At 62.5% G+C, this 114,645-nt stretch carries 110 protein-coding genes and 1 pseudogene (2 of these 111 running past the window's edge); 30 read left to right on the top strand and 81 right to left on the bottom strand.

Annotation, left to right across the window (positions count from 1 at the left end; translation table 11 throughout):
- The 6 genes in view from QQL28_RS01815 to QQL28_RS01790 are tightly spaced (at most 60 nt apart) and all read left to right on the top strand, a layout consistent with a single transcriptional unit that may run on beyond the window.
- On the top strand, positions 1-832 hold the 3' portion of the coding sequence (locus QQL28_RS01815; RefSeq protein WP_284260367.1) for a LacI family DNA-binding transcriptional regulator. 269 nt of this gene lie to the left of the window's left edge; the window shows 832 of its 1,101 coding nt (coding positions 270-1,101); its start codon lies beyond the left edge, outside the window; its stop codon occupies positions 830-832.
- A gap of 3 nt (positions 833-835) precedes the next feature.
- A complete protein-coding gene (locus tag QQL28_RS01810; RefSeq protein WP_284260366.1) occupies positions 836-1,204 on the top strand; it encodes a tautomerase family protein in 369 nt (122 codons plus the stop codon).
- A gap of 15 nt (positions 1,205-1,219) precedes the next feature.
- Positions 1,220-2,362: an acyl-CoA dehydrogenase family protein gene (locus tag QQL28_RS01805; RefSeq protein WP_284260365.1), complete on the top strand. Its 1,143-nt coding sequence runs from the start codon at positions 1,220-1,222 to the stop codon at positions 2,360-2,362.
- Between the two features lie 16 nt (positions 2,363-2,378).
- Positions 2,379-3,962, top strand: coding sequence for an acyl CoA:acetate/3-ketoacid CoA transferase (locus tag QQL28_RS01800; protein ID WP_284260364.1), 1,584 nt, complete (start codon positions 2,379-2,381; stop codon positions 3,960-3,962).
- 10 nt (positions 3,963-3,972) lie between these two features.
- Positions 3,973-4,467, top strand: a complete 495-nt coding sequence (locus QQL28_RS01795) for a MaoC family dehydratase (RefSeq protein ID WP_284260363.1) — start codon at positions 3,973-3,975, stop codon at positions 4,465-4,467.
- 60 nt (positions 4,468-4,527) lie between these two features.
- A complete protein-coding gene (locus QQL28_RS01790) occupies positions 4,528-5,364 on the top strand; it encodes an ABC transporter substrate-binding protein (protein WP_284260362.1) in 837 nt (278 codons plus the stop codon).
- Between the two features lie 1,071 nt (positions 5,365-6,435).
- Here QQL28_RS01790 and QQL28_RS01785 read toward each other — a convergent pair.
- The 10 genes from QQL28_RS01785 to QQL28_RS01740 all read right to left on the bottom strand — a co-directional run bounded on the left by QQL28_RS01785 (position 6,436) and on the right by QQL28_RS01740 (position 15,631).
- Positions 6,436-7,449, bottom strand: coding sequence for a formate dehydrogenase subunit gamma (locus QQL28_RS01785; RefSeq protein ID WP_284260361.1), 1,014 nt, complete (start codon positions 7,447-7,449; stop codon positions 6,436-6,438).
- Positions 7,450-7,490: 41 nt separating this feature from the next.
- On the bottom strand, positions 7,491-8,087 hold the full coding sequence (gene fdh3B, locus QQL28_RS01780) for a formate dehydrogenase FDH3 subunit beta (RefSeq protein WP_284260360.1): 597 nt from the start codon (positions 8,085-8,087) through the stop codon (positions 7,491-7,493).
- 12 nt (positions 8,088-8,099) lie between these two features.
- On the bottom strand, positions 8,100-11,042 hold the full coding sequence (locus tag QQL28_RS01775; protein WP_284260359.1) for a formate dehydrogenase subunit alpha: 2,943 nt from the start codon (positions 11,040-11,042) through the stop codon (positions 8,100-8,102).
- A gap of 2 nt (positions 11,043-11,044) precedes the next feature.
- A complete protein-coding gene (locus QQL28_RS01770) occupies positions 11,045-11,263 on the bottom strand; it encodes a twin-arginine translocation signal domain-containing protein (protein ID WP_284260358.1) in 219 nt (72 codons plus the stop codon).
- A gap of 29 nt (positions 11,264-11,292) precedes the next feature.
- Complete coding sequence (locus QQL28_RS01765) at positions 11,293-12,072, bottom strand: molecular chaperone TorD family protein (protein ID WP_284260357.1); 780 nt, start codon at positions 12,070-12,072, stop codon at positions 11,293-11,295.
- Positions 12,073-12,218: 146 nt separating this feature from the next.
- Complete coding sequence (locus tag QQL28_RS01760; protein ID WP_284260356.1) at positions 12,219-12,827, bottom strand: DUF3306 domain-containing protein; 609 nt, start codon at positions 12,825-12,827, stop codon at positions 12,219-12,221.
- Positions 12,824-13,339 carry a DUF3305 domain-containing protein gene (locus tag QQL28_RS01755; protein ID WP_284260355.1) on the bottom strand — a complete coding sequence of 172 codons (516 nt, stop codon included), beginning with the start codon at positions 13,337-13,339 and terminating at the stop codon, positions 12,824-12,826. The genes QQL28_RS01760 and QQL28_RS01755 overlap by 4 nt, the downstream gene beginning before the upstream one ends.
- On the bottom strand, positions 13,336-14,343 hold the full coding sequence (locus tag QQL28_RS01750) for a DUF6352 family protein (RefSeq protein WP_284260354.1): 1,008 nt from the start codon (positions 14,341-14,343) through the stop codon (positions 13,336-13,338). The genes QQL28_RS01755 and QQL28_RS01750 overlap by 4 nt, the downstream gene beginning before the upstream one ends.
- The gene (locus QQL28_RS01745) at positions 14,340-14,879 is read right to left on the bottom strand and encodes a DUF6505 family protein (RefSeq protein WP_284260353.1); all 540 of its coding nucleotides are present in this window, start codon (positions 14,877-14,879) and stop codon (positions 14,340-14,342) included. Before QQL28_RS01745 ends, QQL28_RS01750 begins: the two co-directional genes overlap by 4 nt.
- Entirely contained in the window at positions 14,876-15,631 is a 756-nt protein-coding gene (locus tag QQL28_RS01740; protein WP_284260352.1) for a biotin/lipoate--protein ligase family protein, read from the bottom strand. The genes QQL28_RS01745 and QQL28_RS01740 overlap by 4 nt, the downstream gene beginning before the upstream one ends.
- A gap of 149 nt (positions 15,632-15,780) precedes the next feature.
- Between QQL28_RS01740 and QQL28_RS01735 the strand changes: the two genes are divergently transcribed.
- A complete protein-coding gene (locus QQL28_RS01735) occupies positions 15,781-17,751 on the top strand; it encodes a 4Fe-4S binding protein (protein WP_284260351.1) in 1,971 nt (656 codons plus the stop codon).
- A gap of 33 nt (positions 17,752-17,784) precedes the next feature.
- On the opposite strand, the gene QQL28_RS01730 is transcribed toward QQL28_RS01735, so the two are convergent.
- The 5 genes from QQL28_RS01730 to QQL28_RS01715 form a co-directional block, all read right to left on the bottom strand.
- Positions 17,785-19,077: a c-type cytochrome gene (locus tag QQL28_RS01730; RefSeq protein WP_284260350.1), complete on the bottom strand. Its 1,293-nt coding sequence runs from the start codon at positions 19,075-19,077 to the stop codon at positions 17,785-17,787.
- Positions 19,078-19,332: 255 nt separating this feature from the next.
- Positions 19,333-19,464 (bottom strand): hypothetical protein, encoded by a 132-nt coding sequence (locus QQL28_RS01725; protein ID WP_284260349.1) that lies wholly within the window; start codon positions 19,462-19,464, stop codon positions 19,333-19,335.
- Between the two features lie 1,326 nt (positions 19,465-20,790).
- Positions 20,791-21,477 (bottom strand): zinc-binding dehydrogenase, encoded by a 687-nt coding sequence (locus QQL28_RS01720; protein ID WP_431309564.1) that lies wholly within the window; start codon positions 21,475-21,477, stop codon positions 20,791-20,793.
- Complete coding sequence (locus QQL28_RS46070; protein WP_431309563.1) at positions 21,360-21,716, bottom strand: alcohol dehydrogenase catalytic domain-containing protein; 357 nt, start codon at positions 21,714-21,716, stop codon at positions 21,360-21,362. Before QQL28_RS46070 ends, QQL28_RS01720 begins: the two co-directional genes overlap by 118 nt.
- A gap of 177 nt (positions 21,717-21,893) precedes the next feature.
- Positions 21,894-22,406 (bottom strand): PaaI family thioesterase, encoded by a 513-nt coding sequence (locus QQL28_RS01715; RefSeq protein WP_284260347.1) that lies wholly within the window; start codon positions 22,404-22,406, stop codon positions 21,894-21,896.
- A 193-nt stretch (positions 22,407-22,599) separates the two neighbouring features.
- On the opposite strand from QQL28_RS01715, the gene QQL28_RS46065 reads away from it, so the two are divergent.
- The gene (locus QQL28_RS46065; protein ID WP_431309562.1) at positions 22,600-22,818 is read left to right on the top strand and encodes a TetR/AcrR family transcriptional regulator; all 219 of its coding nucleotides are present in this window, start codon (positions 22,600-22,602) and stop codon (positions 22,816-22,818) included.
- 465 nt (positions 22,819-23,283) lie between these two features.
- Here QQL28_RS46065 and QQL28_RS01710 read toward each other — a convergent pair.
- From QQL28_RS01710 to QQL28_RS01670, 9 genes and pseudogenes are all read right to left on the bottom strand, one after another.
- Positions 23,284-23,418 (bottom strand): annotated as a pseudogene (locus tag QQL28_RS01710) (amidohydrolase); the annotation flags it as partial.
- Positions 23,419-23,491: 73 nt separating this feature from the next.
- Entirely contained in the window at positions 23,492-23,911 is a 420-nt protein-coding gene (locus tag QQL28_RS01705) for a DoxX family protein (protein WP_284260346.1), read from the bottom strand.
- A 27-nt stretch (positions 23,912-23,938) separates the two neighbouring features.
- Complete coding sequence (locus QQL28_RS01700; protein ID WP_284260345.1) at positions 23,939-24,637, bottom strand: pirin family protein; 699 nt, start codon at positions 24,635-24,637, stop codon at positions 23,939-23,941.
- A 320-nt stretch (positions 24,638-24,957) separates the two neighbouring features.
- Positions 24,958-25,857 (bottom strand): LysR family transcriptional regulator, encoded by a 900-nt coding sequence (locus QQL28_RS01695; protein ID WP_284260344.1) that lies wholly within the window; start codon positions 25,855-25,857, stop codon positions 24,958-24,960.
- 77 nt (positions 25,858-25,934) lie between these two features.
- On the bottom strand, positions 25,935-26,723 hold the full coding sequence (locus QQL28_RS01690) for an enoyl-CoA hydratase/isomerase family protein (RefSeq protein WP_284260343.1): 789 nt from the start codon (positions 26,721-26,723) through the stop codon (positions 25,935-25,937).
- A gap of 1 nt (position 26,724) precedes the next feature.
- Positions 26,725-27,645 (bottom strand): alpha/beta fold hydrolase, encoded by a 921-nt coding sequence (locus QQL28_RS01685; RefSeq protein WP_284260342.1) that lies wholly within the window; start codon positions 27,643-27,645, stop codon positions 26,725-26,727.
- Between the two features lie 3 nt (positions 27,646-27,648).
- Positions 27,649-28,749, bottom strand: coding sequence for a flavin reductase (locus tag QQL28_RS01680; RefSeq protein WP_284260341.1), 1,101 nt, complete (start codon positions 28,747-28,749; stop codon positions 27,649-27,651).
- Positions 28,750-28,783: 34 nt separating this feature from the next.
- Positions 28,784-29,812 carry an LLM class flavin-dependent oxidoreductase gene (locus QQL28_RS01675; protein ID WP_284260340.1) on the bottom strand — a complete coding sequence of 343 codons (1,029 nt, stop codon included), beginning with the start codon at positions 29,810-29,812 and terminating at the stop codon, positions 28,784-28,786.
- A gap of 44 nt (positions 29,813-29,856) precedes the next feature.
- Positions 29,857-30,213 (bottom strand): VOC family protein, encoded by a 357-nt coding sequence (locus QQL28_RS01670; protein WP_284260339.1) that lies wholly within the window; start codon positions 30,211-30,213, stop codon positions 29,857-29,859.
- Between the two features lie 113 nt (positions 30,214-30,326).
- Here QQL28_RS01670 and QQL28_RS01665 point away from each other — a divergent pair, with 113 nt between their 5' ends.
- Positions 30,327-31,109 carry an IclR family transcriptional regulator gene (locus QQL28_RS01665; RefSeq protein WP_284260338.1) on the top strand — a complete coding sequence of 261 codons (783 nt, stop codon included), beginning with the start codon at positions 30,327-30,329 and terminating at the stop codon, positions 31,107-31,109.
- Positions 31,110-31,130: 21 nt separating this feature from the next.
- On the opposite strand, the gene QQL28_RS01660 is transcribed toward QQL28_RS01665, so the two are convergent.
- The 6 genes from QQL28_RS01660 to QQL28_RS01635 all read right to left on the bottom strand — a co-directional run bounded on the left by QQL28_RS01660 (position 31,131) and on the right by QQL28_RS01635 (position 38,833).
- Complete coding sequence (locus tag QQL28_RS01660; RefSeq protein WP_284260337.1) at positions 31,131-32,669, bottom strand: acetolactate synthase large subunit; 1,539 nt, start codon at positions 32,667-32,669, stop codon at positions 31,131-31,133.
- A 156-nt stretch (positions 32,670-32,825) separates the two neighbouring features.
- The gene (locus tag QQL28_RS01655; protein ID WP_284260336.1) at positions 32,826-34,031 is read right to left on the bottom strand and encodes an acyl-CoA dehydrogenase family protein; all 1,206 of its coding nucleotides are present in this window, start codon (positions 34,029-34,031) and stop codon (positions 32,826-32,828) included.
- A gap of 75 nt (positions 34,032-34,106) precedes the next feature.
- Entirely contained in the window at positions 34,107-34,955 is an 849-nt protein-coding gene (gene phaZ / locus QQL28_RS01650; RefSeq protein ID WP_284260335.1) for a poly(3-hydroxyalkanoate) depolymerase, read from the bottom strand.
- Between the two features lie 4 nt (positions 34,956-34,959).
- A complete protein-coding gene (locus tag QQL28_RS01645; protein WP_284260334.1) occupies positions 34,960-36,660 on the bottom strand; it encodes an alpha/beta fold hydrolase in 1,701 nt (566 codons plus the stop codon).
- Positions 36,657-37,154, bottom strand: coding sequence for a MaoC family dehydratase (locus QQL28_RS01640; RefSeq protein WP_284260333.1), 498 nt, complete (start codon positions 37,152-37,154; stop codon positions 36,657-36,659). Before QQL28_RS01640 ends, QQL28_RS01645 begins: the two co-directional genes overlap by 4 nt.
- Before the next feature lie 26 nt (positions 37,155-37,180).
- Positions 37,181-38,833, bottom strand: coding sequence for a fatty acid--CoA ligase (locus QQL28_RS01635; RefSeq protein WP_284260332.1), 1,653 nt, complete (start codon positions 38,831-38,833; stop codon positions 37,181-37,183).
- Positions 38,834-39,222: 389 nt separating this feature from the next.
- On the opposite strand from QQL28_RS01635, the gene QQL28_RS01630 reads away from it, so the two are divergent.
- A complete protein-coding gene (locus tag QQL28_RS01630; protein WP_284260331.1) occupies positions 39,223-40,290 on the top strand; it encodes an AraC family transcriptional regulator in 1,068 nt (355 codons plus the stop codon).
- Positions 40,291-40,445: 155 nt separating this feature from the next.
- The gene (locus QQL28_RS01625; protein WP_284260330.1) at positions 40,446-41,714 is read left to right on the top strand and encodes a threonine/serine exporter family protein; all 1,269 of its coding nucleotides are present in this window, start codon (positions 40,446-40,448) and stop codon (positions 41,712-41,714) included.
- A gap of 30 nt (positions 41,715-41,744) precedes the next feature.
- Here QQL28_RS01625 and QQL28_RS01620 read toward each other — a convergent pair whose 3' ends face one another.
- From QQL28_RS01620 to QQL28_RS01595, 6 genes are all read right to left on the bottom strand, one after another.
- Positions 41,745-42,527, bottom strand: coding sequence for an enoyl-CoA hydratase (locus tag QQL28_RS01620; protein ID WP_284260329.1), 783 nt, complete (start codon positions 42,525-42,527; stop codon positions 41,745-41,747).
- 83 nt (positions 42,528-42,610) lie between these two features.
- The gene (locus QQL28_RS01615) at positions 42,611-43,837 is read right to left on the bottom strand and encodes a CaiB/BaiF CoA transferase family protein (protein ID WP_284260328.1); all 1,227 of its coding nucleotides are present in this window, start codon (positions 43,835-43,837) and stop codon (positions 42,611-42,613) included.
- 39 nt (positions 43,838-43,876) lie between these two features.
- Complete coding sequence (locus tag QQL28_RS01610; RefSeq protein ID WP_284260327.1) at positions 43,877-44,671, bottom strand: enoyl-CoA hydratase-related protein; 795 nt, start codon at positions 44,669-44,671, stop codon at positions 43,877-43,879.
- Positions 44,672-44,738: 67 nt separating this feature from the next.
- A complete protein-coding gene (locus QQL28_RS01605; protein ID WP_284260325.1) occupies positions 44,739-45,959 on the bottom strand; it encodes an acyl-CoA dehydrogenase family protein in 1,221 nt (406 codons plus the stop codon).
- A 203-nt stretch (positions 45,960-46,162) separates the two neighbouring features.
- Positions 46,163-47,143 carry a 3-hydroxyacyl-CoA dehydrogenase NAD-binding domain-containing protein gene (locus QQL28_RS01600; RefSeq protein ID WP_284260324.1) on the bottom strand — a complete coding sequence of 327 codons (981 nt, stop codon included), beginning with the start codon at positions 47,141-47,143 and terminating at the stop codon, positions 46,163-46,165.
- A 1-nt stretch (position 47,144) separates the two neighbouring features.
- Entirely contained in the window at positions 47,145-47,978 is an 834-nt protein-coding gene (locus QQL28_RS01595; RefSeq protein WP_284260322.1) for a 3-hydroxyacyl-CoA dehydrogenase, read from the bottom strand.
- A gap of 97 nt (positions 47,979-48,075) precedes the next feature.
- Here QQL28_RS01595 and QQL28_RS01590 point away from each other — a divergent pair, with 97 nt between their 5' ends.
- A complete protein-coding gene (locus QQL28_RS01590) occupies positions 48,076-48,255 on the top strand; it encodes a hypothetical protein (RefSeq protein WP_284260321.1) in 180 nt (59 codons plus the stop codon).
- Between the two features lie 92 nt (positions 48,256-48,347).
- Here QQL28_RS01590 and QQL28_RS01585 read toward each other — a convergent pair whose 3' ends face one another.
- From QQL28_RS01585 to QQL28_RS01525, 12 genes are all read right to left on the bottom strand, one after another.
- Positions 48,348-48,641: a hypothetical protein gene (locus tag QQL28_RS01585; RefSeq protein ID WP_284260320.1), complete on the bottom strand. Its 294-nt coding sequence runs from the start codon at positions 48,639-48,641 to the stop codon at positions 48,348-48,350.
- Positions 48,642-49,023: 382 nt separating this feature from the next.
- On the bottom strand, positions 49,024-49,215 hold the full coding sequence (locus QQL28_RS01580) for a hypothetical protein (RefSeq protein WP_284260319.1): 192 nt from the start codon (positions 49,213-49,215) through the stop codon (positions 49,024-49,026).
- Complete coding sequence (locus QQL28_RS01575; RefSeq protein WP_284260318.1) at positions 49,185-50,747, bottom strand: NAD(P)/FAD-dependent oxidoreductase; 1,563 nt, start codon at positions 50,745-50,747, stop codon at positions 49,185-49,187. Before QQL28_RS01575 ends, QQL28_RS01580 begins: the two co-directional genes overlap by 31 nt.
- A gap of 778 nt (positions 50,748-51,525) precedes the next feature.
- Positions 51,526-53,139 (bottom strand): ATP-binding protein, encoded by a 1,614-nt coding sequence (locus QQL28_RS01565; RefSeq protein ID WP_284260316.1) that lies wholly within the window; start codon positions 53,137-53,139, stop codon positions 51,526-51,528.
- A 244-nt stretch (positions 53,140-53,383) separates the two neighbouring features.
- Positions 53,384-56,185 (bottom strand): ATP-binding protein, encoded by a 2,802-nt coding sequence (locus tag QQL28_RS01560; RefSeq protein ID WP_284260314.1) that lies wholly within the window; start codon positions 56,183-56,185, stop codon positions 53,384-53,386.
- Between the two features lie 139 nt (positions 56,186-56,324).
- Entirely contained in the window at positions 56,325-59,174 is a 2,850-nt protein-coding gene (locus tag QQL28_RS01555) for an ATP-binding protein (protein WP_284260313.1), read from the bottom strand.
- Between the two features lie 36 nt (positions 59,175-59,210).
- Positions 59,211-59,750 carry a helix-turn-helix domain-containing protein gene (locus QQL28_RS01550; RefSeq protein WP_284260312.1) on the bottom strand — a complete coding sequence of 180 codons (540 nt, stop codon included), beginning with the start codon at positions 59,748-59,750 and terminating at the stop codon, positions 59,211-59,213.
- 298 nt (positions 59,751-60,048) lie between these two features.
- Positions 60,049-61,029 (bottom strand): cytochrome d ubiquinol oxidase subunit II, encoded by a 981-nt coding sequence (cydB, locus tag QQL28_RS01545; protein ID WP_284260311.1) that lies wholly within the window; start codon positions 61,027-61,029, stop codon positions 60,049-60,051.
- Positions 61,026-62,435 (bottom strand): cytochrome ubiquinol oxidase subunit I, encoded by a 1,410-nt coding sequence (locus tag QQL28_RS01540; protein ID WP_284260310.1) that lies wholly within the window; start codon positions 62,433-62,435, stop codon positions 61,026-61,028. Before QQL28_RS01540 ends, cydB begins: the two co-directional genes overlap by 4 nt.
- Positions 62,436-62,459: 24 nt before the next feature.
- Entirely contained in the window at positions 62,460-64,181 is a 1,722-nt protein-coding gene (gene poxB / locus QQL28_RS01535) for a ubiquinone-dependent pyruvate dehydrogenase (protein WP_284260309.1), read from the bottom strand.
- 80 nt (positions 64,182-64,261) lie between these two features.
- Positions 64,262-65,065, bottom strand: coding sequence for an acetoacetate decarboxylase family protein (locus QQL28_RS01530; protein ID WP_284260308.1), 804 nt, complete (start codon positions 65,063-65,065; stop codon positions 64,262-64,264).
- A 145-nt stretch (positions 65,066-65,210) separates the two neighbouring features.
- On the bottom strand, positions 65,211-66,023 hold the full coding sequence (locus QQL28_RS01525) for an acetoacetate decarboxylase family protein (RefSeq protein ID WP_284260307.1): 813 nt from the start codon (positions 66,021-66,023) through the stop codon (positions 65,211-65,213).
- Positions 66,024-66,064: 41 nt separating this feature from the next.
- On the opposite strand from QQL28_RS01525, the gene QQL28_RS01520 reads away from it, so the two are divergent.
- Positions 66,065-67,762 carry a two-component system sensor histidine kinase NtrB gene (locus QQL28_RS01520; RefSeq protein WP_284260306.1) on the top strand — a complete coding sequence of 566 codons (1,698 nt, stop codon included), beginning with the start codon at positions 66,065-66,067 and terminating at the stop codon, positions 67,760-67,762.
- Positions 67,763-67,832: 70 nt separating this feature from the next.
- Here the strand turns inward: QQL28_RS01520 and QQL28_RS01515 are convergent, their stop codons facing one another.
- Positions 67,833-68,300, bottom strand: coding sequence for a helix-turn-helix domain-containing protein (locus QQL28_RS01515; RefSeq protein ID WP_284260305.1), 468 nt, complete (start codon positions 68,298-68,300; stop codon positions 67,833-67,835).
- A 271-nt stretch (positions 68,301-68,571) separates the two neighbouring features.
- Here QQL28_RS01515 and QQL28_RS01510 point away from each other — a divergent pair, with 271 nt between their 5' ends.
- The 6 genes from QQL28_RS01510 to QQL28_RS01485 all read left to right on the top strand — a co-directional run bounded on the left by QQL28_RS01510 (position 68,572) and on the right by QQL28_RS01485 (position 74,802).
- A complete protein-coding gene (locus tag QQL28_RS01510; RefSeq protein ID WP_284260304.1) occupies positions 68,572-69,201 on the top strand; it encodes a response regulator transcription factor in 630 nt (209 codons plus the stop codon).
- Positions 69,202-69,277: 76 nt separating this feature from the next.
- Positions 69,278-69,715, top strand: a complete 438-nt coding sequence (locus QQL28_RS01505) for a response regulator transcription factor (RefSeq protein ID WP_284260303.1) — start codon at positions 69,278-69,280, stop codon at positions 69,713-69,715.
- A gap of 102 nt (positions 69,716-69,817) precedes the next feature.
- Positions 69,818-70,174: a hypothetical protein gene (locus QQL28_RS01500; protein WP_284260302.1), complete on the top strand. Its 357-nt coding sequence runs from the start codon at positions 69,818-69,820 to the stop codon at positions 70,172-70,174.
- Between the two features lie 281 nt (positions 70,175-70,455).
- Complete coding sequence (locus tag QQL28_RS01495; protein WP_284260301.1) at positions 70,456-71,517, top strand: HlyD family secretion protein; 1,062 nt, start codon at positions 70,456-70,458, stop codon at positions 71,515-71,517.
- Positions 71,514-73,844 (top strand): ABC transporter permease, encoded by a 2,331-nt coding sequence (locus QQL28_RS01490; RefSeq protein WP_284260300.1) that lies wholly within the window; start codon positions 71,514-71,516, stop codon positions 73,842-73,844. The genes QQL28_RS01495 and QQL28_RS01490 overlap by 4 nt, the downstream gene beginning before the upstream one ends.
- Entirely contained in the window at positions 73,831-74,802 is a 972-nt protein-coding gene (locus QQL28_RS01485; protein ID WP_284260299.1) for an HlyD family secretion protein, read from the top strand. Before QQL28_RS01490 ends, QQL28_RS01485 begins: the two co-directional genes overlap by 14 nt.
- Positions 74,803-74,853: 51 nt before the next feature.
- On the opposite strand, the gene QQL28_RS01480 is transcribed toward QQL28_RS01485, so the two are convergent.
- Positions 74,854-75,741: a LysR family transcriptional regulator gene (locus tag QQL28_RS01480; protein WP_284260298.1), complete on the bottom strand. Its 888-nt coding sequence runs from the start codon at positions 75,739-75,741 to the stop codon at positions 74,854-74,856.
- A 149-nt stretch (positions 75,742-75,890) separates the two neighbouring features.
- Between QQL28_RS01480 and QQL28_RS01475 the strand changes: the two genes are divergently transcribed.
- The 3 genes from QQL28_RS01475 (at position 75,891) to QQL28_RS01465 (ending at position 77,648) form a co-directional block, all read left to right on the top strand.
- Positions 75,891-76,565 (top strand): hypothetical protein, encoded by a 675-nt coding sequence (locus QQL28_RS01475; protein WP_284260297.1) that lies wholly within the window; start codon positions 75,891-75,893, stop codon positions 76,563-76,565.
- Between the two features lie 44 nt (positions 76,566-76,609).
- Positions 76,610-77,005, top strand: coding sequence for a nuclear transport factor 2 family protein (locus QQL28_RS01470; RefSeq protein WP_284260296.1), 396 nt, complete (start codon positions 76,610-76,612; stop codon positions 77,003-77,005).
- A 232-nt stretch (positions 77,006-77,237) separates the two neighbouring features.
- Positions 77,238-77,648, top strand: a complete 411-nt coding sequence (locus tag QQL28_RS01465; RefSeq protein ID WP_284260295.1) for a nuclear transport factor 2 family protein — start codon at positions 77,238-77,240, stop codon at positions 77,646-77,648.
- A 77-nt stretch (positions 77,649-77,725) separates the two neighbouring features.
- Here QQL28_RS01465 and QQL28_RS01460 read toward each other — a convergent pair whose 3' ends face one another.
- The 4 genes from QQL28_RS01460 to QQL28_RS01445 form a co-directional block, all read right to left on the bottom strand.
- Positions 77,726-78,583 carry a carbohydrate ABC transporter permease gene (locus tag QQL28_RS01460; RefSeq protein ID WP_284260294.1) on the bottom strand — a complete coding sequence of 286 codons (858 nt, stop codon included), beginning with the start codon at positions 78,581-78,583 and terminating at the stop codon, positions 77,726-77,728.
- A complete protein-coding gene (locus QQL28_RS01455; RefSeq protein ID WP_284260293.1) occupies positions 78,580-79,467 on the bottom strand; it encodes a carbohydrate ABC transporter permease in 888 nt (295 codons plus the stop codon). The genes QQL28_RS01460 and QQL28_RS01455 overlap by 4 nt, the downstream gene beginning before the upstream one ends.
- Positions 79,468-79,534: 67 nt before the next feature.
- Positions 79,535-80,878: an extracellular solute-binding protein gene (locus tag QQL28_RS01450; RefSeq protein WP_284260292.1), complete on the bottom strand. Its 1,344-nt coding sequence runs from the start codon at positions 80,876-80,878 to the stop codon at positions 79,535-79,537.
- 114 nt (positions 80,879-80,992) lie between these two features.
- Positions 80,993-82,030 carry a LacI family DNA-binding transcriptional regulator gene (locus QQL28_RS01445; RefSeq protein ID WP_284260291.1) on the bottom strand — a complete coding sequence of 346 codons (1,038 nt, stop codon included), beginning with the start codon at positions 82,028-82,030 and terminating at the stop codon, positions 80,993-80,995.
- Positions 82,031-82,163: 133 nt separating this feature from the next.
- Here QQL28_RS01445 and QQL28_RS01440 point away from each other — a divergent pair, with 133 nt between their 5' ends.
- Genes QQL28_RS01440 through QQL28_RS01425 form a run of 4 tightly spaced genes read left to right on the top strand, consistent with a single transcriptional unit; the run spans position 82,164 to position 86,148 of the window.
- A complete protein-coding gene (locus tag QQL28_RS01440) occupies positions 82,164-82,946 on the top strand; it encodes a glucosamine-6-phosphate deaminase (protein WP_284260290.1) in 783 nt (260 codons plus the stop codon).
- Positions 82,943-84,091: an N-acetylglucosamine-6-phosphate deacetylase gene (locus tag QQL28_RS01435; RefSeq protein ID WP_284260289.1), complete on the top strand. Its 1,149-nt coding sequence runs from the start codon at positions 82,943-82,945 to the stop codon at positions 84,089-84,091. Before QQL28_RS01440 ends, QQL28_RS01435 begins: the two co-directional genes overlap by 4 nt.
- A 10-nt stretch (positions 84,092-84,101) precedes the next feature.
- Positions 84,102-85,148: a Gfo/Idh/MocA family protein gene (locus QQL28_RS01430; RefSeq protein WP_284260288.1), complete on the top strand. Its 1,047-nt coding sequence runs from the start codon at positions 84,102-84,104 to the stop codon at positions 85,146-85,148.
- The gene (locus QQL28_RS01425; RefSeq protein ID WP_284260287.1) at positions 85,138-86,148 is read left to right on the top strand and encodes a Gfo/Idh/MocA family protein; all 1,011 of its coding nucleotides are present in this window, start codon (positions 85,138-85,140) and stop codon (positions 86,146-86,148) included. Before QQL28_RS01430 ends, QQL28_RS01425 begins: the two co-directional genes overlap by 11 nt.
- A gap of 64 nt (positions 86,149-86,212) precedes the next feature.
- Here QQL28_RS01425 and QQL28_RS01420 read toward each other — a convergent pair whose 3' ends face one another.
- The 8 genes from QQL28_RS01420 to QQL28_RS01385 all read right to left on the bottom strand — a co-directional run bounded on the left by QQL28_RS01420 (position 86,213) and on the right by QQL28_RS01385 (position 94,487).
- Entirely contained in the window at positions 86,213-87,139 is a 927-nt protein-coding gene (locus tag QQL28_RS01420; protein ID WP_284260286.1) for an N-carbamoyl-D-amino-acid hydrolase, read from the bottom strand.
- Positions 87,140-87,257: 118 nt separating this feature from the next.
- Positions 87,258-88,241, bottom strand: a complete 984-nt coding sequence (locus QQL28_RS01415) for an ABC transporter ATP-binding protein (protein WP_284260285.1) — start codon at positions 88,239-88,241, stop codon at positions 87,258-87,260.
- Positions 88,238-89,227 carry an ABC transporter ATP-binding protein gene (locus QQL28_RS01410; RefSeq protein WP_284260284.1) on the bottom strand — a complete coding sequence of 330 codons (990 nt, stop codon included), beginning with the start codon at positions 89,225-89,227 and terminating at the stop codon, positions 88,238-88,240. Before QQL28_RS01410 ends, QQL28_RS01415 begins: the two co-directional genes overlap by 4 nt.
- A 19-nt stretch (positions 89,228-89,246) precedes the next feature.
- Positions 89,247-90,170, bottom strand: coding sequence for an ABC transporter permease (locus QQL28_RS01405; RefSeq protein ID WP_284260283.1), 924 nt, complete (start codon positions 90,168-90,170; stop codon positions 89,247-89,249).
- Positions 90,167-91,108 (bottom strand): ABC transporter permease, encoded by a 942-nt coding sequence (locus tag QQL28_RS01400; protein WP_284260282.1) that lies wholly within the window; start codon positions 91,106-91,108, stop codon positions 90,167-90,169. The genes QQL28_RS01405 and QQL28_RS01400 overlap by 4 nt, the downstream gene beginning before the upstream one ends.
- Positions 91,109-91,125: 17 nt before the next feature.
- Complete coding sequence (locus QQL28_RS01395; protein ID WP_284260281.1) at positions 91,126-92,730, bottom strand: ABC transporter substrate-binding protein; 1,605 nt, start codon at positions 92,728-92,730, stop codon at positions 91,126-91,128.
- A gap of 232 nt (positions 92,731-92,962) precedes the next feature.
- The gene (locus QQL28_RS01390) at positions 92,963-93,922 is read right to left on the bottom strand and encodes an N-carbamoyl-D-amino-acid hydrolase (RefSeq protein ID WP_284260553.1); all 960 of its coding nucleotides are present in this window, start codon (positions 93,920-93,922) and stop codon (positions 92,963-92,965) included.
- Between the two features lie 85 nt (positions 93,923-94,007).
- Complete coding sequence (locus QQL28_RS01385; protein ID WP_284260280.1) at positions 94,008-94,487, bottom strand: Crp/Fnr family transcriptional regulator; 480 nt, start codon at positions 94,485-94,487, stop codon at positions 94,008-94,010.
- 274 nt (positions 94,488-94,761) lie between these two features.
- Between QQL28_RS01385 and QQL28_RS01380 the strand changes: the two genes are divergently transcribed.
- Positions 94,762-94,995 carry a DUF6894 family protein gene (locus tag QQL28_RS01380; protein ID WP_284260279.1) on the top strand — a complete coding sequence of 78 codons (234 nt, stop codon included), beginning with the start codon at positions 94,762-94,764 and terminating at the stop codon, positions 94,993-94,995.
- 571 nt (positions 94,996-95,566) lie between these two features.
- Here QQL28_RS01380 and QQL28_RS01375 read toward each other — a convergent pair.
- The 10 genes from QQL28_RS01375 to QQL28_RS01330 form a co-directional block, all read right to left on the bottom strand.
- Positions 95,567-96,007 (bottom strand): hypothetical protein, encoded by a 441-nt coding sequence (locus QQL28_RS01375; RefSeq protein WP_284260276.1) that lies wholly within the window; start codon positions 96,005-96,007, stop codon positions 95,567-95,569.
- 84 nt (positions 96,008-96,091) lie between these two features.
- Positions 96,092-96,427, bottom strand: coding sequence for a hypothetical protein (locus QQL28_RS01370; RefSeq protein WP_284260275.1), 336 nt, complete (start codon positions 96,425-96,427; stop codon positions 96,092-96,094).
- Positions 96,428-96,523: 96 nt separating this feature from the next.
- The gene (locus tag QQL28_RS01365) at positions 96,524-96,799 is read right to left on the bottom strand and encodes a curlin repeat-containing protein (protein WP_284260274.1); all 276 of its coding nucleotides are present in this window, start codon (positions 96,797-96,799) and stop codon (positions 96,524-96,526) included.
- 316 nt (positions 96,800-97,115) lie between these two features.
- Positions 97,116-98,132 carry a patatin-like phospholipase family protein gene (locus QQL28_RS01360; protein WP_284260278.1) on the bottom strand — a complete coding sequence of 339 codons (1,017 nt, stop codon included), beginning with the start codon at positions 98,130-98,132 and terminating at the stop codon, positions 97,116-97,118.
- Between the two features lie 346 nt (positions 98,133-98,478).
- The gene (locus tag QQL28_RS01355) at positions 98,479-99,903 is read right to left on the bottom strand and encodes an autotransporter domain-containing protein (protein ID WP_284260277.1); all 1,425 of its coding nucleotides are present in this window, start codon (positions 99,901-99,903) and stop codon (positions 98,479-98,481) included.
- 278 nt (positions 99,904-100,181) lie between these two features.
- A complete protein-coding gene (locus tag QQL28_RS01350; RefSeq protein WP_284260276.1) occupies positions 100,182-100,622 on the bottom strand; it encodes a hypothetical protein in 441 nt (146 codons plus the stop codon).
- Between the two features lie 84 nt (positions 100,623-100,706).
- A complete protein-coding gene (locus tag QQL28_RS01345) occupies positions 100,707-101,042 on the bottom strand; it encodes a hypothetical protein (RefSeq protein ID WP_284260275.1) in 336 nt (111 codons plus the stop codon).
- A 96-nt stretch (positions 101,043-101,138) separates the two neighbouring features.
- Positions 101,139-101,414: a curlin repeat-containing protein gene (locus QQL28_RS01340; protein WP_284260274.1), complete on the bottom strand. Its 276-nt coding sequence runs from the start codon at positions 101,412-101,414 to the stop codon at positions 101,139-101,141.
- Positions 101,415-101,791: 377 nt separating this feature from the next.
- On the bottom strand, positions 101,792-102,226 hold the full coding sequence (locus QQL28_RS01335) for a hypothetical protein (RefSeq protein WP_284260273.1): 435 nt from the start codon (positions 102,224-102,226) through the stop codon (positions 101,792-101,794).
- A gap of 2 nt (positions 102,227-102,228) precedes the next feature.
- Positions 102,229-103,104, bottom strand: a complete 876-nt coding sequence (locus QQL28_RS01330; RefSeq protein ID WP_284260272.1) for a formylglycine-generating enzyme family protein — start codon at positions 103,102-103,104, stop codon at positions 102,229-102,231.
- A 65-nt stretch (positions 103,105-103,169) separates the two neighbouring features.
- On the opposite strand from QQL28_RS01330, the gene QQL28_RS01325 reads away from it, so the two are divergent.
- The 3 genes from QQL28_RS01325 to QQL28_RS01315 all read left to right on the top strand — a co-directional run bounded on the left by QQL28_RS01325 (position 103,170) and on the right by QQL28_RS01315 (position 105,604).
- On the top strand, positions 103,170-103,295 hold the full coding sequence (locus tag QQL28_RS01325; RefSeq protein ID WP_284260271.1) for a hypothetical protein: 126 nt from the start codon (positions 103,170-103,172) through the stop codon (positions 103,293-103,295).
- A 64-nt stretch (positions 103,296-103,359) separates the two neighbouring features.
- A complete protein-coding gene (locus QQL28_RS01320; protein ID WP_284260270.1) occupies positions 103,360-104,286 on the top strand; it encodes a DUF4399 domain-containing protein in 927 nt (308 codons plus the stop codon).
- 7 nt (positions 104,287-104,293) lie between these two features.
- Positions 104,294-105,604 carry a caspase family protein gene (locus tag QQL28_RS01315; RefSeq protein WP_284260269.1) on the top strand — a complete coding sequence of 437 codons (1,311 nt, stop codon included), beginning with the start codon at positions 104,294-104,296 and terminating at the stop codon, positions 105,602-105,604.
- Between the two features lie 32 nt (positions 105,605-105,636).
- On the opposite strand, the gene QQL28_RS01310 is transcribed toward QQL28_RS01315, so the two are convergent.
- From QQL28_RS01310 to QQL28_RS01270, 9 genes are all read right to left on the bottom strand, one after another.
- A complete protein-coding gene (locus tag QQL28_RS01310; protein ID WP_284260268.1) occupies positions 105,637-106,419 on the bottom strand; it encodes a 4'-phosphopantetheinyl transferase family protein in 783 nt (260 codons plus the stop codon).
- 43 nt (positions 106,420-106,462) lie between these two features.
- The gene (locus QQL28_RS01305) at positions 106,463-107,365 is read right to left on the bottom strand and encodes an alpha/beta hydrolase (RefSeq protein ID WP_284260267.1); all 903 of its coding nucleotides are present in this window, start codon (positions 107,363-107,365) and stop codon (positions 106,463-106,465) included.
- A gap of 36 nt (positions 107,366-107,401) precedes the next feature.
- Complete coding sequence (locus QQL28_RS01300; RefSeq protein ID WP_284260266.1) at positions 107,402-107,953, bottom strand: sigma-70 family RNA polymerase sigma factor; 552 nt, start codon at positions 107,951-107,953, stop codon at positions 107,402-107,404.
- A 102-nt stretch (positions 107,954-108,055) separates the two neighbouring features.
- Entirely contained in the window at positions 108,056-109,975 is a 1,920-nt protein-coding gene (locus QQL28_RS01295; RefSeq protein WP_284260265.1) for a TonB-dependent siderophore receptor, read from the bottom strand.
- Between the two features lie 579 nt (positions 109,976-110,554).
- Positions 110,555-111,184 carry a helix-turn-helix transcriptional regulator gene (locus QQL28_RS01290; protein ID WP_284260264.1) on the bottom strand — a complete coding sequence of 210 codons (630 nt, stop codon included), beginning with the start codon at positions 111,182-111,184 and terminating at the stop codon, positions 110,555-110,557.
- Positions 111,185-111,195: 11 nt separating this feature from the next.
- Positions 111,196-111,456 carry a hypothetical protein gene (locus QQL28_RS01285; RefSeq protein ID WP_284260263.1) on the bottom strand — a complete coding sequence of 87 codons (261 nt, stop codon included), beginning with the start codon at positions 111,454-111,456 and terminating at the stop codon, positions 111,196-111,198.
- A gap of 222 nt (positions 111,457-111,678) precedes the next feature.
- Positions 111,679-112,875 carry a PLP-dependent transferase gene (locus QQL28_RS01280; protein ID WP_431309557.1) on the bottom strand — a complete coding sequence of 399 codons (1,197 nt, stop codon included), beginning with the start codon at positions 112,873-112,875 and terminating at the stop codon, positions 111,679-111,681.
- On the bottom strand, positions 112,872-113,294 hold the full coding sequence (locus QQL28_RS01275; protein ID WP_284260548.1) for a GNAT family N-acetyltransferase: 423 nt from the start codon (positions 113,292-113,294) through the stop codon (positions 112,872-112,874). Before QQL28_RS01275 ends, QQL28_RS01280 begins: the two co-directional genes overlap by 4 nt.
- A gap of 50 nt (positions 113,295-113,344) precedes the next feature.
- Positions 113,345-114,645 carry the 3' portion of an MATE family efflux transporter gene (locus QQL28_RS01270; protein WP_284260262.1) on the bottom strand. It continues 121 nt past the right edge of the window, so the window shows 1,301 of its 1,422 coding nt (coding positions 122-1,422); its start codon lies beyond the right edge, outside the window; the stop codon is at positions 113,345-113,347.

Genomic DNA, 114,645 nt, shown 5'->3' with positions numbered 1-114,645 from the left:
TTATCAGATGCTTCTGTGCATCGGCGGCGACGATCCGCAGCAGGAGAGCGACACGCTCACGACGCTGGTCGATCATCGCATCGACGGGCTGATCGTGGTGCCCACGGGTAAGAACGGCGCGCAGCTCAAGACCCTGGCGAAGGACGTTCCGATCGTCTGCTTGGTGCGTCGCGATGACGCAACCGATCTCGAGACCGTGCTCGCGGACGATCCGCAAGGCGCGTATCTCGGCACGCGCCACCTGATCGAGCTCGGGCACAAGCGGATCGGGCTGATCGTCGGCCGCCAGGACACGACATCGGGCCGTGAGCGCTTGTCCGGCTATGTCCGCGCGCTGCGCGAGGCCGGCATCGCCAAGGACGACACATTGATTCATGCCGGCCATTTCGTGCCGGAGACAGGTGCGACGTGCTGCCGCAAGCTGCTCGACCTCCCCCGCCCGCCGAGTGCGATCTTCGTCGCCAACCATGAAGCGACGCTGGGCGTGCTGCGCGTGACGGCGGAGCTGAACATCGCAATCCCCGACAATCTGTCGCTGCTCTGCTACGAGGACATGCCGTGGTTCGAATGGCATCGCCCCGCCATCAGCATCGTCGACAATGGCGCGCGCGATCTCGCCAATCTCGCCGTCGACCGGCTGCTGCATCGTATGGACGCGAAGGGCAACGGCAATGACGGTGTCCGCGAATATCGCGTCGGCGCCCGGCTGATCAAGCGCGACTCCTGTCGCCAAATCGATGCCCCGATCCCGGCGAGATACGGCAAGCGCAAATCGTCTCCATCCAAATCGTCCGCGCCCAAATCGTCAGCAGTCAAGTCCGCGAAGGTCTGATCGATGCCCTATGTCGAAGTGCTCGCCCCGCAAATTTCGTCCCAGCGCAAGGCCGCGCTGGCGCGGTCGGTGACCGACGGCCTGATGTCGGCGTTCGGCGTGACCGCAGATACGGTGACACTCTATTTCTTGCCCATTCCGCCGGATGACTACGCGCATGCTGGCACATTCGGTGCCCAGGACACCGGCCAGCGCATTCTGCTCAAGGTGCACGCGTTCCGCCGCAGCGAGGCCGAGCGCCGCACCGCCGCCATCGCGCTGACCCGCGGCGTGTGCAGCGCCTATGGCGTGCCGGGCGACGACGTCGCGGTCTATTTTCTCGATCGGGACCGCAGCGAAGTCTCCCACGATTCCAAGCTCGCCAGCGACTGACGGGAGCCGCACGCCATGGACCGCTTCTACAGCCAAGACCAGAAAGCCCTGCGCGACACCACCCGCCGCTTCGCGGAGGCCGAGATCCTGCCGCGCGCGGCCGCGATCGATCGCGAGGACCGCTTCGACCGGACGCTCTACAAGGGTATGGCCGATCTCGGCCTGTTCGGCATCTGCCTGCGCGAAGGCGCCGGAGGTGCCGGGCTCGATGCGGTCGCGGCCTGCATCGCGATGGAGGAACTGGCGCGCTGCTCCGGCGCGGTCGCCAATGCCTTCGCGATCCCCGTCGAAGCCGTGCTGTTCTTCGACCATCACGGCATCGATGCTCACAAGGCGCTGATCCCCAAGATTCTCAGCGGCGACATCATTCCCGCCACCGCCGTCTCCGAGCCCGATCACGGCTCCGATGTCGCGAGCATCCGCACCCATGCGGTGCACGAGGGCAGCGGCTGGCGGCTCAACGGCACCAAGGCTTGGGTGACGCTCGGCGGCGTCGCCGACCGCATCATGGTGTTCGCACGCACCGGCGCGGATGCGGGCCATCGCGCCATCTCCTGTCTCCTCGTCGACGGCGCCCTGCCCGGCATCGCCCGCGGCAAGAACGAGGAGCTGCTTGGCATGCACGGCCTCGACGACTGCCAGATCACCTTCTCAGACGTGCGCCTGCAGGCCGACTGTGTGATGGGACCGGAGAACCAGGCGTTCAAGATGGCCATGAGCAATTTCAACTTCAGCCGGCTGATGATGGCCTCGATGGCGCTCGGCATGGCCCAGGCTGCATTCGAGGACGCTATCGCCTATGCAAAGGACCGCAAGCAGTTCGGCCAGGCCATCATCGGCTTCCAGGCCGTGCAGTTCATGCTCGCGGACATGTCGACCGACATCGCCGCCGCACGCCTCCTGATCCACCATGCCGCGCGGCTCCATGATGCCGGCGAGCCGATCGCCAAGGAGGCGGCGCAGGCCAAGCTGTTCACGACCGACATGGCGATGAAGCACGTCTCCAATGCGCTTCAGATTCACGGCGGCAACGGCTATTCGCGCGAATATCGCATCGAGCGGCTATTCCGCGACGTGCGCCTCGCCCAGATCTACGAGGGCACCAACCAGATCCAGCGGCTGATCATCGCCCGCCAGGTCGAGAAGGAGGCCGCGTGATGCGGGACGCGCGCTCATGCTGAGCATCATCACCGCGGCAGAGGCCGCCGGCCTGATCCGCGACGCTGATACTCTGATCGTCGGCGGCAATGGCGGCACAGGAGCTGCCGAAGCCGTCCTCGATGCCCTGGAACGGCGTTTTCTGGGCGGCCAGGGGCCGCATAATCTGTCGCTGATCAACATTACCGGCGTCGGCGCTGTGACCGAGAAGGGCCTCTGCCATCTCGCCCATGAAGGCCTGATCGCGCGCGTGATCGGCGGCAATTTCGGCCTCCAGGTGCCGTTCATGCGCCTCGTCCGCGACGAGCTGATCGACGCCTATAATTTCCCGCAAGGAGTCATGAGCCAGCTCTGCCGCGCCATGGCTGCAAAACATCCGGGCGTACTCACCCATGTCGGCCTCAACACCTACATGGATCCGCGCCAGGACGGCGGCCGCATGAACAAGCGCACCACCGCGCCGCTGGTCGATTTGCTCGAACTGCACGGTCAGTGCTGGCTGCTCTACCGCGTCCCAGCTCCGCCCGATGTCGCCATCATCCGCGGCACCTCCGCCGACGAGGACGGCTATATCAGCATGGAGCACGAGGGCACGACGCGCGAGGATCTTTCAATCGCGCAGGCCGTGCACAATGCCGGCGGCACCGTGATCTGCCAGGTCAAGCGCATCGTGAAGCGCGGCTCGATCCATCCGCAGATGGTCAAGATCCCCGGCTTCCTGATCGACCATGTCGTGCTCGAGCCCGAGCAGATGCAGACCTACGGCACCGCCTATGACCCGGCGCGCTGCGGCGAGACGCGGGTCCCAGGGGCGATGATCACGCCCGATCCGCTCACCGAGCGCCGGGTGATCGCCCGCCGGGCCGCGTTCGAGCTGCGCCCGCGCGACGTCGTCAATCTCGGCGTCGGCATCTCCGCCATGATCCCCAATGTCGCGGCCGAGGAAGGCATTTCGGATCTGATCACGCTGACCGTGGAATCCGGCGTGGTCGGCGGCGTGCCCGGCCATGCGCGCGAATTCGGCACTGCGATCAATCCGCGCGTCATCCTCGACCAGGCCTATCAGTTCGACTTCTACGACGGTGGAGGGCTGTCCTGCGCTTTCCTGTCCTTCGCCGAGGTCGACGAGTCCGGCAACGTCAACGTCACCCGCTTCGGCGAGCGCCGCGACGGCTCCGGCGGCTTCATCGACATCACCCAGAACGCAAAGCGGCTGATCTTCAGCGGCACCATGACCGGCGGCAAGTTCGACATCGGCGTCGAGAACGGCCGCCTCGCGATCCGGCGCGACGGCGCCTTCCGCAAATTCGTCCCGCAAGTCGGCCAGATCAGCTTCAGCGCCTCGCTCGCCGCACAGCGCGGCCAGCACGTCAGCTACGTCACCGAGCGCGCCGTGTTCGAGCTCGAGAACGGCCACGTGACCCTGACCGAGATCGCGCCGGGCGTGCGCCTCGCGGAGGACATCCTCGCGAACTTGGGCTTCAAGCCGCGCATCAGCCCGCAACTGAAGGATATGGACCCGCGCATCTTCCGGTTCGGGCCGATGGGAATCGCGCAGAGTTTCATGGCGCTGCCGGCGCGGCCGCGCAAGGTCGCCTGAGGCGATCAGCATGAACGCCGGCGCCCCGATCAATCTCCGTTACGAAGATATCGTGCTCGGCGCGGAGTTCGAGACTGCCGTGCATACCGTGACGGAGGCCGACATCACGGCCTTTGCCGACGTCACGCGCGATCACCACCCGCTCCACGTCGACGGCGCCTATGCGCGGTCGCGCGGCTTTCCGGCGGTGATCGGCCACGGGCTGTTCGGCCTGTCGCTGATGGAAGGGCTGAAATCGGAGCTAAAGCTGTACGAGGAGACTTCCGTGGCCTCGCTCGGCTGGGACGAGGTCAAATTCAAAGGGCCCATCGTCGCCGGCGACTCCTTGCGCGTGCGCTTCCGCTTCATCGAGAAGCGGCCGACCAAGAATCCCGAGCGCGGCATCGTCGTCGAGACGCTGGACCTCCTCAATCAGCGCGACGAGGTGGTGACAGCAGCCCGTCACATCTCGCTGATCCTGACCCGGCAAGCCGCGCGCGACGCGACGGCGGCCGCGCAACAATGAAGAAGACGTCGGACCGGAGAACGGCTCCTCTGCCACCCACGATTTGATTGGAGTATTCAGATGCGATTTCCAAAAACCTTCTCCGCCCTCGCTCTGCTGATCGGCCTGACCCAGGTCGCCGGCGCCCAGACCTGCACGCCGAAAGTACCGGCATCGAGCCTGATCGAGGCGCCGAAATGGCAGATGTCGATCAACCCGACACTGCCGCCGCAGCAATTCGTCGACGACAAGGGGGAATTGCAGGGCCTCAACGTCGAGCTCGCCCGCGAGATCGCCAAGCGCATCTGCGTCGAGCCGGTGTTTTTGCGCATGGACTTCCCGCCGATGATCCCGGCGCTCCGCTCCGGCCGCTTCGACACCATCAACACCGGCTTGTTCTGGACCGAGGAGCGCTCAAAAATGCTCTATCTCGTGCCTTACGCGCAGCAGGCGATCAGCATCTACACCGATCCCTCCTCCAGCCTGAAGCTAGAGAAATTCGAGGACCTCGCCGGCCGTGTGGTGGGCGTAGAATCGGCGACCTACACCGAGCGCAAGGCGCGCGAGTTCAGCGCCGCGATGGAGGCCAAGGGCCTCAAGCCGATCGAGCTGCGCACCTTCGCCACGGTGACCGCGACCTCGGCGGCATTGCGCGCCGGCCAGCTCGAAGCTGCGCTCAACATCAATGAGACCGCGAACTCGCTCGAGCAGAAAGGCATCGCAAAGATCTGGGTCCGCGACATCGCCGGCACCGACATCACCTTTGCCTTCCGCGACAAGCTGCTGGCCCAGGCTTTCGCCGACGCCCTCACCGCGGCCCGCGCCGACGGCACCTATGACAAGCTGTTCGACAAGTTCGGCATGACCAAGCTGAAGGCGACGACGTTCGCTATTCGCGGGGACGGGCCAACGAATTGACAAGCTTGCGCTACCTCATGTGTGACAGCGCACATACGATCGACCCTATCAACAGCTACCGCTGATCGGAGAACAGGAGCATCCGCCCGCTATACTCGTTGGTCGCGGGGAACGCGACCAGCCCGTACCGTACGAACGGTTTGATCTCGGGTGGATCAGCACGCCTACGCGATTACGTGGCGATTTCATCTTCGAGAACTGAGGTTGCTCGTCAGCCTCGCACAGTCTGCCGTCACTCTCGAAATCTTGCGTTGCACTGGCACCACTGAAGGCCGACCCGTCCGCTTAAGAAAGATTGCTCCTCGTTGGCTGTCGCAAGATTTTTCTTGATCTCCCGGTGCACACCTTGTCCACTCGCGACCCTCTAAGTGGTTGACTTTTCTTAACTCTCACTCCCATCCATCATGGCCAATTTGAGCCAACTGAAGCCAGAAAGAGCGACGTTCAGCGAGGGAGGTCCGCTTTGCGTCAATGGCTGCCCCGTCGCGGGATCGCGTTTTGTCCTGTGGCGGATTGCTCACGAGCACAGTGAACGCGACCAAGGGCGTCGGCCAACAGCCGCTATGGGCAACGGCTCGGTTGTCAATGTTGCTGCCACATCGAGAGGGCACAAATGCTCTTTAGCCTGACTAGCATTGGTTTCACTGCAACGTTGTGTTGCTTTTCGACTTATCGCCCCAGCTCTTCGAGGATATCGTTCCACTGATCAGCACGGGCGGTCGGCTGCTATGACCGCCGGTGGACTGTCACCTCCTGTCGCCTGTGAGGCCTTGGGGTGATGTTAGGAGTCGGGCACCGTGCCAAGTTGTGGAGGATTGGGATGAAAGCTTTCCTGCTCGCCTGCGTGGCGGCTGTCGTGATCGCGACAGCCTCGGCTGTGGTGCTTAGCAGCATCCAGGAACCCGTCGCACAGGCCTTTGCGACAACGGGCGTACGTCTCTAAAGCGCGATGAGATTAGGATGAATCGTCATCGCGCTTTAGGTTGTTGTTTGCGCATGATCTTTCCGGAAAACCGCTTCACACTTTTCCGGATCATGCTTTAGGGAGCGGCCAAGGGCCCCTCTCAGCAGCTACTCCGCCGCGGTGGCTGCGTGGCGCGGCTGTCGTTGACTGCCATTCGGGCCCGTGCGCGCCAGTTCCTCGTCCGCCCACAGGCTGTGATGCTCGCGCGCCCAATTGACATCTACCTCGCCTGATCCCATCGCTTCGAAGGCACCTTCCATACCGATCGTGCCGATGTAAATGTGCGCCAGCATCGCGGCGATGAACAGCACCCCGACTATGGCGTGAACGACCTGGGCCATCTGCATGCCCTCGATCCCCGTCGCGTAGAACGGGAACATGAGGACGTAGCCGCTCGCGGCGACGAGACCTCCGCCGATCACGACGATCCAATAGATCCCCTTCTGGCCTGCGTTGAACCGACGGGCCGGCGGGTGATCATGCCCGATCAGACCGCCGCCCCGCTTGATCCACTCCACATCCACCTTGTTCGGGATGTTGCCACCGATCCACATCAGAAAGATCAGCACGACTCCAATCGTGAACGGGAAGCTCAGATAATTATGGGCATACTTCGCCCATTGCGACCATTCTGAAAACGTCTCGAATCCAATTAGCGGCAGCAGTAGCGGCCGCCCGAAAGTGATGTTAAGGCCGGAGATCGCCAGAATGATGAAGCAGGAAGCGGTCATCCAGTGCACGAAACGTTCAAACATGTTGAAGCGCACAATGGTGCGCCCTGACCGCCCGCTTTCGAGGCGGACCATGCCGCGCATCAAATAGAAGATCACGAGAACCGCCAACATGCCGAGGATGGCCACGCCACCGATCCAGCGCAGCGCGACGTTGCGGAATTCACGCCACTCGCGGCCAGCCGGCTGCATCAACACGCTGGAGCGCTGGTCCGGGATGCTGACGCGCCCTTGAATCCGGTCCATCTCCTGAAGCAACTGCCGCTCGGTCACCGAGCTTGCTGTCGGATTGATCTGCTGGGCGTTCGCCGGCACCGGCAGCGCCATGATCAACAAGAGCAGAGCGCACGCGCCAACAACCAGGCGAATGAATCTTGCAAATGAGCTCATAACTCCTCCCTGGTCGTACGCGCCCCTGCCAAAGTCGCAACTCAGGATTCGATCGTCTCGCGATAAGCCGTCTTCCAGCCCCAGGCACCCGAGCCGTAGCCCCGTTTCATGACGCGCTCCTTATAGATTTGAGCAATGATCTCGCCGTCTCCGGCCAGCAGCGATTTGGTCGAGCACATCTCGGCGCAGAGCGGTAGCTTGCCTTCGGCAAGCCTGTTCGCACCATACTTCTCGTATTCCTCCTTGCTGCCGTCGGCCTCCGGCCCTCCGGCGCAATAGGTGCATTTGTCCATCTTGCCGCGAGAGCCGAAATTGCCGATCTTCGGATATTGCGGCGCGCCAAACGGACAGGCGTAAAAGCAATAACCACAGCCGATGCAGAGATCCTTGGAGTGCAGCACCACGCCGTCGGCGGTGGTGTAGAAGCAGTTCACCGGGCACACGGCGGCGCAGGGTGCATCGGTGCAATGCATGCACGCCATCGAGACCGAACGTTCGCCAGGCTTGCCGTCATTGATGGTGACGACACGGCGTCGGTTTATGCCCCAAGGCACCTCGTGCTCGTTCTTGCAGGCCGTGACGCAGGCGTTGCACTCGATGCAACGATCGGCGTCGCAGAGAAACTTCATACGTGCCATCGTCGTTGCTCCTTATGCCGCCGCGATCTGGCAGAGAGTGACCTTGGGCTCCTGCATACCCGTCGCGGGATCGTATCCGTAGGTCGTGATCGTGTTGGCGCTTTCGCCGAGCACGATCGGGTCGGTGCCCTTCGGGTAGTTGCCGCGCAGATCCCTGCCTGAGAGCCAACCGCCGAAGTGGAAGGGCATCCAGGCCACGCCCTTGCCGACACGCTCGGTGACGAGCGCCTTCATTCTCGCCCTGGAATTGCTCTCGGCACCCGTGACCCAGACCCAGCCGCCGTCCTTGACGCCGCGCTCAGCGGCATCGGCGGGATTGATCTCGACGAACATGTCCTGCTGCAATTCGGCCAGCCACGGATTGGTGCGGGTCTCCTCGCCGCCGCCTTCATATTCGACAAGACGGCCGGACGACAGGATCAGCGGGAATTGCTTGGCGATCCCCTTCTCCACTGCCGCCTTCTGCACGGAAAAGCCGATATTGGGCATCCGGAACTGCTTGGCGTCGGGCATCGTCGGGTATTTGGCGACAAGATCGACCCGCGGCGTGTAGATCGGCTCGCGGTGGACTGGGATGGGATCGGGCAAGCCGAACGCATTCATGCGCGCCTTGCCGTTTCCATAGGGAACGCAGCCATGCGCCAGCGCGACGCGCTGGATGCCGCCGGAAAGGTCGAGCGACCAGGACACCGTGTCCGGATTGGCCGGATTGATCTTGTTGATCACGGCCGTCTCCGCTTCGGTGAGCTCGGTGTCCCAGCCGAGCTTCTTCAGAACCGCCAGCGTGAATTCCGGATAGCCGTCCTGGATTCCCGACCCCAGCGAGTATGAATCTTCTGCGAGCAGGCTCACCTTCCGCGTCGTTCCGTCCGGCAGCTTCTCCTCGCGCTCGATGCCGAACCGCGGCCGGAACGTGCCGCCGCCATCCATCACATGCAGATTGGTATTGTAGAGCAGCGGCGTGCCGGGATGCTTGACCTCCGGAGATCCCCAGCACGGCCAGGGCAGACCGTAATAGTCGCCGCCGACCTCGGGATCGTCCTTCGGCGCCCGCATCGTCAGCATATCGAACTTCGCCTGGTTCTTCATGTGCGCCTTGAGGCGTTCGGGCGATTGCCCGCAATAGCCGGTCGACCAGCTGCCGCGGTTCATCTCGCGCAGCACATCCTCCGCCTCGGGCAGATTGTTCCCGACCTTGATGTTCTTGAACATCTGGTCGGCGAAGCCAAACTTCTTGGCCAGAAGATAGATAATCTCGAGATCATCCTTCGCCTCGAAGATCGGCTTCACGATCTGCTCGCCCCATTGCAGCGAGCGGTTGGAGGCGACGCGCGAACCCTTGCATTCGAACTGGGTGGCGACCGGGAGAATGTAGACGCCATCCTTGCGCCCCGCCTCGACGGAGAGCGAGGCCCAGGTCGTCGGATGCGGATCGGCGATGACGAGCAGCTCGAGCGCCTTCAGGCCATTAAGGGATTCGGGAATGCGGGTGATGCTGTTGGAGGCGTGCCCCTGCACGAACACCGCCTTCACATTGTCCTTTTGCGCAACCTGATCCTTCGGCAGCGTCACCGCTTCGAACCAGCGGGTCAGCGGGATGCCCGGCGTTTCCATGATCTGCTTGGAGTCGAAGCGCGACTTCAGGAATTCATAGTCGACCTCCCAAACCCGCGACCAGTGCTTCCAGGCGCCTTCGGCGAGGCCATAGTAGAACGGTAGCGTGACGATATCGAGCCCGACGTCGGTCGCGCCCTGCACGTTATCATGGCCACGGAAGATGTTGGCTCCCTTACCCTCTCCGCCAACATTGCCGGTCATCAACAGCAGGATGCAACTGGCGCGCACGTTGGCAGTGCCGACCGTCTTCTGAGTCTGGCCCATGGCCCAGATCAGAGTCGCCGGCTTTTCGGTGGCAAACATCTTGGCGACGCGCTTGAGCTGTTCGCCAGGAATGCCAGAGACACGTTCGACTTCTTCCGGATTCCACTTCTCCACTTCCTTCCGGAGATCGTCGAACCCGTAGACGCGCTGCCGGATGAATTCCTTGTCCTCCCAGCCATTCTGGAGAATGTGCCACATCATGCCGTAGAGCACGGGGATGTCGGTGCCCGGTCGCATGCGCACATATTCCGTCGCGTGAGCGGCCGTTCGCGTCAGGCGCGGGTCGATGACGACAAAGTTGGCCTTTTGCAGCTCCTTGCCCTCGAGCAGATGCTGCAGCGAGACCGGATGCGCCTCGGCCGGATTGCCACCCAGGATGACCTGCGTCTTCGCATTGCGGATGTCGTTGTAGCTGTTGGTCATCGCGCCGTAGCCCCAGGTGTTGGCGACGCCGGTGACGGTGGTTGAATGGCAGATGCGCGCCTGGTGATCGGTGTTGTTGGTTCCCCAGAACGCGCCGAGCTTGCGGAACAGATAGGCGCCTTCGTTGGTCATCTTGGCGGAACCCAGCCAATAAACGGAATCGGGGCCCGACTTCTCACGTACGGCTTGAAGCTTGTCGCCAATCTCGTTGATCGCGGTATCCCACGACACACGGGTCCACTGCCCGCCCACGAGCTTCATCGGATAGCGCAGTCGCCGCTCGCTATGCACGAGTTCGCGCACGGAGGCGCCCTTGGCACAATGCGAGCCGCGATTGATCGGGGAATCCCAGCTCGGCTCTTGGCCGACCCAGACCCCGTTCAGGACCTCGGCCGTCACCGTACACCCAACCGAGCAATGCGTGCAGATGCTCTTGCGCACGCTCGCGCCCGCGGTGAGTGGGCCGGCCATCGCCGCTTCCGCCTTGCGCACGCTGGCGAGCGGCATGGTGCCGAGCGCAGCAAGCGCACCGCCGGCAAGGCCGGACTTGCGCAGGAAACTGCGGCGGTCGAGGCCACCGGCCTGACCGGCAAGGGAGACGGCAACGGAACCATGGCTCAGGGAATGCTGGTGTGTTCGCTTGATCAGCACGGTCAGCCTCCCTTAGCCGGATAACGATTGACGCGGTAAAAGGCCTTGACGTGATCGGATTCCCTGTAGCGCGCCTTGCGCTTCTCATCGTTGGTCTCGCTATCGGCCTGCGCGGACCCGACCAGCGGTGTCGCGAGGGTCGCGCCGGCGCCCACCGTGCCGATGCCCATCTTGCGCAGGAAGTCGCGGCGACCAACTGTGGCTTTCTTGTCGTCACTCATCGCACTTCTCCTGGACCTGCGCGTGCCGGTCAGTTGGCGAACGTGAATGCTTCCGTCTCGATCTCGATAAAGGCGCGACCAAGCGCGCCGACCGCACAATAGAAGGTGGCGCTCTCCGCGCTCTCGATGTCGGCGAACAGCCGCCCCATCCAGGGTGCGACGTGTTTCTCGAAGAAGGCGCGCTGCGCGTCACACGTCGCCGCAAAGCGACCGCCGGCAAGACCTACCATGATCTCGCAAAGAATGGCCGCGTGATCTTCCGGCTCCGAACCGTTCGCAACACGCTCGATCCCGAGCGCAGCAAGGTCGGCGCGCAGGCGCGACAGCGGCCGCTCGTTGAGAAATCCGGTCAGATAATAGGAGGCATACGGCAAGAGCTCGCCGCGGCCGAGACCGATGAACAGATCGAAATATTCGCGTTCAACACGCGCAACAGACGCGCCGGCAGCGGCTTCGGCAAGCGCCGCATGCGCACGTCCAAGCGGAGTCGCATCGCCGGTCAATTCGGCAAGCTGATCGAGCAGCTTCCTCGGCGGCGCGGCGGACAATAGCATCGCGAGCAGCGCATATTCCTGCGCACGCGCCGCATCGACGGGATCGATCGGCCGCTTGGACACGGATGCCTCGGTATAAAGATCGGGCCGCAACTCGTTGCGTGACACGCCAGTTGCAGCTTCGACTGCCATCACCCGTTGTGCGGGTACCTTGCTCCAGTTCGAGACTGAGGGCTGGCTGATGCCAATTTTGCGCGCAAGCCGGGCAACGCCGCCCGCGGCGTCAATGGCGCGATCAAGCCCGTCATCACGCACGTGGACCTCCCATCAAGTCCGCGTCTGCAAAGTCCCCGGCTGTCTGATTATCGCTTTTGTTACAAAGAACTAGCGAACCGTAGTCCTGGTTCCGCGGGTGGTCAACGCTTGACCATAGCCTAACGCTATAACCTTTGGTCGATCATCTAGGATGGCAGCGCGCCGCCATGCGTGCGGCGCCGCACTGGCGCCGTTTCAGGCCCCGTCTCGTGAGCGGCCGCCGGTTGCGCTGCAACGGGAGTAGGCTCGGTCACAGCAGGCTCCGCCGCATCGGCAACGGGTCCAGCCTGCTGCAATTCCGCAGAAGAATCCTCGGGTTCGACGGATCTCTCCGGCAGCGCTTGAGCCGCCTCGCGCACTCCGCCTACAATCCGGTCAACGAGAGCCGCCAGTTGCTCGCTGGAACAGTCAAGCAATCCAAACCCCGGCATCGCGTTCGGGTCGTTGAAGTCCCATGCGTTCTCCGCAAGTCCGACGAAGTCGCGGATGGTTGGATCTGCACTCCAGGCGCGACGAAGCGCCGCACGCGTGAGCTCCTGCGGAATCCCTTTGCGCAGGAACGTGGTGATGTCGGTCGCCGATGTGATCTGGTCGATCGAGGGTAGGCTCGACAAGTCAAGGTTCGGCTCGTCGTCTTCAGCGGATGGTGGCGCCGATTGAACGTCGTCGTGCGTTGCCGCGTCGGAGGGCGAGGCGTTTGACTTGGCCTGCTGCTTGCGGCGGGACCAGCGCGCCAGGAACTTGTCCTCGCTCATTCGTGTCCGTCCTCATGCTGGCGGCGCGCCAGTGCCTCGGTATCGGCCTGCCGCCGCTTGCGCTTGAAGAACACTCGTTCGACGTGGTGCTCGGCGACGAAACTTTCAATCGCCTCGCGAAGCGCTTCCGGCATGGGCACCGCTTCCACCAGATTGGCCCCAGCCTCGGTAAACGCCTCGCCCTCGGCCGGATCGGCGGTAACTGCCGCAATCGAATAAGGCAAGACGCCCTCCGAAGGCGCCAGAACGGTCCAGATGCTCGGACTGCCAGATGCGAGATTGTCGCGATAGCGCGCCGTCTCGGACGGGAAGAGATCGACCATGGCGCTGCCGGCATAGAGCAAGATCGTCTCGCCCTCTTCGCGAAGTACCGTCCAGGCTCTTGTGTCCGGCTCATCCGGCAACACCGCGACTGCGCGCCACAGGAAGTCGCCCCATGGCGAGTCCGCCTTTCGCCGCTCGACCACGACACCGACGGAAATGCGCAGGAGTGGCAGCGCGGCGGGGCTCACATCACCATCTCCAAATGTTTGACCGGTAGCCCCGTCAGCAGATTCTGTGGCTTCATCCGAAATTTCTGGTCAGGCGTCATCGCCAAGATGAGATAGACCGGCTCTCCCCGAACAGCTTCTATCGCCGCGCCCGCGTGTGCAAACGTCAGGCGGAACAGCGCGAGCACCTGGCCTTTGCTGCGTTCGTCCAGCTCCTCGCCATGCCAGAGACGGTCGCCGAGCCCGGTGGCGTCGACATCGAGCCCGACATACCAGGTGAGCCGCGCCTCGTGTAGCGCGCGCAAGGGTTCGATGGTGACGTCGATCCCAAGCAGATGGGAGATCCAGCGCGCCATCGCCTGCGCCAGCGCAGTCGGTCCGCGGCCGCCCGCGGAGAGGTCGAACGCCATGTCGAACAGGTCGCTCCGCTCCCAATAGATGCCAGCGGTCTCCTCGCTCAAGACATCGACCTCGGCATCATGCGTTGCGCCCAGCATCGACATCAGCGAGAGCACCGGCGTCCGGCTTTTGCCGCCGACTACCTCCTCATCACCGAGCAGCAGGGCCTGTTCATGCGGCAGGATGCGCTGCGGACGGAAGAATAGTTCCGCGGCGCGCAGCACGAAGGGGTCGTCACAGCCGTCCAGCGCATTGCGCAGGATCACGTGCACGAGCTGATTGACGAACAGCGGCGGTAGATCGTTGGCCCGCGAGCGCAGTGTTGCGAGGTAGGCCGCCTCCAGCGTCGGATGTCGCGCAAGGAGATCGCGAAAGGCAAGGACGAACCGCCAGTTTTCGCGGGCATCCGCATCGGCGATCGTAGCGACTTCGTCCGCACCGACGGGCTTGCGCGGATCGGCGAGTAGCTCGCGGTGCAGCCTGCGCTCGACCGGGCATGCATCGTCCGGCGGCATCAGCTCGGGACGCGCGAAATAGGCTTTCAGGAACTCGTCGGTGACGCACAGCCCGCCGCTCTCGTCGCGATCGAGCAGATGGTGGCCGCAGGCGATCCAGAAATCCTTCATCGGTGCCGCGGCTCCCGGCCCAAATCGGCAAGGTGGAGATCATGATCGGGCTCGACATCATCCTCCACTTCCATGAACGAGAACGCCCTGCCGTGGCCCTCCTGTTTCCGCAGTTGCAGCCTGCGGAACGCCTCGCGGACCTCGCCATCGTTCACCGAGCGCTGAACGGCGATGAGCGCGCTGATCGGATGGGTGCAGAGCGATTGCGCGAAGGCGACTTCCTCCTCCGCCGCAGCCCTCGCAGTTGCAATGTCCGGCGCCCCGAAGCGGTCGACGATTTGCCTGGCAAGCAGCTCGATCAGCGCCCGGCAATCATCCTCGGTCGCCGGGACGATCTGCGCCAGCGTCGACCATCCCCACGATTGCACGCCGAGGAAGCCGCTGCGGAAGGCCGCGCGCGCCTTGCCGCTGAGCTTGGCAGGATCCTGATCGCAGAAGCGGAACGCCCCGGACACGGCCCATTCGCCTGGTACGGCCGCAACGTCGAACACGAAGGTGTCCGAGGGATCCAGCGCGATGGTGCGCAAGAGCTTCACGGCCCCGGCCCTCCGAGCTTCGGATCGAGCCAGGATGGCGTGGCAAGCGCCTTGACTAGCTCCCTCCGCTCGGGCCGGTCGGTGTTGATGCGGCGTGTGAGGAGATCGCCGCAATCATCGATCCGCAGGATGGTCTTCCGCGCGCGGACTAGGCGACTGAGATAGTCGCGCGCGACGCTGTCGAAGCCATCGACCTGCCAGCCGTCGATCGCGCGCATCAGGTGCCGTGCAAAGCTTTCCGTCATCTGCACGGCCCCTGCATCGCCAAACCCCTCCTCGTCCAGCGCAGACGCCAGCGGTTGAACACCGGGCCCCGGCTCGGTCATGGCGACAGTCCGGATCATGGCGCCAAACACGAGCCATGCCGGCGGCTCGTCCTCGTGCGCGGACGACGGCCATCCCATCCGCCCGCCGCCGACCAGCCCGCCGTCAATCCGGACCGCGTCGGGCCAGTCGATCGCAACCGTCTTGCTCGGCGGCGCATAGGCGCGAAGCGCGTCGGTGAGCGCGACCATGCCGGCGTAGAAGGCGCGGCGCGCGGTGCTCAAGGGGTCGCCCGGCTCGAGCACGACGGCGAATTCGGCGAGATCGAACCGCCCGACATAGACCAGCGTGCCGGCGCCGCTCTCGGGTGCAATGCGGCAAGCGTGGGCAAAGGCGTCTCCGCTCTCGCGCAACCGAACGAGCGCGAATGGCGGCGGGAGATGGATCGGTTCCGCCAGGGCAACATGGCTGGTCGGGCTCGACGGCAAGGCCGTCCTCCACTTTCCTTTTCTTCCCGATAGTGGAAATCTATACGAGGCAAAGGATCGGCGCGAGTCCAGTCCCGCGCCGCACTGACGGAGGGATTCACCTGGAGCAGCCAGCGAAGACCGTCCTGATCTGCTCGTGCGAAGACACGATGGGCCTCGACACGGCCGCAATCCGGCGTGGCTGCCCCAATTGTGAGATCAAAACCTTTCGTCATCTCTGCGGCGCGGAACTCGATCATTTCCGCACTGCGGCAAAGGCGGAAGGCGCGCTGACGATCGCCTGCACGCAGCAGGCGGCACAGTTTACCGAGGAGGCCCGCGAACGTCCTGATGGAATCCGCTTCGCCAACGTCCGCGAGACCGCGGGCTGGTCGCGCGACGGCGCGAATGCGGGCCCGAAGATGGCGGCGCTGCTTGCAGCGGCTGCAATTTCCGCACCGGACTATCCGCTGGTCACGCTGACAAGCGACGGCGTCGTCCTAATCTACGGGCGCGACGAGGCGGCGATCGAAGCCGGCCGGATGCTCGCGGACCACCTCGATGTCACGGTCATGCTCAAGCAGCCGACAGACATCACGCCGCCTGCCACGACAGTCTTCCCGATCGTGAAGGGCACGATCCGCAATGCGCGGGGACATTTCAGCGCCTTCGAGCTCACCATCGACGATTATGCCCGCCCTCGCCCGTCCTCGCGCGATCGCTTCGTGTTCGATGCCCCACGCAACGGCGCGACGTCGCGCTGCGACCTCTTTCTCGACCTGTCGGGCGAGATGCCGCTGTTTCCCGCGCACGACCTGCGCGACGGCTATTTGCGCGCCGACCCCAAGGATCCGGCCGCCGTGCTCCGCGCGGTGCTTGCCGCACGCGATCTCGTCGGCAGTTTCGACAAGCCGAGATATGTCGACTTCACGCCGAACCTCTGCGCGCATTCGCGCTCGAAGCTGACCGGATGCCATCGCTGCCTAGATCTGTGCCCGACCGGCGCGATCACGCCCGCGGGCGACCATGTTGCTGTCAACGCCGAAGTCTGCGCCGGCTGCGGGCAATGCGCGGCCGCTTGCCCAACGGGTGCTGCCTCCTACGCGCTGCCGCCTGCCGACACCCAGTTGCAGATCCTTCGCGCCATGCTCCTTGCCTATCACGAGGCCGTCGGCGCGCATCCGGTGCTGCTGCTGCATGACGGCCCGCACGGCACGCCGCTGATCGACGCGCTTGCGCGTCACGGCGACGGGCTGCCGGCTAGCGTGCTTCCCCTCGCCGTCAACGAACTGACGCAGGTCGGGCTCGAAGCGGTCATCGGCGCCTTCGCCCACGGCGCATCCGCCGTGCGGTTCCTGCTGCGCGCAAAACCACGGCACGAGGTGACCGGGCTATCGCAGACCATCGCCATGGCCGACGCCATTCTGGCTGGGCTCGGATTTGATGGACGACGTGTGGCGACGATCGAAACCGACGATCCCGACGCGCTAGGTGCGCAACTGGGCGGGATCGAGATGCTTGCGGCGGTCGAGACGCCCGCAACCTTCAAGACCGTCGGCAAGCGGCGCGACCTGCTTCGATTTGCCTTGAGCGAATTGCATCGCCTGGCGCCAACGCCGGTCGACGTAATCGCCCTGCCGCAGGGCGCGCCCATCGGCGCCATCAACGTCAACACGGATGGATGCACGTTGTGCCTGTCCTGTGTCTCGGTCTGCCCGACCGGCGCGCTTCGCGACGATCCTGAGCGGCCTGTGCTCAAATTCGTCGAAGACGCCTGCGTGCAATGCGGCCTCTGCCAGAGCACGTGCCCCGAAAAGGTTATCACACTCAAGCCACAGATCGATTTCCGCGCGGCCCGCGCGCCCGCAGTCGTGATCAAGGAGGAAGAGCCCGCCGTGTGCATCCGCTGCGGCACGCCATTCGGCGTGAAGAGCACGATCGATCGGGTCGCGGCTAAGCTCGAGGGCCGGCATTGGATGTATCGCGCCGGCGACAAGAGGCTCGACGCCTTGCGGATGTGCGCCGACTGCCGCGTCATCGTCATGAGTGAACAGCAGTTCGATCCGTTCCAGGGCGTTCCGGAACGCACGCCGCCACGGACGACAGACGATTATCTGCGCCAACGAGAGCACAAGGAATAAAAACGCTACAACCCGTCTTCCGCGAAACGAAGCCTATTTCGACGTCGCGCGCGCCAGAAAGTCCGTGAGCGCGCGGCGGTCTTCGGCTGAGCCGATGTGCTGCTCCGGCATCTTCGTGCCGGGCGTATAGGCGTTCGGCCCGATCTCGAACAATTTTGACACGGTCTCCGGGGTCCAAACGATGTCCATCGCCTTGAGCGCCTCGGAGAAGCGATAGCCCGGCAGCGAGGCGATCTTCCGGCCGTAGAGTCCGGCAAGCGTCGGGCCGGCACGCTGCACCTCCTTGTCCGCAAGGGTGTGACAGGCGACGCAGGCCCTGAAGATTTCGGCGCCGTGATCGCCGGCATAGGCGGCGAGCGGATCGGCCGGCGTGCCCAACAGGTTCGAGCCAACGGCGTCGCCGGTCAGCGCATTCCAGCGCCCGATCTTGCCGTCCGCGCCGCCAGTCAGAAGCGTCGCGCCATCAGGTAGGAACGCAACCGACCAGACCGGGATGCCGGGCCCAACGAGCGTGCGCAGCACGCTGCGTGCCTTGCGATCGACGATCACCACAGTGCCGCCAATGCCGGCCGCGGCGATCAACGCGCCGTCATGCGAGATCGCCAGGGCCACGATCGGCGTGGCGTCGGCCGCGACGTTGCCACTGTCCTTGCCGTCGGCCGTCATCATGCGCAACCTGCCGTCCGCCGCGCCCGTGACGATCTCGCCATCCGGCGCAATCGCTACTGCGTTCAATGGCGCAGGCAACTTATGAATCTCGGACGTGCCATCCGCCAAACGCCAGGCCCGTGCCGTCTGGTCGTAGCCCACGCTCACGAGCGATTGTCCGTCCGGCGTGAACGCTACGCCGTTGACGTTCTGCGAATGCCCCTCCAATACCCGCGACGTACCGTCCGACAGCGACCACAGCCGCACGGTGCGGTCCCACGAGGCTGATGCGAGCGTTGATGCATCCGGCGAGACGGCGAGCGCGACGATAGGCCCCGTATGACCTTCGAAGACCCTGTCGGGTTGCTGTCGGCCGGCGGTCCAGATCGCAATGCGTCCGTCCGCGCCGGCCGTCGCCGTTCTCGCCTCGTCCAGGAAGGCGACCGCGTTCACCGCGTCCGCATGCAGGCGCAACACCTGCTCTGCAGATTCGGTTACAAGCGACCATCGGATCGCCGCCGTGTCGAAACTTCCTGATAGCACCGTCTTGCCGTCTACCGAGACGGCGATAGCCCGTACCGGACCACCGTGCCCGACCAATTGCGCGTGCACGGGTCGCAGCCCAGCGAGCGGCACGGCTGCGAGGAGCACGACGGAGAGACGCAAGCCTAGTTTCATTCACCGCCCGGGCAATCATGATACGGGATCGACCATCCCATTCTGCTTGATTTTGCGGCGCAGCCAAAACGTTGGCCCCGCATGTTCGGTTCCACAGTGCGACAAGCGGCGCCTTGAGCACCGCAGCACTGAATTCTAAGCTACACCGTAGGACCTCAGAGCCGGGGGCCGACCATGTACATACGTCCGAAAGCCTATTTGCAGGTATTATCGCGATTGCGACGCCTTCACATTTGGCTATCGCTTCGTCCCATTCTAACCAACCAGGAAGCGTCGCCCCTGCTCATTTTCGTCGTGGTCGTGCTGGCCCTGCTGCTGGCAATACTCGAAATCGACCAGCATGGTGCAGCGCTCCAGTCCCTGGGACTGCTCGGCGACCCAACGCAACCTAGTTTCACCAATTTCATGGGCCCTTGACAGTTCAAGAATACTGTCGATTAAGCCGATCGAAGCCCGCAACCGGTTTCGGAAAAGTTTCGTGAGCCGCCTATTGCTCCCCTGGTGCGGCCTCATCTCTCACGCGGAAACACCAACGATCGATCGTCGAAGTCCTGGACTGGAAGTTTGTCTGCCTGCGATCCAGTTTTGGGCTCCTGCACGCCGGCGACACGGGCCGCTCCGGTGTTCCCAACAATTGGCCAAGTGTGCGATCGCAGCATAGTCGTTGCGGCAACGAGCGACGCAACGGCAATTAGTCCGCAAATTGTCAGACGCTTCATGGAAATCTCCGTTGATTTGCGTGAGTTACCGGCCTGATTAGCGCCCCATCCGAGTTCCGAATGTGCGCCGCCTCACATCTCTCGCAACGGTGATCGGAGTTCCGCTTCTTTCGGCCCACTTCGATTCATGCAGGACTACGTTAGCGATCGCACATTCGGCGAGTCTCGATTTGCCGATCTCATGCAGCAGTGAAGGTGCTTCGCGATAGCTGCGCGTGGCCAAAGGGGCTGAACGACTTGCGTGAGCATGTAGCTGTGGCGCCACGCATCCGGAGGCGCCCCCACCTCAACGCCCTGCTTAAACTGGCTTGGATGAGATCTTTCTTGATCTCCCGGTGCACACGTCGGCACACGCCGCCTTCTCACCGCTTGAAAAGCCGCGACTCTCGCTCCAATCCATCATGGGCAAGTTTGAGCTAGCTCCAGCAATCGATGTCCGATTGGAGCTAATCAGAGACCGGTTGTTCCTACCAAAGACAATGTAGAAAGACCGTCTTTCACCCCTGCCCATGAGCCCACCGCACGTTCAAATCGTGGAGCCGCCCCGCCCCCGCTCCGACATCAAGCGGCTTTTGCGTGCCATGTCCTTCACGAAATCCCTCCTCCGATCCCGTTCCGAAGCTACGGTTTGCGTGGTGACTAGTTTAATGGACAAGCAGTGCGGCGGAGAGAGTGGGAGTCAAACCCACGATTCTCGATCATGGTGTTGAATTCCAATTACCAGCGGCCGCCATCAAGCCGGAGCGCGCATTGGCGCTTTTAAAAGAACCGAGCCTATGCTTCAGGTCAGCGGACCACTCGCGACCGTATGGTTGCAGGTTCGAACCCTGGCGAGCCCACCAGAGTGCCCAATCGCTCAATGATCCTTTTTTTGCCGCATCGGTGTAACAACGGACACGCCAAGCCACGCACGGTTCGGAACGTTCGCACGTTTGGCGATCTGATTGACCTGCACGACGAAGACATGCGCGAGGTTGGAAAGCCCCCTCGCCGGTCAAAAGCTGCTGTGAATGACCTCTTCAAAGGCCCGCGTGTGAAGCGGCTCTCGAACAAGGACAGCCTTCATTGGTGCTTCGGCTAAGACCCTAGGCGTCTCATCAAACGGAGCAATGAGGGTCGTAATCTTCGACACATCGAAACGTTTTGCATCAAGGAACGCCATCGACTTCTCAATGTTTGGACGTCCTTGGCCACGACCTGTATAAAAGTTGATGCCTTTGACATACATGGTCATCATTGGGACTTCTACATAACCAAAATGGCCGCCAACCGAGGAACATTGGCCCTCGTGTTCAGTCGATCGGATCGCGCATCGCAGTGCATCGGCGTTCGAACTGGCATCGACGGTGATGGCATATGTGCCCATGCGTTTAGGAGGCTCGCGCTCGATAGCGTTCGCCCCCAAGGCCTGCGCTATCTCTAAGCGCCTTCGATCCGTGTCCACATAATCAACTCGTCCAGCACCAGCAGCCCGGGCAAAGCCAGCAGCGTAAAGTGCGATCGAGCCGCCACCGCCCATGATTAGAACTTCTGCACCAGGCGCGGCGATCAGGTGGGGCACAGTTAACTCGTAGCCGAATGGAATGTTGTCGGAAAGGCTGGCCCAATGGGGTATGTCCGCGCCGGGACCACCGGAACCAAACTCGCGTTCGCATGAGGTATTCGGACGAGGTCTGCGAATAGGCATCCAAATTCGTTCTCGGTCGGCAAACCAAATGCCGCGCCCTTTGGATAGTGCGCACAGGTGTTTGGCTTGCCCCGGCCGACGCAGCGAAAACAGCTGCCGCACGAGATATGATAGCTTACGACGACAATCTGGCCGCGATAAAACCGGGCGCCGGGTCCAACCTCTACCACCTCGGCAATTGCCTCGTGTCCAAGCGCACATGGAGTTTCAAACGGTGTCTCGCCGCGAATCATTTTTACGTCGAGGTCGCAAGTCGTAGCAGCGATGGGCCTTACGATTGCATCCTCCGGATGCTCAAGTTTTGGTTCGGGAACTTCGCGCCATTCGAGCGCTCCACGGCCTAGAAACCAGAGTTGACGCATCGCGGTCACCCTCCTGTCGTGAGGCAATATGTTATCAGGCAACTAAACTCAAACCTCATGGCGCGAGCCCTCCTTCGTCGCCTCGATGTTGGCCGGCGGATTATCAGGTACGTGAAAGACCATAATCGTCGCACTAGCGGTCGCGCAGAGTTGCCCCTGAGCGTCGATCAATCGGGCCTCGGAGAAGGCAATCCTCCTCCCCACAGATAGAACCCGTCCCTCTGCGCGTATTGGGCTGCTCGCTTCAACTAGTCGCCGCTGGTACGAAACCTTCAGCTCAAGCGTTGCGTACGCCTGACCGATTGCGAGATGTGTGTGGACGGCTCCTCCACAAGCAGCGTCAAGCAGCGTCGCGGCGTAGCCGCCCTGAACCGACCCGAAGGGGTTATAGAAGCGCTTGTCCGGCCTCCCCTCGAACACGGCACGCCCCAGATCATAGTCGACGGCCTCAATGCTCATAGTTGACGATATCGGAGACGCTTTTCCTGCTTTCTTCAATGCGCGGAGGCGGGCGAGCCCATAAGGTATTTCTGCGGGGCTCTCCGAAACGGTTTCTGCCATATTGGTCTTCCCATGCTCGCCGATTAAGGACCGCTTGCGTCCTTCGCTTCTTCAATTCCGGTCGATAACGCGTGGATCATGCGAAAGCCGAAACGTGAGCTCGTTGTTGTGTAAACCGATCGGTGTATTTAAGTAGAGCACGGCATCCTCACCTGGCAAGCAAAAAATACACAGATCGGTGTAATTTCATGACATCTCGCGACAAGACATTGATGCGGGACAGGATTTTGCGGGCAGCCGATCACCTGTTCTACCAGGAAGGTTTCCAGGCAAGCGGCGTAGAAGCGTCGCCACCGAAGCGAACGTCAGCAAGCGGACCCTCGATAACTACTTTCCTTCGAAGGACGATTTGGTCGTCGCTTATCTTCAACGGAGGCTGAGGCCCATCCGAGCCTCCAGCAAAGGCAATTGATCAGATCCTCGAATTGTTCTCGCTGTTGGAAGGATTTTTCAGCTCAGCAGGTTTCCGCGGCTGCCCATTCGTGAACGCCATCGCGGAAGTGGGTGAAGCGAATGAACCTGCGAGACGAGTCGGGAGGCTGGCGCGTTCAGGTCAAAGAGCGGCGTGGGCGTGTGTCCAATGCCCGTTTTTGTCCAGTTCGTTCAAGCCGCGGACACGGCGATCTAAGAACAGGCAATCCAATCCATCATTGGCAAGTTTGAGCTAACCCGCTTTGATCACATGCGAAGGCATGCGGCCATGGCCGCATGACCACTCGCGATACCACGGCGATCAACGGCCCCTGACCCGCTGCGTTGGTACGCCGTTACATTGATGCCGACGAGCCTCTGTGTAATTCCAGAGGGCAGCAAAGGCCCGATTCACTCGGTAGCTCGTAGGGCTCGCCGCTGACTCCCTTTTAATGACGAAACACTCCTACCCCGCCGGCATCGTTTTCTCCACCAGCCGCGCCCAGTAGGAGTGGCCGAGAATATTGTCATTGAACTTGTAAGCGGGGTGGTGCAATTTGTTGCCGTCGCCCATGCCGACAAGGACCATCGCTCCCGGGCGACAGAAGTCTTTCCGGCAAGCCGCTCAGCGCGAGCTCTCGAAAGCAACGTGATTCCCGTTCAGGCGGCATCACTCAGTGGGCGGCCGCAGCGGTCACAACGGCTACGCGCCCGCCGGACAGCCGGTTGTCGAGGCTGATGGCGCCTGCACCGAACGCCGCGATCTGAAGCAGGCCGCCAGCCATCATGACGTTCTTGAGGAAGTGGATCATCTGGTTCTGGTCGACGAAGTTGCTGTGGAACGCCACGCCGGTGGCGACACAGAACACTGCCAACGCGAGCGCGACCGGCCGAACCTGGTAGCCCGCGATCAGCAAGAGTCCGCCGCCGAGCTCGAGCGCCACCGCCACGACGTAGGCGAGCGGCGGCAGAGGCAGACCGACTGCGGAAATCATCGCGGTCGTCGGACCGAAAGCGGCAAGTTTGCCGAGGCCACTCATGACGAATGGCAGACCGATCAAGATTCGGCCGATGAGGGGAAGATAACGGTTCATGGTAGTGGCTCCTTTGCTGGTGTGAGGTCAGGCGGCATCGACGAGGATGGACTCCGCATCCTCCATTGCCGTGATGGTGAGTTCGGGTTCGTCGAGGGCGGCAAGACCGTCGCCGACCGCAACCCGTTGCCCGTTGACGAGGATCGCGCCCTGGGCAGGGGCGAGATAGGTGTGTCGCAGATGCGCCGACGGCGCGTGGGTCAGCGTGGTCCCGGCGAGCAGCGTGGCGCCCAGCACGCGCGCGTCGGCGCGCATCGTGAGCGTCTCGGTGGTCTTCGGATCTCCACTCGCGAGTTCGATGAGGTGTCCGGCGCGATCTGCTTTGGGGAATTTGCGGGTGTCCCACCGGGGCGCTCCACCGCGTTGACGCGGACGCAGCCAGATCTGGAACAGCTTGAGTGGGGCTTCGTCGCGATTGTGCTCGGAATGGCTAATTCCGCTGCCGGCGCTCATTACCTGCACATCGCCCGCAGCGGTCCGGCCGACATTGCCGACGCTGTCTTCGTGCGTGACGCCCTGGCGGACATAGGTCACGATTTCCATGTCCGCGTGCGAGTGACGGCCAAAGCCGGTGCCAGGGGCGATCTCGTCGTCGTTCCAGACCACCAGCGCGCCAAGGGGTCCATTCGCGGGATTGCCGTCGGCAGACACGATGAAATGGTGGCGCGCTTTCAGCCAGCCACGGTCGCCGTGATCGAGCGTCTCGTTGGACCGAAGCTGCAACATGACCATTCCTCTTCGTAGGACCCGTGTCCGTTTCGGGAATGGTTATGTGGCCAAACCGGCGGCTTGATTAGTCAGCAAATTCCGGACGCGTCGTTCTATCTGGTGAACGCCAACCAGCTGCCCCCGCGGTGAGACAGCCAACCGGCCCGGCGCCTGTCCGGAAAGAACCCGTCCGTGACCCCTTTGAGCCTGAAGCAGCGAAGCGCGCGCGGGTTGCGTTTCCTGGCGGAGCAGCTTCATCCAAGACGGCATCGACGGACGCATCATGATGTTGTCTGGAGACGCCAACCCGGGTTCGCTCGAAATTTGCAGGCGCCTCCCTACGAGGCGGCTGACGATTTCAGGGCCGTGGCGGCGAAGTCGATCACCGCGCGGACGCCCGGCAGCATGCCACGTCGCGAGACAAAGACGAGATGAAGGATGCCTTCGGTGCCGCTCCATTCCGGCAGCACGCGGACGAGCGCACCGCTTGCGAGCGCGTTCTGACAATATCTGGCCGGCAACAACGTGATTCCGGTGCCCTGGGACGCCGCGGCCATCAAGATATCGAAACTGCCGCTGGCAAGGCGGGGCTCGACCGGTACGCTGCTGGTCTCACCGTTTTCTGCCGTCAGAAGCCAGGTACCGCCGCTCTGCTCGTCCTGGTCCAAGATGGGAAAATTGCCGAGGTCCGCCGGCGATTTCGGAACGCCCGCCGTTGCGAGCAAGTTCGGGCTTGCGACAAGGATGCGCCGGCTCACGCCGATGCGTTTCACTTGCAGGTCTGCGTCGGTATCGAGGCGCTCGCGAACGCGGATCGCGACATCGACACCCTCGTGGATCAAATCGACCGGGCGATTGGTTGCGATACATTGAACGCGCAATTGAGGATGAGCCGCAAGGAAGCCAGGCAACGGACCGGCAATCGCGCCCTGAAGTCCGAGCGGGCAGCTCAGCCGGACGAGCCCGCGGGGCTCGGCTTGCATGCGAAGCGCGACCTCCTCGACCGCGTCGGCCTCGATCATTGCGGCCTGCGCATGCTCGTAGATTTGCTGGCCGACCTGGGTCAGCCCAAGTCCGCGCGTCGAGCGATCGAGCAGCCGCACACCGAGCCGCTCCTCCAGCAAGGCGACGCGGCGGCTGATGCGCGATTTGGGCACGCCAAGCGCGCGAGAGGCCGCCGAGAATCCCCGGTTGACGACGACGGCGACAAAGAACTGGAGATCGTTAAGGTCGCGCACCGTTTCCTACCGACTGCTTCTCGCAAGTCCAACCCGTTCCCGCCGACGACAATGCCCCTATGTTTCGGGTAGATGTATCATCGCCCGGTGAAGACGATCCTCTGTGGCTCGATCCCTTGCTTGATGGCCTCAGCCCGCGCCGTGCGGCCGCGCCTCGCATCCTCGGAGCTGTGAAGTGCCATGGTGATATCCAGGATCATTGCATCGGCGGAAGGCACGCCGCCTCCCGACCACGCCTTCAGCAAGGTTCGTATGGCCGCGTATGAGCGCGTGGGACCGGCCGCCAGACCCTGCGCGAATTTGAGCGCAGCCGCTTCGACATCACCCGCCGGCACCACCTGGGTTGCGATTCCCAGTTGACCCGCGGTGACACCCGACATCGGCTCGCAAAGCATCGCGCAACGGGCTGCGCGCGAGCGACCGATCCGCTCTGCGAGCCGCTGCACCGCGCCGGCGACGGGCGCAGACCCCACGGAGGCCTCGATGCAGCGGAACACCGCGTCTTCAGCCGCAACGATGAAATCGCATGCCAGCGCAAGCTCGAAGGCACCACCATATGCAGCTCCGCGAACGGCGGCGACCGTAGGTATCGGCAACGCTTCGATGGCGCGGAACGACTGATTGCATTCGGCAATGAAAGTCCGGAACTGACTGGCATTCTTCTCCAGGAAGTCGATCACGTCGCCGCCCTGGCTGAAATTCGGTCCTTCCGCCCTCACCAGCAATGCCCTGATGTCGCTCTCGCTGGCTTCGTGGACGGCTTGCTTCAGTGCATTCGAGAAGTCGGATGCAATGAGATTCTTCGGCGGGTTTGCCAGCACGATATGACCGACCGAGTCTTGTTGTTCGAACCTGATCACCTGCATTTCAACCTCCCTTCAATATGCGCATTGTTGCTGTCGACGTTCCGCTCCACGTTTCGGCTGCCATTTGCCGAACGATGGCGTTGAATTTCGCGGGAGCTTCGAGCTTGAGCATGTGACCGCAATCCTCGAACGGATGCGATGTCGCCCCCGGCGCCGCAGCGAGCAGGCGCTCGGCGTGGTCTCGATGCGGAGCGACCTGGTCGCGCGTGCCGGAAAGAATGGCAATCGGGCATCGCACTGCCGAGATCATATCGGGCGCGTAAGCGGTGAACAGCGACCGTATCGCCTGTCGCCAGCCGTCGGTCGTCATCGCGTCCCGCAGGCGCTCGACATGCTGCCTGACCGACGATGGCGTATCAGGTGTCAGCAGCCTGTCCGCGATGGCCGCGCGTGAAACCGGAATGTCGATATCCGCCGTGCAAAGCCAGGCGTTGAGCTCGGCCGCGCGGGCGTCGCCGACGAGGTGACCCCTGGCGATGTTAGGGGCGGAAAGAATGAGGCTGTCGACCAGCGCCGGATAATTTTTTGCGAAGGTCAGTGCTACGACGCTTCCCCACGAGCTGCCAACCAAAGCGGAAAGCCGCTTCACGCGGAGAGCGCGCAGGAAGGCCGCCAAAGCGTCCGCGTAGTCGTCGATGGCTACGTCCTGCTCGGGGATTGGCGTGCTGCCGCCGAAGCCCGGTGCATTCCAGGCAATCACATGAAACTCCCGAGACAGCCCCGCAAGCTGAGCGCGATAGCCGACCGAGTTGGAGCCGAGTCCGTGAAGCAGCAGCACCGCGGGATTGCGCGCGTCTCCGGCGGCGCGATACTCGATGTGGCCCCGTTTCCCCGGATACACCGGCGACGCAACGGCCACCTGCGCAAGCCTGGGCAAGTCCTGCGCAAGAAGCTCGGTATCGACGGCGGACAATGCGGCCATCCGTCAAGCTCCAGCCGCCAGCTCGAGTTGCTGGGCTGGTTCGTGAGCATCGTCGGAGCGGTAGCCGAGGCGACGGGACAGATCTTTCGCGGTCTGCCGAAGGGCGCGGGCGAATGCGCCGTCGAGATCCGCGTGAAATCGAGACGCCTCGCCGACCGCGCTCAGAGCCAGCACCGGCCGGCCGCTTGCGTCGAGCACCGGCGCACTGAGGGCATTGATCAGCGTTTGGCTGCGGTAGAAGATTTCGAGTCCCTGCCTTGCCAGTCCAAGCCGCCGGACCTCTTCGAGGCGGTCCTCCCAATCGGCTGCCTCGGCCGTTGCGACCTCTCCAGGCAAGCCAGTCTGCGCGATTGCCTTGGGCGGAAGATGTGCGGCGAATGCCCGGCCGGTGGCCGTCGAGGTCACCGGCAATGTCAACCCCACGGGAAGCGCGTCGCTGACGGGAGCGGAGGCCGGCTCCCAATGGGTGATGGTGGGACCATGAGTGCCCCAGACGGCGAGCGCCATGGTCTCGTCGAATTGGTTCGCGAGGCGCTCGATCGCGCGGGTGCCGAGCCGCATCGCGGCGAGTTGCGCCTGCTTGCGATCGCCCGACAATGGGTTGTCGGCCATGTCGTGCGGATCAGCCAGGAGATATTGACCGTTGCCAAAGACAAGCGGCTTGCGTTCCGCGCGATCGATCGCAAGCACCTCGCCGACATAGATCGTGTGGTCGCCGCCCGGCACACGGGATACGACCCGGCACTGAAGCCTGGCGCTGCAATCGCGGAGCAGCGGCACGCCGCCCGATCCGATATCAATATCGATGCCGGCGAACTTCTCATGCGAGGACTTCGCAAACCGCTTCGACAGCTCGATCTGGTCCTCGGCGAGGATATTCACGGCAAAGCATTCGGCCTTGAAGAATGCGGGGTGACTGTGACTCCTGACCGCCTGGCTCCAGAGCACCAGCGGTGGATCGAGCGACACCGAGCTGAAGGAGTTGGCGGTGACGCCATGAAATCGGCCCTCGTCATCGGTCGTGGTCACAACAGTTACGCCGGTGACGAAGGTTCCGAGCACGCGCCGCAGGTCGCGGCTGTCGAACAGAGGAGCATCAGGCATCTTCCACCTCCTTGCGTTCACTCGTTTTGTGCACTCATGCAGCGACCGCTTCTTCCGCCTTCACCGCCGGCATCACCTGTTCGGCGAAGCGGCGAATCGAGGCCACAGCTTCCGCATGCGGCATGGTTCCGAACATGAAGCTTCCGATCACGTAGTTCAGACCGCCGAGCGCGACCTGGTCGGACAGGATCTGCGCGACCGTCCGGGTCGAGCCGGCGATCGCATGGCCGGATTCGACGAGTTGGTCGAACGAGGGCGGCAGCTTCGCGTTGACTGGCTGTGTTCCGTGCTTGCGCCAGAGCTTGATGAAGTGCTCGTAGAACGCCGGCCACGCCTTTCGACCCAGCTCGTGGGCGTCGCGGTCGGTCTCGCCGACGATGATGTAGCGGTTGACGCCGATGAGCGGATCGCTCCTGCTCTGTAGACCGGCTGCGGCCATCTCCTCGCGATAGCGATCCGAAATGGCGCGCACGCGAGATACCTGTCCACCGCAAACCACGTTCATGCCATTGCGCGCCGGCCAGACCACGGAGTCGGGCGAGCCGACCGCGTACCACATCGGCGGACGCGGGCGCTGGAGCGGCTTCATTTCCACCGCGTAGTCGTTCAAGCTCCAGAACTCGCCTGTCGTCGTGACGGAGTCCTGCGTGAAGCAGCGCTGGATCGCGTCGAAGGCCTCGGCATACATCTTCGCCGCCTTCGCGGAGTCGATCCCGAGCGCGTCGAGCTCGTGCGGTGAGGCGCCGCGGCCAATCCCGAACTCGAACCGGCCGCCGCTCAAATGATCGAGCATGCAGATCTCTTCGTAGAGACGCGCGGGATTGTAGGTGGGCAGCAAATAGACCAGCGGACACAGCCGCAGTCTTTTGGTCCGCTGCGACAGAGCCGCCATCCACACGCTGGGCGATGGTGTCGTGCTCAACGGGGTGCCGTGATGCTCGCTCATGTGGAAGCAGTGGAAGCCGAGCCGGTCGTAAAGCCCGGCGAGCGCAAGCCGGTTCTCATACTGCTCTGCCAGCGGAAGACCGGAGCGGTCGTTCTGATCGAAGACGCCGAATTTCATGATGAGGATCCCTTTTGGAGTGAACTATTGAAGCTTCGCCGCACCTAGGCGCCTTGCCGGACGTGGATCTGGAACAGGTTGTTCTCTGGGTCGGCGAACGTCGCCACGCTGCCGTGCGAACCCATGTCGCGGCTCGACAGGTGCCGCCCGCCAAGCCGCTCGATCCGCTTGGCGATCGCGGCCATGTCGGTCGCGCCGAAAACGACCACGCTGCCGCGCGCGCCTGTGGCCGCTTCGGATGGCGAGCTCAGCGCGAATGCGAGCTGCCCGGCCTTGAACTGGCACCACTGGTCGCGATCCCGAAATGCCAGCGGAAGCTCCAGCGCCTCTGCGTAGAAGGCCTGCATGAGATCCATGTCGCTGGCGACCGTGTAGACGCTACGGATGGCATCGAGGGGCATTTCTCTTCCTCCACGCATATTCAACCATATTGAATATATGTTTTATTGTTGTATGATGCTCGCAGCTTTCGTTTGTGTCAATCTCGATTCTCTGAACCGCTCGAAGGAAGCAGATGCAGGAGAAGAAGACGCGCCGAGGCATTCAGTCGGTTGAAATTGCCTTTCGGATTCTGAGCGTTATGCAGGGCAGTCAGCAGGCGATGGCCCTGAAGGACATCGCGCCGCTGGCCGGTCTGACGGCGAGCGCCGCGAATAACTATCTCGTGAGCCTGGTCAGGATCGGGCTCGCTGCCGCGGACGAGAAGCCGGGCCACTATCGCCTCGGGCCTGCGGCGCTCTCGCTCGGCGTCAGCGCAATTCAGCAGATCGACGGTTTCGAGGTTGTCCGCCGCGAGGTCACCAATCTGCGCGACATGACAAGACGAAGCGCGGCCGTCACCACATGGACCGACGACGGCCCGCTCAGCCTGTTCAAGCAGGACGGCGATCAGCGCGGCGCGTTCGAATTTCGCACCGGACTGATCCCGATGCTGAGTTCCGCAGCCGGAAAGATCTACGCCGCACGGCTGGCGCCCAACCTGACGACGCATCTGATCGCGCAGGAATGGGATGCTGTGTTCGGCGGCAAAGTCGACGCCGCAAAATTCAGGGAAGATGCGAGCCGCGAGCTGAAACGAAAGGGCTATACGACGATCGTCCGCTCCGACCTGACCGGCTATGTCTCCATTGCCGCGCCAGTGCTGGACTGGAATGGCGATGTCCGGTTCACCCTTAGTCTGGCAGGTACGCGGGCCTCGATGAAGATAGAGCCCTCGAGCGATCAGGTGAAAGCCCTGCTCGACAGCGCCTCCAGCGCAACGCAAGCACTCGGCGGCAAGACCGAACGCCGCGAGTAGCCGATTGCGCCGTGCGCACGCCTACAGAACGACCTCGATCAACCGGGGGCCGCGATTTTTCATCGCGCTGCCGAACAGGCTTGCGAATGCCTCGACAGATGCGGCGCGATTGGCCTCCACGCCCATGCCGGACGCGAGCTTGACCCAATCGAGCTCGGGATTGTGCAGATCCAGCATCGAAAAAGCCTTTGGCCCCGGATCTCCGGCGCCGACCCGTGCGAGCTCGATGTTGAGGATTGCGTAGGAGCGGTTGGCGAAGATCACCGTGGTGACGTCGAGCGCTTCCCGCGCCTGCGTCCATAGCGCCTGGAGCGTGTACATCGCCCCGCCATCGCCGTGGAGACAGACGACTTTCCGGTCGGGGCAAGCGGCACCGGTGGCGACGGGAATGCCCTGCCCGATCGCGCCACCGGTGAGCGCGAGGTGATCGTGCGGCGCGATCGCGGCCGCAAAGCGATGAACGCCACCCCCTGCCGTTGCGCCCTCGTCGGAGATGATGGCGCCTTCGGGAAGGAAGTGGGCGATGACCTGTCCGGCGGTCTGCGGATTGAGTGGTCCGGCCGGAATGTCGGGCTTGCTGAGTGGGCCGACATGCAATGGCTCCTTTGCCGCCTTCACGACCTCGGCGAGCGCCTCCAGCGCCGCCGTGCCATCCTCGTCAGCGTGGGCAAGATACAGAATCCTGCAGTCCTCGGGCGTGCACCAGGATGGCTTGTTTGGATAGGCGAAGAAGCTCACCGGCGGGCTCGCGCCGACCAGGACCAGTTGCTCCGTTCCTTTCATGAACTCAACGATCTGCTCGGCGAAATACGGGATACGCTCGACCGCCACGCGTCCGGCGCCGCGCTGGCAACGCGGCGCGAAGGTGTCGCAGGCGATCCGCGCGCCGGTCGTCGCCGCGATGCGGCCCGCCGCGCTCAGTCCGCGCTCCCTCAGCGCAGCTCCGCGGATCAGCAGCATGGTCTTGCGGCCCGATTTGAGCGCCGCGGCTGCCTGATCGATCGCCTCGCTCGAAACCGTCGCCGGCATCGGCTTCGGCAGAGCTGGCGCCGGCCGGTCGGCTTCGAGCCAGGCCGTGTCGGCAGGCAGGATCAACGTCGCAATCTGTCCGGGAGATTGCAGCGCAGCCTGCACGGCGCGCGCGCCGTCCGCGGCGACGGTCTTCGCACTCGCCGACGAATGCACCCAGGCGGAGACCGGTCGCGCGAAGCCATGGACGTCGGAGGCGAGCGGCGCGTCATATCGTGCATGATAGGTCGCATGGTCGCCAACGATATTGACGATCGGAGTCGCTGCGCGACGTGCGTTATGGAGATTGGCGAGCCCGTTCGCGAGCCCGGGTCCGAGGTGTAGCAGCGTGGCGGCTGGCTTCTCCGCCATGCGTCCGTAACCATCGGCCATGCCGGTTACTGCGCCTTCGAAAAGTCCAAGCACGACCCGCATGCCTGCGACCCTGTCGAGCGCGGCGACGAAATGCATTTCCGATGTACCGGGATTGCCGAAACAGACCTCGACGCCCGATCCGACCAGCGTCCGCAACAGACTCTCTGCGCCGTTCATGCCATTTCCCCGTTTTGTTGTTGATCTCCCTCGCGGCGATGCCCTAAAGCGCGATGAGATGGGATGAATCGTCATCGCGCTTTAGGTTGTTGTTTGAGCATGATCTTTCGGAAAACCGCTGCACACTTTTCCGGATCATGCTTTAGAGATGTCGCGTCAGACGAAGGCGCTTAGACCGGTGATCGACTTGCCGACGATTAAGGTGTTTATCTCCCTGGTGCCTTCATAGGAGTAGATCGCCTCGGCATCGGCCACGAACCGCCCGATGTGGTTCTCGAGGAGGATGCCATTGCCGCCAAGCAGCTCGCGCGCATAGCCGACCGTCTCGCGGCACTTGACCGTGCAGAATGCCTTCGCGAGCGACGCATGCTCGTCGCGCATCACGCCTTCGTCCTGGAGCTGGCCGAGACGCAGCATCATCGCCTGGGTCGCCGTGACGTTGCCGAGCATGCGCACCAGGAGATCCTGGACGAGCTGGAAGCCGCCGATCGGCCTGCCGAACTGGACGCGCTCGGTCGCGTAGCGCAGCGCATGCTCATATGCGCCCATTTGGCAACCGACGGCGAACCATGCCACGCCAGTGCGGGTCATCCGCAAGACCTTGGCGGTGTCCTTGAAAGAATTCGCATTCTGGAGACGATCCGGCTCCGGTACGCGGCAGTCCTTCAAGGTGATCAGACCGTTCTGCACGACGCGGAGCGCCATCTTGGTCCTGATCTTCTCGACCGAGAAACCCGGATTGTCCTTGCCGACGACAAAGCCCTTGACCTGGTTCGTCCCCTCCTCGCGTGCCCAGATCACGTTGACGTCGGCGAAGGTCGCATTGCCGATCCATTTCTTCTGGCCGTTGAGGATCCAGACCTCGCCCTCGCGGCGGCAGGTCGTCATCATGCCACCCGACGTGGCAGAGCCGACCAAAGGCTCCGTCAGGCCGAACGAGCCGATCTTCTCGAAACGCATCATGGACGGCAGCCAGCGCTGCTTCTGCGCCTCGTCGCCGCACAGATAGATCGAGCCCGCCGACAGGCCGGTGTGCACGCCCCAGAACGTTGCAACCGACGCGTCGACCCGCGCCAGCTCCATCGCGACGAGGCCATTCAACAGCCAGCTACCGCCCGCCGCACCATAACCTTGATAGCCGACGCCACCGATGCTGATCTCGGCCATCTTCGGAATGATCGCGAACGGAAATTCATCGCGCCCCCAATATTCCTCGATCAGGGGCGCAATGACGCCTTCGGTGAAGTCGCGCACGCGCCGGAGCAGCGCGCGCTCGCCCTCATTCAGCACATTCGCAATCCTGTAGAAGTCTCCCTCAATGGGCGGTGGTGCATAGTCCGATTTCATCTGCGGATTTGCCATGGTTCCTTCCCTCGTGCGTGCCGGGTTTCACCTGATATTTCGCGGGCCGCGCAAGATCTCCTCCTCTGTTACTGCCTAAGGCCCATCAGTCAGAAACGCCTCGATCAGAGCGGCGGTCTCCGCCGGTCGCGTCACCATGAACAAGTGCCCATCATCGATCATGCGCAGTTCGGCATTTGGAATCAGTCTTGCCAGAATGCGACCATTGATCGGAGGCACCAGCGGATCGTCGTGGCCCGACAGCACGAGCGTCGGCTGCGACAGCATCCACAGCCATGGCAGGCTGGTCCAGCCGGCCATGGCGAGGAGCTGGTACAGATAGCCCAGATTTCGCGTGCCATGCATCGCCGCGGCATGGCGGCCGATCAGCGACGGGTCGTCGCGAAATGCTCCGCCATAGATGTCCGCCGCGATCCGGTTCATGTAGAGCTTGTCGGTATAGCGCCGGGGCGTCGCCATCTTCCACAGCACCGCCGGGCTCGCCGGCACCATGGTGAAACCGGGCGCCGTCGCGGCCAGCACCAGCCGGCGGCACAGGTTCGGATACTGATACGCGAATTGCTGCGCGATCCCGCCGCCCCAGGAGACGCCTGCGGCATCGACCTCGGCGTAGCCGAGTTCTGCAACGAGACCGGCGCCCAACCGCGCCAGCGTCGACGGGCGATACGGAAAGAGTGGCCTCGGCGAGGCGCCGACGCCAGGCACGTCGAAGATGATCGCGGTCGTGCTCGTTAGCGCCTCGAGCAGCGGCTTGGCCAGCTCCCAGTTGGCCCCGATCCCGTTGAACAGCAACAGCGGCGGCTGCCGTGCGCCGCAATGCCTGATCGCGATCCGGAGCGATTGCCCGTCGATCGCGATCTGCCTGACTTCGAACTCGCCCGGCTTCCCGGTCGCGGCTTCTTTGGCGGGCTGCACTTTCGTCATCATGTCATTCAAAGACGTATGTTCCCGGAGCTTGAGCCAGGACGGGATGGCGCCTGCTACCGAGGGACGTCGGCGCATCCACATCCTCGCCTGATCGCGCGTGAAGCCAATCCCGCCAGTCGAGCCACCAGCTTCCCTTCCGCTTCTCGGAGGCGGCCAGGAACGCGTCCGGTCCGCCCGAATTGACGGGCCCGATCATGAAGGACGCCTTCGGATTGGCCGGCGGATTGAGAAGGCTCTGGAGGTGACCGCTGTTCGACAGCACGAAGGTCGTGCCCGGACCCATGATCTGCGCCGTCCTGTGCACGCCCTTCCAGGGCGTGATGTGGTCGGTGACACCGGCAACGACGTAGCAGTCGGCCTTCGCCTTGCTCATATCGATCGTCTTGCCGTTCAGCGTGAGCTTTCCGGCATTGACGAACGGGTTCGTGAAATAGAGATCGAGATAATCGCCGTGAAGGCGAGCGGGAAGCCGCGTTGTATCAGCGTTCCAATACAGGATATCGAAGGCGGGCGGCTGATTGCCGAGCAGATAGTTGTTGACCCAATAATTCCAGATCAGATCGTTCGGCCGCATCCAGGCGAACATCCGCGCAAGCTCGTGACCGTCGACCAGACCGCGGAGCCGCGAGGCCTCCTTGGCTGCCCGCATGGTCTCCGGGGTCATCAGGCAGCCGAATGCACTCTCGTCGGCCGTATTGGGATCGAGCAGGCAGACGGCCAGCACCATATTCCTGACCTTGTCTGCGGCGCTGCCGAGCGTCGCGAAATACGCCGTCGATGTGATGCCGCCGGAGCAGGATCCCATCATCGAGATATCGTCGCTGCCAGTGACCTCGCGCGCGGCGTCGACGGCTTGGTCGAGCGCAGCGACGTAGCGGTCGAGGCCCAGGTCGCGATCGGCAGCGGTCGGATTGCGCCAGCTCACGCAGAACACCTGAATGCCGCTCTCGAGGAGAAAGCGAACCATGCTCTTGTCGGGCGAGAGATCGAGCGCGTAGTACTTGTTGATCTGCGGCGGCGTGATGACCAGCGGCCGCTTCCAGACCTTCGGCGTCGTCGGTGCATACTGGATCAGCTCCAGCAGTTCGTTGCGGAGGATCACCGCGCCCGGCGTGGTCGCGAGATTCTCGCCGACCTTGAATGCGTCGCGATCGACCATCGACGGCATGCCGCCGTTCCGGGTGAGGTCGTCGACATAATTCTTCAAGCCATGCCAGACGCTGCGACCACCGGTGTCCACGAATTTGCGTATGGCCGCCGGGTTGGTCAGCATGGCATTCGTGGGAGCGACCGCGTCGATCAGGATCTCCGTGACCAGATGCGCCCGCGCCTTGTCAACGTCGCTCAGACTCGTCTTGTCGACGAAGCCGCTGACAGCGTCGCCCCAGGCGAGATAGGCCTTGAGCAGGCCGCTGTGCAGCGCACTCTCGTTCCAGGTGGCATCGGAAAATCGTCGGTCCCCTGCCCGGGGCGCACGTTCCGATTTGCCGGCGACAATAGAGCCGAGCTCGCCGAGGAAGGACAGCCATTGCTCGGTCGCGACCTTCGGCTCGTTGACGACGGCCTTGAACAGTACGCCCGCGCTGTCGAGGAGATCCTGGCCCCGGATGCCGACAAGAGGATTGAGCGCGAGCGTGTTCCGGGACGCGTCTTCAAAAATCCCCTCGGTTGACGGGACTTGTTGGCGATTTTCGGCGTTCATTGTTGTCGCGCTCCCGCGGCAGGAATCAGAAGCGACAGTGTCTCGGCGATCAGCGCAGGCTTCTCCGCCCCCTCCACTTCCAGCATATTCTGGGTCCTCATGATCACCTGTCCACCCTCCCTCGGCTCGATCCCGGCGAGCACGACGCGCAGCCTCACGCGCGCGCCTGCCGGCACGGGCGCGAGGAAACGAACCTTGTCGATCCCGTAGTTCAGGCCCGCCGCAGCGTCGGTGGGGATGACACCGATCTCCATGGCGAGCGGCGCCACCATCGCAAGCGTCAGGTAGCCGTGGGCAATGGGACCGCGGAAAGGACTTTCCCGTTTCGACCGTTCGACGTCGACATGGATCCATTGGCGATCGCCCGTGCAGGACGCAAACGTATCGATGCGCGCCTGGTCGATCGTCACCCAATCGGAAAGGCCCAGTTCCTGGCCAACTCGTTTGCCCAGGCCGGCAAGAGTGAGAGTGCTCACGCTATCCTCCTCGATCATTCGTGGCTGCGGCCGCATTCGGACGGCTACATGTTCCCGTACCGCTTCCGCAGCTCCTGCTTGTTGATCTTTCCGACACTCGTCTTAGGGATGCTGTCGATGAAGATGATGCTCTCCGGAATGCCGTACTTGGAGATGATGCCCTTCTCGGCGAACGTCTTGAGATGGTCCTTGATGGCCGTATCACTGACGCTGTCTGCCGTAGTCTCCTGCTTGACTACGAGCGCGAGCGGTCTTTCACCCCACTTTTCGTCCTTCACACCGATGACGGCGGCGTCGGCAACGCCGGGACATTGCGAGATCAAGTCTTCGATTTGCAGCGACGATACCCATTCGCCGCCGGTCTTGATCACGTCCTTGATACGGTCGGTGATGTGCACATAGCCGTCGGGGCTCACCACCGCGATGTCGCTGGTGTGCAAATAGCCTCCAGCCCAGAGCTGCTCGGAGCTTTCGGGGTTGTTGAAGTAACCCTGCGTGAGCCAGGGCGCGCGCAAGACGATCTCGCCGGGCGACTTGCCATCATGCGGCACGTCCTTCATGTCGTCGTCGACGATGTGCAGATCGACCAGCGGCCCTGCCATGCCGGCCCGGGTGCGGAACTCGACCTCCCCCTCCGAGTCGCCGGAGAGGTCCTTTGATCTGACATGGGATACGGCTGCCAGGGGGCCGGTCTCCGACATCCCGTAGCCTGCGAAGATGTCGATGCCTGCAGCGAGCGCCTGTTTGGCCAGCGCTTTCGGCAGGGCCGAGCCGCCGATGACCATCTTGAGGCCCTTGAGATCGGTGTTCGCCTTGGCGGCTGCGTCGAGCAGCATTCGCAGAATGGTCGGCACGCCGTGGGTGAAGGTCACGCCTTCATCCTTGATCAACTTGACCAGCATCGCCGGCTCGTAGCGCCCGGGATAGACCTGCTTGGCCCCGGCGAGCGTCGCCGACCAGGGGAAACCCCAGGCGTGGACGTGGAACATCGGCGTGATCGGCATGTAGACGTCGTCACGCGAGAAGCGGCCCTGCGTTCCCGCAATCCCGAACATCGCAAGCCCAGCCAGTGTGTGCAGGACGAGCTGCCGGTGGCTGTAATAGACTCCTTTGGGCAATCCGGTCGTGCCGGTCGTGTAGAAGGTGGTCGCCTGGGTATTCTCGTCGAAGTCGGGAAAGTCGTAGTCGGGCGAGGCGGCGGACAACAGGCTCTCGTATTCGCCGATAAACGACAGGCTGCCGGTCTGCGGGGCTGGCGCGTCCGACATCAGGATCAGTCGCTTCACCCTCGGCAATTGGGGCTTCAATCCCTCCAGCAGTCCGACGAATTCGTCGTTCACCAGCAGCGTCGACGCGCCGGCGTGATCGATCGTGTAGGCAATCTGCTCGGGCGACAGGCGGACGTTCACCGTCTGGAGCACGGCACCCATCATCGGGATCGCGAAGAACGCCTCGAGGAAGCGATGGCTATCCCAGTCGAGGACGCCGACGGTGTCACCGGGCTCGACGCCCGCCTTGCTCAAGGCCGAGGCCAGACGGCCGATGCGCTCCCTGATCTGGCGGTAGGTGAAGCGCCTGAGATCGCGATAGACGATCTCCTGATCCGGCGCCTGCATCCGCGGCGTGTGCCACAGCTGCTTGAAGATCAAGGGGAACTGATAGGCAGATTTCGCGGTCTGAATCAGCCTTCCAACCATGGCGGCCTCCGTCGACGTCTCATCCCAGCGGCCGTCGCGGCGTCCGCAGTTCTGAGCGCGCGGATCGCCTGGCCGAGCTGTCGCACGACGAGCCCGTCGTGCGACACGAGCACAAGCCTCGCGCGCGGCCTCGTCCTTGTGAAGGTCCGGAACGGACGACGCCCGGTCCGGGCCGGACACGCTGCGCCGTGGACCCTGATGCGTCTTGAATAAAACCGCTGCTATTTGACCAGGAGGCAGAGTGCTTCTCAGCGCCGCACAAACGGGCGACCTGGAAGCCTTTTGGGCGATCGAAAAACGGCTATTCTGTCTCGACAACAATGCAGCATATGCTGATAGCCGAGCCATGCTGGCTCAGGCGTTAGGACGGTATCCATAGGCAGGTTCAGTTGAGCGTTTCCAGGCAGCCAAGCAAAACGATCGAGGCGAAGAACGCGCTGGTCGTCGGAATGGACGAACGCGTCTACGAGTCGACCAAGCTCGCGGCTCTGTTCGACGAACTGGTGGCTCAGGGCACCCCTGCCAACGAGATCCTGCAAAACATCGCGCTCCAGGTGCCGGACGTGCACTCTCCAAAGACCAGGATCTCGCTCACCGAGTTGACGACGGCTTGCGAGAACGCCGTTCGACTCTCGAGCGATCGACGCCTGCCCTACCGCATCGGCGCATCCATCCACATCTCGACCTACGGCATGTATGGATTTGCCATTCTCTGCTGCCCAGACTTTCGCGACGCGATGTCCTTTGCATGGCGCTATCACTCGCTTGCCGCGCCACTTGCAACGATCGAGTTCAGGGAAGAGAAGGGTTTCGCGAGTTGGACAATCGAGCCCAACGCGCGCGCCACGATCGACCCACGGGTCTACCGCTTCATCACGGAGATGCAGATCGGCATCCATATTTCGCTGATGCGCGACATCATGGGCGCGGCATTCGTCCCGGATCATGTCAGCCTCACCTATCCGGAAGCAGACGATTTCCGCCTGCCCGCCGATCTGATCGGATGTCCCATCCGCTTCTCGAATGGATTCAATCGGATCGTCTTTCGCTCGGACTGGCTGGATCAGACCGCACGTCTCGGAAACAAGACGACCTATCCGATGATCGTGGCGCTCTGCGATGGACTTCTTGATGAACTGAAATTGCGGGTCGGGATCGCCGGCGAAATCCGCGCACTTCTGCTGCGGGACATCTCCAACCCGCCGACGCTCGCCGACGTGGCGAAGCTGCTCGACATCAGCGATCGCTCGCTGCGGCGCCAGCTTCGGCAGCAAGGCATTTCCTTCCGCGGTCTCCTGGATGAGCTCCGGAGCCACATCGCGCTGAAATATTTGCGCACGACGAAACTCGCCAATGAGGACATCGCGCTGGCGCTCGGATTCAGCGATGCCGCAAATTTCCGCCGCGCCTTTCGCCGCTGGACGAAGAAATCGCCGAGCGAGATCAGAGCCGAGTAGACCGGCAGCGGCCATGAATCGCCGTTTTCCGGTGCAGCCACAACCGCAGGGTTCGGGACGACGCAGCAGGTTTTGACAATCGCCCGCATCGACGCTCCCATACATCGGGACGACTTCGAAGCTGGCCATTCGGCGCCACGAGGACCGATCTCAACATGGAAACATCCTGTCCGGATCCGTTACGTCGCGAAGCCGCGCTGAAGACGACTGCCCTGGCAGCGACGCTTCTGTTCACCCACGGACAGACCACGGAGCGCACGGTGATCGCCGCCGAGCGGCTTGGGCGCGCGCTCGGCCTGACCGTGAGGGTGCTGCCATACTGGGGCGAGCTCACCGTCGAGATCGAGGGCACGCCGATCTCACAGATCGTACCTGCCAAACCGCTGGGCGTCGACATGGGCCGGGTGCTGGCCGTCACGACGGTCATCGACCAAGTCTGTAACGACAAGTTATCGCACGATGCCGCCGAGCCTGCGCTCATCTCGGCCGGCCGCCTGCCCCCAGCGTCTACGCCGCGCTTCACATTGTTCGCAGCCCTTGGTGCGGCTTCGCTTGGCGTCATTTTCGGCGCGCTCGATACGACAAGCCTGCTGCTGATCGCGGCGAGCGCCGCCATCGGGGCACTCATGCGCCGCTGGCTGTCCGCCGTCAGCACCAATCCACTGATCCAACCGCTTTGCGCCGCATTCGTCGCGGGGGTCGTGGCGGCGGCTGCCGGGCGCTTTCAGCTATCGGAGGCCACAACGTTGGTCGCCTTCTGTCCCTGCATGGTGCTGGTGCCCGGCCCGCATATTCTCAACGGCGCCATCGACCTCGCGCGCACGCGCATGGCGCTGGGGCCTGCGCGCCTCGCTTATGCCGCCGTCATCGTGCTCCTGATCTGCGCCGGCGTCCTGCTCGGTTTTGCCGCCGTCGGCGTAGACCTCGCGGTCGCCAACTCGGCTCGGCCCGTGCCCCTGGTCATCGACATGGTCGCGGCAGGATGTGCCGTCGCCTCCTTCGGCACCTTCTTCTCGATGCCGTGGCGTCTTCTGCCGTTCCCGATCGTAGTCGGCATGTTCGCTCACGCCGTGCGCTGGACACTGATCTCCGCCGCAGGCACAAGTCCCGCGACCGCGGCGCTCGTCTCCTGCATGCTGGTCGGTATCGTCGTCACGCCGGTCGCAGACCGCCTGCACCTGCCCTTTGCGGCCCTCGCCTTTTCTGCCGTTGTCTCGATGATGCCGGGCTTTTTTCTGTTCAACGCCGCGGCGGGGCTCGTCCAATTGGTGTCGCTCGGGCCGGGCGCGCCGCCGATGCTACTGACAGGTATCGCGGCGAACGGTGCCACGGCGTTTCTGATCGTCATGGCCATGACCGTCGGACTGATCCTCCCGCGCATGCTGTTCGAGCGCTTCTCGTCCACGCGAGAGCAATCGCAGTGATAGGGCGTCCGCGGGCTCGTGGTCTCGTCCCTATGCCTGCGCGGCTCTGGTCCTCCTCGTGAAGTCAGGCTTGCGTTTCTCAAGGAAGGCCGTCAACGCCTCGCGGGCGTCCTCGGACCGCACCTGCGCGCTGAACTCCTGGTTCTCGGCCTTCATCGCCGCCCTGATCTGCTCGCGGAATGGCTGCTTCATCAGCCGCTTGCTCGCCTGCATCGCTCCCGCCGGCTTTGCGGCCAATTGCCGTGCGGTGTCGGTCGCCGTCGCCAACACGTCCTTGTCGGGCAGGACCCGAGTAATCAGACCCAACTCGGCGGCCCGCCTGGCATCGAAGGGGCCTCCCAGCAGAATCAGTTCCGCCGAGCGAACATGACCGATCCGCTCCGGTACGGAGCAGCTCGATCCAAACTCCGGCACGAGAGCCAGATTGATGAAGGGCATCTGGAATTTCGTGCTCTCGCCGGCGTAGATGAAGTCGCAGTGGGTCAACATGGTAGTGCCGCCGCCGATCGCAGCACCTTGGACCGCCGCGACCAGCGGTTTGTCGAAGTCGAGCAATGTGCTCATGAGACGGGCCTGCGGCGATTCGCCCGGCCCTGGAGGATTCTTGAGAAAATCCTCGATATCATTGCCGGCACAGAACGAATCCCCTGCGCCGTGCCAGAGGACGACGCGTGTATTGTCGTCACTCGCCGCCGCGCTGAAGATGCTTGCGAGAGCGAGGTACATCGCCGACGTCATCGCGTTTCGCTTCGTCGGGCGGTTCAATTGGACGCGCAGGACGCTTCCTGCCTGCTCGGTAACGATCTCATCCATTGGCGAGCCCTTTATTCTTTGGCGAATTCACTGCAGTTCGGGCGTTTCGGGGCCGCTTCCGCCGCCCCGAACTGATCGCCGCGCTAGGCCGCATGTTCCTTTGCCTTCGGAATGGTCCCGCTGGCATGCAAACCGTCGATTTCGGAGGCGCTAAATCCGAGTTGCCGCAGGACCTCGTCGTTGTGCTCTCCGAGTCCCGGAGCACGCTGTGCCGTGACCTTGGCGACGCCATGGAGCTGAATGGGGCTGCTGATCGTGGAGGTCAGCTTGCCGCCTGCGCCTTCGAGCGGAACGATGATGTCGTTGGACCGGAGTTGCGGATCGTTGACCACCTCTTTCGGTCCCCGCACGGCGCCGAACGTGACGTGGGCTTTGCTGAATACCTCGTACCAATAGGCCATGGGCTGGGAGCAGAAGACCTCATCGAGAATGGTCGTAAGCTCCGGCATGTTCGCCATCAGCTTCGCTGGATCGGAGAACCTTGGATCCGTCAGCAGATCCGGGCGACCGATCGCTTTGGCCACGGCGTCCAGCTTGTCAGGTGTGACGATGAGCACGAACCAGGTATCGTCCTTGGTACGATACACGTTCATCGCTGCGTTTGCGGGGTGCATGCGATCATGCGGGGGGAAGAACTTCGCTTCGCAGAGCGCCGCCTGGATCGAGACACTCGCCGACCAGATGCCTTCGGCGAGAAGCGAGGTCGTGACATGAGCTCCCTTTCCCGTTCGTTCACGGCGATAGAGAGCGGTGACGATCGCGGAATACAGCCCGACAGCGGTGGCGTTGTCGCCGCTGCCCGCCACAGGCCAGGTCGGCGGTGCGCCGGCATCGCGCGTCATCGACAGCAAGCCGCTTCGTGCCCAGTAAGACGTGATGTCGAAGCCCGGGAGATCTGCATCCGGCCCCTTGTCGCCGAAGCCGGTGATATCCGCATAGATCAGCCGCGGATTGAACTGAGCGACATCGTCATAATCGAGCTTCAACCGCTTGCGGGCTGGATGCGGCGTGTTGACGATGAGCACGTCGGCCCATTTCACCAGCCGTTCGAGCACGGGCTGTGCGCTCGGCGATTTCAGATCGAGCGTCATGCCGCGCTTGTTGCGGTTTGCCAGATGCCAGGTATAGGCATCGTCGGCGACCGGCTGCGGCGGGAGCTTGTTGGCGTGACGCCAGAGATCGCCGACCGGCGGCTCGACCTTGATGACGTCGGCACCGAAGTCGGACAAGATCACGGCGGCGCTGGGCCCTGCAATGAAGCTTGCCAGGTCGACGACCTTCAGTCCGGAGAAAATGTTATCGCTTGCCATGGCTGATCCTTCCAGATTGTTGTATGCGGCAGGCTTTCGTCATCGCCCGTGAAATTGCGGTTGACGCTTCTCGAGGAAGGCGGACGTCCCTTCCTTCTTGTCCTCGGTGGCAGCGCAGATGCCGAAGTAGGACGCCTCCAGCGCAAAGCCCTCGGCCTGGCTGGTGTCGAGCCCCTTGTTGGCCGCCTCCAGTGAGAATTTCACGGCGATCGGCGCATTGGCCGAGATCTGCTTCAGGATCGTCTCGGCGCGCCCAATGAGATCTGCTGGTGGCACGACCTCATTGACGAGGCCGATGCGATAGGCCTCCTGCGCTGAGATCGTTTCCCCCGTCAGGATCAATTGCAACGCGCGGCCCTTGCCGACCAGGCGTGGCAGACGCTGGGTGCCGCCGCCTCCCGGCAGAAGGCCGAGCTTCACCTCGGGCTGACCGAACTTGGCGTGCTCGGCGGCGATCCGGATCGTGCAGGCCATCGCGGTCTCGCAGCCGCCGCCAAGGGCGAAGCCGTTGATCGCGGCGACCACCGGCTTGCCGAGGTTTTCGATCAGGTTCAGAACCTCCTGCCCGAAGCGGCTGGACTCCTCGGCCTCATAGGCGTCGACATGCGCAAGCTCGCTGATATCGGCGCCGGCGATGAAGGCCTTTCCGCCCGAGCCCGTGAGGATGACGCCGTGCACGGAGGTATCGGCCTTCGCCGCCTCGAACGCGGTCTTCAGGTCGATCCAGGTCGGCATGTTCAATGCGTTGAGGACCTTTGGGCGATTGAGAGTGACGTAGGCGATCCCGTCCTTCGTCTGATAGAGCACGTTGGTAAGCGCCGAAATGTCGGCCATGGTCGTCTCCTGTGTTCCCGATCAATGCGGGCGGCGACAGCACGTCGCCGCCCGCATGGCGCAACGGTCAGATGAAGGCACTGATGCCGGTGATCGCCTTGCCGACGATCAGATTCTGCATCTGATAGGTGCCTTCATAGGAATAGAGCGCCTCGACGTCGTTGAAGAAGCGGCCGACGTTGTAGTCCGCAACGATGCCGTTGCCGCCCAGCAGCTCGCGACCCCAGGCGACGGTCTCGCGGGACTTGGCCGTGCAGAAGGCCTTCGCAAGCGCCGCATGGTGATCGCCGAGCTTGCCCTCGTCATCGAGTTGCGCGAGGCGAAGCATGAGGCACTGGCACGCCGTCAGGTTGCCGAGCATCTTGGCGAGCAGGTCCTGGACCAGCTGGAACGAGGCGATCGGCTTGCCGAACTGCAAACGGCTCTGCGTATAGGCGAGCGTGTTCTCGAAGGCCCCCATCTGTGCGCCCGTCGATGCCCATCCCACCATGTAACGCGTCATCCGCAGCACACGCGCAGTGTCACGGAAGGAGTTGCCCGCCTGTAGCCGGTTGGCCTCGGGGACGCGCACGTCCTTCATCGTGATCTCGCCGTTCTGAACGACCTTGAGCGCGATCTTGTGCTCGATCTTCTCGACGCTGAAGCCGGGTGTCGACTTGTTCTCGACGATGAAGCCCTTGACCTGGTTGTCGGCAAGGTCGCGCGCCCAGATGATCGAAAGGTCGCACCAGGGCGCGTTGCCGATCCACCGCTTCTGTCCGTTGAGAATCCATGTGTCGCCATCCAGCTTGGCCGTCGTGGTCAACCCTCCGCTCGATCCTGAACCCACGAGCGGCTCGGTGAGGCCGAAGCAGCCGATCTTTTCCCAGCGTGCCATCGCCGGCAGCCATTTCTGCTTCTGCTCCTCCGAGCCGTCGAGATAGATCGAGCCCATCGCAAGGCCGCTGTGCACGCCGAAAAACGTGCAGATGGAGGGATCGACGCGTGCCAGTTCCATGGCGACGAAGCCAAACAGCTTCTGGCTGCCGCCGGCGCAACCGTAGCCATCGTAGCCAAGCCCGCCGATGCCGAGCTCCTTGAACGACGGCAGCAGCTCGAACGGAAACGCGTCATCAGCCCAGTACTTGTTGATGACCGGCTTGACCTTGGTCTGCATATAGGTCCGCACTTTCTTGACCAACGCCAGCTCGTCGGGCGCCAGGACCTCGACGAGTTGGTAGAAGTCGCCGTTGGGTACGGGCACCGGCTTCTTGGCTTCGGTCTTGCGGGGAGCGGTTGCTGTTGTCATTTCGAGTCTCCGTGAATGACGCGTCTTGTCGTGGTCCGATCACCAATCTGACGGCAATGTGCGCGGCGTTCTTGAAGCAGCTTGCCGTGTCGGGGACGTTTTTGCCCCTTCGTCGCATCGGACCTCTCACCATGATCGCAATCGAAAGGCCTCGAGAAGCCGATCCTCTCGAGGCCTTGTCAGCTCTGAGCAGACGTTACGTCTTAGGCGACGCGGCCCGCCGCTTTCGCTTTGCCCGCCTTGGCGGCAACCTGCTTGCGGAGCTCGATCAGACCGAGCAGAACTTCGTCGCGCTCAGCCTCGAGCTCGTCGATCGAACGAGAGCCAGCCTCGGCGTGGACGCCGTCGATGAGCTTCTTCTGCACATCAGGCGTGAGCTCTGGAGAACCGAGCACCTTCCACCACGCGGTCATCGGCCCGGTGAATTGCTGGAAGAAATGCTCGATGCCGCCCTTGCCGCCGCCGAGATGATTGAGCATCACCTGGCCCATGATGCCCCAGCGCAGGCCCGGGCCCCAGCACAGTGCGGTGTCGATGTCGGCCACACTGATGACGCCTTCGGCGACGAGATAGTAGACCTCCCGCGCCAACGCGGCCTGCAAACGGTTGGCGACGTGCCCAGGCACTTCCTTGTTGAGACGCACCGGCTGCTTGCCGAGACCGGCGTAAAATTCAGTCGCCCGCTGGATGGTGTCCTCCGACGTCTTGACGCCGCCGACGATCTCGACCAGAGGAACCAGATGCGGCGGATTGAAGGGGTGGCCGATCACGCAGCGTTCGGGATGCATTTCGCAGGCGGACTGAATCGCACTCATGGTCAGCCCGGATGAGCTCGAGGCGATGATGACGCTCGGATGCAAGAGCTCGTCGAGCTGGCGGTACAGCGTACGCTTGAAGTCGATCTTCTCCGGCCCGTTCTCCTGCACCATGTCAACGTCCTTCACGGCGGAGGAGAGAGCCGCCGTAAATGTCAGATTATTCTGCGATGCGCCGGACGCGAGCCCCAGGCGTTGCAGCGCCGGCCAGGCCGCTGCAACGAAGCGCTTCAAGGCCGCTTCCGCGTCCGGCGCAACGTCGGTTGCCACGACCTCAAGTCCGTTGGCGAGGAAGAGCGCGCTCCAGCTCGCACCGATGACTCCGGTGCCGATCACGGCGACGCGGCGAATGGGCTTGTTCTGCGGCATATCAGTTCTCCTGCGGGATTTCGGCATAGGCGATGCCGGTGAGGTTGCCCTGGGCGTAGAGGAAGTTCCGTTCGCCGGATCCATCCAGACGCGCCGTATAGACCGAGCCTGCGAAGTCCGTGACGAACATGCGATCACCGGGCACATCCAACGCAATCCCGATGCCTTCCATGAGGTGGGTCACCACGATTTCCGGCTCGGCCGACTTGTTGTCGATCGACGCCCTGTTGACGGTGTTGCCGCGAGGCGGATCGCCGCGATCGGTCCAGTAAAGGACGCGGTTCTTCAGATCGAGCTCGAGGTCGATCGGTTCGGGCAAGGCGTCATAGAATACCTCGATGTCGGACCGGTTTGCCGCCGTCTGCCCGGCCGGAATCTCGACATTGGCGCGGAAGATGCGGCCGCGCCCGGCATTGTCCGGGCCTTTCTGCGTCCAGTAGATCTTGTCGTGCTTGGGATCGATCGTCAGCCCGACGCACCACCTCGTCTGATCCTTGCTGTCATTATCGCCGTGCCCGGCTTCGATGAGCGTCTCGCAGCGGGATCCGTCGAGATTACAACGCATGACGCGCATGCCTTCGCGGTCGCACCAGTACAACTTTCCGCTCGCCTTCTCGAGGATGATCTGCTTTGGCGTATGGGTCGTCACGCCCTTCGCAATGATCACCTTGCGATTGCCGCCGTCGAGATCCGCGCGCTCGATCGAACCGTCGTTCAGGTTGGGAACGCCCATATTCGTCCAGTAGATGTGGCCAGCCTCGACGTCGACGACGATGCCGTCCGGGAGCCAGCAGCCGGTCACGATCGTCTTACGGTCCGAACCATCCGTTTTCATCGTGTGTATCTTCCCGGCGTTCAGTTCGAGAACGAAAAGGCGAGAGACCGTCGCTTTCGCGCGAGAACTATCGATTGCCGTCGACGCTGCTTTGGGCATGAGCCACCTGTCTGGTTGTGTCATTGCGCCGAATGTGACGCACGTGCCATTTGCCTTATTGAACGGGATTGCCGCCCTCAGAACCGGCTTGCTGCTGTTTGCGACGTCGATTGACGGCGGGATTGCCGGACCGGTTACGGATCGAAACCCTGTTCTGGCGGACGGCCGCCAGCAGTGATGTCGAAGCGATCCGGCGCCATATCCAGGGCGCGATGAGAAGCAGGAGAAGCATGGAACAGCACCTCGTTGACGAAACTGCGAGAGCCGTGCTCAGCCGCTGCACTGGCTTGCCAACAAATCGTTGAACACGTCGATTTCCGAATCGAGCTCGGCGACATCCCGACCGTGATCCGCGTCGTGAATGCAGCCGGCCGCCGCCTGGCGCATCGTCACCAATTCGTAGAAGGATGCGGCATAGATCCGGCATACGGCCTCGCGGTCGGCGGCGCGATCGATCTGACTGCGTATCGCAGTCCATCGCAGCCGCGGCGCCGTGACTTGATGCGGCGAGCCACATTCCGCGACCGCCGTCGGAATCGTGGCTCCGTTGAGCGCGATGGACATGAGTGCGGAGGCGATTCTAACCATCATGGTACAGCTCCGGGTGGCGTCAGTGCTGCGAAGACATCTACGCCTCATCCAAATTGATCTCTCGGATGTCCTTGCTTCTTCTGGGACCTGCTTGCGCCTCCGGCGATCATCGTCGCGATTGGAGCGCCCCGCGACCAGTCGCGGCAGCTTCGTACAAGAGACGAGGCTCTCCGCCGCCTAGATTGGCTCGGTCGGCTGCGCTGCGACGATGGCCCGGATCGTCGCCCCCGACACTGACCTGCGGGATTGGGCGCTCATCCTCCCGAGACGCTCGGATTTTCACGCAAGGTCAAACTAGGCCGATAGCAACGATGCTATCGGCCTTCTTTTGCTCTGGATACAGCTTTTCTGGAAACTAGAAGTGTTCGGCCCGCTCGAATTCCTCGCGACAGGTCATGCTGAACTGATAGAGGAGATCGATCGTGCCATTCTTCGCCATGTCCCGGAGCACCATGAAGCTCTTATCCGGCTCCAGATAGGTGTCCAGGATCTTCTTGGCGATCTCGTCGGCACTCTTCACCACGGCATCGGACGACAGAACTCGCATTCGTCCAAGCTTCGCATACAGACCGACCAGGCTGGGAATGTCGGCATCGTCATGCTGGAGCGCATCGATGTAGCACTTGGAGGCTTCCTCGATGAATTCCCGGTAAAGCACCTGTCGGCGATTATTCTCGCGCGCGAACCATTGCGCGCGAACCTGCAAGCGCTGCGATAGCCACCCGGCAAAAACACTGGTGAACCCGCCCACGGCCGTGCCAGCCAGGGCCGCCAGAGCGGTGACAATGGATCCGTCCCCCGAGGAAAACACCGAAGATACCCAGCTTTTGCTTGTCCGAACTCATCGATTACGAAGTCTCCCGAATGAGACGCGAGCTGCGCTGACCCGTCAGATATGACCACAGCCACTGTGTCTGCACCCGGAACCGGTTCTGAAGCTGCGGCAGTGCGAGCACATGCCCAGACAAACCAGGTCAGGAAGCCGCTCGTGCGCAAGCGGCCTGCCTCCAAGATCGCAAAATTCCGGCCGACGACCGCCATGTTGCCCTTGCTCCGATAACGGAAGGGGCGAAACTCCTTGCGACCGCCGATCCGCTCGGCGATCACTCGTCCCACATATCGTCCTTGCTGGATCGCCGCCTGCGCCACCCCCGGGACCGGGTGCCCATCCTGCACGATGGCAGCTGCGTCGCCCACGACAAACACATCGGGAGCCTCCACGATGCTGAGATAGGGATCGACAATGGCGCGTCCTGCGCGATCCACCGTCGTTCCGAGCATCTTTATGACCGGCGAGGCGGCAACGCCTGCGGTCCAGACCACCGTGGCGCTTGCGATCCGTTCGCCGGCCGCGATCACGCCCTGGCCGTCGACCTTGTCGACCTTCACGCCCGTGCGGACCTGCACGCCGAGCTTCTCGAGCCGATCTGTCACCTTTCGCGACAGCGATTCCGCAAAGGTCGGAAGAACGCGCGGGCCACCGTCCAGCAATATGATGCGGCTGTTGGTGGGATCGATGTTGCGAAAATTCTTGCGCAGGGTCACAGAAACCAGGTGAGCAATCGACGCGGCAAGCTCGACGCCTGTCGGGCCTGCGCCCACCAGGACGAACGTCATCTGGCGCGCACGCTCCGCCTCGTCATCAGTCGATTCGGCGAATTCGAAGGCACTGAGGATCCTGGTTCGGATCGCTTCGGCATCATTGAGACTCTTGAGGCCCGGCGCGAACCGCGCAAACTCGTCGTGACCGAAATAGCTCGGGCGCATTCCGGGGGCGACAATCAGAAAGTCATATCCGAACGCGAGCGTTCCGCTTCCTAGGCAAGCCGCCTGGACGATGCGGGTGCGCACATCGATGGCCTTGACCTCGGCCAGCAGCACGCTGAGGTTCTTCTGCTTCACTTCCAGCTGGCGGATAGGCGCAGCGATTTCCGACGGCGCCAGGACCGCGGTGGCCACCTGATAGAGCAGCGGCTGGAAGATGTGATGATTGCGCCGGTCGATCAACAGGATCTCGACGTCGGATCGCCGCAGCGCACGCGCGGCCGCGACGCCTGCAAATCCGGCGCCGACGATCACGACGCGCTTCTTCTGCGATGCCGTAGCAGCGATAGACGACGTCTCAGGGGGTGAGGATCTGGTCAACACTGTGCTCAATGGTCCACCCGTGGAGTTTTGTGCGCCCCTGGCCGGACTCCCGATACCGCGACCTCCCGATCCCTTCTTGAACGACGTTGCGATATGGAGAACGTTCGTGCCGCATCGCGGTTTCGAGACCGTCGTACGGCCGGCAGGTTGCGCACGCGAAGCCTGCGCCGCGATGTGGCGACGCCGCTCTGGGGCGATGCCTATCGTGCCATGCGTCTGCGCGCGTCCGCACCGCCATCGGACGGCTTCGCGGAAGCCCCAATGACCTGCCTGCACGCATCGCTGAGCTCTCGCTGCTTTTGTCTGAGACAAGTCGTGATGTCATCGGCGTCGGGGATGAAGGCGCTGCAGAGGCGAAGCACATCGGGCGTGCACGCACGCCGCTCTTCCGACGTTCCCTGCGCAAGGGAGGGAAGAGGAGTGGCCAGAACGCTCAACAAGGCCAGACGCAGGCGCCCTCGCGCAAGGAACGCCAGCCAAAGCTGGCCCTGGTTGAGTCGACGGTTCATGCTGGGAGGGTACCTGTTTGAAGACATTGACGCCTCGAACGCGACCAGCACGCTGTGCCGGCCGCCCCTCGGGCGAATACACACTTGATCAGCGGAAGTGTTCCTTCTGCCGGCCGCAGCATGCTCATAGCGGACTGACGACGCTTGGAGGGAACTGCGAGGACTTGTATGCGATTGCGCCGACGACGACTGACGTCGCCTCAGGCCTTGACGCCGGCTTGCGGACGGCCGCGCGCATGTTCCGTATGCTCTCGAACCGCGGAGACGGGTCCGCCTTGTGCTCGATCAAAGGCCGCACTGGCCGTCGCGAGTCGCCTCGCGATCTCGCTGTCACCACGCGGCCCGACGCTCCATTCCAGCGCCGCGCGGATGTCGCTGAGTTGGCTGGACCAGACCGCGGCTCTTTCAGTCCCTTGCGGAGGGGGTGAAGGCGATTGGGATTCCAGTTGCTCCGTCATGTACCGGGCATGCCGCGCGAAGATTGCATCGGCTTCGGCATGTTCCTCCAGCCTGTCGAGAGCGTAAGCCCGCGTCGTGTTGAGCAGCCGATAGTGCGGCTGTCCCTGCACCAGCCGAGTCGCAATCAGGGACTTGCCGGCCAGACCCGCGATCGCATCGAAAAATTGCCCCTCGCTCCAATCGCTGTCGCCAGCGACATAGCGCGCCCCCTCCAGCGTGAAATAATCGACGAAGGGCGCGATGCGGCGAAAGACAATGCTCTCGAACTCCGTCAGCAGATCGGCGCTCCAATCAAGTGTCGCCTTCAAGGTCCGGTGTCGCGCGACATTGGTCCGGTGGTCCAGCTTCATCAGCTCGGCACGGGACGCCAAACGGGCAAAGGTGTTCTTGACGCCGAGCCCCGCAGCATGTCTCGCCGCCAAGTCGATCGCGAGAGGTACGCCATCCAGCTCTCGGCACATCTCCACCACCAGCAGGATCTCCGCGTCGCCGAGAGCGGAACCTCGGTCCTTCATCACGCGATCGGCGAACAATTGCACCGCCGGAAACCGGCGTATGGCATCTGCCGTTTGCCCGGAATCACCAGGTGGGACTTCGAAGGGAGGCACGTGGTAGCAGCGCTCGCCCTCGACCCTCAGCATTTCACGGCTCGTCGCCAGAATATGGACCTGCGCCGCTTCCTGGTAGAGCTGCTCGGCGATCGATGCGACAGCGTCAATGACGTGCTCGCAATTGTCGAGAATGACGAGCAGCCTTCTCGAGCGAACGAGCTCGACCAGCTCCTGATCCGGCGCACTGGATCCCAGGCCGAGCCCCAGCGATGTGCCGATCGTCCTCGCAACGTGCTGCGGATCCGTGAGGCTTGCCAGGTCGACAAAAAACGCCTCCCCGTCGAATTCCTCCGCAACGGCATGACCGACGTCCACGGCAATGGTCGTCTTCCCGATCCCGCCGGGACCGAGCAGGGTGACGAACCGGTCCTCCCGCAGTCCGTCCTTGACCTCGGCGACCACCGCATCCCGGCCAATCATTCTGGCGTGACGCAGAGGCAGCCGACTATGGGAGATGTCATCCGTGCTGGCCGCGCCTGCTTCGCGATTGATGGCGCCGATAAAGGAATATCCCCTGCCCTGGACGTTTGCGATGTATCGGTCGCCGAACTGACCATCTCCGAGCGCCTTGCGGATGGCCGCGATGTGCACGCGGAGACTACCCTCCTCCACGTTCACACTAGGCCAGACGTGATCGATCAGCTCCTTCTTCGCGACGATCTCACCAGGCCGCTCGGCGAGGTAGACCAAAAGATCCAGAGCGCGATCGCCCAAGGGAAGAACAACGCCGTCGCGCAGCAGCACTCTCTGATCACGCAACAATTCAAAAGGACCGAAACTCAGCCCGCGGACAGCACTACCAGACATAGCTCTCAGCTCAACACGACGGATGTCATGCTCCGTTGCGCGACATTCTGTGTACAAGGTACCAGCGCGTATGTGGCGTGACCAGAGCGCCCGTCCCTTGGAATGGCCGATCCGGCTGCGGTCATGGCCGAGCCGGAACGCTTGCAGCAGGCACATCTGCTGCCTGACCTTCACTTGTGCGTTATTGGACCGAAGTCAGTTCGAGCATGCCCCTCGCTGATTTCAGATCAGGCGTTGCGAATCCTTCGGAGAAGCGGTCGTAAATTGGCTTGATCAGATCACCGGCCCTCCGGATGTCACCGCGCCCGATCCAAATACGAGCAAGCTCCAGTCCTGCTCGCAACTGGAACGAGAGCGCCGATTGCTGATCTGCCAGATCCATTGCCTTTTGCAGGCAATGTTCGGCCTGTTGGACGTCCGGCGCCCTCCCGCACGCATGTGTCAGCCCCTTTGCCATAAGCAGCGCCGGAAGATGGAGAGGCCTCTTGGAGGTGATCTGAACGGCGATCGATTCATCCAGTAGCTTAAGCGCCTCCACGCGCTCGTTCCGTTTCGCCAGGCAAACCGCCAGCTCGGAAACGAAATCCGTGACCAGCATTTCATAGCGCTGACGCGCAAGACCCTCCAGGCTGTCCCACAGATGCTGGATGCCGTCGCCGGTCTCACCGATGCGCACCAGGTAACGTCCCCTCAGTCCTAGCGCGACGGCACGAAACGGCGCCAGCGAATATTTTTCCGCGGTCAGCTCGAACCTCGAAAGGCTGCGTTTGACCTGATCGACATCGTCGATCCAGAAGTAGTACGGCATCGTCAGCATGAGCGCGCGACACAGGGCAATCGGATGATCCGACCTATCGGCCTCCTCAACGGTCATTTCCGCACAGCGCGCGGCCCGGTCGAGGTTGCCCGCGAACCAGTGCGATCGCGTGAGATTGAACAGCGACGTGGTGCGGGGATCGAACAGGTACTGCGTTGCATTGAACCGTCGATGGCGCGGCGAACTACGCAAGGATCGTTCGAGATGCTGCTGGGCCCGGAAATGATCGGCCAGCATGTAGTAGGCGCTCCCCAGCATCGAATCGGCAAGGATTGCGTCGTCCGGGTTTCGCGTCTTCCTTGCAACGACTTCGCTGCGCAACGCAAGCTCGAGGCTGCCGGCCGCATCGATGATGCGGTGAAAGTACATCGACAATCCACTCAAAAGACGCATCGTCTGATAGGCATCTTCGCGCTGCTCGGCGAACGTCAGCGCCGTCTCGAAGGCGTCGCGAACCTGCTGGCTGTTGCCTTCGGTAAACATGAGCGACAACGCGAGCGAAGCGTGAATCTCCATTTGCTCTCGCTGATCGCAGTCCGGGGTCATCCGGTCGGTCGCCCTCTCCATCCAGTGCCGGCATTCCGGCAGGAGCGACATGGCGACAAACAACTGCGCGGCCGCGGCCGCCAGTCTTAGCGACGTGCGGTCGTTTCCGTTGGGACCGAAGCTCCATTCAAGCGCGGCTCGGACATTTCCGAGATAATCCCGCACCGCCTGTGTTGCCGTCTCCGAGGCGCGCAGATCAAAGAGGTTGACGCTATTGGCTTCCAGCAATCCGATCGAGTAGTCGGCGTGCCGCGCCGCAACGGAGTTGTGCTCGCCACAGGTGGCGAGCTTTTCCAGCGTGTACGCCCGCGTTGTATCGAGCAATCGGTAAGACGTTCCGCGGGTGTCGGCCAAAACTCCGATCAGCGACTTGTCGACCAGAGTTCCCACAGCATCTACGACGGAGGCGCGGCCGACGCCATCTCCCTCGGCTACTGCAACGGCCGCCTCGAGCGTAAAGTGCCCCACAAAAATTCCGACGCGTCTCAGCACAATTCGCTCCACCTCCGAAAGCTGGTCGTGACTCCAGTCCAGCGTGGCCCGCAGCGTCTGATGTCTCGGATTTGCGGTCCGTCGGCCGAATTTCAGGAGATCAAGGCGCGACCCCAGCCTCGACAACGTATCCCTTACGCCGAACGTCGCTGCTCTTCCGGCGGCCAGCTCGATCGCGAGCGCGATACCGTCGAGCCTGCGGCAGATCTCGGCCACAACGGGGGCCTCACCGTCGCTGAGAGAAAAGTCGCTGCCGCGCGCACTCATGCGCTCGGCAAAGAGGCGGGCAGCGGAATAAGAAAGAACCTGTGTCGCCGTCTGCCCCTCCTGTTCCGGCGGACAATCCAGCGGAACAAGATGGAACACGCCTTCCCCGGCAACTTGCAACGCTTCCCGACTGGTCGCGAGCACATGGACGTTCCGCGTGCTCCGAAAAATGCGATCGGTAATCTCCGCCGCCTTGTCAACGAGATGCTCGCAGCCATCCAGAATGATGAGCGCCTTCCGGTCGCGTAGGATCCTGAGCAGCGCCTCTTCCGGGTCGTCAAACCGCGGATTGACGCCGAGCGCGGCGATGACGGCGCCAAAGACCTGCTCCTTGTCCTTCAACGCCGAAAGATCTACGAAGGAAACCGCCTCGGAGAAGTCCGCCAACGCGGCGTGCCCGACCGCGACAGCGATCGTCGTCTTCCCGATGCCGCCTGTCCCCAGAACAGTTACCAGCCGCTCCGTCTGCATCCTGGCGCATATCTCACGAACCGCGTCGTCGCGACCGACCATGCGGCCAAGCGCCGGCGGCAGATTAGACACGCCCGAAAACGCGGCTAGGCCATCCTGCCTCTCCGGCGGCCGCGTGACAGACGCAACGAAGCAATAGCCGCGCCCCTGCACATTCGAGATGTACTTGTTGCCGAACTGTCCGTCCCCAAGCGCCTTGCGCAGGGCCGACAGATGAACGCGTAAACTGCCTTCCTCGACAATGACGTCGGGCCAGGCCCGGGCCATCAGCTCGCCCTTGGTGACGACCTCGCCGGCGCGGTCGATGAGAGCCATCAGAATATCGAAGGCCCTGCCGCCGACCGGAACAATCTCCTCGGCTTTCCTGAGAGAACGTTCGGCGACATTCAACTCAAATGGGCCGAATAGCACTCTAGCCGTGCTCGGTGAGCCGCTTCGCACTGTCGGCATGATTGGCTCCGCCAAGACGCCGATGACCGGCCTTTCCACGGCCTGAGTGTCGACCCAAACAATGATCGACGCAAGCCTGTCAGGGAACCGCTCTTATCACATCGTCACGCCAGTATGAGCCGTCCAGGACGCGCGCGGCTAGACGCAGGTCGAACGTATCGGCGCCGCCACGGAATTTCACATAGGTGGTTCGCAGCAGCTCCCGCGCGGCCTCCCTCCTTGCGTCCGATCTCTCGGCCATGGCGAGACTGGTGGCGGCTCGCAAAGTCCAGGCCAAACTCCCTTGCCGTTCCGACAGCTCGATCGCGCGCAGGAAATATTCCCGACAAGCAGACAGCCCTTCCTTGTTCGCCAACGCCAGCTCGCCCCTGATTCGCAGCAGCTCCGGCGCGTGAATTTGATGCTCGTCATCGAGGTTGATCTTCGCACCTTCGAAAACGGCCATGGCCTGCCCCGCGCGGCCGGAGACCGCCAGACATCGCGCAAATTCCGCCAACATGATCGCATTGAAAACGCCGTAGCTGGCAGCGGAGAGTTTTTCCAATCCCGCATAGAGCAGCTCGGCCGCTATCTCGGTCTCACCTCGCCTGCCGCGCCCAAGCGCCTGCACGCACATACCGAAACCTTGATAGCTCTCCACGCCGTATTTCGCGGCGTGATCGACCAGCTCGTTGGCACGCGCGGTGGTCTCCCCGGCATCCGGATCGAGCAGATAGGCGTCGAAGCTCGCACCGGCCAGCGCGACGCATAGTGGAACGGCCTGATCCAGCTGCCGTGCCTCGGCGAGCGACATCTCGGTCAGACGTCGCGCATGGTCCGGCGAGCCGCGCAGCCAGACAACGTTCGACAGGATCATCAGCGCATCCGTCTTGCGGTCGTAGCCGAACCGTTTGATCAGCGCCTGCCGGGCGGTTTCGTCGTCGCAATGCAGGGAACGCTCGAGACAGCTTTCGGCCTGTAATATCCGCCCGGTGTGATGATAGCTGATGCCGCGCATGTAGTTGGCCATCGCGATCGCCCCACGATCCACGATCCGCTCGGCCAATTGGCCACAACTTTCCGCCAGCAGAACCGCTTCGGCGTATCGCGGAAGCCGGATCTGGTGAGCCCAGAGAACCAGCAGCGAGACGAGCTGATGCTCGACATCGTCAAGCCTCTCAGCAAGACCGCGTGTCTTGTCCCAGGATGCATAGGATTCTTCGGTCATGCCGCCTGTGAACATCGTGCAGCTCGCAAGTGCCGACTGGATGACCATTTCCTGTCGCGTGCCCGAGTTCATGCCATCGAGACGGCTGACGGCTTTCGCCATCCATTCGCGGCACTCGGTCAGCTGTGCCATCCCCATCCACGTGCTTGCAGAGGCCGCAGCGAGATCGACGCCGATCTGGGCATCGCCGCCGCCGCAAAACGCCCAGGTCAGGGCCGTCCTGAGATTGCCGATCTCGACCCGAAGCGTCCTTGGCCAGCCCGACACATCCATCGAGGCGCCCTGCTTGAACAGGTCGCTGAAATAGAGCGCGTGCCGCCGGCGAAAGAGGTTCAGCTCGTCGGTTTCAGCCAATCGCCGCGAGGCGAAGGCGCGCGTGGTATCGAGCAAGCGAAGCCGAGACTCCTGCCCGTCGGCGGTAATCATCGATTTCGAGCGTAGCTCCCATATGCAATCCGAAGCCCGCGCCTCATCGACCGTCTCGTCTGCGACGACCGCGACTGCCGCCTCGAACGTGAACCCGCCGGCGAACACGCTGAGCCTACGCAGAACTAGCCTCTCCGTCTCCTCAAGGAGGTCGTAGCTCCATTCCAGCGTGGCATTCAGGGTTTGATGCCTCGGCATGGCGGTGCGACGCCCCGCCCACGACAGATTCAGGCGCTCGTCGAGCAAGCTCGCGGTCTTGCTGAAGCCATAGACGTCGATCCTGCCGGCCGCGAGCTCGATCGCGAGCGCAATTCCGTCCAGCCGCCGGCAAATTGCAGCAGCCAGCGGTGCGTCCGTATCCGCCAGATCAAAATGGCCGTGCACGGCGCGCACACGGTCCACCAGCAACTGGACGGCAGGATAGTCCAGGGCACGCAGCGCCGAAATTTCCTGATCTTCCGGAGGGCATGCGAGCGCCGTCAGCTCATGGACGCACTCGCCTTCGACCCGCATCGCCTCCCGGCTGGTGCCGAGCAAGTGCAGCGTCGGCACCTGGCAACATAGTTCTTCCGCAAGGGCCGCAGCTCCGTCGATCAAGTGCTCGCAACCGTCAAGGACAAGAAGCGCCGGCGACGCCCGCAAGCGCTTGATCAGGGCCGGCATGACGTCGTCCGTCTGCACCGGCAGGCCAAACAACGTCGCGACCGCGGGCGCAATGAGCGAGGGATCGCCCAGTGAGCTCAGGTCGATGAAACGCACCTGGCCGTCGAAGCTGGCGCGCAGCTCATGAGCCACGGCGACGGCAACGGTCGTCTTGCCGATGCCACCAGGCCCGACGATCGTAACGAATCTTTGCGAAGTGAGTTTGGTGCTTATTGTGCCGACGATTTCCTTTCGGCCGACCATGCGCGTCAGACGGACGGGCAGCCAGGACTTGGAGGCCTGGTTTGGCTCCGGCGCCTGCACGGAAGACGAACTTATCGGCACTATGAAGCTGTAGCCGCGTCCGGGCACATTGGCGATATATCGCCGGCCGGGGTCTCCGTGCGCCAGTGCCTTGCGCAGCGCCGAAATGTGCACGCGAAGGCTAACCTGATCGACTCCGCGCTCTCCCCAAACACGTTCGATCAGGGTTCTCCTGCTGACGACCTTGTTGGCCTGCTCCACCAGGATAATGAGCAGATCCATCGCGCGCGCGCCGAGTGGCACCACACTAGAGCCACGCGTCAGCAGCCGGTTGCGGATCGAGAGTTCAAAGGGACCGAAGCTCAGGACATTCCCGCTCTGATCGCTCATTGGATGCCTCTTCCGATCCCTTCGTGCTAGAGGCCGCTACTGGATCTCACGTTCGCGCCGCCAGTTCGCGGGGCTTTGCCCGAACGCTTGCCTGAACAATCTGCACAGATGCGCCTGATCTGAAAACCCGACGCTCAGAGCTATCTCGCTCAGGGAGGCCGAGCTGGTGATCATCAGATGACAGGCCTTCTCAAGCCGTCTCTTCACAACGTAAGCATGCGGCGGCTCGCCGAAAGTCAGCTTGAAAGAGCGCGAAAAATGCGCCGGGCTTCGCCGCGCGACGATGCTGAGATCCTGCGTGTGAATGGTACGGTGCAAATTCTTGTCGATGAAAGCGCGCACACGTGCGACCTGCCAGCCGGCCAGTCCCGCCGTTCGGCTCCCCCTGGCACCGGAATGGCGCTCGATCTCCGATTGCAGGATGGTCGAGACGGTCGCAAGCGACGCCTTTGCCGCTTCCCGATCATGCTCGAGCTCGCGCCGCGCCACCTCGACCAGCTGGGCCAGGCTGCTCGCCAGGTAACCGAACTGGAGGCGGCTTGGCGAAGATTTCTGAGCTGGGTGGGGCCCTTCCATGTCAAACCTCGATGTCTGAAATCCTGCCCTGTCGAGAATGGCCGAAACGGTCCCCGTTGGCATGTTAAGTAGCGTTCTGAACTGTTAAATGTGGGCAAATGCTCATTCTTTGGGTAGACGCCCTTAAATTTAAAATCCTTCGAAATCAATGAGATGCGAGCGCGGAGCGCGGGAGCGAGGGCTGACCTCCAGGTATCTCCTCACCTCCAGGCACGCCGAGGGTCCCGCTCTCCCGCTTCAGCTAGATGGCAAAGTGCGGCCGCCGAGTGGCCCGCCACGCGCGACGGATCTTGCGGTGCTATTCGTAATGCACCTCGACCACCTTTCCGCGGAAAAGTCGGTAGACCACCGTGGTGTAGATGAGCGTGAGCGGCATGACGAAGAGGCCGGCGCCCCAGAACATGAATGCCAGGCTGGAAGGTGGCGATGCGGACTGCTCGACCGTGAGTGCAAAGGGAATCATGTACGGCCAGAACGAGCCGGCCAGGGTGCCGAAAGCCGCCATGAAGATAAGGGCAGAGAACCTAAAAGGCCCCAGATCATCCCGTTGCTTGATGCTCCTGACCAGCCCATAGGTTGCGACTGCCCCGATCAGAGGAAAGACCAGGAGATAGGGACGTTCAAGCCACCGCTGCATCAGTTCGAGATGCATGACGAGCGATGCGACGAAAGCGCAGGCGAGGAAGACGAGCACGCCGACGGTCAGGATCGGTAGCATGCGGTACGCGATCTCCCTGATCGGGTCCTCGCATTTCCGCACCAGCCAGCCTGCGCCGAGAAGACCGTACCCGAGCACGAGACCGACTCCGCACAAGACCGCGAATGGGCTGAGCCATCCCAGCGTGCCGCCGACATAGTGACCGTTCTCCATGGGAAGCCCTTCGACGAGCGCGCCTATCGTGACGCCTTGCACGAACGTCGCGACCAGCGAACCGCCGGCAAAGCCAAGATCCCAGAACCAGCGGAATCCGAGCGATTTGTAGCGAAACTCGAACGCGACGCCGCGCAGGATCAGCGCGCACAGCATCAGCACAAGGGGTAGGTAGAAGGCCGACAGCAGTGCCGCGTAGGCAGCGGGGAACGCGCCGAACAGGATCGTCCCAGTCACCACCAACCAAGTTTCGTTCCCGTCCCATACCGGCGAGATCGCACTGAGCATCTTGCGGCGATTGGGTTCGTCGGCAAACGCGAACAGGATGCCGACACCGAGGTCAAAGCCATCCAGCAAGACATAGAGCGATGTGGTGACCGCGAGCAGGCCTGCCCAGAACAGAATCATAGCCAGGCTCCTTCCTGCGTCGTCTTCACGATCGAGTTGCCGCCACCGGAGACCCCGAGCGGGCGCTTTGGATTGAGAGGGTGGCTCGGTTGAGACTCGACCGGGCCGACCTTCAGCAGCCGATACACGTAAAGGGTTCCAAAACTGAATATGACGACGTAGACCACCACGAAAATGATAAGGGAAATGGTTACCGCCTGAACGCTCAGCGTCGGGGTGACCGCATCGGCCGTACGCAGCGCGCCGTACACACTCCATGGTTGTCGGCCCACCTCAGCGGTGAACCAGCCCGTCAATGTCGCGATGAACGGAAGCGGAAAGCTCAGAAAGGTCGCCCACAACAGCAGCCGCCGCCCGGGCTTGCGCTCGAACAGGAGGTAGAACGAGCCGAGCCAGGCCACTGCCATCATCAGCAACCCGCATCCGACCATCACCCTGAAGGTGAAGAACGGAATGGCCACAGGCGGCCGATCCTCCGGTGCAAAGCTCGTCAGCCCGGTTTCCCTGGAGTTGAGACGCATCGATGCGATCAGGCTCCCCAGATAAGGAATCTTGAGCTCGAAATGGTTCGTCTCGCGGGCCTCGTCCGGTATCGCGATCAGCACCTCGCCAGCTGGCTGCTCGTCATGCCAGCGGCCTTCTATCGCCGCGAACTTGGCAGGCTGCCAATCGTGGACGTAGTCGCCATTCAAATGGCCAAGAAACAACTGGACCGGGATCAACAGCGCCGCCAGGAACAGACCCATCCGCAGCATCACGCGACCTTCCGCCGCATAGATGCCGCGCAACCTGTACCAGGCGCCCGTCGCAGCCACGCAAAACGCTCCAGTCAAATAGGCGGCGATCAGCATGTGCGGGAATCGCACCCACACGACCGGGCTGAAGATGATCGCCTCCCAATCGGTCGGGACGAAGACGCCGTTCTGGACGACGTACCCCACCGGCGCCTGCATCCAGCTATTGTTCACCATGATCCAGAAGGCGCTGAATGTAGTGCCGAGCGCCACCATCATGGTCGAAAGCAGATAGACCAGCGGCGTCACCCTGTTCCTTCCGAACAGCAAGACGCCGAAGAATGAGGCTTCCAACGCAAACGCGGTGAAGCTTTCATAGGTCAGCAGAGGTCCCTGGATCGGTCCCGTAACCTCCGACAGCCGGCTCCAGTTCATGCCGAACTCGAACGCCAGAACGATGCCGGAGACGACGCCCAACCCGAACGTCACGCCGAATATCTTGAGCCAGAACTCGAACAGGCGCCGGTACACGGGCTTGCCGCTGATCAGGTGAAACGTCTCGAGCACCGTGAGCCAGGCGGCAACCCCGATCGTGAACGAGGGAAAGATGATGTGAAACGACACCGTGAAGGCAAACTGCACGCGAGACAACAGAAGCGCGGTCCACATCATGTCTTCGTCCCTTTCCCGTCGGCCTCAGCGAGAGAGATTGACCTTGGCGAGGTCGATCAGTTGGGCCGCCCGGCCATCGAGGACTGCCTTCATCATGAACATCCCGAAATGGTAGGCTTGGTCGACGGTCGTCTTCGGTGGCATGGCGAGTTCCTGGCGCGCACTCACCACGTCGACCAGCACCGGCCCCTTATGCGCCAGCGCGGCCTCGACGGCGCCCTTCAACTCCTGGGGCTTCTCGACCCGGATGCCACGCACGCCCATGGCCTCCGCCATCACGGCAAAGTTCGGGTTCTTGAGGTCGCAGCCGGAATCCAGGAAGCCGCTCGCCTTCATCTCCATCTCGACAAAGCCGAGCGTACCGTTGTTGAGGACGATGACTTTGACGGGCAGGCCCATCTGGACCAGCGTGATGAAGTCTCCCATCATCATGGCGAACCCGCCATCGCCCGACATCGATATGACCTGGCGGTTCGGATAGGTCGCCTGTGCGCCGATCGCCTGGAGCATCGCATTCGCCATCGAGCCGTGATTGAACGAGCCGATGATCCGGCGTTTGCCGTTGACCTTGAGATAGCGCGCCGTCCAGATGATTGGCGTTCCCACATCGCAGGTGAAGATCGCGTCGTCTGCCGCGAGCTCGCTTACGAGGCGCGTAACGTACTGGGGATGGATGATGCTGCTGTTCGGGCCACTCTCCGCCAGCGCGTCGAGATCGCGCCGCGCCTTCTTGTAGTCGATCAGCGCATCGTTGAGATGACTGGAGTCGGTCTTCTCTTTGATCGCCGGCAGGAGGGCGGCCAGTGTATCACTGACGGTCCCGAGCAGGCCGAGATGAAGTGAGCAGCGGTTACCGAGCGCCTCCGGCCGCACATCGACTTGCGCGATCTTTGCGTGCTCCGGATAGAACGCGCGATACGGAAAGTCGGTCCCAAGCATCAGGAGCGCGTCGCAGTTCTTCATGGCCGCATAGCCGGAAGCAAAGCCGACGAGGCCGGTCATGCCCACATCGTAGGGATTGTCGTATTCGATGAACTCCTTGCCGCGGAATGCGTGCACGATCGGCGCCTTCAGCTTGCGGGCGAGTTCGACGACTTCGTCATGAGCGCCTGCACAGCCTGCGCCGCAGAACAATGTCACCCGTGACGCTCCATTGAGGAGGTTCGCGAGCGCCTCAATATCATCCTCACCCGGCCGCACAACGGGCGCGGAAGGCGCCATCCATTCCGGAACGTCCGCGTCGAGCGGCGTCAGTGCGACATCCCCCGGCAGGACGACGACTGCGACGCCTCGCTTGGCGATGGCGACGCGGATCGCACGCTTGAGAATCTGCGGGAGCTGCTTCGCCGACGACACCAGCTCGACGTAGTGACTGCACTCCTTGAACAGGCTTTCCGGATGGGTTGCCTGGAAATAATCGATTCCGATCTCGCTGCTGGGAATGTGCGAGGCGATCGCCAAGACCGGCACGCCGTTGCGCTGGCAATCGAACAGGCCGTTGATCAGATGCAGGTTGCCGGGACCGCAACTGCCGGCGCACACCGCGAGGTTTCCTGTGAGATGGGCCTCCGCGCCCGCCGCGAATGCCGCGGCCTCCTCATGGCGCATATGGATCCAGTCGATTGACTTCCTCCGACGCAGCGCGTCGGTAAAGCCGTTCAGGGAGTCGCCGACCACACCATAGACCCGCTTGACACCGGTTCTTTCGAGGGCTTCGACGAGGTATTCAGACGCAGTTCTGCTCACGGAATTTCTCCTTCATGGCTGCCGGCTGGCCCCTCGCAAAGATCGCTGGGCGTCACAGTCGCGGCAACGCCCACTTCCTGTCACTTCTGCGTGTGATCCTCGAGGATCTCCAGATCGGTCACCGAATACGACAGCGAGAAGCGAAAGCCAGATTCAATCCGGCGCGGCGCGAGCGCGTGGAGCTCCTCGCCTTGCACCTCGGGAAGCCGCAGCTCGGCATCGCCGACCCAAGCCTCCGCCACGGTGAGACTGTCGGTGATCGACATCGCGAGCTCATTGACCGCCGGCTTGTCCTGGTGTCCCGCCGCAAGCCGTGGAAAGTACCTGAGCAGCACCGTCGGGCGGGTGAGAAGCGACAGCCCGTTCGCCACAGGCTTGCGCAGCGTGACGCAGGCCTCGGCCAGACGCTGACCGTGCGCCGAAAGGCTCGCGCCGAAGCGGCCGCCGGACTTGACCGGCGCGGCCGCAGGGCTCGCGGCCGCAAATGTGCGCGTCTGGAAGATGCTACCGAGCTTCTTCGGAAAGCCTTGCGTCCAGCCACGCGCAAGCGCGGCATCGTTGTCGACGTAAATGTAGGGACACCACATCACCGGCGTGGCGCGATACCTCGCATCGAGCAGCACGAATGCCTCGCGATATTGATACCGGGCGGGATCGAGAAATTCATCGTCCTGGGCGGTGAACTGCCAATCCAGGAACATCATCACGGCACGGCCGTTCGAGTCCGGATCGGGAGACAGACCGCTCGGCAGCGTCGCCGCCGTCGCATCGGGATCGGTCCAGAACTCTACCCCCACGACGTCGCTGGAGTAGTGCCAGGGCGGCGGCGGCGTCAGCGCCGCCTGACCGAATGGCGATCTCGGAACGGTAAATCCCTTCAGCACGTCGACCTCCTGCGTATGTCATCGATGTCCAGGACTCTATCGAAGCGAGGCGCAATTGATTTCATCGACTTGCGCCGGCTTGTTTGTTCTTGCGGTTGAGATCGTCCTTCATCCGGCGCCGCCTTCACTGCCGATAGGCAGTCGCTCAACGGCGACCATCCGTGGTCAGATCCATCAGCACTTCGCTGTCGGACACCGAGCAGGAAAACGAGAAGCGAAATCCGCGGCCGATCTTGATCGGCCCCAGCATCTCGATCTCTTCGCCGTGCGCCTCCGGAAACACGAGATCTGCATCGCCGACCCAAATGTTCGTGGTTAGAACGTCGTGCATCCTGCAACAAACGAGTTCGTCCACGACCGGCTTGTCGTGAAGGCCGGCACTGAGCCGCGGGAAATGGCGCCGCGCCACGATCGGGCGGTCGAGCAGACCCGCCAATTGGTCTACCCTGTCGCGCAGGGTGACCCGAGCTTGCGCCAACAGGCGTCCGTGGGTAGATGCGGAGGCGGCCAGTCGGCAACCGCGGACCAGTGGCGCCGACGCGGCACCTGCGACGGCGAACGTCCGCGTCTGGTGCACGACACCGATCTTCTGTGGATAGCCCTGGATCCATCCTCTCGCGAGCGCGGCATCATTGTCCACATACGCATAAGGACACCAGGCCATTTCAGCTCCCTGCCACATCGCATCGAGCAAGACGATGAATTCGCGGCACTGATACCGAGCGGGGTCAAGATACTCATCGGCCTGCGCGGTGAACTGGAAATCGGCGAACAGGGCGACGGACCGACCAGCACGGCTCGGATCGAGCTCAATGCCACCAGGAAGGCTCTCGGCGGCGGCATCCTGGTCATTCCAGAACTCCACCGCCAGAACGTCTCCCGCGAAATGCCAAGGGGGCGGCGGTGCAAGCGCCGCGACTCCCCGAGGCGTCCGCGGCACCGTGAAGCCCTTCAGCATTTGCAGGCCCTTCCCCGGCCGGCAACGCATTTCGATGTGGCGTGAAGCGCTGCTGGTCGCCTCGCAATCTAGGTACCGCCGCGGACCTACCGCTTGAAGAAATATGCGCTGACTTGTGCGCCCCTGCGGTCTCGGCATCGTGGCTGCACGCATCACCTCACGGCTTTACCGCACGAACATGCAAGTCGGGGCGTGTCCAGACAAGCGGCCGCCTCCACGGGTCCGCTATGCGAGGTACAACCAAGGTGGGACCCGAGATGCCGCCGCTCGAGAGTAGCCAACGTCGGCACGCGCCGGGACCATTGCTGTCGGAACGCCTATCTGGCCTGACGATGAGACCGACTCGTCTCCAAATCGCACTGACGCTCGCCGGTGCGGCCGTCATTTTCGCGATCGATACCTTCGCCCCGCTCGACATCGAGATCGCCGTACTCTACGCCGTCATCGTGATCGCGTCGGCGAATCTTCTCGAGCGACGCGGAATATTGATCGTGTGCGGCGTCTGCATGACGCAGACCATCCTCAGCTTTGCCATCGTTCACGGCGGCGCTTTTGAAAGCGGCCCGGCACTTCGTATCCTGATCAGCCTTTGTGCGATTGGCGTCGCCACCATGTCCGCGCTCTGGAATCGGGAAGCAGCCGAGAGCCTGAGCGCGCAGGCCGCCCTGCTCGATCTGACGCATGATGCGATCTTCGTGCGCGACCGGAACGACCTCATCACGTATTGGAACGCCGGCGCCGAAGAGCTCTACGGCTGGCGCCGAAAGGAGGCGCTGGGCCGGAACGCCTCCGCGCTCCTGAAAACCAGATACCCGCCGTCAGCCGGCGGCGCCGAACAGTTTGCGGATCAAAGCCGCTGGCAGGGAGAGCTCGTTCACACCCGCCGGGACGGAGGCGAGGTCCTGGTGGTGAGCCGTTGGTCCGTGCAGCGCGATGAAAGCGGTCGCCCCATCGCCACCATGGAAACGAACAGCGATATCACCGAGCAGAAGCACGCCGAGGACGCGCTGCACCAGGCGCGCAGCCAGCTCGAGCACGTCGGCCGCATCAGTACGCTCGGTGAACTGACGGCATCCATTGCCCACGAGGTCAATCAGCCGCTCGCCGCAGTCGTGACAAATGGGGAGGCATGTCTGCGATGGTTGCTGCGAGATGAACCCAATCTCGAAGAGGTACGGATCGCCGTGGAGCGGATGATCGGCAACAGCCGGCGCGCGGCGGAGGTCATCACGCGTTTGCGGGCCATGGCGCGCAAGGCCAATCCAACTCGCGTCGCACTGACCTTCAGCGACATCGTTGCGGATGTCATCCCGCTCATTGAGCGCGAGATGATGAGCAACGACGTTGCACTCAAGCTCGATCTGCAGGCGCCGGCACAGATCGTGCTGGGCGACCGGGTGCAACTTGCACAGGTGGTCATCAATCTCGTCGTCAACGCGATCCAGGCGATGTCAGAGACCGGGGATCGCCCGAAAATCTTGTCGATCAGATCCGGCGTCTCGCCGGAGGATCCGGAGGCGCGGATGGCGGTCCTCCAGATCGAGGATACGGGGCCCGGGATCGATCCGGAGATCGCCAAGAGGCTCTTTAACGCCTTCTCCACGACAAAGCCGGGCGGGATGGGTATGGGACTCTCGATTTGCCGCACCATCGTCGAGAGCCACGGCGGATCGATTGCAGCTGATACCGGCAATCGCAGTGGCGCACTGTTCACGATCAGACTGCCGCTGCTGAGGTAAGCGGTCGTTTTTTCCGATCGGCCGCTCCGATGTTGGTATTGTCCGAGACCACCGACGCCTGCCCTCCGCGCTAGGGCCGTGACCAGCGATAGTCGCGCGGCGACATTCCGACATGTTGACGGAAGCGCCTGGAAAAGTGGCTCTGGTCGGCAAAGCCTGCCGCAAGCGCTATCTGCGACAAGGGTATATCGGTCTCTGCAAGCAGCTGCATGGTCCGTTCGACGCGCCGACGGATCAGATAATCGTGGGGCGTGACCCCTACGGATTGTTTGAATGCCCGAACGAAGTAGCAGACCGACAGGTTCGCAAGAGCCGCCAGCGCCTCGACGCTGATCCGTCGATCGATGTTCTGGTCGATATACTCGCGTATTCGCCGCACAGCCCTCGGCCGAAGTCCGCCTCGAGCAAGGCCTCCCGACACGATCGGGTTGGAGACGAGAGGCACCGACGGCGACGGAGCGGATTGCAGCCCGATCGCAAATGGCTCGAACGCCCCGGTCATGCTGTTGCTCTGCTCTTCGCTCATGACCCTGAACATGCTGGGGCTCCTCGATCGGTTTGTGGTTTTGTCCAGCCGCGAACCGCTGACGCGAGGCGCTGCTTGATCGTGATCGAGCATGATCGGCGCCGCTCTTGAGACCAATCGTGCGTGCGTGTGATCCGCTCACACCTTGGTATGAGCACCGCGGCGGCAAATCGATTTGCAGGCGACTCAGCGGCGCCGAGCCTTGGTCATACCTAGGTGTGATGATGCGGCCACCCCTCCCGTGCTATGGAGTGGCCATCGCCATCGCTGATTGGAAAGCAGCATGCCCAGGGCGCCAGATGAGACCCCCACAGTGCACATCGTCGACGACGATGCGCAGCTGGGTGATGGCCTGAGCAGCCTGCTGCGGTCGGTGGGGTTGAACGCGAAGACCTATGGTTCGACCGCGGAGTTTCTCAGGGCCGACAACCTTGACTCTCCAGGATGCATCGTTCTCGACATCCGCCTGCCGGGGACCAACGGCCTGGATTTTCAGGAGGGGCTCGTGAAGCTTGGGATCGACTTGCCGGTCATCCTCATGACGGGACACGGCGACATCCCGATGTCGGTGCGCGCCATGAAGGCCGGAGCAGTCGATTTCCTGCCAAAGCCATTCCGCGATCAGGACATGATCGATGCGGTGACGGCGGCACTTGGCCGCGACCGGCAGCGCCGCGCCAGCGAGCAGCACGCGGTCGCCATCGTCGATCGCTACGCTACCCTGTCGCCGCGCGAGCGCGAGGTGATGGCCCTGGTGACCGCAGGCCGGATGAACAAGCAGATCGCGGGAGAGCTTGGCTTGAGCGAGGTCACCGTCAAGATTCATCGCGGTGCGGCGATGCGCAAGATGGGCGCCCGCTCGCTCGCAGAACTGGTCCGCATGGCGGACGCATTGAAGAACAGGACAGGCTAAGAGGTGCTTGACAGTTTCGTGCCGAGGTCGCGCCGGCAGGAACTCGCCAGTCATCGGCTCGGAAGGAACCAAACAGATGACGGCCGAACCTCTGATTTCGATCGTCGACGACGACGCTTCCATGCGCGAGGCCTTGATCGGGCTCGTGCGGTCGCTCGGGTTTGATGGCCGCGGCTTCGCCTCGGCGGAGGATTTTCTCGCATCGCACGAACTCGGGCTGTTCGCCTGCGCCATTACCGATATCCAGATGCCCGGGATGAGCGGCTTCGATCTCAAGCAGGAGCTCGACATCCGGCATGCGGCGCTGCCCGTGATCATGATCACTGCTCGCGCCGAGCCGGGCCTTGAGGAGAGAGCAATGTCATGCGGCGCGACCTGCTTTCTCCGCAAGCCGCTTGAGGCCAAAACGCTGCTTGACTGCCTCGAACGGGTATTGGGAGCCCTGCAACCTGACGTCGCTCCTTCCGAGACGACGCATCGCAATCCGGATCGGGCGGGCAGTCGAGACGATTGAAGCAGATTTCGACAATCCGCCTGGCGCGAACGTGGGTTAGTCCGTCCGGCAGGGCTGTGGCGACGACTATCGAACCAGAAACCACAGCTCGGAGATATCGAGATGAAGAAGTGTGTCTGTTGGGCGGCAGCGGTCTGTCTCGTCGCTCTGAACTCCGGCGCCCATGCTCGTTCGAACTTCGACGGCGCCTGGGATCTCGTTTTCGTGACGCAGAGAGGCGCATGCGATACGAGCTACAGCTTCTCCGTCAACATTTCCAACGGGATCGTGACACATCCGAACCTTGTCAGGTTCAGAGGCTATGTCGCCGGATCCGGCGCGGTCCGTGCGTCGGTGACCGTTCAGGACAAATTTGCCTCCGGCAGCGGCCGTCTTTCGGGCGATGCCGGCAGTGGACGCTGGAGCGGCTATTCCGGCACTGCGCGTTGCGCGGGATACTGGACTGCCCGGCGAAGCTGATCGCCAGGCCCGTGGCACCGGTTAGGACCGCAACTCCAGCCTAATTGCAGCAAGGGTTTCCAAGCAGCGCCGGCGCTCCTGGTGTTCTGATCGCCGGACGGGGGTGAAGGCCCCGCGCGGAAGTCGGGCATGAGAAGCCGTCCTAGGTGTTTGCCGCGCGGCGTGTTAATTTTCCTCCTCGATGACGAGCATCGCCCATAGCGGCGCAACGAGGCGGACGAGGCTTTACAAGCACGACATGGAAAGCGGCTATCCCGGTCAAGAACCAAGTGGATCAGTGTATGGACATGCCGACCTCCGACAACGACATTCAAGCCAATCCCGATCCGGCTAGCGCGGGACACACGAAGAGCCCGCGCAATGCGGCGCGTGGTCCTTCCATCATTGTCGGTGTCGTTGCCGCCGTCGTTGCGGCGCTATCCATCTTCTATCTGCTGCGGCCGGAACCGCTGCTGGTGCAAGGCGAAGCCGATGCGACGCGGCTGGACATCGCCGCGCGTGTCGACGGCAGGGTGAAGGAGATACCCTTCCAGCGCGGCCAGAACGTTCCTGCAGGCGCCGTCCTCGTACGGATCGATAATCCCGAGACGGTGGCCAAACACGAGCAGATGCGAGCGGCAAAGGCTGTTGCGGATGCCCAACTCGCCAATGTTCTCGTCGGAACGCGCGTCGAGACCATCGCCGCACGGAAGGCGGAAATGGAGCGCGCGCAGGCAGCGGTGGTGCTGGCGCAGAAGACCTTCGACCGCACGCACACCCTGACCGAGCAAGGCAATGCGCCGCAGGCCCGCCTCGACCAGGTAACCGATGCGCTGCATGAGAGCGAGCGCGCCGTCGATCAGGCTAAGTCGGCCTACGAGCAGGCGGTCAATGGCTACACGAAGGAGGAACGCGCGATCGCGAAGACCAACGTCGAGAAGGCCGATGCCGATATTCAGAGCGTCCAATCGATCATCGACCAGCTCGTGGTCTATGCTCCGGTCGCCTCGCAGGTCTATCAGCGCAATATCGAGCCCGGTGAGTATGTGTCGCCCGGCGTCCCGCTCGTGACCTTGATCGATCTCGCCGACGTCTGGATCCACTTCGACCTTCGCGAGGATCTCGTCAAAGGCCTCAAGGTCGGCGACCGGTTCGACGTCCGGATTCCGGCCCTCGACGACCGGCGTGTCACGGTCGAGGTCAAGCTCATCGCAACCAAGGGCGAATATGCGAGCTGGCGCGCCACGCGTGCGTCCGGTGATTTCGACTTGCGGACGTTTTCGATCCGCGCCTACCCGGTCCAGCCGGTGCCCGAGCTCAGACCCGGAATGAGCGCCTATCTCGACTGGCGATCGCGGCAATGATGTCGGCCCCAAAGCCTGGATTTTGGCTGGTCGCGCGCCGCGAGTGCCGCTGGCTGCTTCATGACCGGGTCGCGATGCTCCTGATCTTCGGCGTGCCGCTGTTCGCGTTCGTGGTCCTGACGACGGTGTTCAGCCATCCCGTCATCCGCGGGCTTGGGGTGACGGTTGTCGACGAGGACAAGTCGGACGCCTCGCGCGCCCTTGTGGAATACGTTGCGGCATCTCCGAGCCTGAATATCGTCGACCGCTCCGGCACGCTGTCCACGGCCGTGCAGGACATACGCTCCGGCAAGTCGATCTCGGCCGTCTATATCCCGCCGAATTTCGAGCGCGACCTGCAGGCCGCGCGCCGCCCACAGGTCGTCGGATTCTATAACCAGCAGTTCCTGACCCCGTCCGGCATCGCGTCTTCGGGCCTGAGCGATTCGCTCTCCGCCGCGGCGGCGGTGGCTGCTCCCGCGAGCCGCGCTGCGCCTGCACCGGCGTCCTTGGGAACGCTCAAGGCGGAGACCATGGCGCTGGTCAATCCGCAAAAGAACTATGCGCAGTTTCTGCTGCGCGCGCTGCTGCCGACCATCATTCACGTGGTGATCACGCTTGCCGCCGGCTATTCGGTCGGCTCCGAATTCCGCCGGCGCGACGCCCGAGCCTGGCTCGAAAGCGCCGGCGGCGATCCGGTGGTCGCGCTGGCCGGCAAGCTCGCACCGCTGTTCTGTATCTTCTTCCTGGTCATGCTGGCCGAGCCGCTGTTCCTCGAGGGCCTGTTGGATATCCCATTCAGGGGCGATCTGCCGTTGATGATCGTCGCGGCTTCGCTGCTGATTATTGCCTATCTGTCACTCGGCGCTCTGCTCCAGCTTCTGGTCGGCGATCTCGCAACCGGACTCGGGCTTGCAGGCCTCATTGCCTCTCCCGCATTCGGTTACGCGGGCGTCGGCTTTCCCACCATCGGCATGAACGCCTTTGCGCAAACCTGGAGCGCAATCCTCCCGCTGCGCTGGTACATGGCCGTCTTGCTGGGACAAGCCGCGCAGGGATTGCCGGTCGCGGATTCCGCCGTTCCCTTCGCGGTGCTCGCAGGCCTGGCGTTGCTCTTTGCCGGCCTCGCGCTGTTGCGCATGGCGAGCCTCACGCGCAGGGGCTGGTTTGCGGCGGCGCGGCCGGCCGAGCCGTCTGAGGCCAGCCACACGCCGCGCGGCATCGGCGGCGCCTTCGCGGCGGAGTGGCGGCGGGTGCTGGGAGCGCGGAGCGCCTTCAGCCTCCTGTTTCTCGCGCCCCTGGTCTACGGTATTTATTATCCGCAACCCTATCTGAACCAGATTCTTCGCAAGCTTCCCATCGCAGTCGTCGACAACGACCTGAGCGATCTCAGCCGGCAGGTCGTCGAGACGCTGGATGCGAGCGGCGCATTGAGCGTGGTGGTTCGCGCCCGAACGCTGGCCGAAGCTCGCACCGCGATCGATCGTGGGCAGGCCTTTGCCGCCGTCGAGATTCCGCCCAACACTGAGCGCGATGTGCTCAAAGGCATCACCGCCCACATCCCGGTTTATGCAGATGCAACCTATCTGTTCATCTTCAGATCGAGCGCCAGCGGGGTTGCCACCGCCATCGGAGCGCTGACGTCCGAGCTGATCTCGCGAGGCGCGCGCTCGGATGGAAGCCTGGTCAAAGCCAAGCTCGCTTCGTCGAGCCCGGCCGATGTCCTGCTCCAGCCGATCTTCAACCCAGTGGGCGGTTATGCGAGCTACGTCGTTCCGGCGGCGTTCATTCTGATCCTCCAGCAGACCCTGCTGATCGGCGCGGCGATGTTGACCGGCACTGCGCTCGCGACGGGAGGCGGAGCGTTTGCCGGCGTGCTCGGCCGCGGCATCGCTCATCTGACCATCTACCTTCCCGCGCTCGCGCTCTATGTCATCGTGCTGCCACGCATCTACGGGTTTTCGACGCTCGGCCATCTTCCGCAAATCCTCGCGCTCGCCAGCGTCTTCCTGCTGGCAACGAGCTTCATGGGACAGGCGGTCGGGGCCTGGTTCACGCGGCCGGAGAACGCCACCATCCTCCTGCTGGCGACCAGCCTGCCGCAGTTCTTCATGGCCGGGTTTGCTTGGCCGCGCGAAGCGATTCCGGACGTAGCGCTTGCGTTCGGGCGAATTTTCCCGGCGGACTCGGCGATCGATGGTCTCGTGCGTGTCAACCAGATGGGGGCCAGCATCTGGGAGGTCGCGCATGACTGGCGCGTCCTGTGGTGTCTGGCGCTGGGTTATTTTGCGCTTGCGGTGATCTCGGCATTTGCCGTCAGGAGAGGACAGGGACATGCGCAAAGCTAGCCGTGTCGCGATCGTCGCCATTCCGCTCGCCGTCGTCGCTGGCGCCTTGATCTATTCCGCGCGCCGCTCTGCGCTGCCGGTTGCCCTCGTCGGCGTCGTGCGGGCGACCGAGGTCAGGGTCGAGCCGGAGGTGAATGGCCAGCTCGTGTCGATCGCGGTCAAGAAAGGCGACTCTGTGAAGGCCGGCGATGTCGTGGCGCGGCTCTCGGCGGTGGAGTTGACGGCGCAGGCGGATCAGGCGCGCGCCGCGCTAGCGTCCGCCACCGCAAGCCGCAACAACGTCTATGCCGGCGTCCGCCGCGAACAGGTCGACTCCCTGAAGGCTGCCATCGCCAAGGCAGGCGCCCGCCTCGACTACGTGCAAGCCCAGCTCACGCGCACCGGTACGCTCGCGCGACAGAGCTTCGAGCCCCAGCAAGCGCTCGACCAGGCCGAGAACGACGTGGCGGCCGCAAATGCCGACGTCGCTGAGGCCCAGGCCAACTACGATGCGGCGGTGGCGGGTCCGACCCGTGAGGAGCGCGCGATAGCCGATGCGCAGGTCCAGGCCGCAGCCGCCGCGGTCACCGTGCTCGAGCGCCGTCTCGACAAGATGGTGCTGCGCGCCCCGGTCGACGGTGTGGTCAGCGTCATTGCCGCGGAGGTGGGTGAAAACGTCCGCGCCGGCCAGCCGATCCTGATGGTCGAGGCAGCCGGCCAGCAATGGCTCTCATTCAACGTGCGCGAGGACCATCTCGGTCGCGTCGCGATGGGCAGCACCATGAACGTGACGCGCAACGGGACGGACGCCGCGGCCACGGCCCTCGTGACCGAACTCCGGCCGCTGGGCGTGTTCGCGACCTGGCAGGCCGAACGGGTCATCGGCGATCACGACCGCAACACGCTTCGCTTGCGCCTGGACCCACGGGGTAAGGCGGCGGACCTCGAGCCGGGTATGACCGTCTGGATCGAGCACTAACAAGGCGCTGATGGTTTTCCGGGACCGGCTGATCGAAGAGGCCCGACGTATCTAGGACGCTCCGGCAACCTTGCCGACCTTCGAAAGCAGCAGCTTCAGGATCGGCGACTTGTTCGCCTTATGGTAGGCGAGAACCAGGTCGAGTGTCGGCACTTCTCCCTGCACCGGACGCGTGGTTATCGATTCCGGCAGATATCCCTTCGTATAGGCCGGCAACATCATCACCGCGCGCGTCGATGTGATCATTGATATGGCGTGGACGACATTGTGCACTTCATGTTCCGGCCTGAGCTCGACCCCGGCCCGGCCAAAATACTCCAGAACGACACGGCGGACCGCAGGGGCGGCCTTGGATGGTAGCAAGAAAGCTTCATGGGCGACCTCTTGCGGCGTGACTGCTGCGAGCGATACCAGGCGGTGGTCGCTCGGAAATGCAAAAACCAGCGGGTCGGTACGCACGCGCCTGTAGCTCAGATCTTCCATCTTCTCTTCCGGCCGAATGAAGGCCGCATCGAGCTTGCGCCTCATCAAGGCCTTGGCGAGCACCGGCGAGTAATCGCTCGACAGGCGAATGTCGATGCCGGGAAACTCGTCGCGAAGGACGCGCTCCACCTCGGGCAACAGGCCGATTTCGGCCCCCGACATGAAGCCGAGGGCGAACGCCGGACGCGCTGGCTGAGCTGCACGCAGTGCTGCTTCCTTGGCGGCTTCCGCCTGGACCAGCGCCATTCGCGCATGGTCGAGAAACGCTTTGCCGGCCTGCGTCAACTCAACACCCTGAGCGCTGCGATGCATCAGCTGAACGCCGACTTCCTGTTCGAGATCCCGGATTTGCCGGCTCAGCGATGGCTGCGAAGTGTGCAGCTTTTGCTCGGCGGCAACGGTCATACTGCCGGTATCGGCCACAGCGACGAAGTAGCGGAGATGCCGCAGCTCCATTCCAAGCTCCCATATCTCACAGGCATAGGGCCAGCCTACAAAGTCTTTTTCAGGCCTGCCAGCTCTCTCTATAGCAGGAAGGCACTGTGCGCGGGGGGCTGCCCGGCAGGCAGGGCATATCCCGATCCAAACACGATGAAGGCGAGCGCATGCGCAAAAGCATCAAGGCGTCGCTGCCGTTGCTTCTGGCGATGACGGCAATTGGCGAAACCGCGGCGCAGTCGCAAAGCACCCAACCAAAGGCAAGCGCCCTGGAAACAGACGTCACGAAGATCAAGCAGGCGATTCTGGGCAGCTGGGAGAGCATAGCTCCGGAAGTGCGTCCAAGCGCTGCCAAGAACGCCGACGGCTCGCTCAAGCCGTTCTACCTCAAACGCGCTTTCAAATATCTGCCGTCCGACCGCTTCGAGCTCGAAGTCGTCAACTCGGCCGACCCTTACGGCGCCGTGCCTCTCGCGCGCATCAAGATCGGCGGACACATGCTGTGGCAGGGTCCGCATCCGATCGCTCCGGGCGCGCAGAGGGTCGATTTCGTGGCCGATGAGACCTACGAGGTTACGCCACTGGCGGTGGGATTTGCCGATTTGCTCGACAAAGTCGCCTCGGCGGGATACGCGCCTTGGGCCGTCAACGCACCCCAGAGCATCTTCGGAAAGACGTTTGTTCCGTTTGGTCTGAAGGAAGGGGCAAATTTCATGGAATACGACCTCGTCTACCTCAGAGGCGACCTGCTGTTCTGGGGCGCCCGCAATATTGACGGCCGCGGCTTTGATACCGAGCAGAACCGGCCCACCAACCTGCAGATCCCACTGATCCGGAAGTAGCGCCGGGCGGCCGCTCTGATTCCCTTCGAGAAGGCAGCACAGCCATGACCAACGAAACCGGCCCCGTTCAAACCGTTCTGATTGCGTTTGATACCCTATTCAACAAACGCGACTACGCTTCCGCCGAGCGCTTCTGGTCTCCGCGCTACATCCAGCACAGCGCGCATATTCCACCCGGTCGCGAGGGGCTGTTTGACCTGGTCAAATCGTTGCCCGCGACGCTGCGCTACGAGAACCACATCGCGGCAGGCTCCGGCGATTTCGTCATTCTCCACGGGCGGTTCAGCGGTCACGGTCTGCCGGCGGCGTGGATCGTCGCCGACATCGTGCGCATGGAGGACGGAGTGCTCGCGGAGCATTGGGACGTCATCCAGGACGAGGCTACGGGAGCGCAGTCGCGCAGCGGTCTGCCGATGTTCGGAGACAAATTTCCGGCCTGATCGTCTTGAGGAGGTGCTGAAATGACGCCGACCATCGCGCACATCTGTTCGCGGAGCGCTGGGATGCGATCTAGGAAGAGAGCACGCGACAGCAGTCGCACCGCCATCTGCTAGGCGTTCGGCGACAAACTTAGGATTGATACAAATCTGGAAACGGTGACTTTCATTCGTTGTTGTTTCGCGATCACTTCAACGACCGCATCTTCGTCACGGATGACAAGGGAGCCCCGTGATGGACCAGCATGCCAGCAAGAATGCCCCGCCGTCGGTGGGCGTAGACGTGGCCAGTATCGAGACGCTGCTGAATCGCAATCTTCCGGAGGTGTTCGGTCAGGGTGACCCGGCTCGCCGAAGGGCGGCGATTCGGGAGCTGTACACCGAAGACTGTGTCCTGTACGCGCCGCCCGGCAGTTTTGTCGGCCACGAAGCACTGGACAAATTCGCCGGCGATCTTCGCGCAACGCATCCCCATTTTGTTTACACGCCTCATGGCGTGCCCCAGGTGCTGCACAATTCCGGACGCCTGGCGTGGGGTTCGGGACCGAAAGGCGAAGCACCGATTTACACCGGCGTTGATTTCATCATCGCGCGCGACGGCAAGATCGCGGCGCTTTATGTCTTCCTCGACTCGCCAGCTGCGTAGGCTGGGACCACATCTACGTTCGGAATTTGCTGCCCTGCGTACTTGGGAACGTTGCCGACACCAAAGGTGCCAAGGCGTCACTCCTTCAGACCGCTCGCGGCCACGCCACGCACGAAATTTCGGCGCATTAGCGAGAAGAACAGCGCGCTCGGAACCAGGGCCAGGGCAGCGGCGGCGCTGAGATGACCGATATCCACGGTGAAACCGGTCTGAAACAACGCCAGCCCAACCTCGAGCGTGTAGGTCTCCTTGTTGGTCATGACGACGAGAGGCCACGCGAATGCGGTCCAGGCCTGAAAGAACGCCAGCACGGCGAGAGCCCCCAGCGGGCCGCGCATCAGCGGCAGCACGATCCGCAGGAAGATCCAGCCCTCCCCGGCCCCATCCACCCGTGCAGCCTCCAGGAGTTCATCGGGAATTGACGTCATCACGTATTGCCTGATCAGGAAGATGCCGAAGCTCATCACGAGATAGCCGACGAGGAGCCCGGGCCAGGTGTTCAACAGTCCGGCAGACTGGACGTTGAGGTAGAGCGGGATCATGTACACTTCGAAGGGAACGACGGCCGTCGCGATGATGACGGTGAAGATGACCGTGAACCCCGGCAGATCGAACTTGCCGAGCACATAACCTGCGATCGCGGAAGTGGAGACAATGCTCGCGGTCGAGAGCGTCGCGAAGATGAGCGAGTTGCCGATCCAGCGAAACAGCGGCGTTTCGCGCAGGACGCTGACGATGTTCTCCAGCGTCGGCTGATGTGGGACGATGGTCGGCGGCCAAGCCAGCAATTCCGGTGGCGTCTTGAACGCGTTACTGATCAGGAACACGAGCGGCAGAAGCATCATCACGCTGACGACGCAAAGAATCGTATCAATCACGAGGCCGACGACCCGGTGCTGGCCAACACCACTGGAAGGATGATCGGACTCGCTCACGCGCGGCTCCGATCTCGGAAAAGCCTGAACTGCGCACCCGTCAGAATGAGGACGATGGCGAGGAGGATGACGGCTTCTGCGGCTGCATAGCCGACCCGGTAATTTCGAAAACTGTTTTCGAGCATGTCGAGGACGAGGACGCGAACGAGGTGTCCCGGTGCACCCTGGACGTCCGATGCCAGCACGAAGGCCTGCGCATAGATATTGTAAGACGAAATCAGCGTAATGACCGACACGTACAGAATGACAGGCTTCAACAGCGGCACGGCTACGTAGCGGAATGCCTGAAGCGACGATGCGCCGTCGAGGCGCGCGGCCTCATAGAGCGCATCGGGCACGTTCTTCAATCCGACGAGGAATATCAGGACGGCATAGCCGATCGCCTGCCAGGAGCACAGTATGACCAGGCACAGCAGGGACAGGACGGGGTCGAACAGCCACGACTGGGCCGGGATCCCGACCAGTCCGATCAGGGCGTTGAGCGGGCCGAGCCGGGCGTCGAAAATCCATTTCCAGGCCATCGCCGCCGGAACCAATGATACGACGTGCGGCAGGAAAACCGAGGCCTCGTAGACGCCGCTTCGCCGCAGCCCCTGCCGACTGTTGATCAGGGCAGCGAGCGCGAGTCCGACGGGAATGGTAATCACCACGATGCTAAAGGCGATGACGGTGGTGTTGAATATCGCTTCGAGAAACAACGGGTCGCTCGTCAGCTCGATGAAGTTGGCGAATCCGACGAATGGCTTGCGCCGCGAGATGATGTTCCATTGGTAGAGGCTGAGCCGAAGCGTCTCGATGATCGGATAAACGCGGATACAGCAATAGAGCCCGAGGATCGGAAGAAGCGCCAGAACTGGAAACAGCCATTTCGGCTTGGTGCGCATGGATCCTCCCGCAAGCGCCGGTCAGTGGCCGACGCCTGGATTGAATGGGCCCCCTGTCGGTGGAAATTTAGGGTTTGGCTAGCAGGTCTTCCCGCGCGAGGATCTTGTCGCTTTCCTCAGCCGCAGACTTCAGGAAAGCATCGATCGCCGCGTCGTTGCCGGCCAGCGACTTGTCGGTGAATGCCTTCTCCAGCCGTGCCGCGAGCCTGGTGAGGATTTCGCTCGCCGGGCTGATCGCCGGGACCGTGAAGAAGGCGTAGTCGGCGGGAACGTTGACGAATGCGCCGAGTTGCGGGACCCTTTTGAGGACCGCCGAGTAGTCGAGCCCCTTGCGGTTAGGGACCCAGGCCGTGTTCTCAAGCAGCCAGAGCAGATTTTCCGGCTCGTTCGCCTTCTGAACGAAATCCCAGGCGATCTGGCTTTTGGGTCCCTTGTTCGGCACATAGAGATCGACCGGCACCATCAGCGTGCCCTTGGGCAATGGGGCCGTCGCGTATTTCAGGTTGGGCGCCTTCTTGGCGATGTCACCAATCACCCAGGATTCCCGGATGAACATCGCGGTCTGCCCCAGCTCGAAAGCTTCCGCATCCGCTTTCATCTCGGGGGTCACCGTCCGGTAGACCACGACGTTGTCGAGATACTGCTTGAGCGCGCTGCGGCCGGCCTCGCTCGCATAGGCGGCGTGCCACTTTCCGCCCCTCTCCTCGAGCAGCGTTCCGGCGTGATTATAGAGGATGGTCCAGTACTTCTCCGCGATGCCCGAACCGCCGCCGCTGAGACGCAAGCTCCATCCGCTCACCGTCGCCACGCCAGACGCATCGCGTTGCGCGAGCTTCTGCGCGTAGGCCGTGTAGTCGGCCATGGTCTTGGGCGGACCGTCGAGGCCGGCCTTGGCGAACATGTCGGTGTTGTAGAACAGCGCGCCCTGCCCCTGGAACAACGGCACACCGAAGATCTTGCCGTCGTACATGGCGGTCTTCACGCGCGTCATGTCATAATTGGCTTTGACGAAATCGACGACCGACGCCGGCGGCTCCGTTATGACGCCAGCCTCGAGATACCGCGCTGCCTCGACCTCCATTTCGATGACGTCGCCGGCCGCGCCGGATGGAAGCGACAGCGCAAGCCGCTTCTCATGCTCGCGCAGAGCAATGGCTTCGACGCTGATTTCGAGATCCGGATATTTGCTCTTCAACTGGTCGCCGACGCGCTTGTAAAATGGGGCAAGGTCAGGCCACCCGCTCCATATGGTCAGCTTCTCCGCCGACGCGGGCGAAGCAAACACAGGTACTGCGACAGCCAGCGCCAGCAACAGCGCTGCCGACCTCCATGACCGACGGCCCGACGTCGCTGGGCGAATGCAGTCCTCCGGAAGCGTCATGTAGCCGAACCTGCCGACGGGTTTCATCATGAAGGTCACTCTCGCATCCGGAATTGGACAAAATCCTTCGAAAAAGCTCGCATGCAACCGGTTGCGTGTCAATTGCGATCCATTGCCGCTTTCCGAGGCCCATTGATTAAATCGTCAGCGACTTCTCCGCTTCACCGGAGCCGGGCCGGTGCTGGCGCGAATAACAAGATGAGAATTCAGCTTGTGGCGGATCTCTCCCGACATGCCGCCACTCATCTGGCTGAGCAGGAGGCCGACCGCGACATCGCCTGCATCGGCACAGCGCGCCGACACGGTGGTGAGCGGCGGGTAGGTGGTTTCACCGAGGACGTCATCGCAGCCGACGACACTGAACGATTTCGGCACCTCGACATCGAGCGCAGCGAGCCCTGCCAGCAGGCCTTGAGCGACAAGGTCGTCGAACGCGATCGCTGCGGTTACGCCGCTAGCGATGATCTGGACGGCCGCGAGGCGGCCGGTGTCGTAGGATGGGGGGCGTGCGGGAACGGCGATCACCTTGAGCCCACGCTTCTCCGCTTCGCGCCGGACGGCGTTGCGCCGTTGCTGGTTGGACCACGACGTTGTGGGGCCGCTGACATAGGCGATGTGCCGGTGCCCCAGCTCGGCAAGATGCGCGATCGCAGCCGCGACACCCGGCGCCGTGTCGATCAATACCCGCGTAATACCTTCGATATCGCGATTGATGAGCACCAGCGGCCGACGCGTCGCATAGCGTCGGATGTGCGCTTCGTCCAAACGCGATGAAGCGAGGACAAGCCCCTCCACCTGGCCGATGAAGCGGCCAACCAGCAATTCCTCACGAGCGGGATCCTCATCCGAATTGCCCAGGAAAACGCACAGCCCAGCTTGGTCAGCACGAAGTTGCGCAGCTCTGATCAGCGGCGGAAAGAACGGGTTCGCGACATCGGTAACAATAAGAGCGACATTGCCGTGGCGCCCGGTCGAGAGTGCGCGGGCCACCTGGTTTGGCACGTAGCCCAGTCTGTCGGCGACCTCCTTGACATGCCGGACGGTCTCTTCGGTCAGCATTTCAGGCCGTGAGAAGGCGCGCGACACGGTCGCACGGGAGAACCCGGAGACCTTCGCCACCTGACTTATCGTCGGCACGACCGATCCACGCCCCTCCCCGCCGCTATCAGGATCGCGCTTCACCTTCGGCCGGCTCCTCTAGATGGCATTCAACTACACATGCCTTGATCAGGTTCGGGGCGCAAGCTTGACTTGCAACCGGTTGCATTACATTCTCTCCGCAGGGAAGTGACGGGCAGGCCCAGCAGAACCTTGGATGAGCATGACGGCTTCGGTTACTCCTGGAATCGCGACATTTCGAACGCGGGATGCGATGGGCCGGGCGGCTGCGGCGGACGTCGGCGTCGCGCTCCGCAACCGCCTGGCGCGGCATAGTACGGTGCGGATGATATTTGCCGCCGCGCCGAGCCAAATGGAGTTGCTGGATGCCCTTGCCCGAGAGAGCGATATCGACTGGCGGCGCGTAACAGCCTTCCACATGGACGAATATCTCGGACTTCCCGCGGATGCGCCAGAGCGCTTCGGGGCCTGGCTCACGCGTAATTTCTTCTCGCGCGTCGCTCTCGGCACGGTCCACATGATCGGACAGGAACCGGACCCGGAGCGGGAAGCGGCGCGCTATGCCAACCTTCTTGCTGAAGCCCCGATCGACTTCGTGTGCCTCGGCATCGGCGTCAATGGTCACCTGGCGTTCAATGACCCGCCAGTCGCCGACCTGCACGACACGAAGCAGGTCAAGGTGGTCGAACTCGACGCAATCTGCCGACAGCAGCAAGTTGACGATGGGTGCTTCCCGACCCTCGGGGACGTCCCGACACACGCGATCACGCTAACGATTCCTCGGCTGTTGGAGGCTGACCAGCTTTTTTGCGTCGTGCCCGGCTCATCCAAACGCACCGCCGTTGAGCGATCCCTATACGGCCCGATCGGGACGGCCTGCCCGGCGAGCGCTCTCCGCACGCATCCAAGATGTGCGCTGTATCTCGACCACGATTCCACGCCGCCGCAGCTCTCGCTGCAAAGATCGGCACGCGCATGACGGATCTGGCAACACGCGTTTCGGGCCGCGATCCGGAGACCGGACAGCCTCGCACCATCGTCATTCAGGACGGCCGGATTTCAGACATCATTCATGGCGGGCGTGATGACGGGCTGTGGCTGTCGCTCGGTCTGTTCGATCTCCAATTGAATGGCTTTGCGGGCTACGATCTCAATGCCCGCCCTGATCCCCAGGCGGTTCGCGATCTGGCCACGGCCGTCCACGAAAGCGGCGTGTCGCGTTTTGCCCCCACGCTCATTACGGCATCACATGCTGCGATCATCGACGCTTTGAGAGCTATTAGGCAGGCGCGCGATGGCGATCCGCTTGTCAGGCACGCGATGCCCTTCGTCCACATTGAAGGACCACATATTGCGCCGGAGGACGGTGCGCGCGGCGCGCATCCGGCCGAGCATGTCAGACCGCCGAGTCTCGATGAGATCGACGCGTGGCAGGCCGCCAGCGGAAACCTCATCGGCCTCGTGACACTGTCGCCGCACTGGCCGGAAACGGAAGCGTATGTGCGTGGCCTTCACGCACGCGGAGTTCGTGTTGCGCTCGGCCATACCAGCGCAACAGCAGATCAGATCTCCGCGGCAGTCGCGGCGGGAGCAATGTTGTCAACGCACCTTGGCAATGGCATCGCAGCCACGCTGCCGCGACATCCAAATCCGATCTGGACGCAACTGGCAGAGGACAGGCTCTGGGCGAGCTTCATCGCCGACGGCCATCACCTTCCCCCCGAGACCTTCAAGGCAATGCTGCGCGCAAAGGGCCTGGAGCGATCGATCCTGGTTTCGGATGCCGCCGCACTCGCGGGTTGCGCGCCTGGAATCTATGACGCGCCTATCGGCGGCAAGGTCGAGCTGAAAGCAAACGGCCGGCTGGAGGTCGTCGGCACATCCTTTCTGGCGGGAGCGGCAGTCAGCCTCACCTTTGGAATAGCCACGGCCAGACGCATGGCCGGATTGACGCTGGCAGAGGCGCTGAGGCTGGCAACGATCAATCCCCGCATGCCGTTCAACTTTCCGACGCTGGCGGTCGGAGCACCTGCCGATCTGTTGCGATTCCGTCTCGGCGAAGATGGGTCTCTTGTGCCTGATACGGTTTATGTCGCCGGACGGCCCTACCTGTTGAACCCCTGAGGAGCTAGACATGAACCGGCTTCGCATCGGGTTGATCGGTCCGGGGGCGATTGGTGAAACGCATGCGCGGGCGATTCGGGCACTCGACGAGGCCGTCTTGTCCGCGATCGCCGGTGGCACGCCCGAGCAGGTTGCGGCGTGCAAGAGTGGCGAACCTGTTCCGGCATTCGAAACCACTGATGCGATGTTGGCGAATGCCGAGATCGACGCGGTCGTGGTCTGCACCCCGAGTGGCGCTCACCATGACGTAGCGCTTGCTGCGATCGAGTCCGGACGGCACGTGCTCGTCGAGAAACCGCTCTGCGTCGATCCGGCCGAGGCAGCATCCCTGGTCCGCGCTGCCGAGCGCTCGCAACTAACATGCGGCGTGGTTTCGCAGCGCCGCCTCGAGCCGCAACACCTGGCGATCAAGGATCTGCTCGAGACAGGTCGTCTCGGACAGGCGCGCCTGATCGAGGCGGCGATCCATTGGTACCGCGCCGACGCATACTACGCGGAGAAGCCGTGGCGCAGCGAGGCGAAGCACGGCGGGGGCTCGCTTTTCAATCAGGGCATTCACAATCTCGATCTGATGCTTTGGTTGTTCGGGAATGTTGAGAGCGTTCAAGGCAAGACGGCGACGCTCGGACACGCGCACGCCGTCGAGGACACGACAGCGGCGCTGCTCTCCTTCGCGTCCGGCACGCTTGGCGTGATCGTGACGAGCACGGCGCTGCCCCCGGGACGCCCAGCCATGCTTCGACTGTTCACGGATCGCGGCAGTTGCGAACTCGCAACCGACAGCATCGTCCGTTGGGATTTTCCCGGCGTTGCGGAGCCGCCGAGCGCGGCCGGGGTCGGAAGTGCCGCCAGCGATCCCAAGGCCATCGGGATCGAAGGACATATCGCGCAATGGCGCGACTTCGTTCGAGCCGTTCGGGAGCGACGGCCGCCGGCGAGCTCGTTCAGGGACGGATTCGAGGCTGCGAGATTGGTCGACGCCATCTATCGCTCGGCCGCCGAAGGTCGGGCCATCAGCCCCAGCGAGGTCGCTCCGGAGGTCATTCATGCCGGCTAATACCTCGCAGACGCTCGACATCGCCATCGTTGGCGCAGCCCACCCGCATGTCGAATATGTGCTTTCAGAGATTGCGAACCGAACCGACGTCAGGATCGTGGCCGTCGCCGATCGGGACGCGGCGCGGCGCGCCGAGCTCGAACGACGGACGATGGCGCCCGGCTACGCCGACCCGAATGCGCTCCTGGATGCGCATCAGGTTCAGGCCGCAGCGGTCTTCACCGAATTCGGTCTTCGAGCTCCGATCGTGGCCGAGCTTTTGCGCCGCGGCATATTCGCGATCGCCGACAAGCCCATGGCGGTGACCCTGGCCCAGCTCGCAACAATCGAGGAGGCGCTCGCCGGGCGCAATTTGCTGACGCTTCTGCTCGAGAAACGCTTTTATCCAGCAACGCTCGCGCTCCGCTCCATTATCGACAGCGGCGAACTCGGAGACATCGTATCCATCAGCGCAACCGGGCCACACAAGCTCGTCCCGAGTCGCCGTCCATCGTGGATGTTCGAGCCATCGATCTATGGCGGCATCCTCGCCGACCTGACAGTTCACGACATTGATCTCGCGCTTTGGCTGACGGGATACACCAGCGGTACGGTCAGCGGCTGGATCTCGTCGACCCCGGCTGCCGGCACGACGGACTTTCCCGCGCTAGGGCGCGCCATCCTCGCCTGCGATGGCGGCCCGCAATTCGCGATTGAAGTCGACTGGATCCAGCCCGAAGCGTCTCCACGGCATGGCGACTATGCCATGCGGATTTCCGGGACAAGGGGGCGTGCCGACGTTCTCTTCGCGGAAAATCGACTGCTCGTCGAGACGGCGACGAGACCCTTGCGCGAAGTCGACCTGCCCGCGGGCGCCTCGCCTGCCAGCTTCGTCTTCGATCATCTCGCCCGGGGCGAGCCCTTGCAAGTTCCGGCAAACGAGGCCCTGCGCGCCACGCACATCGCAATACTCGCTCAGGAGAGTGCGGCGAATGGCGGCAAACCGATGCGTTGGGGCTGAGCTTCCGCTCGCTCCGACAAGGTGCACTTCTGGGCAAGGATAGCTTTGACGAACTGCCGGGGCTTCACGGAGGCGGGATCGCGCCGGTGCGGCTGGCAATCAGGCCGTAATGCTCGATGCGGCGGTGACGGGCAAAGTCGAAGATGGTCTTCTTGCCGAACAGTGTGGCGTCGAGATCGCAAGCATGCACAACGAGCTCGTCCCCCTCCGTTGTCGCCTCGGCGACGATCTCACCATCGGGATTGACGATCAGGCTGCCGCCGATCAAGGGGAAGCCGTCCTCGACGCCCGCCTTGGCCACGGCAACGACCCAGCATGAATTCTGGTAGGCGCCGGCCTGCACCGAAAGCCGGTTGTGGAACAGCCGCTTCTCAGGCCCTTCCTCACTCTTTTCTGCATTGACCGCAGGTGTGTTGTAGCCGATCAGGATCATCTCGACGCCCTGCAGGCCCATGACCCGGTAAGTCTCCGGCCAGCGACGATCGTTGCAAACGGCCAAGCCGAAGATGCCCCCGAGATTGCGCCACACTGGAAAGCCGAGATTGCCCGGCTCAAAATAGCGCTTCTCAAGATGCTGGAAGGCGCGTCTCGGATCTAACTCGGCGTGACCGGGCAAATGAACCTTGCGATACTTGCCGACGATCTTCCCGCTCCCGTCGGTCAGAATCGCCGTGTTGAAATGATGGCCGTCGGGCGTGAGCTCTGCGTAACCAAAACTCATCGCCATCTGGTGCCTAGCAGCCCGGTCGAACAAGGGGCGTACCGTCTCGTTCGGCATATCGCGCTCGAACCAGGCATCGGCCTGCGCCGTATCCTCGACGTACCAGCGAGGGAAAAACGTGGTCAGCGCGAGTTCCGGATATACGATGAGGTCCGCACCCCTGCCTTTCGCCTCATCCATAAGTGCCAGCATGCGGCACACGACAACATCGCGCCCCTCGGCACGTTGTATGGGCCCCATCTGTGCCGCGGCGACGGTGATCTCTCTCATGGAACAAGCTCTCCCTGCTCAATCCTGCCTCGCCGGCATTCAAGTCTCCCAGGTCTCAAAAATAGGCTGTCCAGCAGTCGGCATGGTGGATGCTGACGGCGTTGCTGCGCTCAACGCACTAAACTTGGGGCAGTGTTTCGAGATGGCACGCCACCCACTGACCGTTTCCGGTTGAGCGGAGCTCCGGTTCATCTATCCGACAGCGATCGAAGACAAATGGGCAGCGGGTATGGAATCGGCAGCCGTTCGGCGGATGGATCGGGCTCGGTACATCGCCGCCGAGGATGATCGGATTGCGCTGGGCGCCCGGCTCGGGCAGCGGCACCGCCGAGAGCAAGGCCTTGGTGTAGGGATGCCTTGGCGCGGCAAAGATCTCGCGGCGCGGCGCCACCTCGACGATCTTGCCGAGATACATCACCGCGACGCGATGGGTCATGTGCTCGACGATGGCGAGGTCGTGGCTGATGAACAGCAGCGCCAGGCCGAATTTCTGCTGGAGGTCCTGGAGCAGATTGACGATCTGCGCTTTGACCGAGACGTCGAGCGCCGAGACCGCCTCGTCGCACACGATCAGCTCAGGCTCGGCCGCGAGCGCCCGTGCGATGCCGATGCGCTGGCGTTGGCCGCCTGAGAATTCGTGCGGCCGGCGGTTCAGCGCCTCGCGCGGCAGACGCACGGTGTCCATCAGCGTCGTGACGCGGACCTCGAGATCCTCTGCAGATTTGGCGAGACCGAAATTGCGGATCGGCTCGGCAAGAATGTCGCGCACGCGCATGCGCGGATTGAGGCTGGAGAACGGATCCTGGAACACAACCTGCATCCGGCGGCGCATCTGGCGCATCGTGCTCGGGTGCGCATCGTCGATGCGCTGGCCGTCGAGGATGACCTGGCCCGCCGTGATCTCGAACAGACGCAGGATGGCGCGGCCGACCGTCGACTTGCCGCAACCGGACTCGCCGACCAGCGACAGCGTCTCGCCGCGCGCGATCTCGAACGATACGCCATCCACGGCATAGACCCATTCGGTCTGCTGCCCGAAGAGGCCTTTATTGATCGGGAAATGCTTCTTGAGGTCGTTGACCTGGAGCAGTGGAGGACTCATGCCGCGACAGCTCCCTTGGCCGCGTAGTGGCAGGCAGCGATGTGGCGGGGGCCCTTCTCCTCGAGCCCCGGCGCATATTGGCGGCAGAGGTCAGTCGCAAGCGCACAGCGCCCGGCGAAGACGCAGCCGATGATCGGCTTCCTGAGATCAGGGACCTGCCCCGGGATCTCGGCGAGCCGCGTCGCGGTTCCGGCGAGTGAGGAGCCAAGCTTCGGCACCGCGCCGAGCAGACCCTGCGTATAGGGATGACGCGGCGAGCGAAACAGCTCGGCCACCGGCGCCTCCTCGACCTTGCGGCCGGCGTACATCACCATGACGCGCTCGGCGATCTCGGCGACGACGCCGAGATCGTGGGTGATCAGGATGATCGCTGCACCAACCCGGCGCTTGAGGCCCAGCATCAGCTTGAGAATTTGTGCCTGGATGGTCACGTCCAGCGCCGTCGTCGGCTCATCCGCGATCAGAAGTTTTGGATTACAGGCCAGCGCGACAGCGATCATCACACGCTGGCGCATGCCGCCGGAGAGCTGGTGCGGATATTCGCGCACCCGGCGTTTCGGCTCGGGAATGCCAACCAGGGTCAGCATCTCGATCGCGTGCGCCTCGGCGGCCTGCTTATCCAGGCCCTGATGGATCATCAGCGTCTCGCGGATCTGGCGGCCGACGGTCAGGACCGGATTGAGGCTGGTCATCGGCTCCTGGAAGATCATCGAGATCTCGTTGCCGCGGATGGCGCGCATCTCGCGGTCGGACAACTGCAGCAGGTCCCTGCCCGCAAAGCGGATAGCCCCTGCGATCTTGCCGGGCGGCTCCGGAACCAGCCGCATCAACGACATCGAGGTCACCGACTTGCCGCAGCCGGACTCGCCGACGATGGCGAGCGTCTCGCCTTCGTTGACATGGAAGGACACGCCGTCCACCGCGCGGTTGATGCCGCTGGGGGTGCGGAAATGGGTCTGGAGGTTCTCGACTTCAAGCAGCGCCATCGTGATCAGCCCCTCGACATCAGAGGCTCTTGGCCATGCGCGGGTCGAGCGCATCGCGAAGACCGTCGCCGAGCAGGTTCACGGCAAGCACCGTGACGGACAGGAAGGCCGCCGGAAAGAACACGATGTAGGGCTTGACCTGCCACAACGCGCGGCCTTCGGCCATGATGTTGCCCCAGGACGGGATCGTGGGCGGTGTGCCCGCGCCGATGAAGGACAGGATCGCCTCCGTGATCATGGCACTGGCGCAGATATAGGTCGCCTGGACTAGCATCGGCGCGAGCGTGTTGGGCAGGATGTGGCGCAGGATGATCATCGGCGTGCGCGTGCCGCAGGCGACCGCTGCGTCCACATAGGGCTGCTCGCGCAGCGACAGCACGACGCTGCGGACGAGGCGGGAGACGCGCGGAATCTCGGCGATAGTGATGGCCAGAATGACGTTCCCGACGCTGCCGCGTGTCAAGGCCATCAGCGCGATCGCCAGCAGGATCGGCGGGATCGACATCAGACCGTCCATGAAGCGCATCAAAATGCCGTCAGCCCAGCGGATGAAGCCGGAGACAATGCCGATGGCCAGGCCAATCGAGGACGCGAATATCGCGACCGACAGGCCAACCGTGAGCGAGACCCGCGCGCCAAACATCACGCGCGAATAGATGTCGCGGCCGAGCACGTCGGTGCCGAACCAGAAATCGATCGACGGTGCGCGCGTGCGCTTGGCCGGCGCCAGCGCGGTCGGATCGACCGTTCCGAGATAGGGCGCAAAGACCGCGATCAGCACCAGCGTCAGCAGCAGCGCGCCACCGATGGCGACCGTCGGATGACCGCGCAAGAGGCCGATGAAGCCGCGCCGGATCTTGACTGGCCGGAGGATCTCCGGCAGCTGCGGCGCGAGGACGAGGCCGGCCGGGAGCGATTGCGGATTGACGGTGGTGTCGGTCAATAGCGGATCCTCGGGTCAACGAGCGTATAGGTGACGTCGATCATCAGATTGACGAGGACGTAGACGAAGCTGAACAACAGCACGATACCCTGGATGACGGGATAGTCGCGGCGCAGGATCGCGTCGATCGTAAGGCGGCCAAGGCCGGGAATCGCGAACACGCTTTCGGTGACGACCGCACCGCCGATCAGGAGCGCAATGCCGATCCCGATCACGGTGACGATCGGCACCGCCGCGTTCTTCAGCCCGTGAATGAACAGGATGCCGCCCTGCCCCATGCCCTTGGCCTTGGCGGTGCGGATATAATCCTGCTGCAACACTTCGAGCATGGCGGCGCGCGTGATGCGCGCGACCAGCGCGATATAGACGCAGCCGAGCGCGATCGCCGGCAGGATCAAATTCTCGAGCCACGGCCAGAAACCTGCCGCCATCGGCGTATAGCCCTGCACCGGCAGCCATTCGAGCTCGAGCGCGAAGATGTAGGCTAGCATGTAGCCGACCACGAACACGGGCAGCGAGAAGCCGAACACGGCAAAGCCCATGATGGCGCGGTCGATCAGGCTGCCGGCCTTCCATGCCGCCACCACGCCGAGCGGCACCGCCACCACGATCGTGAGCAGCAGGGTGACGATCATCAGCGACAGCGTCGGTCCGAGACGCTGTCCGATCATCGTCGAGACCGGCAGGTTGGTGAAGATCGAAGTGCCGAGATCGCCGTGAAGGATGCGCCAGACCCAGCTGCCGAACTGGACCAGGAACGGCCGGTCCAGACCGAGGCTCTGGCGGATGCGCTCCACATCCTCCGGGCTTGCCTGATCGCCCGCGATCACCACAGCCGGGTCACCCGGCGCGATGTAGAGCAGGCTGAACACGAACAGCGCGACGATTGCCATGACCGGCAAGGTCGCGACGATGCGACGGAGGATGTAGGAGAGCATCTGGCTTCAGCGCACGATCATGCAGACTTCGACACGCCCCAGAACAAGGGCACCGGTCCCTTGGCAACGCCGGAGACGTTCTTGCGCCACGCGGTGTAGTTGAGGAAGAAGCCGGTCGGCGCGTAGACGACGTCATCCATCGCCGCCTTGTTGAGACGACCGATGGCGGCCTTCTCCTCGTCGAGGTTCTTGGCCTCGAACCACGACGCGACCTCCTTTTCGGTGGACGGGCTGGTGGGCCAGCCGAACCACGCCTTGTCGCCGGTGGCGCGAATGGCGGTGTAGGGAGCCGGATTGACGCAATCCCCACCCGCATGCCAGGTGTGGAACATGTTCCAGCCGCCCTGTCCCGGCGGTGTCTTCTGCGCGCGGCGCGCCCCGACCGTCCCCCAATCGGTCGCGACGAAATCAACATTCATGCCGAGCTTCTTGAGGAGGTCCGCGGTCACGTCACCCATCGCCTTGGTGATCGGCTGATCCTGCGCGACGAGGCACGTCACCGGCTGGCCGGAATATCCGCTCTCGGCGAGCAGCTTCTTGGCGGCATCGAAGTCGCGCTTGCCCTTCAGGATCTCACCACCCATCTCGGTGTAGAGCGGCGTATCCGGCGTGAAGTAGCCGGGCAGCGACTTCCACAGCGAATTGTCGTCGCCGACGATCGCGCGCATGTAGTCTTCCTGGCTCAGCGCCATCAGCACCGCGCGCCGCGCCTTGACGTCGTTGAAGGGCGGGTAGAGGAAATTCATGCGGAACGAGCCGATATTGCCGAGGGGATCGCCGATATCGACGCTGATGTTCTTGTTCTTCTTCAGAACCGGAACGAGATCCGCGATCGGGTTCTCCCACCAGTCGACCTCGCCATTCTGCAACGCGGCCGCCGCGGTTGCCGGATCCGGCATGATCACCCACTCGACGCGATCGACCATCACCTGCTTGCCGCCGGCAAACCAGGATGGCTTCTCCTGCCGCGGTGAATAGTCCGCGAATCTCTCGAACACGGCTTTCGCGCCAGGGACCCACTCGCCCTTGGCGAACTTCATCGGACCGGAGCCGATATACTCCGAAATCTGCTTGAACGGGTCGGTCTGCGCGACGCGCTCCGGCATGATGAAGGCGCATGGCGCGTTGTTCTTGCCCAGCGCGAAGAGCAATTTCGGGAAGGGCTGCTTCAGCACCCATTTGAAGGTACGGTCATCGACGGCCGTGAGCTCCTGCTGGACCGCCTTGATCATCAGGCCCATCGGGTCGCGCGCTGCCCAGCGCGTCAAGCTCGCGACGACGTCCTTGCTCAGCACCGGCTCGCCGTCGTGGAATTTGAGCCCCGGCCGCAGCTTGAACGTCCAGGTCGTTCCATCGTCCGTCACTTCCTCGGACTCGACCATTTGCCGCTGCGGCTGGAACGAGGAATCGATGCCGTAGAGCGTGTCCCAGACCATCGCGGCAGCATTGCGCACGACATACTGTGTGCCCCAGATCGGGTCGAAATTGGCAAGATTGGCCTGCGGCACAAAGCGCAACGTGCGCGCTGCTGCGCCCTGGGCAAGAGCTGGCGCCGCAAGCCCGCCCGTGAGCGCCATGCCGCCTGCGCTGGCCAATCCCTTCAATACAGTCCTGCGATCCATGAGACCTCCCGGTAATGTCAGTAGTGCCAACAGCTTCTGTGGCCGATATCAGGGAAAACGAATGGTGAGCCGAGGCGATTAGGATGCAAAACGTATGCCAGCATCGACCCCACGATTGGCGGCAGGGCGCAATCTCAAGTGCAATTTCGCGGGGACATACTTCAGAGGTTCACGAGGCGTTGTGGGCGTGCCCCCGCTCTCATGGCGATACGCAGGCCCTCATTCGGACAGGCTACCTGCTTGAAGGCACGGGCAATCCGTCCGCCATCGTGTATCGCCCCCTCCGTTCAACGATCAGCTCGTAAGCATGGGGCTGACGATGAATGTCGAAATTGAAAATGGTGCGCTTGTAGGAATTGCATAAATCGAGATCACAGCGCGCCAGAGCAATCTCGTCACCCTTCGTCGTGCAAGCGGCGACGATTTGACCCGACGGCGCCACGATGCAGCTCCCGCCGATGTGATCGATGCCTTCCTCGAGACCCGCCTTCGCGACGCCAACCACCCAGGTGCCATTCTGGTACGCACCAGCCTGCATGACCAGACGATTGTGGAAGAGCGAAAGGTCGTCGTGCTCCGGCGCGGGCGGGTTATGCACCGGCGTGTTGTAGCCGATCAGCACCATTTCGACGCCCTGAAGTCCCATCACCCGATAGGTCTCGGGCCATCGGCGATCATTGCATATTGCCATGCCGACTATGCCGCCGAAGGCGTCGACCACGCCAAATCCAGAGCCTGGCTGAAAGTAGCGCTTCTCCAAATGCTGAAATCGACGCCACGGCTCGTGTTCAGCATGGCCAGGCAAATGGACCTTGCGATACTTCGAAATGATCGCGCCGCTCTTGTCTACAAGAATAGACGTATTGTGACGACGGACGACGTCACTTTCGATCGTCAGTTCGGCGTAGCCGATGCAGAACCCGATGCCGAGCTCTCGGGCCAAGTCGAACAGCGGTTGCGTCTCAGGTCCCGGCATCTCGCGCTCAAAGAAGGCGTCGATTTCCGCCTGATCATCCATATACCAGCGCGGAAAGAAGGTCGTGAGCGCGAGCTCAGGATAGACGATCAGATCGCACCCGTTGCAGCTTGCCTGACGCATCAACGTCATCAGGCGCCCAACGACCTCGGTCCTCGTTTCGTTTCTGGCCACTGGGCCAAGCTGGCCCGCAGCGATGTTCACAAATCGCGCCACGATCTTATCCTCAATTCGCTTGAACATAGCCTCCAGCCGCCTGTAGAGCCAGCTCGAGCGCGCGGATAAGATCACACGATTCTGGTCATTTCCTCGCTTGAAGCGTCAGCAGTTCGGTAATCCGATTGTCAGCGCGACGCAGCCGCCGACAAAGCTCTCGGTTGATGTTCTGCATCACCATCACATAGGCGTGGATATCGGCCTTGTAGTACGCGTAGAGTTTTCCGGCTGTGAGCTCGTAGAGTACGGTCGGGCTCTCCGCGACGACGGTGGCAGATCGGTTCTGCATTTCGATGAGCGTCATTTCGCCGAAAAAGTCACCCGGCTCGAGACGCGCCATTCGAACCACTCGCCCCGAATTCCCGAGCTTGCTCACTACGAGCTCGCCGGAGTGAACGATGAACATCGATCGCCCCGCTTCCCCTTCCGCTACGATGGTGGAGCCGACGTCGACGCGGCGCTCGACCAGCATTGAGACCAAGAGATCGAGGCTTGCGTCTGAGAGGCCACCGAAAAACGGCGTGGCGAGCAAGAACGCTTTCAGATCTGGCGAGCTGACGGCCATCCACCCAATATACGCCCGCTTCCTGCGGCGGCAAGCGGGTCAAGCCCGATGGGACGCTCGTACGACAGACGGCGGCCACGCAGATTTCCACTGCCGAGCGAGCAAGCCATTGGTTCAACGCTGACGTTGGATATGCGTGATTTGATGTCGGACCGATCATCGTCCCGCGAGGCGGTACCATGTGCGCATGATCACGGACGATCCCTACGGCGCCTCGTATGACTCCGACATGCAGGGTCGAGCTTGCTCACCCAGATGTCGCAAGGAGGCGTACATGACTCAGATCTATTTCCATTGCACTAACGCTCGTGGCGTATTGATGGATCGTCGCGGAACATTCGTGTCCGATCTGATCGAAGCGTGCGAAGAGGCCACCCGCAGGGTGCGATCGCTCGTGACAGGGACCAACCTGGAAGATTGGCGTCAATGGGTCTTGCATGTCAGCGATGAAGCCGGCGACGAGATTTTCGTTCTGCCGTTCGCATTCGTGCTGGGCAAGCCGCACTGAGGACGTCATGCGGTCAGCGTTGCCATCATTCTTGGTTGTTCGTCAGGGCTTGAACGCGATCGCCACGGCGATCATGCGCCGCGCCTTTGCCGGAGCGATGCTCGCGCAGTCCGATTTCCGGCGCAGCCCGCACGCCATCTCAAGAGCATCGCGCGACTCCAAATGGCACATTCGGGAACGACCACTTAAAGGTCTTGCCTCCCAGAGTCGTGCAATTTCTCTCTAGCGGACCCTGCGGATGAGACGGAGCAACCGGCGCATCGGCAGGCGCCGGCGTTGTTGTTGGCGCCGGCGCTGTAGCAGCGGTCGTGGACCGTGGCGAAGCCACCGCGTCGTCGGCAAAGGCCAGCGTCAGCCCGAGCGGCCCCGCTGGGTGGGCGAACGCCAGGGCCAGAACCATGGCAGCAATCATCTTGCGCATGTGGTGTTTCCCGTTGGGGCTTGGCATGTAAGACTAGGAGAGGCGCGCTCAAAGTCACGTGAAGTAAGTCACGCCGGACCTCTCCCAACTGGCCTTTACGGTCGCGGAAAGTGAAAGGCGGTGGTGGCAGCGAAGTGGACGCGAGACCTGTCACATCTTGTTTTGCAGGCCCAAGGCTTTCATCAGCCTATCGAGCGTCTGCTGCGATTGCGGCGAGGCGCCTTTGCGGATCTGCCGGTAGACGTCGGCGTCGGTCAGCGGGGGCGCGCGCTCGGCATCGCCGTTGGGCTCGCCGGGGGCTGCCTGCGCATCGGGGCCTTTTCCGGGGTCGACATTGGTCGGATCGCCCGCAGCGGGATTGGAGCGCTGGATGATCGTCGCCGAGTTGCTGCCGCTATGCTGCTCGATGCGGGAATAACCAGGACCAGTATCGACCTTCTTTTCGGTTTTGGATGGATCGCCACTCTGGGTGATCGTGGCAGAATTGCTGCCGTTGTTCACGGACGTCGTCTCGGCCCGCGCGGACGCGCTCGCCAGCGCAGCCATCAGCGCTGCGGCAAGCACGACCGACTGTCGTTGAATGAGCGTCATGAGTACCTCCTCGACGATGACGTGCGTTGGGCGAGGAAAAGCCCGCCCAATCGCCTTACCGCTGGCCCGATTTGGCCAGCGGCATTACCATTGATTGACCCTGACGCGGTTGCTGTTGCCGAGCTGCATGGCGCCGGAAGTATTGCTCCGGCCATGCTGGCTGGCTCCGGCAAAGTTACCATCGCCGAGCTGAGTCTGGTACGAGGTGTTGTTCGTTCCGGACTGCCGGGCAGTCGCCGACATTCCGCTGCCGGCCTGCACCTGGCCGTTCATATTGTACTGGCAGTTCTGGCTGACGCTGTCAGTCGATCCGTTGCCGATCTGCGTCCTCGCATGCACACAGGCGGTCGTCCCGCCAGCGAACGCCGGAGCGGAGACCAGGGTCAGCGCCGTGCCGGCAATCAAGAGAAGCTTTTTCATGGATTTGTCCTTTCGAGGTTGAGCATGGAAAGGAGCGTGCAGGGACCTGCCGGCACGACTCCTTTCAGTGCGATGTGGGATCGCCCGGCTGCCGGCTTACCAGCGCCGACGCTGCACCTGGTCCACACCGGCAAAGTTGCCGTCACCGACCTGACCGATGCCAGCGTTGTTGTTCCGGCCGACCTGGTGGACGCCGGCACCGTTGTTGTTGCCGTACTGAATGACCTGGCTGTCGTTGGTGTGACCGCGCTGGTACGTGACGGCGCCGTTGCCGTTGCCGGCCTGCACGATGGAGGACGAGTTGCCGGCAAACGCGCTCGAAGACGCGAGCGAGAGGACGGCAGCCGAAACGAGGAGGATGGAACGAAACATTGGAATTTTCCCTTTGGATGAAGTCGAACCGCGTGATTGCCGTTCGATGATTTGACGATAGGCCTCCTCGGCACATAACTCTGTGCGCGGAGTCACGCATGGTGGCGACGCGCGCTTTGCATGCGCATCGCAAACCCGCTGCGTTCAACGAGCGGTACTCAAATGCGTTGGAACTCGTCCTCATAAACCGAGGCGTGCACGCAATCATTCAGAGTTGCATCGCGCCTACGTCTTCAGCCGCCGCTGAAAGCACGGACTTGAAATGCAACTGCTGAAATTGACGCGCGACAGGTCGACTGAAGCAACCTGGCTGCGCTCACAAATATCTTGCGTGAATATCAATTGTCGAACGCGCACCGAGATGACAAAAATTTGCCGCCAGCCACTTCTCGGCGCAGGAGCGACCGACATCGCGCAGATGGGTGAGGAAACTCCAGTCCGCGTTGTACTTGGAGGCGACTCCGAGGTCTTTCATGAACAATTCTGCCTCGATCGCATGAATCAGCATGGTCTTTATCTCGTCGCCCAGCGCACCTCTGTTGACGAGCCTGTTGGCGAAGGCAATCGCCCGCATTTCGCGCATCAGCGACGAATTGAAGCTGATTTCGTTCAGTCGATTCAATATGTCGCTAGCGGTGCGAGGAATCGCCTCACGCACGATCGGATTGATGTGAATGACTATGACGTCTGTGGACTGGCAGTCATAAACGAGCGGGAATATCGCTGGATTGCCCATGTAGCCGCCGTCCCAATAGGCTTCGCCATCGATTTCGATTGCCTGGAACAGCAGCGGGAGGCACCCGGAAGCAAGAACGGCCGAGATTGTCACTTCGTCGTTCTCGAAGATCTTCACTTTTCCGGTGCGAACATTCGTCGCACAGAGGAAGAGCTTGACGACATTCTCCCTGCGAAGCCGCTCGAAATCGACGGTCTTCTCGAGCACGTCGCGCAACGGGTTGTAGTTCAACGGGTTGAACTCATAAGGCGACAGAAGCCGCGTCATCATGTCGAAGAACATGAACGCCGGAGATTTATCGATCGAACCATTTCCCATCAGGCGATCGAGCGGAGACGGCTGCAGCGGTCCCCAGGCTGCCGCTTCACTGATGCGCTTCCAAAAGTCCGCGAGGCTGAGTTTAGCCCCCTCACGGCCGCCGATTGTCAGGCCATGTGCCATGACCGTAGCGTTCATGGCGCCGGCACTGGTCGCGCAGATTCCCTCGAAGGACATCCGTTCTTCCTCGAGGAGGCGATCTAAGACGCCCCAGGTAAACGCGCCATGCGCGCCGCCGCCTTGTAGAGCAAGGTTGACCGTCTTGCTTGCCGTACTCATCAGCGCCCGCCAACTACGCTGTTGCGCGACAAAAACTCGAAATGAACTTGCCGGTAGCCGAAACGATTGGATAATCACGCCAACCTAGTCTGGCTGTGCGAAATCCCAAAGTGCAATCTCGTCGACTGTCTCGCTGAAGACGCCTCTGTTTGGGTGGCAGTTCATTCCTGACCACACTGGTCGTCCCGGACTGAGCTTAGGCCGGTCCAAAAATGTCTTGAAGCTGCCCGCCCACAATACTGAGAGGTAGACGCAACAAAACGCGCTGATCGCAATGCAGCAGCGAAGATCGTTTTAACCAGGAAAGAGGTTGGTGGCCTTCAGCTCAGGAGTTTTCAAAGGCGGTTCAGAAGCCGTATCGAAATCCCGCGTTCAACCCGAAACTGTTGGAGCCGTTGTTGGCGACAATGCCCTCGGCCGCGACGTTGACGCGTGCACTGGGTGTGAAGTTATACCCGAGGCCGCCTGACATCCGGACATAAACGTCCCTTATCGGACGCACCGGTGTGAAGATCGGCACATCGGGCGCCAGCGTGAACGCCGTTTGCAAGATGGGCATGGAATTGCGCAGGTCCTTCTCCACGGTCACGTCAAAGAAGGTATCGGCCCTACCGAGCGCGGCGAATTGCGGCTTAAAGCGCAAGCCGCCACTGACCACCGCCGACTGAAGAAACTGATCTGCGACCGTCTGGGTCAGGAATGGATCGCCGGCTTCGGAATAGCCCTTGACGTGGGTATCCGTGTAGGTGAACCCGCCGATCGGACCGAGCCGCACGGCACCGAGATCAAACAAGTAACCGGCCTTGATTGCAGCAACTGTTGTATTCGCGTCAGTGTTTGGCGTGATCGGTCCGAAGAACCCGGTGCGAGAGATGTCGAACTGATTCCAGCCGTAGGCCGCCATCGCATGAACGAACAGCGAGCTCGTGTCGTAGGCCAGGAAACCGCCGAGATGGAAGGAGTCGAGATCCGTCGAGCCCAGTCCTTGCTTGAGATCCGAAGCGATGTGCGTGTAGCCGAATGTCGGCCCCAACGTCAGGTTCGGTGCCACGTAGAACTTGCCACCCGCAAGGACGCCGCCCGAATCATAGCTGTATTTGGTCGACCCGAAGGCATCGGCATGGTCGCCATGCCGATAGTTGGCTTGCACGAAGACTGAAGCTCGACAGGGGAGCGGCGGCGCCTTGACGGGCAGAGGTTGATCGACACAGGCCTCCCCACGGCCGGTATCGAGCTGCGACAACAAGTCGCGCGAGAATCCCTGCGCGCTGATTTGGGCCATGCTCGGTAGCGCCGCGGCGGTCTCCGGAGCGAACAGCAGGTTCGACGCAATGCGCTCGAGGTATCCAGTTCCGGCCGCAGTGATGGTGGATGCCGCAACCTGAATGACGATCGCCGATGTTTGGTTGCCGGTCTGCGCGACGGCGGATGCGTTCGTCGGCCCAACCTGAATGACGTAGGCGTGGCTGAAATCGCCGACTTGGGTGATGTTTGTAGTGTTGGTGCCGTCGACCTGGATGATCGCGCTGCGGCTATAGAAGCCGTTCTGATTGACGGTCGCGGTCGGATTCGGCGCCAGCTGGACGATCCCGGCAATGTTCTGCCCGTCCCCGAACGCCTGGTTCAGCACGATCGGTCCATTCAGCGGCACAAACCCGAAACCGGTCGTATCGACAAAGCCAGTTTGTGCGCTGGCCGATCCACCGAGCAATGAGATCGCCGCCCCGACCGCACATCCGAGCCACGCCCGCCTGGCCGACTTGCTATTCATTGCCACCCCCTGACGAGAATTGCGCCCAGCATCAAGCGGTTCGCATATTACCCGATACGAGGGGGCTGGCTGTTGCTGCCAAGTGACAGCGTCTCAAATCTTTTTAGCGCACGAACCCACAACGGTAACAGGTTGCAGAATTCGCGCTGCACTCAAAGCCAAGGCATGCCGTCAAATACGAGCTTGGTTCGTCCACAAAAGACGACTGGAACCGTCGCAATGCGGCGAGGTTCCAGTTGGCCACGACACCAGGATGCCCCAAAGGCCGCTGAGGCTGGTCACATCTTGTTTTGCAGGCCCAAGGCTTTCATCAACCTGTCGAGCGTCTGCTGCGATTGCGGCGAGGCGCCTTTGCGGATCTGCCGGTAGACGTCGGCATCGGTCAGCGGGGGCGCGCGCTCGGCATCGCCGTTGGGCTCGCCGGGGGCTGCCTGCGCATCGGGGCCTTTTCCGGGGTCGACATTGGTTGGATCGCCCGCAGCGGGATTGGAGCGCTGGATGATCGTCGCCGAGTTGCTGCCGCTATGCTGCTCGATGCGGGAATAACCAGGACCAGTATCGACCTTCTTTTCGGTTTTGGATGGATCGCCACTCTGGGTGATCGTGGCAGAATTGCTGCCGTTGTTCACGGACGTCGTCTCGGCCCGCGCGGACGCGCTCGCCAGCGCAGCCATCAGCGCTGCGGCAAGCACGACCGACTGTCGTTGAATGAGCGTCATGAGTACCTCCTCGACGATGACGTGCGTTGGGCGAGGAAAAGCCCGCCCAATCGCCTTACCGCTGGCCCGATTTGGCCAGCGGCATTACCATTGATTGACCCTGACGCGGTTGCTGTTGCCGAGCTGCATGGCGCCGGAAGTATTGCTCCGGCCATGCTGGCTGGCTCCGGCAAAGTTACCATCGCCGAGCTGAGTCTGGTACGAGGTGTTGTTCGTTCCGGACTGCCGGGCAGTCGCCGACATTCCGCTGCCGGCCTGCACCTGGCCGTTCATATTGTACTGGCAGTTCTGGCTGACGCTGTCAGTCGATCCGTTGCCGATCTGCGTCCTCGCATGCACACAGGCGGTCGTCCCGCCAGCGAACGCCGGAGCGGAGACCAGGGTCAGCGCCGTGCCGGCAATCAAGAGAAGCTTTTTCATGGATTTGTCCTTTCGAGGTTGAGCATGGAAAGGAGCGTGCAGGGACCTGCCGGCACGACTCCTTTCAGTGCGATGTGGGATCGCCCGGCTGCCGGCTTACCAGCGCCGACGCTGCACCTGGTCCACACCGGCAAAGTTGCCGTCACCGACCTGACCGATGCCAGCGTTGTTGTTCCGGCCGACCTGGTGGACGCCGGCACCGTTGTTGTTGCCGTACTGAATGACCTGGCTGTCGTTGGTGTGACCGCGCTGGTACGTGACGGCGCCGTTGCCGTTGCCGGCCTGCACGATGGAGGACGAGTTGCCGGCAAACGCGCTCGAAGACGCGAGCGAGAGGACGGCAGCCGAAACGAGGAGGATGGAACGAAACATTGGAATTTTCCCTTTGGATGAAGTCGAACCGCGTGATTGCCGTTCGATGATTTGACGATAGGCCTCCTCGGCACATAACTCTGTGCGCGGAGTCACGCATGGTGGCGACGCGCGCTTTGCATGCGCATCGCAAACCCGCTGCGTTCAACGAGCGGTACTCAAATGCGTTGGAACTCGTCCTCATAAACCGAGGCGTGCACACAATCATTCAGCCTCACATCGCGCACACGTCCTCACGCCGCCGCTGAAAGCTCGGACAGCCACGCTGAACAGCGGATCGCGGCGCTCCAAAAGTCAGGCGTGACAGCACAAGCGATCGGGGCTCAATGCACGGTCGACAAACGATATCTTTCGCCGACAGTCGCCCAGCAACCCGCTCAAGGATTGCGGCCGACGCGATCAGACGTCTCGGTCTCGACCGCTTTGCCGATCAGGAGATTGATCGGAATGTCTTGCCCGCTGTGGCAGGTCAGCAACCCCGAGCCTGATGATCCAGAAGCGACAACGCGGCATTCATCGTCGTCCATGATCAACGTGCCTTCCAGCCGCCCGGACGACACTCTCAGCTGCATGCGCGCCTGCTTCTGCTCGACGCCATTGACGCTGCACAGGCCGATGTGCCGCAGCGTGACCGTCCCTGAATAATCCGCCGGGCGCGTTGCCGCTTTCGCCAGACTTCCCGCGATCTCCCATTCCTGGAGATAGCCGATTTTCCCACTGGCTGGGTAAGATTGCGCCCAAGCGGTCGGAGTAGCGGCGGTCAACCCGAGAAGCGCCCCAACGATCGCGCGCATCATTCCCGCGGGCTGCATGATTATGGCAACTCCCGCACGACACGAAAGCCGTTGGCATAATAGCGTACGTCAACGTCGTAGCGAAACCTCGCCGACGATCTGACGTCGCTGGCCCTGCTGAGGAAGTTGCCCCCGCGCAGCACCCGCAGGCGGCAGTCGCCCGACGTCCAGGGCGACGCATCCTTCGGCGCGTTGCGATAGGAGTCGTTCCAGCAATCCTCGACCCATTCAGCAGCATTACCTGATGTGTCGTAGAGCCCAAAGCCGTTTGGCCGGAACGAACCCGCTGGCACGACCTGCTGCTTGATCGGACTGCCACAGCCCTCGCACTGCGCATGACCGCCGCCGATGTCCCTGCCCCACCAGAACGGCGTTCTGGTTCCCGCGCGCGCGGCATATTCCCATTCCGCCTCGCTGGGCAGGCGGTATTTTTGTGCGGTTTTCTGCGACAGCCAGGCGACGAACAGCTTCGCGTCCTCCCAACTGACATTGATCACCGGCCGGTCGCCACGCCCCCAACCGTGATCCTCGGGACGCACCCTGCACGCGCCAATGTCGGCGCACTGATCCCATTCCGCAAATGTCACCTCGCGCCGGCCAATGGCGAAGGGCTTGCGAATGCTGATCGTATGCTCAGGCTTCTCGTAGGGCGTGTCATTGGATCCCATCACGAACTCCCCCGGCGGCACGACCACAAGCTCGGGGCAATTGTTGCAATCGCGAAATAGCTCGCCCGGTTCCGGACTGGTGCTCTGCTGAGCTACCCTCGTGTCGGATGACGCGGATGGCGGATCGGCAGACGGGCCGTTGCTCAGCCCTCGCTGCGCGCTCGCTGCTGTACTCGCAAATTCAACGAGCGCCATAAGGAAAAATACAGACAAAACGGCGGATTTCATATCGTGATCTCCGGTCGGCTCGAACGATCGGGAGTATGCACACGTCACATTCAATGTGACATAACATGCTTCATTCGACCGCAACCGGCAAGGCGACGCTCGCGGCGCCGAATTTCGGTTTACATTGGGCGGCAAAGGAATATCGTTTCGTTCCCTCGTTCTGCACGGACGGGGATATTGTTGATGCTTGAATTATTTCAGATTCCCGCGGCTAGTGCGGTTCCAGATTGTGGCCCAGGCATTGGGAAGATTGCGATGATGCAACGATTGCTGACATTGGTTCTGGCTCCGTTTTTTGCTGGTTTGATGCATTGCCACGCAGTGCAGGCACAGGCGCAGACTGGCGGGCCGACGCCGTCGCCGGCCGGAGCAGCCGTCTATTTCATCGGATTGAAAGATGGCGATACGCTGCCAACCAAGACGACCCTGCATTTCGGCCTGCATGGCATGGGCGTCGCGCCGGCAGGTTCGGACCGCGCCAATAGCGGTCACCATCATCTGATAATTGACTCGCCAACGCCGCCACTGAGTTCCGAGATTCCAAACGACTTCCAGCACCTGCATTTCGGCGCGGGACAAACCGAGGCAGAGATTTCGCTGACGCCCGGCGAGCACACCTTGCAGCTTGTGTTCGGCGACAAGAATCACGTTCCGCATTCCCCGCCGGTGATCTCAGAGCAGATCAAGGTCAAGGTCACTGACCAGACCGCCCCGGCCGTGGCTCAAGCCCCTCCTGCGGCGGTTCAAGCCACGGCCGGCGGACGTCGCCCCTCCCCGAAGGATGCCAAGGTTTATTTCATCTATCCGAAGAACGGCTCCTACATTTCTCCGAACCCGGTTATCCGTTTCGGCCTGTTGAATATGGGCGTCGCTCCGGCGGGCTACGATAAGCCCAACACCGGGCATCATCATTTGCTTGTCGATGCCGAGCTGCCCCCGCTCGACCAGCCGATCCCGAACGACTTCAACCACCTGCATTTCGGCGCAGGCCAGACCGAAGCGAAGATCACGCTCCCGGTCGGCCAACACAAGCTGCGCCTGCTGTTCGCCGACTTCGCCCACGTGCCACAGGATCCGGCGGTGTTCTCCGACGTCATCAACGTCACCGTGACGGAGAGCGGCCAGCCGCCGAGAAAGCGCTCCAAGTACCGCCATCGCACCTGGCGGAGTTACGGATATTGATGCAGCGATGAAACTGCGCCAGCTCTTGATCTACTGCCTCTGCCTTGTCATCGGCGCGATGTGCGCCGATGCGGCAGCAGCGGAGCGTCGGGTCGCGCTCATTGTCGGAAACTCCGCCTATAAGAACGCTTCCACGCTGTCCAATACCATTAACGATTCGGCAGCAATCGCGGCACTTTTCAAATCAATCGGCTTCGAAGTCGTCATTTCGCGCAACGATCTTGGTGTCGTCGAGTTCAAGCGCACTGTGCGGGAATTTCTCATCACGGCAGAGAATTCTGATATGGCGGTGGTCTATTACGCCGGCCACGGCATCGAGATCAGCGGCACCAATTATCTTATACCGGTGGATGCCAGGTTGAGCCGCGACTACGACGTCGACGATGAAGCTATCTCGCTCGACCGCATCATCTGGGCGCTACAACCGGTGCGCCGCCTGCGTTTGATCCTGCTCGACGCCTGCCGCGACAACCCCTTTGCAGCCAAGCTCCGTTCGGCAGGTCGAACACCATCCAGGGGCGGGCTCGCGAAGCTTGATGAAGTCGGGGCCGATACGCTGGTTGCCTACGCCGCGAAGGCCGGCTCGATTTCCTATGACGGCGACGGCGTCAACAGTCCCTATGCAATCGCGCTACTGAGACACCTTGCCGAGCCCGGCGTCGACATTCGGATCGCGCTCGGCCGTGTCCGCGATGCGGTTATCGCCATGACCGGCGGACGGCAGGAGCCCTTCATCTATGGCTCCCTCGGCGGCGCAACCATCTCCCTGGTGCCGGATGCACCAAGAGTTGCGCCGGCGCCGCCCGTCGCGGTCGCCCCGGCGCCCCCGCCAGTTCCGGCGCCCACCCCGCCGAAACCAGTCGCAGTCATTCCAGCGCCGGTGCCGCCAACCGTGAACGCAGACGTCTCAAAGCCGCCGCTTCCAGCGCCGGCGGCGTCTCAGACCGTAGACCCCTGTGTCCGCGACGAAGCGAGGCTGGCGCGTCTACGCGCCAACCCCGCGCCGGAAGAGATCATCAACTTCCAGCGCGAGGTCACGTGCACTCGACTGCGCCCCCAAGTGCAGCGCCTATTCGAAAGCTTTGCCGGCGATACCGCTCCGTCTTCTGGCGGGACTCCCGCTCCACCAACGGTTCCAAAACAGCAGGCGCAGAACGAGTCTGTTCGTTCCGAAGACACTTGTAGCCGCGACATGGCGCGTCTGCTCAGCGTGCGGGCTGAGCCTACGCTTGAGGCGATCACCAAGTTCGAGAAGGAATTGGGCTGCGAGCGGCTCCGGTCCCAGCTCCGCCGATTGCGCGAGAGCGTCACTCCATGATCTCGTCGTCCAGGTACCTCAAATCCCGCGGACTACAGGATGGCGACAGTCGCGATCAGGCGTGGCAGCCGCCGGAACTTTCCTTCAAGCCGTAGCATATTCTCCCCTCCCCCTGCTCCATCAAGGCTCAAATGCGTAACTGAGAAGGTGCCGCGATCGACATCGATCGCAAGCTCGACGTCTCTGAAGTCCATGAAAGATCTGGATAACATGTACTGGCATTTGTAAACGGCCTCCTTCGCGCTGAAAAACAATTTTCCAAGCCACGCGCGGTCGGATTTCGTATAATGCTCGAGCCAGGCACGCTCGTTTCTCGTACAAACGAGCTCCTCTAGCTCCGCAGGCAGCGTCGCTTCCGACTCGACATCGATACCGAGCCCTGCAACCCAGCGCGAATGGGTTACCGCAACCGCGCAGCATTCCTCGGTATGGGAAATGCTTCCAACAACTCCCTTCGGCCACCGGGGAGACCGATCCGCATGCGGCGCGAGCGAGCAAGGAGACTCGCCAAGACCAATCAGCGCTTTTCGAGCGCATACTCTCGCCGTCGCAAATTCCGCCTGTCGCTTTTGCACAGCGCCGCAGATGTGGGCAAGTTCCTCCGGATAGAGCCGATCATTTTGAATTGTCGGCGGAGCGGCCTCGACTGAAAATCTCGAACCCAGCATCGATGACAATGCCTCAAGCGCAACTACCGACACACATTTCGCGCTTTCCTCGACCTGGCGAACAGCCCGCTGCACATTCAGTTTGGGATCCATCAGTATCGGCCCATCAGCGGTGATTAGTTGCCCAAACTCTGGGTCGACATTCAATCGCGCTCACCAACGCCGAATGGAAGTTTTGCCCGGTATGCCACTACACCACCTGCCGATGTGGTGCCCTCAGGCGATGCGCCCGCATGGCGTCCGGCCCGAACGAGAATCGCACGGCGGAATTGACGGCGGCGGGCAGCACCGACATGTGGGTTTCGCCTGGATAGAGTTCAAACTGGACGTACAGGCTGGAAATCGACGACAGACGATCAGCCATCGCGCGCGAGTTGTCGACGATGCGACTCTCAGCGAAGCGCGCCATGCGCGATGCGGCATCAGGGGCCGTCTCCTGGAATGGGGCAAGTCGTTGCTCGTACTCGCCTGCGGCGAGCAAGACCCGCCCTGAACACGGCCTCTTGGCACCCTCAAACCGCGACGCGGCAGTCAGCACAACACCATCCTCCCACCAGATCGCGGGGCTGATCGCAATCCAGTTGGCGAAGGCATCCGGCCGGTTGAACAGCGCATGCAGGACAAAGAGCCCGCCAAAGGAGTGGCCGAAAATCGCCTGACGCGTCACGTCCACCGAGGTGCGTCGCGCGATCTCCGGCTTGAGTTGCTCCTCAATGAAGGCAAGAAATTCGTCGGCACCTCCGGTTCGGACATCCGGTCCGCCTGGGCTGTGAGGTGGGTAGGTTCGGCCGGGCGGCGGTCCCATGTCCCACGAACGGCGCACGCTGTCGTAGGAGTCGTCGGTGGGATAGCCGATGGCGACGAGGATCCCTGCCGAAATGCCCGTGCCAAGCGGATAGCTGCTTTGGACGCGTAGGACGTCGACCGCCGTGCCGATCACCGCGTTGCCATCCAGGAGATAAAGGACAGGCCACCCGTCAACGGGTGGTGGGCCCGCCGGACAGCGAAGGAAGATACGATACGGCGCTCCGCCGTTTCGAGGCACGAGATCAAATTGCACCGTATCGGCAATGCATGCCGGCGTCTCTTGCACGATTATCTCCAGGGCACAGTTCGCGAGAAATTCGCTTCAGGCCGCTTTGCAGGCCCGCTCCATGCCGAACTCCGAGACGCGCTCGTGCGCTTCGAGGCTCGCGAAACAGTGGCGCTGAGCATCACGGATCATGAAGTTGACCAAAGTCGGGGACACGCCAAGTCTCGCGGCCAAAGTCTTTTGCGGTATCCCATCCAACCGATGTGCCATGAAAACGGACCGTGTCCGCTCGGGAAGTTGATCCAGGGCTGCGAGAACGATCCGCAGCGCCTCCAACCCCTCCAGAGCACATTCAGGATCGGCGATTGGGGCCTCAACTGCTTCCAGATCCTCAGGCGGTAGCGCGTGCCGCAGCTCGCGCCGCTGCAGCCTCGCCCGGTCGATGGCGAGGTTTCGAACCATCCGGCACGCAAAGCTCTGCGGACAATCCGGACGAAGTCCCGAACGGTCGCATGCCTTCAACATCACGTCCTGCACGACATCTTCCGCCAGTTCTTCTGACGCTAGAATTCGCGTAGCTATCGCGACCAGACGGCGCCTGTTGCAGATTAATGCATTCAACAGCCCGTCTTGATTCGTCGTGCTCATGATATTCAACCTGATGCCTGGGACGACGTCGGCCGCGCCCCCGCCGATAGCCCACGCCGAAGCGTGAGCCATTGCGGACGGAGCACCTTTTCGGAAGGACGTTCACCAGCGATAGCCGAGAGTTGCGATCACGGTCAGCGGAGCACCGCGGTAGCAGTACCCGACCTGGCAAGTGGTATAGTGCAGATTGAACAGGTTCTTGGCGTTGACCTGAAACTGCAGCCCTTTCAGCTCTTTCGCCGCTTGCCCCAGATCGTATTTCAGCGCCGCATCGAACAAGGTGACCGCGCTGTTCTTGAATGTGTTCTGGTCGTCGCCATAACTCCAGGACATGTAGCGCGCGCCGGCCCCGACGCTTACTCCAGCGAACGGACCGGCCAGCGGCATGGCATAGTTCGCCCAGAGCGTGACGGTATGCGGAGGATTGCCCGACGGGAACTTGCCAATCAACGAGCTGTCCGCAGCCTGCTTGGTGACCATGTCGAGATACGTGTACGATGAGGTGATATCAAAACCACCGCCAATGCTCGCGAGCCCCTGCAATTCAAAGCCCCGGCTCTGAATTTCGCCACGCTGAACCGTGACGCCCGTCCCTGTGAACACCAGGCCGCCGTCCTGGGTCAGATCGAACACCGCGGCGGCGATGAAGCTCCTGGTACCGGGCGCCTGGTATTTCACGCCGACCTCGGTCTGCCGACCAGTGGTCGGCTTGAAGAAGGTGCCATTCGGATCAACGCCGAGATTGGGGAAAAACGAGGTCGAATAAGCGACGTAGGGCGCGACACCGGAATCGAAGACATAGGTCAACCCAGCTCGCCCGCTATAGGCTTGGTCGGACTGCTCCTGCCGGGTTGATGCGATCAGATCATCGCCCGTGGTACGCACCCAGTCGCTGCGGCCGCTCAATGTCAGGATCCAGTGATCGAGCTTGGCCTGGTCTTGAACATACACGCCCGACTGAATTTGCCGTTGCGCCGTCGACGTCGAGATTGCCGGATCAGGAATGGATTCCGGCGCATAGACCGGCGCAGCCAAATTGAGGTCGGAAACGCCGAGGCCGAATCCCTGCATGTCATTGAACTTCGACCAAGTGTAGTCGGTGCCGATCAGCAGGGTGTGCTGCACAGGCCCAGTGGCAACCTTGGCCTCGACCTGGTTGTCGATGATGGCCGATTGCAGCTTATCGTGGACATAGCCGGCATAGCGCGAGACGACGTCATTCACCGGAGCGCCGAGAAAGCCCACATAGCGGGTGACCGCGTCGACATCCGTGTAGCGGAACTTTTGCCGCACGGTCACGGCGTTGTCGAACGCATGCTCGAAGATGTAGCCCACACGCCCCTGTTCCTGGTCAATCGAGTTGTAGGACGGACTACCCGTGTAAATGTCCGTGGTCGTCCCGGTCCCCGTGGCATAGGTGAACATCGACCCGGGGGTCTTCGATTTCTGGTAGGCTCCCAGAACCGTAAAAGAAGTCGATTGATCGGGCTTCCAGGTGACGGCTGGCGCGACATAGACACGATCGTCCTTGCCGCCAGGCACGAACACATCCGCCTCGCGAACGACGCCCGTCAACCGATAGAGAAATTGCCCGCTGGCATCGAGCGGACCGGAAAGGTCGAAATTGCCCTGAAAGCGGCTCCGGTCGCCGAACAGGGTCTGCACCTCGTGGAAGGGCTGGCTGGTCGGCAGCTTGCTCTGCAGATCGATCAGTCCTCCAGGGGACCCGAGGCCATAAAGCGCAGAACTCGGCCCGCGAACGACGGTGATGCTGTCGACGCCATAAGGCTCCGTCTTGAACACGCCGAGGCCGGCTCCGACCAGGCGCAGTCCATCGAGGTAGGTGCCGTTATAGGTGATATCGAAGCCACGAATCGAGATCGAGTCAAAGCGCGGATCATAGCCGGCGGCGTCGATACGGACGCCCGGCTCATAGCCAACCGCCTCCGTCAATGTCTGGACGGCGCGATCGTTGAGCTCCTTGCGCGTCACGACCGAGATCGACTGCGGTGTCTCGATCAACGGCGTGTTCGTCTTCGTGGCTGCAGAGCTGTTACTCGCAACATAGCTATTCTCGCTGGAGCCGTTGTTGCGCTCACCAGTTCCGCGCTCGCCTGGATTCCTGGGGCCCGACACCCCGCCAGCATCGCGCTGGGTGACCGCGCGTCCGCGCGGCGATTGTGCAGCTCGATGGACAGGCTGGGTGCGCGCCCGATTCGGATTCGGGGCATCCACCGCTACGGGAGGCAATGATGTCCTCGTATTCGAACCCGAATTGGCCTCCGATACCTGCGCCATCGTTGGTGCCGCCTGCAGCGCCACTCCCAGGCCGGCCAATCCAAAACCAACCTTCGCCATCCGCCCCCAAACGAACGTGTTCTTGCTGTCGCGCCCCATCGTCATCCCAAAGTTGCATTGCCTCTGGCCCGGAGAAATCAGATCTGAGCGCGCACCGCCTTTGCGAGCGCGCAAATAACCTTTGATCTCTCATGGAGGCTCTCCAATTCGCGAAATGAGCGGCTTCGCCATCGACCACATCGGCACGACATGCAGACGCGTGCATGTAAACGCGGAATGCCGGAAACCCCGGTCGAATTTCCGCTATCGGCAGCGGCTCGGTGAAAAGCCAAAGCGCCTGCGGAAGGCCGTTGCAAAATTCGCTGAGTGGGCATAGCCAACGCGGTACGCCGCTTCAGTGACTGACACCCGCTGATGCGTCAGAATGGCACGTGCGGCATCCAGTCGCCTGTTCCTCAGATATTCGATCGCACTCTCGCCATATGCTATCTGAAATTTCTGATTGAAGGACCGGCGGCTCAGTCCTGCACGCCGAGCCAATTCCGAGATGCTCCAGGGAAAGCTAAGATCGGCGTCCATCTGATCTTTGACATGCTGCAATAGCAACCGCTTGCGGTCCGCCACCGAATCCAGCTCGACTTGCCCTCGCTCATTGAACAGCGCGTGCGCGAGAATCTCTGCAGCATGAGCCCGCAACAACAGGTGTGCGGCACCCCCACCAACTGGCGGCGAAAACATCTCTGCGGCGACAGCCTGTATGCGCGGGGGTGCTTTCAAGGAGGCAACCGCCGCCCCCGCCCCTTCCTCGTTGAACAGCGCCAGGAATTCGTCCCGAAGTCCAAGTCCATCGATCGCTGCTTGCGAAAACGCCAAGCCTATCGCGGAACCGTCGCTCTGCCGAATCGATCCACGCGAGTCGAGCGTATCGCGCACAGCAATTGCCGTTATCCGATTCTCGCGACCGACTTTCCGCGCGGCGTTGCTACTGCTCCCCCCACGCCGTCGAACGCCAAGGAGAGGAACAAGCCTGGCGCAACGATTGCACCGCGCCCTTCATCAGAAACAAAATGAAACTCGCCTCGGACGAACACGCAGCCCGGAAATTCCAGCCACTGGGCCACGGTTGAACCGCCGAGCTGCTCAGAACCGACGCCAGCATCTTCGACGCAACTCAGTCCAACAATCTGATTGTAAAAGTCTCGCATGAAGTCCGCTGCGTCGCGACTTTGACGGCCGCCAGCGGCACACTCAAGATGTCTCGGATCAGTTTGTAGAGCTTCGAAATTAGATTTCCTCGAAGAGTTAGGCCTCTACGTCCGCAGGCCCGTCGAGGGACCTTCGGCCAGATGGCCGTGACGGGCGGGTTCGACCGGTTCAGCAGAGGTGGCGCAGGCGATGGAATTGCATAAGCGAGTATCGAGCAGTCTTCAGGAGGCAGCCAAAGCCCCAGCGAGATCCTGCCAGACCAAGTCGGGATCCTCGAGACCGACTGCAAAGCGGATCGTCCGGTCGACGACGCCGAAGCGTCGGAAGGAATTGGATTCATCGGGGAGTTGCAAGGCGGCCTGCGCCGGCACAATGAGCGTTTCGGGACCGCCCCAGCTGACACCGAGACGAACATGTTTCAGCGCATTTACGAAGCGCGGCACGTCAATGTCTTCCGCGACGTCGAAGGCGAACAAGCCTGAAAATCCCCTCAACGATGCCTTGCCGGGGTGATCGGAGAAGGCGGGATGTCGCACGCGCGCGATTGCCGGATGATTCCCCAGCCGCTCCGCAAGGACCAGTCCGTTCTTCATATGCTGGGCCATGCGCAAGGGCAGCGTCCGCATGCCGCGCAGCAGCAGCCACGCCTCGAAGGGAGAAAGCTTGGCGCCGAGATAAGGATAGGTCGTCCGGTTGATGCGAGCGATATGGTCTTTCGACCCCGCCACGACACCTGCAACCGTATCGCTGTGCCCTCCCAGGTATTTCGAGGCGGCATGAATGACAAGATCAACGCCATGGAGCAGCGGCTTCTGAAACAGCGGGGTTGCCCAGGAATTGTCAATCATCGTCACGACGCCATAGCGCCGAGCGAGACTGGCGAGGGCTGCGATGTCCTGGACCTCAAATACCATCGAGGTTGGGTTTTCCAGATAGAGCAGTTTCGCGCCGGGCAGCACTGCGGCAACCTGCGCAGGATCGGCCGCATCGACGTAGTCGACCGTCACGCCGAACTTTCGCAGCAGCTTACCGAACAGACAGTAGACGTCGTTGTAGACGTTGCGAACCGCGACGATTCGATCTCCCTTTTCGACGAAGGCGAGCACGGCGGCGGTGATGGCTCCGGTCCCGCTGGAAAATCCGCGGGCCGCTTCGGCCCCCTCGAGCGCGGCTATCAGTCCCTCGAATTCGGCAACCGTCGGATTGTTGCCGCGCGAATAAATGAAATCCTGGGACCTGCCTGCAAACACGTCCTCGATCGCCGAGTAGCTTTCAAAGGTGAAGAGCGACGTCTGGAAGATCGGCGGCGAAGCCGCGTTGAATGGCACCGGCCCGGTCGGTGCAAAAAGAGCGGTGCTGCCAGCGATCAAATCGTGATCCGAGATAGAAACGGCTACGCCCGATGCATGCTTGTTCAAGGTATTCTCCTGTCGAGCGGCTTGACCAGGAACAGGCACGGAAAATCCTCGTGCCAGAGCTTGGGAAATATCTCCGCTGCGATGAAGCCGCTACCCTCATAGAAGGCGCGCGTCGCAGCATATTGCGGCTCATGCTGGTCCCTCGGCGCCAGCGTCTTTACGGTCAGCAGGCGGCAACCGGCGACCCAGGCCCAGTCCGCGGCCGCTTCCACCAGGCGCTGGCCGACGCCTCGTCGATGGAACTGGCGACGGACTGCGATCAGGAAGATTTCCGTCGCTGACGGCGGATGCTGCTTCAGCGCAACAAGGCCGGCAACTCTGCCATCCCGCTGGCAGACGAGCAGCGGCAACTCCTCGACAATGTAGGCGCAGGCCGCATTGGCTTCGGGTTGGTCGAACCATTCGGGGAGTTCATTCATGATCTCGCGGCAAAGATCCCCTTTGCCCGTCGCGACGAGAGAAATGTCGGTCAACTGGTCCTCGCAATATCCGTAACTTCCGGAGTCCAATGAACGGGGGAGCCGAGCTCTCGGACCACCGGGATGAGCAGCACAATCGCGAGAACGCTTGCGAGAGCGGCCGCAATGGCGAGGGCGACCGCGATCCCACCGAGGCCGAGCCAGGGGGGCAGCACGAAGAGCAGCGGAATCAGCAAATAGCCCTGCGGCGCCAGGCTGACGAGCGCGGCCCGGCGAGCCTGCCCCATCGACTGCAGCAGGACGAGCACAGCCAACCGAATTCCAGCGAGCGGAAACGCTGCATGGATCACGACGATCGCAGTTGCGGCGACGGTCTGGACCGCCGGATCCGCGGAAAACAGACGTGCAATCGGCACCGCAAATGAAACCAGGATACAGCCATATAGAAGCGCAAAGCCGGAGGTTACGGTGAGCGCAAAGCGCGTCGCGGCGAGCACGCGGCCGCGATTGCCCGCGCCATACGCGAAGCTCAAGGCCGCCTGCACTCCGAGCACAAAGCCGATCAGCGGCAAGGAACCGAGCGTGAGCAATCGCAACGCGATACCGAGGCCCGCAATCGCGGGATCACCGCCAAATGAGCCGGCCTGGTAGTAGACGATGGCGAACGCTATTGCCGTCACGATGCTCGCCAGCGTCGTTGGCAGTCCCAAGGCGACGACAGGCCGCAAGATGGCAGATTGCAGAAGCGCAAGACGGACCGCGACCCGGACACGCCCTGCTCGCGCGTGAAAGTAGACTGCGTATGCCGCGAGCACGGCAATCTGCGACAGAAGGGTCGCCAGCGCTGCGCCGGCCACTCCCATGTCGAGCCAGAAGATCAGAATTGGATCGAGGACGATATTGAGCGCAAATCCGCCGAGCAAGGTCCACATGCTGAAGCGGGTGTTGCCCTCCGCGATGGCAACAAAGTCAGCGATGATTTGAAGTAGCGTCAGCGTCGCACCAAATGCCATCACGCCAACATAGCTGTCCGCCATCGACCAAGTGTCCGCGGTAGCGCCGAGCGCCGCCAGCAGCGGCTGACGCATCCACAGGATGGCGAGCGTCAGCGCCAGTCCGACCGGAACGGCCGCCGCCATCACGGTGGACGCTGTAACGCTCGCCCGTCCGATAGCGCCCCTGCCAAGCAGTCGTCCGATGGTCGCAGCCGCGCCGACACCCAGGCCTTCGCCGATGGCACCAACGATCATCATCAATGGAAAGACCACGCTGATCGCAGCCATGGCGTGCGCGCCAATCATTCCGACAAAGACGGCATTGACCGTATGGTGAAGCGCATTGATCGACAGGC

This window comes from Bradyrhizobium iriomotense (genome assembly GCF_030160715.1).
In the GTDB taxonomy this organism is placed as follows: Bacteria; Pseudomonadota; Alphaproteobacteria; order Rhizobiales; family Xanthobacteraceae; genus Bradyrhizobium; species Bradyrhizobium iriomotense.
This window is presented reverse-complemented; position numbering and strand designations above follow the sequence as displayed.

Excerpts from the sequence above, each read along its gene's own strand:
- QQL28_RS01330 (WP_284260272.1), bottom strand. The coding sequence starts at position 103,104 with ATGAAATCCGCCGTTTTGTCTGTATTTTTCCTTATGGCGCTCGTTGAA.
- QQL28_RS01455 (WP_284260293.1), bottom strand. The coding sequence starts at position 79,467 with ATGCGCACCAAGCCGAAATGGCTGTTTCCAGTTCTGGCGCTTCTTCCG.
- fdh3B (WP_284260360.1), bottom strand. The coding sequence starts at position 8,087 with ATGGCACGTATGAAGTTTCTCTGCGACGCCGATCGTTGCATCGAGTGC.
- QQL28_RS01540 (WP_284260310.1), bottom strand. The coding sequence starts at position 62,435 with ATGATGTGGACCGCGCTTCTGTTGTCTCGCGTGCAGTTTGCCTTCACG.
- QQL28_RS01465 (WP_284260295.1), top strand. The coding sequence starts at position 77,238 with ATGGACCAGCATGCCAGCAAGAATGCCCCGCCGTCGGTGGGCGTAGAC.
- QQL28_RS01380 (WP_284260279.1), top strand. The coding sequence starts at position 94,762 with ATGACTCAGATCTATTTCCATTGCACTAACGCTCGTGGCGTATTGATG.
- QQL28_RS01510 (WP_284260304.1), top strand. The coding sequence starts at position 68,572 with ATGCCCAGGGCGCCAGATGAGACCCCCACAGTGCACATCGTCGACGAC.
- QQL28_RS01665 (WP_284260338.1), top strand. The coding sequence starts at position 30,327 with ATGCAGGAGAAGAAGACGCGCCGAGGCATTCAGTCGGTTGAAATTGCC.
- QQL28_RS01315 (WP_284260269.1), top strand. The coding sequence starts at position 104,294 with ATGAAACTGCGCCAGCTCTTGATCTACTGCCTCTGCCTTGTCATCGGC.
- QQL28_RS01615 (WP_284260328.1), bottom strand. The coding sequence starts at position 43,837 with ATGGCAAGCGATAACATTTTCTCCGGACTGAAGGTCGTCGACCTGGCA.
- QQL28_RS01675 (WP_284260340.1), bottom strand. The coding sequence starts at position 29,812 with ATGAAATTCGGCGTCTTCGATCAGAACGACCGCTCCGGTCTTCCGCTG.
- QQL28_RS01275 (WP_284260548.1), bottom strand. The coding sequence starts at position 113,294 with ATGAATGAACTCCCCGAATGGTTCGACCAACCCGAAGCCAATGCGGCC.
- QQL28_RS01490 (WP_284260300.1), top strand. The coding sequence starts at position 71,514 with ATGATGTCGGCCCCAAAGCCTGGATTTTGGCTGGTCGCGCGCCGCGAG.
- QQL28_RS01505 (WP_284260303.1), top strand. The coding sequence starts at position 69,278 with ATGACGGCCGAACCTCTGATTTCGATCGTCGACGACGACGCTTCCATG.
- QQL28_RS01680 (WP_284260341.1), bottom strand. The coding sequence starts at position 28,749 with ATGCCTGATGCTCCTCTGTTCGACAGCCGCGACCTGCGGCGCGTGCTC.
- QQL28_RS01800 (WP_284260364.1), top strand. The coding sequence starts at position 2,379 with ATGCTGAGCATCATCACCGCGGCAGAGGCCGCCGGCCTGATCCGCGAC.
- QQL28_RS01410 (WP_284260284.1), bottom strand. The coding sequence starts at position 89,227 with ATGGCGCTGCTTGAAGTCGAGAACCTCCAGACCCATTTCCGCACCCCC.
- QQL28_RS01515 (WP_284260305.1), bottom strand. The coding sequence starts at position 68,300 with ATGTTCAGGGTCATGAGCGAAGAGCAGAGCAACAGCATGACCGGGGCG.
- QQL28_RS01640 (WP_284260333.1), bottom strand. The coding sequence starts at position 37,154 with ATGATCGAGGAGGATAGCGTGAGCACTCTCACTCTTGCCGGCCTGGGC.
- QQL28_RS01735 (WP_284260351.1), top strand. The coding sequence starts at position 15,781 with ATGGGCCTCGACACGGCCGCAATCCGGCGTGGCTGCCCCAATTGTGAG.
- QQL28_RS01360 (WP_284260278.1), bottom strand. The coding sequence starts at position 98,132 with ATGAGTACGGCAAGCAAGACGGTCAACCTTGCTCTACAAGGCGGCGGC.
- QQL28_RS01610 (WP_284260327.1), bottom strand. The coding sequence starts at position 44,671 with ATGGCCGACATTTCGGCGCTTACCAACGTGCTCTATCAGACGAAGGAC.
- QQL28_RS01655 (WP_284260336.1), bottom strand. The coding sequence starts at position 34,031 with ATGGCAAATCCGCAGATGAAATCGGACTATGCACCACCGCCCATTGAG.
- QQL28_RS01585 (WP_284260320.1), bottom strand. The coding sequence starts at position 48,641 with ATGTCCATCGCGCTCAACGGAGCCACGATTCCGACGGCGGTCGCGGAA.
- QQL28_RS01670 (WP_284260339.1), bottom strand. The coding sequence starts at position 30,213 with ATGCCCCTCGATGCCATCCGTAGCGTCTACACGGTCGCCAGCGACATG.
- QQL28_RS01595 (WP_284260322.1), bottom strand. The coding sequence starts at position 47,978 with ATGAAAACGGATGGTTCGGACCGTAAGACGATCGTGACCGGCTGCTGG.
- QQL28_RS01690 (WP_284260343.1), bottom strand. The coding sequence starts at position 26,723 with ATGCAGGTGATCAGGTTCGAACAACAAGACTCGGTCGGTCATATCGTG.
- QQL28_RS01555 (WP_284260313.1), bottom strand. The coding sequence starts at position 59,174 with ATGAGCGATCAGAGCGGGAATGTCCTGAGCTTCGGTCCCTTTGAACTC.
- QQL28_RS01400 (WP_284260282.1), bottom strand. The coding sequence starts at position 91,108 with ATGCTCTCCTACATCCTCCGTCGCATCGTCGCGACCTTGCCGGTCATG.
- QQL28_RS01730 (WP_284260350.1), bottom strand. The coding sequence starts at position 19,077 with ATGAAACTAGGCTTGCGTCTCTCCGTCGTGCTCCTCGCAGCCGTGCCG.
- QQL28_RS01645 (WP_284260334.1), bottom strand. The coding sequence starts at position 36,660 with ATGAACGCCGAAAATCGCCAACAAGTCCCGTCAACCGAGGGGATTTTT.
- QQL28_RS01450 (WP_284260292.1), bottom strand. The coding sequence starts at position 80,878 with ATGATGAAACCCGTCGGCAGGTTCGGCTACATGACGCTTCCGGAGGAC.
- QQL28_RS01355 (WP_284260277.1), bottom strand. The coding sequence starts at position 99,903 with ATGAATAGCAAGTCGGCCAGGCGGGCGTGGCTCGGATGTGCGGTCGGG.
- QQL28_RS01620 (WP_284260329.1), bottom strand. The coding sequence starts at position 42,527 with ATGGATGAGATCGTTACCGAGCAGGCAGGAAGCGTCCTGCGCGTCCAA.
- QQL28_RS01500 (WP_284260302.1), top strand. The coding sequence starts at position 69,818 with ATGAAGAAGTGTGTCTGTTGGGCGGCAGCGGTCTGTCTCGTCGCTCTG.
- QQL28_RS01300 (WP_284260266.1), bottom strand. The coding sequence starts at position 107,953 with ATGAGCACGACGAATCAAGACGGGCTGTTGAATGCATTAATCTGCAAC.
- QQL28_RS01810 (WP_284260366.1), top strand. The coding sequence starts at position 836 with ATGCCCTATGTCGAAGTGCTCGCCCCGCAAATTTCGTCCCAGCGCAAG.
- QQL28_RS46070 (WP_431309563.1), bottom strand. The coding sequence starts at position 21,716 with ATGATTCGCGGCGAGACACCGTTTGAAACTCCATGTGCGCTTGGACAC.
- QQL28_RS01480 (WP_284260298.1), bottom strand. The coding sequence starts at position 75,741 with ATGGAGCTGCGGCATCTCCGCTACTTCGTCGCTGTGGCCGATACCGGC.
- QQL28_RS01705 (WP_284260346.1), bottom strand. The coding sequence starts at position 23,911 with ATGAACCGTTATCTTCCCCTCATCGGCCGAATCTTGATCGGTCTGCCA.
- QQL28_RS01365 (WP_284260274.1), bottom strand. The coding sequence starts at position 96,799 with ATGTTTCGTTCCATCCTCCTCGTTTCGGCTGCCGTCCTCTCGCTCGCG.
- QQL28_RS01320 (WP_284260270.1), top strand. The coding sequence starts at position 103,360 with ATGATGCAACGATTGCTGACATTGGTTCTGGCTCCGTTTTTTGCTGGT.
- QQL28_RS01375 (WP_284260276.1), bottom strand. The coding sequence starts at position 96,007 with ATGACGCTCATTCAACGACAGTCGGTCGTGCTTGCCGCAGCGCTGATG.
- QQL28_RS01550 (WP_284260312.1), bottom strand. The coding sequence starts at position 59,750 with ATGGAAGGGCCCCACCCAGCTCAGAAATCTTCGCCAAGCCGCCTCCAG.
- QQL28_RS01685 (WP_284260342.1), bottom strand. The coding sequence starts at position 27,645 with ATGGCCGCATTGTCCGCCGTCGATACCGAGCTTCTTGCGCAGGACTTG.
- QQL28_RS01660 (WP_284260337.1), bottom strand. The coding sequence starts at position 32,669 with ATGAACGGCGCAGAGAGTCTGTTGCGGACGCTGGTCGGATCGGGCGTC.
- QQL28_RS01420 (WP_284260286.1), bottom strand. The coding sequence starts at position 87,139 with ATGAGAGAGATCACCGTCGCCGCGGCACAGATGGGGCCCATACAACGT.
- QQL28_RS01635 (WP_284260332.1), bottom strand. The coding sequence starts at position 38,833 with ATGGTTGGAAGGCTGATTCAGACCGCGAAATCTGCCTATCAGTTCCCC.
- QQL28_RS01345 (WP_284260275.1), bottom strand. The coding sequence starts at position 101,042 with ATGAAAAAGCTTCTCTTGATTGCCGGCACGGCGCTGACCCTGGTCTCC.
- QQL28_RS01485 (WP_284260299.1), top strand. The coding sequence starts at position 73,831 with ATGCGCAAAGCTAGCCGTGTCGCGATCGTCGCCATTCCGCTCGCCGTC.
- QQL28_RS01440 (WP_284260290.1), top strand. The coding sequence starts at position 82,164 with ATGAGCATGACGGCTTCGGTTACTCCTGGAATCGCGACATTTCGAACG.
- QQL28_RS01795 (WP_284260363.1), top strand. The coding sequence starts at position 3,973 with ATGAACGCCGGCGCCCCGATCAATCTCCGTTACGAAGATATCGTGCTC.
- QQL28_RS01385 (WP_284260280.1), bottom strand. The coding sequence starts at position 94,487 with ATGGCCGTCAGCTCGCCAGATCTGAAAGCGTTCTTGCTCGCCACGCCG.
- QQL28_RS01370 (WP_284260275.1), bottom strand. The coding sequence starts at position 96,427 with ATGAAAAAGCTTCTCTTGATTGCCGGCACGGCGCTGACCCTGGTCTCC.
- QQL28_RS01470 (WP_284260296.1), top strand. The coding sequence starts at position 76,610 with ATGACCAACGAAACCGGCCCCGTTCAAACCGTTCTGATTGCGTTTGAT.
- QQL28_RS01415 (WP_284260285.1), bottom strand. The coding sequence starts at position 88,241 with ATGAGTCCTCCACTGCTCCAGGTCAACGACCTCAAGAAGCATTTCCCG.
- QQL28_RS01700 (WP_284260345.1), bottom strand. The coding sequence starts at position 24,637 with ATGTTGCAGCTTCGGTCCAACGAGACGCTCGATCACGGCGACCGTGGC.
- QQL28_RS01590 (WP_284260321.1), top strand. The coding sequence starts at position 48,076 with ATGAGCCACCTGTCTGGTTGTGTCATTGCGCCGAATGTGACGCACGTG.
- QQL28_RS01785 (WP_284260361.1), bottom strand. The coding sequence starts at position 7,449 with ATGAGCTCATTTGCAAGATTCATTCGCCTGGTTGTTGGCGCGTGCGCT.
- QQL28_RS01475 (WP_284260297.1), top strand. The coding sequence starts at position 75,891 with ATGCGCAAAAGCATCAAGGCGTCGCTGCCGTTGCTTCTGGCGATGACG.
- QQL28_RS01335 (WP_284260273.1), bottom strand. The coding sequence starts at position 102,226 with ATGCAGCCCGCGGGAATGATGCGCGCGATCGTTGGGGCGCTTCTCGGG.
- phaZ (WP_284260335.1), bottom strand. The coding sequence starts at position 34,955 with ATGACGAAAGTGCAGCCCGCCAAAGAAGCCGCGACCGGGAAGCCGGGC.
- QQL28_RS01430 (WP_284260288.1), top strand. The coding sequence starts at position 84,102 with ATGAACCGGCTTCGCATCGGGTTGATCGGTCCGGGGGCGATTGGTGAA.
- QQL28_RS01350 (WP_284260276.1), bottom strand. The coding sequence starts at position 100,622 with ATGACGCTCATTCAACGACAGTCGGTCGTGCTTGCCGCAGCGCTGATG.
- QQL28_RS01435 (WP_284260289.1), top strand. The coding sequence starts at position 82,943 with ATGACGGATCTGGCAACACGCGTTTCGGGCCGCGATCCGGAGACCGGA.
- QQL28_RS01600 (WP_284260324.1), bottom strand. The coding sequence starts at position 47,143 with ATGCCGCAGAACAAGCCCATTCGCCGCGTCGCCGTGATCGGCACCGGA.
- QQL28_RS01750 (WP_284260354.1), bottom strand. The coding sequence starts at position 14,343 with ATGAAGGATTTCTGGATCGCCTGCGGCCACCATCTGCTCGATCGCGAC.
- QQL28_RS01805 (WP_284260365.1), top strand. The coding sequence starts at position 1,220 with ATGGACCGCTTCTACAGCCAAGACCAGAAAGCCCTGCGCGACACCACC.
- QQL28_RS01525 (WP_284260307.1), bottom strand. The coding sequence starts at position 66,023 with ATGCTGAAGGGCTTCACGGTGCCGCGGACGCCTCGGGGAGTCGCGGCG.
- QQL28_RS01770 (WP_284260358.1), bottom strand. The coding sequence starts at position 11,263 with ATGAGTGACGACAAGAAAGCCACAGTTGGTCGCCGCGACTTCCTGCGC.
- QQL28_RS01285 (WP_284260263.1), bottom strand. The coding sequence starts at position 111,456 with ATGCGAGACTTTTACAATCAGATTGTTGGACTGAGTTGCGTCGAAGAT.
- QQL28_RS01495 (WP_284260301.1), top strand. The coding sequence starts at position 70,456 with ATGGACATGCCGACCTCCGACAACGACATTCAAGCCAATCCCGATCCG.
- QQL28_RS01605 (WP_284260325.1), bottom strand. The coding sequence starts at position 45,959 with ATGACAACAGCAACCGCTCCCCGCAAGACCGAAGCCAAGAAGCCGGTG.
- QQL28_RS01340 (WP_284260274.1), bottom strand. The coding sequence starts at position 101,414 with ATGTTTCGTTCCATCCTCCTCGTTTCGGCTGCCGTCCTCTCGCTCGCG.
- QQL28_RS01325 (WP_284260271.1), top strand. The coding sequence starts at position 103,170 with ATGCTTCATTCGACCGCAACCGGCAAGGCGACGCTCGCGGCGCCGAAT.
- cydB (WP_284260311.1), bottom strand. The coding sequence starts at position 61,029 with ATGATTCTGTTCTGGGCAGGCCTGCTCGCGGTCACCACATCGCTCTAT.
- QQL28_RS01425 (WP_284260287.1), top strand. The coding sequence starts at position 85,138 with ATGCCGGCTAATACCTCGCAGACGCTCGACATCGCCATCGTTGGCGCA.
- QQL28_RS01625 (WP_284260330.1), top strand. The coding sequence starts at position 40,446 with ATGGAAACATCCTGTCCGGATCCGTTACGTCGCGAAGCCGCGCTGAAG.
- QQL28_RS01395 (WP_284260281.1), bottom strand. The coding sequence starts at position 92,730 with ATGGATCGCAGGACTGTATTGAAGGGATTGGCCAGCGCAGGCGGCATG.
- QQL28_RS01580 (WP_284260319.1), bottom strand. The coding sequence starts at position 49,215 with ATGCGAGTTCTGTCGTCCGATGCCGTGGTGAAGAGTGCCGACGAGATC.
- QQL28_RS01715 (WP_284260347.1), bottom strand. The coding sequence starts at position 22,406 with ATGGCAGAAACCGTTTCGGAGAGCCCCGCAGAAATACCTTATGGGCTC.
- QQL28_RS01760 (WP_284260356.1), bottom strand. The coding sequence starts at position 12,827 with ATGAGCGAGGACAAGTTCCTGGCGCGCTGGTCCCGCCGCAAGCAGCAG.
- QQL28_RS01790 (WP_284260362.1), top strand. The coding sequence starts at position 4,528 with ATGCGATTTCCAAAAACCTTCTCCGCCCTCGCTCTGCTGATCGGCCTG.